104 protein-coding genes, 1 tRNA gene and 1 pseudogene (1 of these 106 running past the window's edge) are annotated in these 115343 nt (G+C 45.5%); 96 read left to right on the forward strand and 10 right to left on the reverse strand.

The window, feature by feature from the left end:
* From Ga0451573_RS10255 to Ga0451573_RS10265, 3 genes are all read left to right on the forward strand, one after another.
* On the forward strand, positions 1–585 hold a 585-nt coding region (locus Ga0451573_RS10255), incomplete at its 5' end, for a DUF2753 family protein (RefSeq protein ID WP_231683918.1).
* On the forward strand, positions 569–2902 hold the full coding sequence (locus Ga0451573_RS10260) for a DUF4062 domain-containing protein (protein ID WP_231684103.1): 2334 nt from the start codon (positions 569–571) through the stop codon (positions 2900–2902). The genes Ga0451573_RS10255 and Ga0451573_RS10260, both read left to right, overlap by 17 nt.
* On the forward strand, positions 2899–4815 hold the full coding sequence (locus Ga0451573_RS10265) for a tetratricopeptide repeat protein (protein ID WP_269438215.1): 1917 nt from the start codon (positions 2899–2901) through the stop codon (positions 4813–4815). Before Ga0451573_RS10260 ends, Ga0451573_RS10265 begins: the two co-directional genes overlap by 4 nt.
* Positions 4816–4825: 10 nt before the next feature.
* Here the strand turns inward: Ga0451573_RS10265 and Ga0451573_RS10270 are convergent, their stop codons facing one another.
* The 4 genes from Ga0451573_RS10270 to Ga0451573_RS10285 are packed head-to-tail and all read right to left on the reverse strand — an operon-like array spanning position 4826 to position 9216.
* Complete coding sequence (locus Ga0451573_RS10270) at positions 4826–5470, reverse strand: hypothetical protein (RefSeq protein ID WP_231683920.1); 645 nt, start codon at positions 5468–5470, stop codon at positions 4826–4828.
* Between the two features lie 43 nt (positions 5471–5513).
* Positions 5514–6158 carry a hypothetical protein gene (locus Ga0451573_RS10275; protein ID WP_231683921.1) on the reverse strand — a complete coding sequence of 215 codons (645 nt, stop codon included), beginning with the start codon at positions 6156–6158 and terminating at the stop codon, positions 5514–5516.
* 45 nt (positions 6159–6203) lie between these two features.
* The gene (locus Ga0451573_RS10280) at positions 6204–6944 is read right to left on the reverse strand and encodes a hypothetical protein (protein ID WP_231683922.1); all 741 of its coding nucleotides are present in this window, start codon (positions 6942–6944) and stop codon (positions 6204–6206) included.
* Positions 6945–6963: 19 nt separating this feature from the next.
* Entirely contained in the window at positions 6964–9216 is a 2253-nt protein-coding gene (locus tag Ga0451573_RS10285) for an AAA family ATPase (protein ID WP_231683924.1), read from the reverse strand.
* Positions 9217–9386: 170 nt separating this feature from the next.
* Between Ga0451573_RS10285 and Ga0451573_RS10290 the strand changes: the two genes are divergently transcribed.
* From Ga0451573_RS10290 to Ga0451573_RS10345, 12 genes are all read left to right on the forward strand, one after another.
* Positions 9387–10394 (forward strand): toll/interleukin-1 receptor domain-containing protein, encoded by a 1008-nt coding sequence (locus Ga0451573_RS10290; protein ID WP_231683926.1) that lies wholly within the window; start codon positions 9387–9389, stop codon positions 10392–10394.
* A 326-nt stretch (positions 10395–10720) separates the two neighbouring features.
* Positions 10721–12136 (forward strand): post-COAP-1 domain-containing protein, encoded by a 1416-nt coding sequence (locus tag Ga0451573_RS10295; protein WP_231683927.1) that lies wholly within the window; start codon positions 10721–10723, stop codon positions 12134–12136.
* 83 nt (positions 12137–12219) lie between these two features.
* A complete protein-coding gene (locus tag Ga0451573_RS10300; protein ID WP_231683929.1) occupies positions 12220–12633 on the forward strand; it encodes an HIT family protein in 414 nt (137 codons plus the stop codon).
* 257 nt (positions 12634–12890) lie between these two features.
* On the forward strand, positions 12891–20684 hold the full coding sequence (locus Ga0451573_RS10305) for a leucine-rich repeat domain-containing protein (protein WP_231683932.1): 7794 nt from the start codon (positions 12891–12893) through the stop codon (positions 20682–20684).
* A 35-nt stretch (positions 20685–20719) separates the two neighbouring features.
* A complete protein-coding gene (locus Ga0451573_RS10310) occupies positions 20720–21532 on the forward strand; it encodes an S-layer homology domain-containing protein (protein ID WP_231683933.1) in 813 nt (270 codons plus the stop codon).
* Between the two features lie 33 nt (positions 21533–21565).
* A complete protein-coding gene (locus Ga0451573_RS10315; protein ID WP_231683934.1) occupies positions 21566–22606 on the forward strand; it encodes a hypothetical protein in 1041 nt (346 codons plus the stop codon).
* Positions 22607–22712: 106 nt separating this feature from the next.
* Entirely contained in the window at positions 22713–23393 is a 681-nt protein-coding gene (locus Ga0451573_RS10320; RefSeq protein WP_231684105.1) for an S-layer homology domain-containing protein, read from the forward strand.
* 222 nt (positions 23394–23615) lie between these two features.
* On the forward strand, positions 23616–23981 hold the full coding sequence (locus tag Ga0451573_RS10325) for a hypothetical protein (RefSeq protein WP_231683937.1): 366 nt from the start codon (positions 23616–23618) through the stop codon (positions 23979–23981).
* A complete protein-coding gene (locus Ga0451573_RS10330) occupies positions 23968–24213 on the forward strand; it encodes a hypothetical protein (RefSeq protein WP_231683938.1) in 246 nt (81 codons plus the stop codon). The genes Ga0451573_RS10325 and Ga0451573_RS10330 overlap by 14 nt, the downstream gene beginning before the upstream one ends.
* Before the next feature lie 349 nt (positions 24214–24562).
* Entirely contained in the window at positions 24563–24904 is a 342-nt protein-coding gene (locus Ga0451573_RS10335) for a nucleotidyltransferase domain-containing protein (protein WP_231683939.1), read from the forward strand.
* Positions 24891–25280: a HEPN domain-containing protein gene (locus tag Ga0451573_RS10340; protein ID WP_231683940.1), complete on the forward strand. Its 390-nt coding sequence runs from the start codon at positions 24891–24893 to the stop codon at positions 25278–25280. Before Ga0451573_RS10335 ends, Ga0451573_RS10340 begins: the two co-directional genes overlap by 14 nt.
* Before the next feature lie 606 nt (positions 25281–25886).
* Positions 25887–27272 carry a B12-binding domain-containing radical SAM protein gene (locus Ga0451573_RS10345; RefSeq protein WP_231683941.1) on the forward strand — a complete coding sequence of 462 codons (1386 nt, stop codon included), beginning with the start codon at positions 25887–25889 and terminating at the stop codon, positions 27270–27272.
* A gap of 249 nt (positions 27273–27521) precedes the next feature.
* Here the strand turns inward: Ga0451573_RS10345 and Ga0451573_RS10350 are convergent, their stop codons facing one another.
* Positions 27522–28865 carry a nicotinate phosphoribosyltransferase gene (locus Ga0451573_RS10350; protein WP_231683942.1) on the reverse strand — a complete coding sequence of 448 codons (1344 nt, stop codon included), beginning with the start codon at positions 28863–28865 and terminating at the stop codon, positions 27522–27524.
* Between the two features lie 627 nt (positions 28866–29492).
* Here Ga0451573_RS10350 and Ga0451573_RS10355 point away from each other — a divergent pair.
* The 7 genes from Ga0451573_RS10355 (at position 29493) to Ga0451573_RS10385 (ending at position 34883) form a co-directional block, all read left to right on the forward strand.
* Positions 29493–29795, forward strand: coding sequence for a hypothetical protein (locus Ga0451573_RS10355; RefSeq protein WP_231683943.1), 303 nt, complete (start codon positions 29493–29495; stop codon positions 29793–29795).
* A gap of 132 nt (positions 29796–29927) precedes the next feature.
* Positions 29928–30302 carry a response regulator gene (locus tag Ga0451573_RS10360; RefSeq protein WP_231683944.1) on the forward strand — a complete coding sequence of 125 codons (375 nt, stop codon included), beginning with the start codon at positions 29928–29930 and terminating at the stop codon, positions 30300–30302.
* A 190-nt stretch (positions 30303–30492) separates the two neighbouring features.
* The gene (locus tag Ga0451573_RS10365) at positions 30493–30696 is read left to right on the forward strand and encodes a hypothetical protein (RefSeq protein WP_231683945.1); all 204 of its coding nucleotides are present in this window, start codon (positions 30493–30495) and stop codon (positions 30694–30696) included.
* A gap of 50 nt (positions 30697–30746) precedes the next feature.
* Positions 30747–30986 carry a diguanylate cyclase domain-containing protein gene (locus Ga0451573_RS10370; RefSeq protein WP_231683951.1) on the forward strand — a complete coding sequence of 80 codons (240 nt, stop codon included), beginning with the start codon at positions 30747–30749 and terminating at the stop codon, positions 30984–30986.
* Between the two features lie 210 nt (positions 30987–31196).
* The gene (locus Ga0451573_RS10375) at positions 31197–31490 is read left to right on the forward strand and encodes a hypothetical protein (RefSeq protein ID WP_231683953.1); all 294 of its coding nucleotides are present in this window, start codon (positions 31197–31199) and stop codon (positions 31488–31490) included.
* Between the two features lie 227 nt (positions 31491–31717).
* Positions 31718–32317, forward strand: a complete 600-nt coding sequence (locus Ga0451573_RS10380; RefSeq protein WP_231683955.1) for a TetR/AcrR family transcriptional regulator — start codon at positions 31718–31720, stop codon at positions 32315–32317.
* Between the two features lie 58 nt (positions 32318–32375).
* On the forward strand, positions 32376–34883 hold the full coding sequence (locus Ga0451573_RS10385) for a PEP/pyruvate-binding domain-containing protein (RefSeq protein ID WP_231683957.1): 2508 nt from the start codon (positions 32376–32378) through the stop codon (positions 34881–34883).
* A gap of 75 nt (positions 34884–34958) precedes the next feature.
* On the opposite strand, the gene Ga0451573_RS10390 is transcribed toward Ga0451573_RS10385, so the two are convergent.
* Complete coding sequence (locus Ga0451573_RS10390; RefSeq protein WP_231683958.1) at positions 34959–36263, reverse strand: L-lactate MFS transporter; 1305 nt, start codon at positions 36261–36263, stop codon at positions 34959–34961.
* Between the two features lie 508 nt (positions 36264–36771).
* Between Ga0451573_RS10390 and Ga0451573_RS10395 the strand changes: the two genes are divergently transcribed.
* The 4 genes from Ga0451573_RS10395 (at position 36772) to Ga0451573_RS10410 (ending at position 40551) form a co-directional block, all read left to right on the forward strand.
* Positions 36772–37326 carry a MarR family winged helix-turn-helix transcriptional regulator gene (locus tag Ga0451573_RS10395; protein WP_231683959.1) on the forward strand — a complete coding sequence of 185 codons (555 nt, stop codon included), beginning with the start codon at positions 36772–36774 and terminating at the stop codon, positions 37324–37326.
* Between the two features lie 75 nt (positions 37327–37401).
* Entirely contained in the window at positions 37402–37926 is a 525-nt protein-coding gene (gene nuoE / locus Ga0451573_RS10400) for an NADH-quinone oxidoreductase subunit NuoE (RefSeq protein WP_231684107.1), read from the forward strand.
* 17 nt (positions 37927–37943) lie between these two features.
* Positions 37944–39842, forward strand: a complete 1899-nt coding sequence (locus tag Ga0451573_RS10405) for an NADH-quinone oxidoreductase subunit NuoF (RefSeq protein WP_331459410.1) — start codon at positions 37944–37946, stop codon at positions 39840–39842.
* Complete coding sequence (locus Ga0451573_RS10410) at positions 39835–40551, forward strand: 2Fe-2S iron-sulfur cluster-binding protein (protein WP_231683960.1); 717 nt, start codon at positions 39835–39837, stop codon at positions 40549–40551. Before Ga0451573_RS10405 ends, Ga0451573_RS10410 begins: the two co-directional genes overlap by 8 nt.
* 23 nt (positions 40552–40574) lie before the next feature.
* Here the strand turns inward: Ga0451573_RS10410 and Ga0451573_RS10415 are convergent, their stop codons facing one another.
* Positions 40575–40793 carry a hypothetical protein gene (locus Ga0451573_RS10415; protein WP_231683962.1) on the reverse strand — a complete coding sequence of 73 codons (219 nt, stop codon included), beginning with the start codon at positions 40791–40793 and terminating at the stop codon, positions 40575–40577.
* Positions 40794–41201: 408 nt separating this feature from the next.
* Here Ga0451573_RS10415 and Ga0451573_RS10420 point away from each other — a divergent pair, with 408 nt between their 5' ends.
* The 7 genes from Ga0451573_RS10420 to Ga0451573_RS10450 all read left to right on the forward strand — a co-directional run bounded on the left by Ga0451573_RS10420 (position 41202) and on the right by Ga0451573_RS10450 (position 47212).
* Positions 41202–41720 carry a hypothetical protein gene (locus Ga0451573_RS10420; RefSeq protein WP_231683964.1) on the forward strand — a complete coding sequence of 173 codons (519 nt, stop codon included), beginning with the start codon at positions 41202–41204 and terminating at the stop codon, positions 41718–41720.
* Between the two features lie 58 nt (positions 41721–41778).
* Positions 41779–42060: a hypothetical protein gene (locus Ga0451573_RS10425; protein WP_231683965.1), complete on the forward strand. Its 282-nt coding sequence runs from the start codon at positions 41779–41781 to the stop codon at positions 42058–42060.
* Between the two features lie 122 nt (positions 42061–42182).
* Positions 42183–44459 carry a PAS domain S-box protein gene (locus Ga0451573_RS10430; protein WP_231683967.1) on the forward strand — a complete coding sequence of 759 codons (2277 nt, stop codon included), beginning with the start codon at positions 42183–42185 and terminating at the stop codon, positions 44457–44459.
* A gap of 33 nt (positions 44460–44492) precedes the next feature.
* Positions 44493–44888, forward strand: a complete 396-nt coding sequence (locus Ga0451573_RS10435) for a response regulator (protein WP_231683969.1) — start codon at positions 44493–44495, stop codon at positions 44886–44888.
* A 108-nt stretch (positions 44889–44996) separates the two neighbouring features.
* A complete protein-coding gene (locus Ga0451573_RS10440; RefSeq protein WP_231683970.1) occupies positions 44997–46013 on the forward strand; it encodes a NapC/NirT family cytochrome c in 1017 nt (338 codons plus the stop codon).
* A gap of 119 nt (positions 46014–46132) precedes the next feature.
* Positions 46133–46432, forward strand: a complete 300-nt coding sequence (locus Ga0451573_RS10445; protein WP_231683972.1) for a hypothetical protein — start codon at positions 46133–46135, stop codon at positions 46430–46432.
* Positions 46433–46609: 177 nt separating this feature from the next.
* Positions 46610–47212, forward strand: coding sequence for a hypothetical protein (locus Ga0451573_RS10450; protein ID WP_231683973.1), 603 nt, complete (start codon positions 46610–46612; stop codon positions 47210–47212).
* A 12-nt stretch (positions 47213–47224) separates the two neighbouring features.
* Here the strand turns inward: Ga0451573_RS10450 and Ga0451573_RS10455 are convergent, their stop codons facing one another.
* Complete coding sequence (locus Ga0451573_RS10455) at positions 47225–47626, reverse strand: hypothetical protein (protein WP_231683975.1); 402 nt, start codon at positions 47624–47626, stop codon at positions 47225–47227.
* Positions 47627–47732: 106 nt separating this feature from the next.
* On the opposite strand from Ga0451573_RS10455, the gene Ga0451573_RS10460 reads away from it, so the two are divergent.
* The gene (locus tag Ga0451573_RS10460; RefSeq protein WP_231683977.1) at positions 47733–47882 is read left to right on the forward strand and encodes a hypothetical protein; all 150 of its coding nucleotides are present in this window, start codon (positions 47733–47735) and stop codon (positions 47880–47882) included.
* 95 nt (positions 47883–47977) lie between these two features.
* Positions 47978–50956 (forward strand): diguanylate cyclase, encoded by a 2979-nt coding sequence (locus Ga0451573_RS10465; RefSeq protein ID WP_231683978.1) that lies wholly within the window; start codon positions 47978–47980, stop codon positions 50954–50956.
* Here Ga0451573_RS10465 and Ga0451573_RS10470 read toward each other — a convergent pair.
* Entirely contained in the window at positions 50930–52153 is a 1224-nt protein-coding gene (locus Ga0451573_RS10470) for an amidohydrolase family protein (RefSeq protein WP_231683980.1), read from the reverse strand. The two genes, Ga0451573_RS10465 and Ga0451573_RS10470, sit on opposite strands and share 27 nt — an antisense overlap.
* Positions 52154–52363: 210 nt before the next feature.
* On the opposite strand from Ga0451573_RS10470, the gene Ga0451573_RS10475 reads away from it, so the two are divergent.
* The 3 genes from Ga0451573_RS10475 (at position 52364) to Ga0451573_RS10485 (ending at position 54777) form a co-directional block, all read left to right on the forward strand.
* A tRNA-Pro gene (locus Ga0451573_RS10475) sits at positions 52364–52440 on the forward strand.
* Between the two features lie 93 nt (positions 52441–52533).
* Entirely contained in the window at positions 52534–54177 is a 1644-nt protein-coding gene (locus tag Ga0451573_RS20075; RefSeq protein WP_231683982.1) for a transglutaminase domain-containing protein, read from the forward strand.
* A 108-nt stretch (positions 54178–54285) separates the two neighbouring features.
* Positions 54286–54777: a rubrerythrin family protein gene (locus Ga0451573_RS10485; RefSeq protein ID WP_231683984.1), complete on the forward strand. Its 492-nt coding sequence runs from the start codon at positions 54286–54288 to the stop codon at positions 54775–54777.
* Between the two features lie 49 nt (positions 54778–54826).
* Here the strand turns inward: Ga0451573_RS10485 and Ga0451573_RS10490 are convergent, their stop codons facing one another.
* Entirely contained in the window at positions 54827–55102 is a 276-nt protein-coding gene (locus Ga0451573_RS10490; protein WP_231683986.1) for a type II toxin-antitoxin system Phd/YefM family antitoxin, read from the reverse strand.
* 240 nt (positions 55103–55342) lie between these two features.
* On the opposite strand from Ga0451573_RS10490, the gene Ga0451573_RS10495 reads away from it, so the two are divergent.
* The 58 genes and pseudogenes from Ga0451573_RS10495 to Ga0451573_RS10770 form a co-directional block, all read left to right on the forward strand.
* The gene (locus Ga0451573_RS10495; protein WP_231683987.1) at positions 55343–56512 is read left to right on the forward strand and encodes a P-loop NTPase family protein; all 1170 of its coding nucleotides are present in this window, start codon (positions 55343–55345) and stop codon (positions 56510–56512) included.
* A gap of 2 nt (positions 56513–56514) precedes the next feature.
* A complete protein-coding gene (locus Ga0451573_RS10500) occupies positions 56515–57747 on the forward strand; it encodes a TadA family conjugal transfer-associated ATPase (RefSeq protein ID WP_231683989.1) in 1233 nt (410 codons plus the stop codon).
* Positions 57748–57756: 9 nt separating this feature from the next.
* Positions 57757–58506 (forward strand): type II secretion system F family protein, encoded by a 750-nt coding sequence (locus tag Ga0451573_RS10505; RefSeq protein ID WP_231684111.1) that lies wholly within the window; start codon positions 57757–57759, stop codon positions 58504–58506.
* A gap of 53 nt (positions 58507–58559) precedes the next feature.
* The gene (locus Ga0451573_RS10510; protein WP_231683990.1) at positions 58560–59438 is read left to right on the forward strand and encodes a type II secretion system F family protein; all 879 of its coding nucleotides are present in this window, start codon (positions 58560–58562) and stop codon (positions 59436–59438) included.
* A 61-nt stretch (positions 59439–59499) separates the two neighbouring features.
* Positions 59500–59700 carry a Flp1 family type IVb pilin gene (locus Ga0451573_RS10515; protein WP_231683992.1) on the forward strand — a complete coding sequence of 67 codons (201 nt, stop codon included), beginning with the start codon at positions 59500–59502 and terminating at the stop codon, positions 59698–59700.
* A gap of 48 nt (positions 59701–59748) precedes the next feature.
* On the forward strand, positions 59749–60531 hold the full coding sequence (locus Ga0451573_RS10520; RefSeq protein ID WP_231683993.1) for a TadE family protein: 783 nt from the start codon (positions 59749–59751) through the stop codon (positions 60529–60531).
* Positions 60532–60567: 36 nt separating this feature from the next.
* Entirely contained in the window at positions 60568–62490 is a 1923-nt protein-coding gene (locus tag Ga0451573_RS10525) for a Tad domain-containing protein (protein WP_231683995.1), read from the forward strand.
* A 311-nt stretch (positions 62491–62801) separates the two neighbouring features.
* Positions 62802–63419: a TadE/TadG family type IV pilus assembly protein gene (locus Ga0451573_RS10530; protein ID WP_231683997.1), complete on the forward strand. Its 618-nt coding sequence runs from the start codon at positions 62802–62804 to the stop codon at positions 63417–63419.
* A complete protein-coding gene (locus Ga0451573_RS19815) occupies positions 63416–63946 on the forward strand; it encodes an A24 family peptidase (RefSeq protein ID WP_269438217.1) in 531 nt (176 codons plus the stop codon). The genes Ga0451573_RS10530 and Ga0451573_RS19815 overlap by 4 nt, the downstream gene beginning before the upstream one ends.
* Positions 63947–64078: 132 nt before the next feature.
* Complete coding sequence (locus Ga0451573_RS10540) at positions 64079–65632, forward strand: DUF6382 domain-containing protein (RefSeq protein ID WP_231683998.1); 1554 nt, start codon at positions 64079–64081, stop codon at positions 65630–65632.
* 414 nt (positions 65633–66046) lie between these two features.
* A complete protein-coding gene (locus tag Ga0451573_RS10545) occupies positions 66047–67690 on the forward strand; it encodes a serine/threonine protein kinase (protein WP_231684000.1) in 1644 nt (547 codons plus the stop codon).
* A 107-nt stretch (positions 67691–67797) separates the two neighbouring features.
* Complete coding sequence (locus Ga0451573_RS10550; protein ID WP_231684002.1) at positions 67798–69147, forward strand: TrkH family potassium uptake protein; 1350 nt, start codon at positions 67798–67800, stop codon at positions 69145–69147.
* A gap of 42 nt (positions 69148–69189) precedes the next feature.
* Complete coding sequence (locus Ga0451573_RS10555) at positions 69190–69837, forward strand: potassium channel family protein (protein ID WP_231684004.1); 648 nt, start codon at positions 69190–69192, stop codon at positions 69835–69837.
* Positions 69830–70651 carry a TrmH family RNA methyltransferase gene (locus tag Ga0451573_RS10560; RefSeq protein ID WP_231684006.1) on the forward strand — a complete coding sequence of 274 codons (822 nt, stop codon included), beginning with the start codon at positions 69830–69832 and terminating at the stop codon, positions 70649–70651. Before Ga0451573_RS10555 ends, Ga0451573_RS10560 begins: the two co-directional genes overlap by 8 nt.
* Before the next feature lie 386 nt (positions 70652–71037).
* Positions 71038–71532, forward strand: coding sequence for a hypothetical protein (locus tag Ga0451573_RS10565; RefSeq protein WP_231684008.1), 495 nt, complete (start codon positions 71038–71040; stop codon positions 71530–71532).
* Positions 71533–71775: 243 nt separating this feature from the next.
* Entirely contained in the window at positions 71776–72798 is a 1023-nt protein-coding gene (locus tag Ga0451573_RS10570; protein ID WP_231684010.1) for a phenylalanine--tRNA ligase subunit alpha, read from the forward strand.
* A gap of 13 nt (positions 72799–72811) precedes the next feature.
* Complete coding sequence (gene pheT / locus Ga0451573_RS10575; RefSeq protein ID WP_231684012.1) at positions 72812–75229, forward strand: phenylalanine--tRNA ligase subunit beta; 2418 nt, start codon at positions 72812–72814, stop codon at positions 75227–75229.
* Between the two features lie 117 nt (positions 75230–75346).
* Positions 75347–75730 carry a cell division protein ZapA gene (locus tag Ga0451573_RS10580; RefSeq protein ID WP_231684014.1) on the forward strand — a complete coding sequence of 128 codons (384 nt, stop codon included), beginning with the start codon at positions 75347–75349 and terminating at the stop codon, positions 75728–75730.
* A 420-nt stretch (positions 75731–76150) separates the two neighbouring features.
* Entirely contained in the window at positions 76151–76327 is a 177-nt protein-coding gene (locus tag Ga0451573_RS10585; protein WP_231684016.1) for a hypothetical protein, read from the forward strand.
* Between the two features lie 292 nt (positions 76328–76619).
* Positions 76620–77990 carry a GumC family protein gene (locus Ga0451573_RS10590; protein WP_231684018.1) on the forward strand — a complete coding sequence of 457 codons (1371 nt, stop codon included), beginning with the start codon at positions 76620–76622 and terminating at the stop codon, positions 77988–77990.
* A gap of 384 nt (positions 77991–78374) precedes the next feature.
* A complete protein-coding gene (locus Ga0451573_RS10595; protein ID WP_231684020.1) occupies positions 78375–79007 on the forward strand; it encodes a CpsD/CapB family tyrosine-protein kinase in 633 nt (210 codons plus the stop codon).
* Positions 78997–80127 (forward strand): DegT/DnrJ/EryC1/StrS family aminotransferase, encoded by a 1131-nt coding sequence (locus Ga0451573_RS10600; protein ID WP_231684022.1) that lies wholly within the window; start codon positions 78997–78999, stop codon positions 80125–80127. Before Ga0451573_RS10595 ends, Ga0451573_RS10600 begins: the two co-directional genes overlap by 11 nt.
* A 21-nt stretch (positions 80128–80148) precedes the next feature.
* Complete coding sequence (locus Ga0451573_RS10605; RefSeq protein WP_337833077.1) at positions 80149–80910, forward strand: sugar transferase; 762 nt, start codon at positions 80149–80151, stop codon at positions 80908–80910.
* A gap of 10 nt (positions 80911–80920) precedes the next feature.
* On the forward strand, positions 80921–81658 hold the full coding sequence (locus Ga0451573_RS10610; RefSeq protein WP_231684024.1) for a glycosyltransferase family 2 protein: 738 nt from the start codon (positions 80921–80923) through the stop codon (positions 81656–81658).
* Positions 81659–81835: 177 nt separating this feature from the next.
* Positions 81836–83074, forward strand: a complete 1239-nt coding sequence (locus tag Ga0451573_RS10615) for an AMP-binding protein (protein WP_231684026.1) — start codon at positions 81836–81838, stop codon at positions 83072–83074.
* 73 nt (positions 83075–83147) lie between these two features.
* Positions 83148–84194: a glycosyltransferase family 4 protein gene (locus Ga0451573_RS10620; RefSeq protein WP_231684031.1), complete on the forward strand. Its 1047-nt coding sequence runs from the start codon at positions 83148–83150 to the stop codon at positions 84192–84194.
* A 191-nt stretch (positions 84195–84385) separates the two neighbouring features.
* Positions 84386–85393, forward strand: coding sequence for a glycosyltransferase family protein (locus Ga0451573_RS10625; RefSeq protein ID WP_231684032.1), 1008 nt, complete (start codon positions 84386–84388; stop codon positions 85391–85393).
* 44 nt (positions 85394–85437) lie between these two features.
* Complete coding sequence (locus Ga0451573_RS20080; RefSeq protein WP_231684033.1) at positions 85438–86520, forward strand: glycosyltransferase; 1083 nt, start codon at positions 85438–85440, stop codon at positions 86518–86520.
* Positions 86521–86531: 11 nt separating this feature from the next.
* Positions 86532–87776 (forward strand): O-antigen ligase family protein, encoded by a 1245-nt coding sequence (locus Ga0451573_RS10635; RefSeq protein WP_231684034.1) that lies wholly within the window; start codon positions 86532–86534, stop codon positions 87774–87776.
* Positions 87745–88794: an ATP-grasp domain-containing protein gene (locus Ga0451573_RS10640; RefSeq protein ID WP_231684035.1), complete on the forward strand. Its 1050-nt coding sequence runs from the start codon at positions 87745–87747 to the stop codon at positions 88792–88794. The genes Ga0451573_RS10635 and Ga0451573_RS10640 overlap by 32 nt, the downstream gene beginning before the upstream one ends.
* A gap of 79 nt (positions 88795–88873) precedes the next feature.
* A complete protein-coding gene (locus Ga0451573_RS10645; protein WP_231684036.1) occupies positions 88874–89989 on the forward strand; it encodes a polysaccharide pyruvyl transferase family protein in 1116 nt (371 codons plus the stop codon).
* Between the two features lies 1 nt (position 89990).
* Positions 89991–91535 carry a lipopolysaccharide biosynthesis protein gene (locus Ga0451573_RS10650; protein ID WP_231684037.1) on the forward strand — a complete coding sequence of 515 codons (1545 nt, stop codon included), beginning with the start codon at positions 89991–89993 and terminating at the stop codon, positions 91533–91535.
* Between the two features lie 64 nt (positions 91536–91599).
* A complete protein-coding gene (locus Ga0451573_RS10655) occupies positions 91600–92955 on the forward strand; it encodes a UDP-glucose dehydrogenase family protein (RefSeq protein ID WP_231684039.1) in 1356 nt (451 codons plus the stop codon).
* A gap of 34 nt (positions 92956–92989) precedes the next feature.
* The gene (locus tag Ga0451573_RS10660; RefSeq protein ID WP_231684040.1) at positions 92990–94012 is read left to right on the forward strand and encodes a GDP-mannose 4,6-dehydratase; all 1023 of its coding nucleotides are present in this window, start codon (positions 92990–92992) and stop codon (positions 94010–94012) included.
* Positions 93972–95885: a polysaccharide biosynthesis protein gene (locus tag Ga0451573_RS10665; protein WP_231684042.1), complete on the forward strand. Its 1914-nt coding sequence runs from the start codon at positions 93972–93974 to the stop codon at positions 95883–95885. The genes Ga0451573_RS10660 and Ga0451573_RS10665 overlap by 41 nt, the downstream gene beginning before the upstream one ends.
* 40 nt (positions 95886–95925) lie before the next feature.
* The gene (locus tag Ga0451573_RS10670) at positions 95926–96777 is read left to right on the forward strand and encodes a metallophosphoesterase (protein WP_231684044.1); all 852 of its coding nucleotides are present in this window, start codon (positions 95926–95928) and stop codon (positions 96775–96777) included.
* A 35-nt stretch (positions 96778–96812) separates the two neighbouring features.
* Positions 96813–97925, forward strand: a complete 1113-nt coding sequence (locus Ga0451573_RS10675; protein WP_231684045.1) for a nucleotidyltransferase domain-containing protein — start codon at positions 96813–96815, stop codon at positions 97923–97925.
* Positions 97922–99874: an asparagine synthase-related protein gene (locus Ga0451573_RS10680; protein WP_231684047.1), complete on the forward strand. Its 1953-nt coding sequence runs from the start codon at positions 97922–97924 to the stop codon at positions 99872–99874. Before Ga0451573_RS10675 ends, Ga0451573_RS10680 begins: the two co-directional genes overlap by 4 nt.
* Positions 99871–100002 (forward strand): paeninodin family lasso peptide, encoded by a 132-nt coding sequence (locus Ga0451573_RS10685; RefSeq protein ID WP_231684049.1) that lies wholly within the window; start codon positions 99871–99873, stop codon positions 100000–100002. The genes Ga0451573_RS10680 and Ga0451573_RS10685 overlap by 4 nt, the downstream gene beginning before the upstream one ends.
* 115 nt (positions 100003–100117) lie before the next feature.
* On the forward strand, positions 100118–101044 hold the full coding sequence (locus Ga0451573_RS10690; RefSeq protein ID WP_231684051.1) for a phosphoenolpyruvate carboxykinase (ATP): 927 nt from the start codon (positions 100118–100120) through the stop codon (positions 101042–101044).
* A 3-nt stretch (positions 101045–101047) separates the two neighbouring features.
* Positions 101048–101356, forward strand: coding sequence for a lasso peptide biosynthesis PqqD family chaperone (locus Ga0451573_RS10695; RefSeq protein ID WP_231684052.1), 309 nt, complete (start codon positions 101048–101050; stop codon positions 101354–101356).
* A gap of 44 nt (positions 101357–101400) precedes the next feature.
* Positions 101401–101820, forward strand: a complete 420-nt coding sequence (locus Ga0451573_RS10700) for a lasso peptide biosynthesis B2 protein (protein ID WP_231684053.1) — start codon at positions 101401–101403, stop codon at positions 101818–101820.
* Positions 101821–101841: 21 nt separating this feature from the next.
* Positions 101842–102108 carry a PqqD family protein gene (locus Ga0451573_RS10705; RefSeq protein WP_231684054.1) on the forward strand — a complete coding sequence of 89 codons (267 nt, stop codon included), beginning with the start codon at positions 101842–101844 and terminating at the stop codon, positions 102106–102108.
* A complete protein-coding gene (locus tag Ga0451573_RS10710; protein WP_231684055.1) occupies positions 102105–103256 on the forward strand; it encodes a radical SAM protein in 1152 nt (383 codons plus the stop codon). Before Ga0451573_RS10705 ends, Ga0451573_RS10710 begins: the two co-directional genes overlap by 4 nt.
* 106 nt (positions 103257–103362) lie before the next feature.
* Entirely contained in the window at positions 103363–103536 is a 174-nt protein-coding gene (locus Ga0451573_RS10715; RefSeq protein ID WP_231684056.1) for a hypothetical protein, read from the forward strand.
* Between the two features lie 64 nt (positions 103537–103600).
* Entirely contained in the window at positions 103601–104461 is an 861-nt protein-coding gene (locus tag Ga0451573_RS10720) for a hypothetical protein (protein ID WP_231684057.1), read from the forward strand.
* A 77-nt stretch (positions 104462–104538) separates the two neighbouring features.
* A complete protein-coding gene (locus Ga0451573_RS10725) occupies positions 104539–104961 on the forward strand; it encodes a S26 family signal peptidase (RefSeq protein WP_231684058.1) in 423 nt (140 codons plus the stop codon).
* Positions 104958–106646, forward strand: coding sequence for an ABC transporter ATP-binding protein (locus tag Ga0451573_RS10730; RefSeq protein WP_231684059.1), 1689 nt, complete (start codon positions 104958–104960; stop codon positions 106644–106646). Before Ga0451573_RS10725 ends, Ga0451573_RS10730 begins: the two co-directional genes overlap by 4 nt.
* Positions 106647–106843: 197 nt before the next feature.
* Positions 106844–107116: a PqqD family protein gene (locus Ga0451573_RS10735; protein ID WP_231684061.1), complete on the forward strand. Its 273-nt coding sequence runs from the start codon at positions 106844–106846 to the stop codon at positions 107114–107116.
* 35 nt (positions 107117–107151) lie between these two features.
* Positions 107152–107988 (forward strand): hypothetical protein, encoded by an 837-nt coding sequence (locus Ga0451573_RS10740; protein ID WP_231684063.1) that lies wholly within the window; start codon positions 107152–107154, stop codon positions 107986–107988.
* A gap of 4 nt (positions 107989–107992) precedes the next feature.
* On the forward strand, positions 107993–108121 hold the full coding sequence (locus Ga0451573_RS19825) for a hypothetical protein (RefSeq protein ID WP_269438220.1): 129 nt from the start codon (positions 107993–107995) through the stop codon (positions 108119–108121).
* The gene (locus Ga0451573_RS10745) at positions 108108–108650 is read left to right on the forward strand and encodes a S24/S26 family peptidase (protein WP_231684064.1); all 543 of its coding nucleotides are present in this window, start codon (positions 108108–108110) and stop codon (positions 108648–108650) included. The genes Ga0451573_RS19825 and Ga0451573_RS10745 overlap by 14 nt, the downstream gene beginning before the upstream one ends.
* Before the next feature lie 330 nt (positions 108651–108980).
* Positions 108981–109553: a hypothetical protein gene (locus tag Ga0451573_RS10750; protein WP_231684065.1), complete on the forward strand. Its 573-nt coding sequence runs from the start codon at positions 108981–108983 to the stop codon at positions 109551–109553.
* Between the two features lie 42 nt (positions 109554–109595).
* Positions 109596–109742 (forward strand): annotated as a pseudogene (locus Ga0451573_RS20300) (SdrD B-like domain-containing protein); the annotation flags it as partial.
* A 51-nt stretch (positions 109743–109793) separates the two neighbouring features.
* Positions 109794–111596: an MSCRAMM family protein gene (locus tag Ga0451573_RS10755; RefSeq protein WP_231684066.1), complete on the forward strand. Its 1803-nt coding sequence runs from the start codon at positions 109794–109796 to the stop codon at positions 111594–111596.
* A gap of 144 nt (positions 111597–111740) precedes the next feature.
* A complete protein-coding gene (polX, locus tag Ga0451573_RS10760; protein WP_231684067.1) occupies positions 111741–113477 on the forward strand; it encodes a DNA polymerase/3'-5' exonuclease PolX in 1737 nt (578 codons plus the stop codon).
* Positions 113478–113612: 135 nt separating this feature from the next.
* On the forward strand, positions 113613–114566 hold the full coding sequence (locus Ga0451573_RS10765) for a Nif3-like dinuclear metal center hexameric protein (protein WP_231684068.1): 954 nt from the start codon (positions 113613–113615) through the stop codon (positions 114564–114566).
* A 101-nt stretch (positions 114567–114667) separates the two neighbouring features.
* A protein-coding gene (locus tag Ga0451573_RS10770; RefSeq protein ID WP_231684069.1) for a U32 family peptidase crosses the window boundary here: on the forward strand, positions 114668–115343 show its start. It continues 1895 nt past the right edge of the window; only the first 676 of its 2571 coding nucleotides appear in the window; its start codon is at positions 114668–114670; its stop codon lies off the right edge, out of view.

Consider the following 115343-nt stretch of genomic DNA (forward strand, 5'->3'; position numbering starts at 1 on the left):
TATCACAAAAGCCAGGGTAACGGCGCGAAGGCCCTGGAATATTACGAAAAATCACTGGCTATATTTGAGGCCCTGGTAGAGCTGGACCCTGACAGTACGGAATATAGGCGGGGCGTGTCTGTAAGCTATGAAAGACTGGGAGATTATCACATGACCCAGGGTAACGGAGCGAAAGCCCAGAAATATTACGAAAAATCTCTGGCTATAAGAGAGGCCCTGGTAGAGCTGGACCCTGACAGTGCGGATTACCGGCGGGGCCTGTCTGTAAGCTATAATCGTATGGGATATTATCACAAAAGCCAGGGTAACGGCGCAAAGGCCCTGGAATATTACGAAAAATCACTGGCTATATTTGAGGCCCTGGTAGAGCTGGATCCTGACAGTGCTGAATACAGGCGGGACCTGGTAGTATCTTATTGTAAGATGGCTGCTTATTATAATGAGTCAGATGATGAAGAGCAGGCTGAACGATATTTCAAGGTGTGTTATGAGGCATTGCTGTATATGAAGGAACATGATATGTATATGGACCAGCCGCTTGTTGATTTGCTGGAACAGTTGGAGGGTGATGAGAACGAAAACTGATATGGAAGGACGTAACCGGCCCAAAGCCAAATTAAAACAATGGTATACCCGCCCTGTATTCGTCTCCAGCACATTCCGTGATATGCAGGCAGAGCGTGACTACCTGAATAAAAACGTATTCCCTGAGTTAGCCGAAAGATTGCGAAAACGGTTTCATTATCTGGAAACCGTCGATCTTCGCTGGGGTGTGGATACATTCGACAAACGAAATCAGGAAGAGAAAGAACTACTGGTGCTAAAACTGTGTCTAAACGAAATTGAGCGCTGCCGCCCATTTCTTATCATCCTCCTGGGTGATCGTTATGGTTGGGTGCCGTCGGAGGACAGAATGAAGGCGGCCATGCAGGAAAAAAACTTTAAAACGGATGTAGACATAAAAGGCAAAAGCGTTACTGCACTGGAAATAGAATTTGGAGTGTTGGATAGTCCCAAACAGCGGAAACGTAGTTTCTTCTATTTTCGTAACCCTCTGCCATATGCTGCAAAGCCTTTAGAAACAGCTGCCCAGTATAGTGAAGAATTCAACAACCGGCCCCAGGCAAAAGATGCCAGAGAAAGATTAAAGGGCCTGAAAGAACGGATAAAAAGCGAACTGCCAGGGCAAGTCCGCACTTATACGGCCAAATGGGACAGCACTGAAAATGGTATTATGGAGAGTAGTCTTAAGGAATTTGGCAATATGGTATTGGAAGACCTGTGGGGAGCCCTGGACGAGGAGACTAAGGCCTTAGCTGAGAAGCCTGATACCACCTGGCAGGAACGGGAAAGAAACATATTATCTCAATTTGTCGAAGAAAGGGTTCGCACATTCAAGGGGCGCAAAGACTTGCTGGATCAACTGGAGGAATTAGCTTTGTCTGCTCCCGGGCGGGAGCATTGGGGCACTGTTATCACAGGTGGTTCCGGGTCAGGGAAAAGCGCCTTGTTTGCAAAACTGAATGAGCAGCTGGATAAATACGGGTGCATGGTTTTATCCCATGTAGCGGGAGTCAGCCCTGTTTCCTCGTGTATCAGGGACATGCTGTTACGCTGGATAGAGGAATTATCCGGCTATTTGGAGATTCCTGAGCAGAAACCTGAGACCATGGAAGAAACTAAGACCCTATTTGCCAACCTGCTCTCAAGGGCAGCGGTTGATAAGAGGGTTGTCTGTCTTCTGGATGCTTTAAACCGGTTTGAGCGGACATCTGCCGCACGGTACATGACATGGTTGCCGGAAATATGGCCTGAGAATGCCAGGCTGATAGTTACAGCCATACCTGGTGAAGAAACCCGGACTTTGGGAAAACGCCGGGGGTTTAAAGTACAGGAGTTACCTCCCCTTAACGAAACAGATACCAGGCAAATAATCGAATCCATAGGTAAACAATACGGAAAGACGATCTCTCCCGATGTAATAAAAGTAATACGGGATAAGAGGCGGGGTGATCAAACCCCATCCTACAGCAATCCCTTATGGGTGCGAATCATCATAGAAGAACTGCTGTTGTTGGATCAGGATGATTTTGCCGCAGCAGACCAGTTTACCGGCAACCCTGAGGCCCAGCTACATGCTTTACTCATCAATGTGGCAGAGAAGTTCCCGCCTGAGATAGAAGAAGGGTATGCCTATCTCCTCAGGCGGGCGGAAAAGAGCTTTGGGGAGGTGTGGGTCAGGGCGGTATTCAGGTTTTTGGCTGCCAGCAGGTATGGACTACGCGAGATTGATCTGCGTAACCTGCTGGAAAGGCAGGGTATAAAATGGAACAGCCTGCAGTTTGCCGCTTTGCGCCGGTATATCCGTGCACACCTGATCCAGAGGGGTACGGAGGGTTACTGGGACTTTACCCACGACTTGGCTAGGGTAAGCCTGGAAGAGAGATACCTAGCGGATAAACAAGATAGGCTTCGCGTACACAGCCAGGCAGTAGATTATCTTGAGACCCTTCAACCGGAAGACCCCCTGCGGCAAAGTGAATTGATGTACCATTACTATATGGCAGATGATAAAATGCGGGCGGCCCGGTATTATGGTGGAGAGCTACAGGAAGAAGAATTAGCCGGAGCCACCAAGGTTTTAGCAGAGATTATCATTGAGGGAGCAGGAAACAATGTCAATTTCGGTTTGGATTGGGTAACAGGTTTATTAAAGCAGGATGGTCTGGACAATGATGAAATATATTCAATTTGTGAGAGATATAATTTTGACCTGGCAGAAATAATTAAAGATTACATAGATATATCAGCACGAATCACTATAATGGACGAAAATAAGCAGGCTTTATACAACCTTACGAATCTGTTGCCTGACGGGAAGATTATGCTGCAGGTCTCTTGATAAGCTATCAAAGGTTAGGAGATTATTACAAAGAGCAGGGAGACCGTATTTCCGCATTGGAATACTATGAAGAGTCATTGGCAATTGAAAAGGATTTTAACAGAATTAATCCAGATAATCTGAAATATAAACAGTACATGTTTGTGCTTTATATAAAAATAGGCGATTACCGAACGGAACAAGGAGACCGGGTTCACGCAGTGGAGTGTTATAAGAAGGCATTGGAAATCAATAAGGATCTGTTCCATTCCTCTCCCAATAACGCCAAATATGCAGTGGACCTTTCAATATGTTACCAAAAACTTGGAGACTTCTATTGTGAATACAGAAATCATGATGCTGTGCTTGAACATTATGAGAAGGCTTTGGAGATAGTTGAGACACTTTTACGCAGTTTTCCTGACTGTACAGAATACATATTGAACCTGTTGGTAAGTTGTATTAAGCTGGGGGATTTTTACAAACAACTGGGGGATTTTTCTCGTGTAAGGGAGTACTATGAAAAGGCTTTAAAAGTCAGTGAAGACCTTCACTGCCGCGTTCCTGACAACATAGAATACCGCCGGAATTTATATTTAAGCTATGAGAGGCTTGGAGATTATTACACTATAATGGGAAACCATATCCACGCACAGAAACTGTATGAAAAGTTTTTTCAGGGGATCAAAGAATTGTATCTCTTAGTCCCGGATAGTACAGTTCATGCACAAGGTTTCTGTGTGGCCTGCACTAAACTCGGAGGGTATAACAGTGAGCAGGGAAACAATGCTTACGCATTGGATTATTTTAAAAAGGCATTGAAGATAATTGAAGACCTGTGCCGCCGTGCCCCTGACAGCGCCGAATATTCACGTGGAAGATGGAATGTTCACGGGTTGCTGGGTGACTATTACATTGAGCGGGGAGACCATGCAGGCAGCCTGGAGCAATATGAGATTTCCTGTAAAATAATTGAAGAACTTTACCAGGGTGCTCCCCAAAATAGAGAATACAAACGATCCCGTTCAATGAGTTACAGGAGACTGGGGGAATGTTACACTAAACAGGGAGACTGGAATTGCGCCCGGGACTACTACATGAAGGCTGTGGAGACAGGTGAGGAACTGTATCGCAGTGCTCCGGACGGCATAATGAATGCAGACAACCTATCAATAATCTACAACAGGGTGGGAGACTATTATTCTGCGCGAAGGGATAATGTCCTTGCTATGGAATATTATAAAAAGGATTTGGAAATCAGTGAGGAATTGTATCACAGCGTATCTGAAAGTATAATTTATCCCCGTAATCTATTGATAAGTTATGAGAGGTTGGGAGATTGTCATTATAAACAGGGGGACCGTGACCAATGCCTGGAACAATACAGGAGATCTTCGCAAATACTTGAAGAACTGCATACCCGCTTCCCTGAGAATAAAAATTATGCATATGAACTATCAGAATGTTATAACAAACTAGGAGGTTATTATTCGGAACAGGGGAATAATTCTAAAGCTTTAGAGTATTATGAAGAGGCTGTGGGAATATTAGAAGGACTGCACCGGCGATTTCCGGATAGCGAAGAATATCCGCGTCTACTGATAGAAACAAGCCATAATCTTTTTCAAGAACTAGATAATGATGAAGAAGAACGGTCTTTACATTACCTGGAGATATGTCTTAAGGCAGCTGCACATATGAAGGAATATGGCATGAAAATGAATTGGGGATTAATATTACTGTCAAAGCAACTTAAATTAATGCAAATACTTTTTAAAATGATGATAAAGATGAAACCGAAACCACGAGTTAGGGTTAATCCTAAAAAAGAAGCCAGGCTAAGTATTAGGTACCAACTGGCTCTAAAAAAATGGGAGGCCCTGCCGTGGTGGAAAAGGATGCTGGATAAAAGACCCAAGCCGCCAGGCATTTAATGCCAAGCTTTCATCCCTCAAAACTAATATACCCGGCGTACTCCAACTTAAAAATCCGGGTAAACAAAAAGGTAATATACTGTATTTTCAAGGGGTCTGCACCGGAGGCGGCCTCTTTTAGTTTGGCAGTGATAAAAGGGAAGCCTTCAATTCTGGTCCTTACAATCATCTCCATATCCTCATTGCTGAAAGTGTCCACAGGATTGGCGGCAACGGCTTTCAGGACATCATCGGCTAAGGTACCTTGCCAAAATGCCTCCCTGATTTCCTGTAATGTATCTGAATCATCTCGGTTGGACTTTTCCAGGAACTTTTCAAATAAAGCCAGGGATTTTCTGCTGATAACTTTTTTAGGACAATCAAGTGGTCTAAGTGAATCTGTGGGTTCCCCGTCAACCAGGACATTACCGTCAAAATCCCTGGAGATTTCCTGTCCGGCTTTTATGGAGAAATCTGTCCAGCTGTATTTCCTCTTTTTTGTTAGATAAGTTATTCCGTCAAGGGTTTCGAAGTACTCAGGCTGGTAGTATAAATTTTGATATGTGTCATAAACAAATAATTTGCCGTGTTTATAGACACAGGCAATTACAGGCTCTGAGGAATCGAAATCCAGTATACCGGCCGTTTCTAAGGCAATAACACGCAGTATCGACATAAATAAACCCCCGCTCGCTCCTGTTGAGAAATCGGATTATGGTTTATGAAAAAGACAGGTAGTCATTGATTTCCAGCACAAACAACTTCCTGAAGAAATAGTTGATTTCAATAAGCTTATCGTATTTTTCCGAGTCCAGCAGTTCCTTTATATGGTTAATAATAAAACCCTTTCCCTCAAGTCTGCACCTGACTATCATCTCTTTTTGGAGGTTGGATAAGCCATTGATAACGTCATTCTGCACAATTTCTTCTATTTCTTTCCTAAAGAGCCCGTTATGGAATGAAATGGTGAGAGCTTCAACCATATCCTTATGGTTGGAATTGGCTTTTTTCAAAAACTCATTAAATAACTTCAATGTCACAGTACTCATGGATTTATTATTTACACCGGGCAGTTTCTGAAATGGCTCAGTTTGGATACCGTCTAACATAATGTCATAATCATAGTCTCTTGAAACAATCTGGCCTGGCTTTATGGTCAAATCCGTCCATTCATAACGGCCTTCATCAATAACATGTCTTACTGTGCCGATATAGGATGAATACTCGGCCATTTTAATTATCTCGCCCCTGTTTGTATAAAGGCAAAGGTCATCTTCCCATAATCCACAGGCACTAACCGGTTCGCTTTCTGCATAGGAGATGAAGAAGGGATATTCTATGGCAATCAGTCTTATATCTTTCATTGAAGACAGTCCTTCCCAAAACCGCTGTATTAGTGGTTATGCATTTTATTCGGTATAGGTGATCATCTTCAGGAATTCAGATTGAGGGCCGAATTCAGAGGTAATTCTTTCTACCAGTTCCTCAAAAGCTGTTTTCCCTTTACAGGTCATTCCTTCTATGTACTTAATGTCTATCCTGTCTTCAAACAAAAACTCCGGACGCATGTAGACCGGGAAAAGTTTAAAATATTCCTCCGGGTTATCCAGGGAGACGGCGATAAACTCAGCCAGGTATGTACGCCAGTCACTTAGGGCTAATAAGCAGTCACAGGGTTGGAAAGACTCATGCTGCAGCTGGATTTTTGGCAGGAAATAGGCATTGGGGATAGATTCCACCTGGCTTGTAAACCTTATCTCATACAGCCCGTATATCCAATCAGACTTATGGGGGTAAGCGAAGACATAACTATGCATTTCTTCATTGATGCCGGTTGCGGATACCCGGTAATTAAAGCTTATATCTCTTTTCTCAAGCTCGATTATTGACAAGAGGGCTCTGTTTGCAAGTATTCCGATGACACCTGCCAGGTTTGTATTATGGACAATCCCCATATTTTCTGTCATTTTTCTGCACAAGCTGATATTTTGGCTGTATCTTTGATTCACAACACTGTCCTGTTTTTTCTCCTGAAGTTCATTCATAATGATGGCGAAGTTTCGTTTGGTTTTACCGGCCTCTTTCTCTCTAGCGAAGGCATCATCATCGGCACAGTATTCCAGAAACTTTGTAAGATAAGGTTTAACCATTGCCGCTCCTCCCCGAAACTTAAAAACCAATCCTGGCAGATGATTCATCAGAACCTGCCAGTAGTTGTTTGACGTCACTGTCATCATATAAGGCTTCAACATCTGTCAATTTAATCGTAACCAGGTCTTCATGTGTAAAAGAGTTTGCTTTGTAAAGGCCCATAGAATGTTTAACTTTCAGGCGTTCCGCCAGGTTCCTGGCCAGTCGGCCATTACCAAACTTCTCATTTTTATTTTCCAGGGCAATGGTAAAGAGCTGATAGATTTTTTCCCGGACACCGTCTTCAAGAACAAATTTTTTGCCCAGACAACTGATAAATATTTCAGTAAGTTCTCCGGCATTATAATCAGGAAATTCAATTTTATAAGGAACCCTGTCCTTAAGTCCGGGATTCATTTCCAGAAGCTCACTCATCTCTTTGGTATAACCGGCCATAATAACGATAAAGCGGTCCCGTTTATCCTCCATTTCTTTAATAAGGGTGCTTAGGGCCTCATAACCGTAATCTCTTTTATCACCATCGGCTCCATACAGACTGTATGCCTCGTCAATAAACAGGACAGACCCCTGGGCTTCCCGGATTTTTTCCATCACAAGGGGTGCGGTTTGGCCGACATACCTGCCGACCAGGCTTTCCCTGCCGGCCTCTATCAGGTCTCCTTTTTTAAGAAAACCAATTTCCCTGAACATATTGCATAGAATTCTGGCTACCGTGGTTTTCCCTGTTCCAGGATTGCCGGAAAACATCATGTGGAAACAAATGTCACCGGCCTCTGATTCAAGTCCAAGGTCTCGCATTACTTGCTGGAATTTGGCGTATGCCACAATTTCTTTAAGCTTCTCTTTGATGGGAACCAAACCGACCAGTGAATCAAGCTGGGCCCAGGCACCGGACTTTGATTTTTCACTGTCCCCGAAGCTTTTGGTAAAATCTTCTGTATTGAGGATTCCCACCAGGTTTTCACTTTCGTCTTCATTCAGGCGGAAGAGTTTTTCAACACGGGCTGTCTCGATGATTTTCTGAACAGACCGGATGTTCTCAAGTTGTCCGGCCCGCTGCACTTCCTGGATTTTTTTCAGGAGATATTGTGCTGCATCTTTATCAAAGGCAAAACCGTAACTGTTTAAGATCTTGCCGGCTATAAGCAGCAGTTCGGTGTCGGAATAAGGCGGAAATTCGATGTGATGGCAGTTAAGGCTTTTCCGGATTTTTTCTATTACATTCTTTTCTATGGGGCTCTTTAGGCCTTTTTCGAATACCAGGACAAATAATACACGCCCCCGGTAATCCCACATAATATCCATCAGCCTGCTTACATTAAACAGAGGGTCACCCATCTGCCGGGTAATATTAATTGCAATAACACTATAATCATCGTCAACCCTGTAAGAGCCGTCTTCATTCCTTGTGAAAACCGTTGATACGTTTTTGTCATTGCTTTGAAAGAAGAGACTTTCATATTCAATGAAATTAGAGTTTTTGGCCAGACCGAAGTGGTGCAGGTTGGCGGCCAAAATTTTCAGCATTGTGGTCAGCCCCATTCCGGTTCCTATGGTGAATATATAATGGATTGGGAAAACCCTTTTTTTCTTTTGCTGGTTTTTTAGTTTATTGTTAAGAATAGAGAATTTTTGAATAGCAGCAATTTCTTTTTTAAAGTCCTTAACTCCAATAAGAGAGTCTAAATGTAACGGCTTCCTGGTATTTTCTGTCTTCTGGTTTGTCTTCTCGTCCGGCTCGTCAAGGCCGTCGAATATATCTGAAAGGTCGTCTCCAAATTCCTCTGTAAAATCATCTGTTGATAATTCACCAAACTCATCTTCCTCATCCTCATATTCACCTTCTTCACTGGGAGAGCCAATAATGGAATAAAGACACTCTCTTTTAAGTTCGTCTGCAAAATTTTTAAAATCCGTAGTCTGAACGATTACTTCGTCCGATTCCACTGTATCCAGTCGATCCAGACAGTCCTGAGGACTAATGGGTTCAATGATGGCTGTAACGGTTTCCCGCGTGAGAGCGCCGGCCACGGCTGATGCCAATTCGTTGCCAGCCTTTTCGGCTTCTTCCCGAATTGGTTTCTGTAATTTGCAAAAAAATTGTATTTCGGAAGGGTGAATCTTAACAAGGATGATTATGAGACCCGGATTCTGCAATTTAAAGGCACTCAGAACCTGACCTATCTCCTGGTGAAACTTGACGAAAGGGCTGTCAGACCGGTCTGCCGGTTTTCTTAATTTGATTTGATAAAAGTGTGACCCTAATGACATATTATTCCTCCGCAAAATAATATACATTTTCGTCATTGCACCTAATAATCCTTCCCCAAAAAAGAATTTGTGGAAATATTATGAAGGTTTTTCTAAGTTGTTGTAGAATTATCCATAATTGGGAAGAGACATTTGTTAAATGAAGAATTCTGAATCGGAGGATTGATGATATGGCAGCGGAAGACATCAGGCCGATGGTTTTTATCAGTGCAAAAAGTGAGGATTTTCCTTACGCCGAAGAAATTTACAAATTCCTGAGGGGTAAGGGGGTTCCTGTCTTTTTCAGTAGGGAGTCCCTGCCTGCCCTGGGTAACTCCGATTACAGGAAACAAATTGACAAATACCTTGACATGGTTCAGCACATGATAGTTGTAGCAAGCAGTGTTGACAATGTGCTGTCTCAATGGGTGGAAGGCGAATGGGGATTCTTTATAAATGAGAAGAGGTCGGGACGTAAGGCCGGAAACATTGTTACGGTGATCGTTGGTTCATTAAATATAAGTGACCTCCCGCCGAGCCTCAGATATTATGAAGTGATACCTTTTGAGGAATCGGATAAAGTATTGAAGTATGTCGTCCAGGATGCCTCAACCCATGCGGATATGATGCCGACAAAAGAAAGGGCGACGGAAGAAAAACCGATGCCTGGCACCCTTCAGCCACTGGTTCCCATCAAAAACTTTGATTTGGGGTATGTTTACCACGAAAACAGTGATACGTCTTCTATGCAGGTTAGATACTTTAACAGGGGGCCGAGAAAAGCAATGGAACTGGTCCTGGATTTTCGCCCCAAAACCTTTTACCCGGTCCCGCCCAAATTTGTCGGCTATGCCATAAGGCTGGACCCGCCTGAGGACTGGAGGTGTTTTTTTGACAACGGCTATAATCTGAGTTTTGAGATTTGCGCTGATTCAGCCGTAAAGAGTATCAACCTGGAAATTAAGCGGTTATCTGATCCCCGGAATGTAAATTCATTGGAGGAAATAGTCAAGTATTCGGTAGAACTGACTGCCCAATGGAGGTGGATCAGTCTTCCTTTGAATGACATTGCTTTTCCTAATACGAAGTGGACACATATCAGGGAAATTTGTCTCGTGATAACTCCAAATGACCTGGCCGATTACTGTGGGGTAATAAAGGTTGATAATTTGATTCTGTCCAAAGCCCCGAGGAATTAAGCAGGCGAGTATGAATTAAATAGACTCTTTATAAGCCCTCTGGCCCCGGATGAAATCAGTCCGGATGCAGGGCTTATTTTTTTGCGCTTATTTTGTAATGATCAATTTCTTGCACAGTAGATATTGTACATTTTTAATAAAGCCGAATTTCTTTAAAAGGAGGTGTTTTTGGTGGCCCATTGTTGTCTCTGCAACAACGACAAGGACAATATAAACCGCTGCCCGCATTGTGGACGGGTAATCTGTGACAGCTGCTGGGATTGGTATTCGTACTGTAAGTGCAGCAAAGATTTTAAGAAGTAACAAATTGAAAGGAGTGATCTGGTTTGAAAAATAAGTACCTGTATCTAGTGGTGGCGGCTCTTCTCATGTTGTTCTCAGTAACAGGTTTTGTATATGCCGAAACCTATGAAACAAAGACGTTTAATCCGGGAACACATGTAATTCCAATGGATAATCACCAGGACAACAGGCTTGAGGCATTTGGCCTGGCCCATGCGATTGTCAGCAATGGAATCCCAATTTTCCGGATTATAGAAGGTCCTGATGTGTCAATGACAACAGTAAACCAGCCTGATGGGGACATCTATTCAGGCGGCCCGATTCTTGTAGATGGAGACATACCTCCCGATGTGTTAGCTTCATTTTCAACAGTTACTGTAGACACTCTAACAGAATCCTTTACCAGTGACCAGGTTTTCCGGGTTGAAAGGGCAACAAAAATTATTGTTGTTCACGGTATCTGGGGTCATACCGAAGAAGTACTTGACTGGATGAAAATTCCCTATGAAATGGTTGAGACAGGGGATATTGAGGCAAATCCTGCAATGCTGGACAGCTATGATGTGCTGGTCATAGACTGCCCAGGTTGGTACGGCATCTCTGCAGATTTGGAAACAAAATTTAAGGCTTTTGCAGAACAAGGCGGAGAAATAATCTTTACCGATATAGCCTTGGAAAACTTATCTTACCTGTTTCCGGGTTATGTTTCCGTTCAAGGGAACATGGATGGCATCTTCGACTTCGATGTTCACAATGTGGGGGAATTTATCAGCCAGTACTATGGTCCGTCAACACTGTCCATTTATACTATGGGTGGTGGATGCATAGTTGACCAGGTAATAAGTCCTGAGGTTAGGGTAATACTTAATACAGCCAGTTATGGCGACTGGGATGGGAATACCGGCCTTTACCGTGTTGGAGCCTTTTACTTTCCCTATGGCAGCGGAATAATTGAGGGGTTTGCCTATCACCCCCAGGAACAGACAGGTGATGCCCAGATCCTCAGTGCAAGTCTGTATGGCAACAAGTTTATACATGGGACGGAAAAGCCTGTTGATCCGCCCGTTCCTCCACCTGCAGATGAAAATATACCGGGTAAAGTTACCGGAGGCGGTTGGATAGATTCTGAAGATAAGAAGGCAAGCAAGTCCTTTGGTTTTACCGTGAAGTTTAGTGAAGGCGAAATATCGCCAACAGGACAGTTGGAGTTTAATAATCACTTAAACGGGGATAAATTCCACAGTGAGGAAATTACCTCATTAGTTATTGACAGGGTTAACAGTATGGCAACAATCAAAGGTACAGGAGTACTGAATGGTTCGTCAGGACACGAATTCGAAGTCCTCGTGAGTGACATCGGAGAGCCTGGTAATGGCATTGACTTCTTTAAGATTGTCATAGATGGAGAACTGATTGGTGAAAACGCATTATCTGGCGGTAACATACAGATTCATAAGTAGAGCTGAAAGGGGACGGAGGATGATGCCTGTGTCCCCTTTTCGAAGACCATAATATTATAGCTTAATAAATGGGAGTGGGATTTATGAAGGAATGTATTTTCTGTGACATCCTATCGCAGCACAAGTCAAATCCAAATTTTATTCTTGAACAAAAGTCGAGCATTGCTTTTGTTAACCTGGACCAATTTTATTTGGGGCGCACAGTAGTAATATTTAAAAGACATACAACCGAATTCGATGAGCTTAATCCTGTTGAGCGTTTAGATTTAACTGAAGAGATGGTTATGGTAGCTAAAGCTGTAAAGAAGGCTTTTAGCCCTAAAATGATTAATTATGCCATTCTAGGAAATGTACAAGAACACTTGCATTGGCATATCATCCCGAGATATCATGATGATGCCAATCTTGAGGGACCACCTTGGCCTCATTCACGTAAATTTGTTACCCCGAAGGAGTATGCGGAAATTGCAAATGTAATATTGCAGCATATTCAATGAAAGTCTTATTTAACCATTGCCCTTAGTGTTCAATAATCTATGACTAATCTGGAAATTAATGTCGGATAATGTCTAAATATTACGACGAATTAGCAACCTGTTTTGGCAGGAGATTGTCTATTAGTATTGAAGATAAGAACAAATAATGGGAAAAAAGACATAGTTTGCAAAAAAAGATATTAAATGAAAAAAGAAACAGATTGCAAATAAGTCATGTACATATGTGTGTTATAAAATTAATGGGAGGGATAGGTGATATGAAGAACAATACGACGTTGTTTATTTTGCTATTGCTAATATGTGTATTGTTTAACCTTAACTTTGCTATTTCCATAGCGGAGGCTTCTATCGATTCTAATGCTGCCGGTAATATAACGGTTGTTTCGTTCAATGACAGCAACCTAGAAGCCGCTATAAGGGAAATGCTTGGCAAGCCTACAGGCGATATAACAACAGAGGACATGGCTGAACTTTCAGTTTTGGATCCAGTGGGATGCGGAATTCAGGACCTAACCGGTCTTGAATATGCAATTAATTTGCGGGAACTTGACTTGTCGGGTAATAATATTGCAGATATTAGTTCTTTAGAGGGTTTGACCAAATTGGCTGACCTTGATTTGGAATCAAACCAAATTTGTGATATTTCTTCTCTGGCAGATTTGTCTAACTTATGGAGATTAGATTTAGATAATAACCAAATCTCTAATTTAACACCACTTTCCGGGCTTAACAACCTTCATAGTCTCCGCCTAATATCCAACAGTATTACTGACGTAACCCCCTTAACCGGTTTGACAAATCTTTGTTATCTTGACCTGGATAATAATTTAATTAATAATATTTCTCCATTGGCTGACCTTTTTAATCTTGAAGAACTTAGCCTGGCGAACAACCAAATAAGCAACGTAGCTGATTTGTCGGAATTGGCAAGCTTAACGCACCTTTATCTGGAAAATAATGAGATTAGCGATGTTTCTTCCCTTAGCAGTCTAACTAATTTAGATACTCTCTATCTAAGTAATAACCAAATATCAAATATTAATCCCATATCAAGCCTAATAAATTTACGGAAGCTTCTTTTAGCTGATAATGAAATTGAAGAATTAGATCCAAATATTATCATAGGACTTACTCATCTCAGGTATTTAGATATAAGAAACAACTTTATTGATATTGAAGACGAAGAGATAGAGGATATGCTGGATGACTTATATTGGAACGGAGTGATTGTTGACTATGAACCCCAAAAGGAATTTGACGAAGATTTGAGAGTGCCTGTTCATTTGGAATGGGAAAAGTATATTGAAGGAACGGGTGACAAATATCCCTTAGTATTTAAAAAAACTTCAGACGGTGGTTATGCAGTTCTCGCTTACATGTACAACATAAATACTGGGCATGATGACTATCATTTAATAAAGATTAACAGTGACGGAAGTAAAAAGTGGGATGTCATTATCCAGGGACGGTTTAACAGCATGTACAATCCTATTTTGCAGACAGATGACGGGGGTTTTATTGTTGTTGGCAGTAAAAGCAGCCAGGATAATACAGACTCTCAGGCATACATAATTAAAATTGATGACCAAGGTAACATTCAATGGGATGCAGAATTGGAAAAGCAGGGTGAATTTGATAACGCCACATCTGCAGCACAAATCAATAACGGCAACTTTGTTATTGCTGCAGAGTATTCGATAACTTCGTACCCGTGGGTGGCTACCCGTTTGTTAATATTGGATCCTTTAGGAAATCAAATTGAAGAAACAGTTTTACAAGGAATTGAGGGTTGGGCAGTACATAAAACTGCCGATGGAGGGTTTGTGGTTGCAGGTACTGCTGTAATCCTAAATAGTAGCCAATCTGATACCTGTGATGTATGGCTGGCTAAATTTGATGACACTGGGGAAATTCTCTGGGAGCAGACCTATCCAAGATTTGAAGATGAACTTGCTGCCAGAGTAATTGCCACGGATGACGGCGGGTATATTTTAGGGGGGATAACATCAATATCTGGAATGGCAGAGTTTTCTAATGATATTTTTATAAAAAAAGTGGATAGTACCGGCGAACAAGAATGGGAGGAAATATATGGGGGCGAGGGAACTGATTGGTTGCATGATATCAGGGAAATCGATGAAGGTTATGTTGTTACAGCGGATATTGAATATTCACCTTCATTTTTAAAAACAGATTGTTTTGGTTACGTGACAGAGGAAATGGTAATTGACCGGTCTGAAGGTATTTCGTTAGGTGTATTTAATGCCGACGAGACTTTAATGGGAATCGGATATGATTCTGAGGTTGTCCTGCTTGTTCTGAAGAAATACAGCATTGGTGATGGGAATGCCGGACTTTTTGATGTGTCCGGAAGGGTGACTTCAGGTGGTTTGGGAGTGCCTGACATAGAGATGGGGTTTTCGGTAATTTCCGGAAACGGTGAAGTTCCTGCCAATGTTTATACTGATGATTCCGGTAACTGGACACAGACTGGGTTTGACCCAAACACAGCGTACAGGGTTCAGCCTGTTAGTGATGCTTACAGTTTTACCCCTGAGTATATCGACTTTACCGATGGTAATAGCAGCTTAGATTTTACGGCTGAAGAGCAGGCTTTTACCGGTTCTGTTAAAATAACAGACATGATTCCCTCTTATAATGATGGCCCTGATGTGTTTTTCACAAAAGAATTTACTGTGGAATACCAGGGTGGAACAGTATGGTTATCAGATACCCCTGATGGATCAGGAGGTGTTTGGGTACTTGATACCATTGAAATAGCTGTTACACATGAGGATGGAACTACAGCTAATTTCTCCCGTTTGGTATGGGGGACAGAGGAATATCCTAAACCGGCTATTGATATAACAAACCTTTTTACTTATGGCAGAAATGATATAGTAGTTACCCTGAAAAAATTTTATGACGGTCCGAAAGGGTCAAGCAGTTTATGGATGACCTCTTTAATCCCACATACAAAACTTGAAGGTTTGCCTTCCCGAATCACCTTATTCCCTTCTGAAGAAATAAATTTATCAGGTAAAATTGTTTCTGAGAGTCAAATTGAAAAAGTAACAGTCATTTTTGTCAGGAATGATACAGGGGAAGCAGAACCGCCATACAGCACATTTCCAGAAAACACAAGCGAATTTGACCTTAGCGAAATCTCTTTTACTGCAATTGGCAAAAAGTCGTTACCGGGAGAATATACGGTAAAAGTCTTTTCCAGAAACGCAGGTTCCTCACTGGGTATTGAACTTGGCAGGACCATACTTGAGGTATTAGACCCCGTGCCTAAGAAAGAATTAATATATATCCCCGAGGAGGACAAATGGCTTTTACGGGCTAAGATAAACGAAATGCTGGTTCCTCAAAACGGCGAAGAATGGCCCCAGGTGTATATAGCTGTTTTCAATAGTTATTCAAACAGTTGGTCTTATATAAATATTGATCAAAATAATACATTAATACGTACAGGCCCGGGCAATAATTATGAATTAAAAGTTCCATCTACCAATTTCGGGCGATTAAAGACATACCAGTTTGCTTTTGTTGCCGAAGGATATCATGACCTTGAAGGGTTAAAAAATGCTGCTAATGAAGAATGGCTGCACCTATATATGGATCAACAACTGCAGCAAACATTTACGGCTGTTCTAAAGGATAACTGGAACGTTCAGTACAACTGGACACATTATGGATTAGAAGCTGCCATTGACCCCCCTGAAGTAGGAAATCCCCCTGATTTCCACATATTCATAACCAATGCCAATGGGCAAAACGTGCCTCTTGACAGCAATACTACCCTTCTTGAATGGAATGAATCAAAGCAAAAGTTCTACAGGTTCTGGAAACCTTCTGATATTGGGCTCACTCCAGGTGCTACCTATTACTTTGGCGTTGTGGAAGAAGGATATGAAGACCAGTGGAGCCCAACCTTTAAACGGCCAGTTGAGATTCCAGTCATTCCACCGCAGGCCAAATTTAGTTATACATTAAAAGACGGATGCGAAGATGTTATCCAGTTTTGGTCTGAGGCCAAAGACTGCGATGGCACCATTGAAAGCTGGAAATGGAATTTTGGTGATGGAAGTACAAGCAGTTATAGGAATCCGTATCATACCTTTACCCCGAGAGAAGAGCCATATTATGTTACACTGACAGTTACTGATGATTCAGGTGCAACTTCTACAAGTTCTCCGGTAGCGGTAAAAGTAAATCTTCAGTATACAGGGACCGCTGCTGAACCTAAGATATCAATAAGTGCTCCAAGTCAAGGTACCACTGGTACCCCTGTTTTCGATCCGCTTGACAGTGCGACAGGAGCCCATGTAATTGACAGGTCATTACTCTTGGTAAGCGGTGCTAAGGGGGACATTTCCTTCACTATCCATTATAATTCACTCTTACTTCAGGAAGGCTCGCTGGGGAGAGGCTGGGAATCTGCTTTTGATACCCGGCTCGAAGAGGTTTCTGATGAAACAGTAATTATTCATTGGTCTGCCAACCGAAAAAATATATATTCAAGGATAGGAGAACATGAGTTTAGGTGTTCTGACCTTAAAGAACAGTTTAATATCCTGTTAAAAGATGTTGATGGCAGTTATACTTTGACATTAAAAGACAAGTCAGTTTATTCCTTTAGTGCTCTGGGACGATTGATTCAACTGGTTTCTGCTTCGAACCAGACTGTTTTATTAAGTTACGACGATTATGGGTATTTGACAGAGGTGTTGGAACCGGAATCCGGTCAGGCGTTTAGGTTTGATTACAACCCCGATGGTTTAATGACCCTGATAAAAGACAATTTGGATCGGACTGTGGAATTAACTTATGATGAAAGTCATAACCTAGTCGGGATAACCGGTCCCATGGGATACACAGCGACTTATTTTTATAATGAGGAAGGTCAGGTCGTTAAAGGGATTGATGGTGAAGGCCAGTCTATATTTGAGAACACTTATGACGATCAGGGCCGGGTAATAGCCCAGGATGATGGGGTGGATGGAAATCAATTAACCAGATTGGTATATGACGAAAATATACTCACTGGGATCATCAAAACAACTGTCTATGACCGTAATGGCAACTCAAGGGTATTTAGTTACAACAATAAATACCAACTGCTGAGTATGCAGGACGAACTTGGAAATATAGTAGAGACTAATCAATATGATGATGTTGGTAACATTATTTCTGTTACGGATGTAAAAGGAAATACTACCCTATTAGATTATGACAGCAGGGGCAATTTGATCTCAGTTACCGACCCAACCGGTCGGACAATCAAATTGGAGTATGATGAAAACGATAATCTGATTGCCCTTGAAAATGAAGTAGGCAAAAAAAATAGCTATACCTATGATGAAAATAATAATGTTACCAGTCTCACTAATCCGATGGGCAGTACAACTACTTATAGTTATAACTCTGAAGGCCAGCTTGTGGAAGTTACTTCACCTGATTTAGCTACTACTACCTTTGAATATGTAGCCGGTCAAGTATATTCAGTTACTAACCCTGTAGGAAATAAAGTATATTATTACTACGATGACATTGGGCGCCTAACACAAATTACGGATGCTGCCGGAAAATCAATCCTTTTCGGCTTTGACAGTGCTGATAACCTTATTAGTGCAACTGACCCGTTGGGAAATACAGTAACCTATTCGTATGACAGCAATCATAATAAACTGAGCGAAACAGATGCAAATGGTAACACCACACGCTATCAATATAACGGCAACGGCAAAGTTATCCGTATTATTGATGCTTTGGAGAATGAGACTCAGTATAAATATGATGGAGAAGACCGCTTGGTAAGTATCATTGATGCCAAAGGAAATGAGACTCTGCTTGACTATGATGCAAAAGGAAGGCTTGTGAGAATAACAGATCCTTTGGGCAATTCAAAAAGCTTTGAATATGACGCACTGGGAAACCTGACCAAAGAGTATGATGCATATGGACAACTGGTTCGTTCTTATGAATATGATGTTTCGAATAATCCATTATCAGTTACCGATGCTCTTGGTAACACTGTTGCATATCAATATGACCGGCTTAACAGGATCATTGGTATTACCGATTCATTAGGAAGAACAACTCAGTTTAATTATGATGACCTTAACAGGCTGGTATCAACTACAGATCCGTTGGGAAATAACGCGGCCCAGGAATTTGATGTGGACGGCAACCTGATAAACAGAGTTGATCCAAATAACAATGTGAATAACTTTAGCTTTGATAAATCTGGTAGGCTGATTTCCCAGACTTCAGCGAACGGGCATTCGGTAAATTATGGATATAATGCGCGGAATCTGCTGGAAGAAGTGACAAATGCCAGGGGACAGACTGCTAACTTCAGTTATGATGACACTGGACGGCTCATCAGTTATTCCGATCAGGACGGGACAATATCTTATACATATGATGCTAATGGCAATATCCTTACAGTTAATGACGAAAACGAGATCATTACCCGTGAATATGATGCCTTGAACAGGGTTGTCAAATACACTGATACCAGAGGCAATACTATCCTTTATGCATATGACCAAGTGGGCAATCTGACATCACTTACTTACCCGGGCGGAAAGCAAGTCCTCTATGAATACGATGCAGCTAACCGGTTGATCAGTGTTACAGACTGGGCAGACCGAAAGACTAGATATGAATATGATTGTAACGGGCGCTTAACCAAGACTGTTCGACCAAACGGAACAGTTTTAACTGGGAGTTATGATATAGCGGGGAACCTGATGCAGTTGAAGGATATTGATTCAGAAGGCAATGTTATAAATCAGTATGATTTTACATTTGATGCAGCAGGGAATGTTATTAAAGAAGAATCGTCAATTGCGGCTGAACCTGTTTTTCAGGAGAATGTTGTCATGACTTATGGTAGTGATAATCGCCTGAACACATATAATGGCCGCAAGGTTATTTATGATGAGGATGGCAATATGATAACCGGGCCTTTGGGTGGGGAAATGAGCAGTTATATTTATGATGCCCGGAACAGACTGACAAATGCAGGAGAGGCGGCCTTCCTGTATGATGCTGAAAACAATCGCATTGGTGCTGATTATGGTGATGGGGTAATACAGTATGTTATTGACCCGAATGCCCGTCTCAGAAAGTTATTGATTAAGCATGATACTGACGGTAAACAGACATTTTATGTGTATGGATTAGGACTAATAGGTCAGGAGGAAACTGACGGTGCATTTAGGACATATCATTTTGACCTCCGTGGAAGCACCACTGCTTTGACTGACGAAAACGGTATAGTTACAGACCGGTTCAGTTACGGCCCTTATGGGGAGTTATCCAGACTGTCAGGGACAACATCTACAACATTTCTCTACAACGGGCGCGATGGAGTCATGACTGACGACAACGGTTTGTACTACATGCGGGCAAGGTATTATAATCCTGAGATCAGGAGATTTGTAAATCAGGATGTTGTGCAGGGGAGTATAGATTTTACACAAAGCCTGAATAGATATGCCTATGTTAATGGGCAGCCGGTTAATTATGTGGATCCATCAGGGCTTTTTTCCGAGTCCTTTGAGGAAAGTTATAAAAACGTTGATCCGAATAAATTAACTATTTCTGATGAAATTGCGCTTTTAGAATTCGCAAAAGAAATGATACCTACTCCTAAGCATAAACGATCAATATCAGATGTAAAGTTCTATGCTTCGGTTTCAGCAGACTTATATGAAGAAACTTACGGTGACCCTCCTACATCAGGTTTTCAAGATACTCTTGAAGTAGCTAAGATTCCACTTTATATGCTTAAAAGGAGACCGAAGAAAGCAATTGCCCAGTGGGCGAAAATTGTTAAGGTAGCTGATATTAGATATCAAAGATATGTTGCACCGGAAGTAGATAGGATGAAAGCAGAATTACAACAATCGATACTTGGTGAGCAACAAGCATTAGAAATAAGTCAATTAATGGAGCAAGGTCAAAATGAGTATATGCAAAAGCGATTAGAATTATGGGAAGAAGACTATAAAAGCCGTTATGCCTTGGATAAATAGAACTAGCTGATTAGGCCTAAAGGGAGGATTATATCGTGAGGACAAAATTAAGTATATATAAACTTTTTATAGTTGTAATAGTATTTAACTTATTGTCAATCTTGCCCGCAAACGCTACAACCTACACTTACGACGACCTTAACCGTCTCATATCTGTAGAGTACGATTCAGGAAAAAAAGTAAATTATACCTACGATTCAGCCGGCAACATCACAAAAATTACTTATATCACCAAGGATTCATCGCATTCATCAGGATCGTCAGAGCAGATTATTCCAGTGCACTTCAATGACATGACCAATCATTGGGCTGCACAGGCTGTGGCTGAACTAAGCGGAATGGGAATTATCAACGGGTACCCGGATGGGACATTTAAGCCGGAACGGGAAATAACAAGAGTGGAGATTATTGCCGCTGTTAATAAGGCATTGGGCCTGCAACCTCCATTGCCCGGAGATTTACAGACAATAAACGTACAGTTTTCTGATTCTGCTTTAATCCCGGAATGGGCTTATGAATCCATGGCAGCAGTGGTCAGGGAAGGGTTAATCCAGGGGAACCCACAGCAGGACGGCACCCTTACACTTGATCCAAGCAGACCCATAACCCGCGCAGAAATGGCGGCACTGATTGTATCCATCATTGAGCAAAAAATCGGTCCTGTCATTCCTGCAGAACTCACTTTTTCAGATGCTGATAACATTCCAAAATGGGCAAAGGATGCCATAGGAATTGCTTCAGCTAAGGGTGTTATCACGGGCTATACCGATAATACCTTCCGGGCCCAAAACAATATTACCCGTGCGGAGGCCGCCTCAATGATCCTTCGTTTGATAAAACTAATCTAAATTATTAGATTCCTCGAGGAGTGACGGATAAATATGAAAAGATTATTAATATTTGCAGTAATTGCATCAATTCTTTTGACAGGATCAGCAGCATATGCAAATGATGTGTATGAGGATTATGCAATAAAGCTAAAAAAAATTGGAGTATTTATAGGTACTGATTCAGGGTTTGAATTAGACAGAACGTCAACCAGAGCAGAAGCGGCAGTCATGTTTGTAAGACTATTGGGCGCAGAGAAAGAAGCTCAGGATAAAAAATATAAACATCCCTTTACCGATGTACCTAAATGGGCAAATGACCATGTGGGTTATCTGTATCATGAAAAGTTAACCTATGGTACCGGTGCAACTACTTTTGGTTCCAACGATATAATTGATTATGATGGGTACTGTACGTTTATTTTAAGGGCTTTGGGCTACAGTGATGCAAATGGTGACTTTGAATGGAATGAAGCTCTGAGGTTTGCAGATGATATGATGATATTTACTCACCGGGTTTGCGGCAGCCTGGATTATAAATTTCGCAGAAAATATATGGCCAGATTAAGTTACTTAGCCCTAAAAGCCAATTTGAAGGGCCATGAAAATTATTCATTAATAGAAAAGCTGGTTGATATGAATGCAATCACTGCGGATAAGGCAGAAAGAATCGGGTTATTGAAGATAGAAAAAAACGGTCAGCCCATAACAGAACTATCTAAGGAAATGACTGCAAGGCTTTTAAGTTATCCGCTTGACTATGAAAATGAAGCGAAACTGGATTTTGGTGAAATGTTTGAAAAAGAGCCGGAATTGGTAAATTTACTTATGGAAAAACTATGTACTGATGTAATTAAGTTGAGTAACAATGAAAAGTTTTTTATCAACGAACAATTATTCTATAAAACTTGGAATAACAAATATCTTGCCAGGGGAGTACTTCAAATAACAAAAGAAGATGGGACAATAACCGAGCAGGATATAGGAATTGAGTTTTGGTATGGACGATATGATTACGAACCTCCGGAAACGAGAAGATATAGAGTTGAAGAAATAATACCTTTAGGTGCAAAGAGAATAATTAAATTTGATTAATCTAGGCGTCCGTAATGTTCGAAATTTTGTTTATAGAGCCATTTTCAAAACCATATATGTGAGAGGGAGGTTCGCAATCTTCAAGAGAATAAGCCTATTGGCAATAGTGACATCTTTGTTTTTGATTATGATCCCTTTGGTTTGTTCTGCTGAATCCCAGGAAGCAAGCCTCTGGGTCCAAGAGGCTGTACAGGGAATGCGGGAAAACAACCTGGCAGATGAACAGGTTTTTAACAACTATCAAAAAAATATTACCCGGGCAGAGTTTTGCATGATGGCAATAAGAATGACGGAAAAAGTAAAGGGAACTGTTACCATACAAAACGGGGAAGATGTGTTCAGCGATATCGCGGAAAACCGGTATCAAGATGATATAATAAAAGCATACCGGTTGGGGGTCGTTAGCGGTGTGGGTAACGGAAAGTTTGCCCCTGACGCAGAGATTACCAGGGAACAGATAGCGGTTATGGTTCTGAAGACCATTCAGGCTATTTATCCGGAAGAAAACTATACGGCATCTTTTGACAGAACTTTTGTTGACTATGAGGAAATCTCTAATTGGGCCAGAAATGCCATCAAATATTCCTATGAGAACAACATAATGAGCGGAGTAAAGCCAAATGAGATAGGCCCACAACAAAAGGCCACCAGTGAAAATTGCTGTAGGCAAAATAAATGCGGTGGCAGGCAAAGAGTGGGACCAGGATCTCGGATGAAGGCCAGGACTATGTGGTTTGCCCTGATCAGCCCTGGCTGGACGGCATTAACGCCGGTGATGGGTTTATAAGGCAATTTGTTGCAATGCCCCTGAGAATGGGTTTATACCGTTGAAGGGCAGGTATCAGGGAACGAAGATCATGGGGGGATTCAGATAATCGTATATGAACCCAAACCAGGCCTCTTTCCTGATAAACAACCGGAATATCAATCGGACAAGTCTGTCTTTTACAGTGTGAAAATAAAGTCGTGCTGCTGCACGGGTGAGATGGGTTTAGCTGCCGGGGGAAGGATGAAACAGTCCATATACCTGGATGATTATGGTATCGATACATGGGACCGGAATAATTATGGCAGGGTATATGTGCATATTGTCAACAGCATGATGTTTCGTGAAATAACGGGGCTGGAACCTCCGGAAACACCGGTTTCGGCCAAGACTTATACGGAATATGGATTCCCGTGGTTTGATCTCCTGGATGAAGGGAAGGGGGATGTGGCTGCTTCCGGTACGCTCTCAAAGGTTAAATCCGTTAAAGAAATGGATAAAAAGAAAGGGTTTTCGACCCAACAGGATGATTCCACCGTGGAAGTTCCGGAAGATCAGGTGAAAAAGACCAAGTGGGGTCCGGATATTGTGAAGGATGGGGCGTGGTAAAAAGTACGGACCTAAAGGAGTAGATTTGAATTTTTTTTCAAAAGAAGAAAAAGTGAGCCAGATGACATCAGGAACTATGAGCAATACCTTTTTAGATGCACAAAAAGATTGGATAGTTTTCGTAGTTGCAGGCACCGAGGTGGCAAAGACATTTGAATTCAAAAACGTTTACAATATTAGTGAATTCATACATAATATTGTTAAGAGCGAAGTGGGGAAAATCGTCATGTAAAATCTAATTTCACCATTGTTTTTTCTTGACAATATTTTTTTTGTTGGTTTATTCTAAGTGTAAAGTATACCGACCCCATAGTGTTTAGGTTCTTACAGGAATGCAGAGGAGGTAAAATAATGTTCTTTTCGGGTCACGAGCAAAGGGCATAGTATGAAAAACGGTGATATTGTTATCTTTGTAATAAAAGATACTAAGAATAAAAAAGAACTGGTTCAGGACATATTGTTGGAGATAGATTGTGATATTGATTTGGACGTGGTAGTTTATACTCCGGCTCAATGGGAAAAATTTAAAGATGATAAAACAATGTTTGCCTATTGTATCAATAAGACAGGTGTGAGCATTGGTGGTTGGGAAGGAGATTTTCATGTTAGACAATCAAAAAATATCTTTAATTATAGAAAAACTCGTAAAGGCTTATCAGCCAAAAAAGATATATCTTTTTGGCTCATTCGCCTGGGGAAAGCCAAAAGAGGATAGTGACCTGGATATCCTTATTATTGTTTACCACTCAGAGAAAAAGCCATATAAAAGAATGAAACCCGCTTATCAGGCTTTAAGGGATATCAGGGTTTCAAAAGATATATTGGTATATACTGAAGAGGAATTCGAAACACTTGCAGCAGAACCATCTTCGTTGTTTTATAAAATAAAACTCCAGGGAGTGAAACTTTATGAAGCTGCATGAAGATTGGCTAGTTAAAGCTGAACATGATTTGCTATCTTCAAAGAAACTGATTGCGGGTGATGACCCAATCCTTGATACGGCAGCATATCATACACAGCAATGTGCTGAGAAATCATTAAAGGCATATTTGGCATATCACGGAAAACCTGTTATCAGAACTCACGATCTCAATGAGTTAGTTAATCAATGTGCTGACATTAATCCTAGTTTTGATTTTTTACATGACCTTGTTGATGAACTAAACCCTTATAGCACAATTTTTCGGTATCCCGGTGATTTATTAGTACCGGAGTACCCTGATGTGGAAACTGCTATTGAATATGCTGAAAGGATTATGAAGTTTGTGATAGAAAAGATAGACAAGGATAATAACTAAATTTTGCCAGGACGAGATGTACAAATACACTAAGTTCAGTCTAGAATTTATCAATAACAAATAGAAGGAATTCTTTGGGATTTGGCGAAATAAATATGGCACACAATTGATGTTGCATACTATGATCAAATTATAAATGCGCTTGCGGTTGACTCAAAAAACCGGGTAGTGCGCGATGTTAAAAGAAAAATGCCAACCGCTGGAATCATTTCATCCTTACAGTTTCTAAACGAAATGACTCCTCAATAAGCTGGAGACAGTTCACGCACGTTTGAGGGGCGTGTGGTTTAACCGTGAGGGTTCAAGTCCCTCCGACCGCACCAAAACGAAATTTTAAACCCTTATATATCAAACAAGGCTTTACGGGTGTTTACCAAGTGTAAACCACGTAAGGCCTTTTTTCTCATTGCTGTTTTCCTTGTGTTCCAATATCCCCCAGTAATCCCAGAAGCAACCGGAAGGGCCAGAATAGTAAATATTTGGGTGGACGGTGGTATTTCGCTATGGTATAATGTAGCAATAAGTGGCCTGGTGCGGAAATATTTCCCGTCGGTTTTCAACCCGTGCGGAGCGTCACGTCATGACTCTTGAAATGGGGGCATTGCCATGCACGTTGCATTTCGAAAAATCATGCTGATCAACCCACCGGCGGGGATCCGCCTCTGGGAGCAGCATAGTGAAAATCTCGGTCTCGGTTACTTGGCTGCTGTTCTCAGGCAGTTGGGATACCAGGCCAGCATCCTTGACGCATCGCTTTTCCGGCTCGGCATCTCCGCGACTCTCAAGCGAATTCGGCAACAACAGCCGGATGTGATTGGCTTTCGTTTGCTCGAAGTCAACGTACCACACGTAATCGGCCTGGTAGCGCGTCTGCGTCGCGGGGGCTACACGGGGCATATCACGGCGGGTGGGCCGGTCGCCACCATGATGGGGTCTGAGGTTCTTAAGCTAATCCCAGGCCTGGACAGCCTCATAGTGGGGGAGGGCGAGGAGACGCTGCCTGAGCTGCTGGCGGCCCTCAACTCGTCCGGCTCCCCGAGACCCTCCGGAGATATTTTCACAAGGATACTTGGCCTGTGTTATCGCGAAAGCGACGCCACCCTAGCCAACGAACCGCGCCCTCTCATCAACGATCTCGACGCGCTGCCTTTCCCGGCGCGGGATACGCTCCCACATATCCTCAGGTGGGGTCGGCTGCCGATGGTAATTTCTTCCCGGGGTTGTGACGGGCACTGTATCTTTTGTTGTCCTACCGCGATGTACGACAGGTCGCCCGGGCCAAAGTGGCGTCCGCGCAGCGCCGGTAACGTCGCTGACGAGATCGAAGATTTGCAGCGGCGCTACAACGTGAGCCATCTGGATTTTCTGGATGATAACTTCTTTGGTCGCGGTGAGGTGGGGGTTCGGAGGGCCTGGGATTTCGTCGAGGAATTGCGGCAGCGTAATCTGCGGCTCAAATTTTCGGTGGAGTGCCGGGTCGACAGCGTAGAGGAGGATCTCTTCAAGGCTCTGCGTGACGCCGGGTGCGTCGAGGTTCGCCTGGGCATTGAGTCCGGCGTGCAGCGCATTCTCGACCGCTACGGCAAGGGGACGACAGTCGAGAAAAACCGCGAGGTTCTGCTCAAGCTCAAAGAGTGGGGACTGCCGGTCAAAATCGGGTTCATCCCGTTTGACCCGACGATATCTTTGGAGGAACTCATGCAAAACGGGGAGTTCCTGCGCTCGGTCGGCAACCCCGAAGCTTTTAACTATAATAAGGTCGGAGTCCTGGTCGGGACTTCTCTGGAACGCCTGTTCGAGAAGGAGGGGCGCTTGAAAAAACCCAAGCCGTGGTTGCGTGAGTACACCTTTGATAATCCGACTGTGGCCTTTCTGTGGAAGGTAGTATACGGATATGCGATGACCAAGAGAGCGGTCATGAAGTTTGCCGATGGGTGGAAGGTGGGGCTGGCCGACCTCCAGGCCTTGCTCCGCGGGGAAAACGTCAAATGAAACAAAACGAAATGCGAAAGTCCTTGATATTCAAGGGCTTTTTTGCTTGTATAAACGAAAACACCTGCTTCGGACTAAAAATTTTATTTTCCTATAGTATAAAATTTGCTAAATGGGGGGAGTTATATTAGCCGAGTTTTTCATAATAAGTAAAGTGGAAGCCATCCAGAAGATGAATACATTTATCCTTGGCGCTATTGTTACATACACGATCAAACGTTACGGAGAGGAAAACAAAAAAGCTGTGGTTTAGCTTTGAAATTGTTCCAGATCAGGGTTGTTACACGCCTGCCTGCCAATCTTGCACAGTTCTTTCCATTCACCGTCAATTTTTACCCTGACAATGTCAGCGGTAAAATCGTTGTTGGTCCCGGATGTATTGGAGTTTTCCAGGAGAGATGAACCCACTCCATAAATATCAACCGGTACTCCAAGATCCTCGAATTCGTTTATCCTCTGAACGTTGAAACCACCTGTAGCTACTATTTTGACATCCTTACACCATCTTTTGGCCGCTTCCTGTGCATGAAGGTTGAGCGCCCAATCCTTCCAGGCTTTATCGATTGCTTCTCTGAGCGCCCAAACAAGTCTGGGGTTCACGCCACAATCCAGTTTTTTATCGCCCAGAGGAGGGAGTGAGATATCACGCATATTCCCGGCAGTGTCAGGTCTTACACCAAACAGCCTGTATTTTTCGGCCTCTTCTTTATTGCCGGTTTTAAAGATTTCCCAGTATTTATCCCACATCACCTGCATTACCTTTAAGGTTTCGCCTATACAGTCGTTATGGAAGTCTACCAGGGCAATCCGCTTTACGTCGATAGGCAGGTTTCTGGCAAACTGCAGGGTGGTTTCCACAGTATCCCCAAAGAAACATGCGATGCTTGCGTGAGCCATGGTGCCCCCGCCCCTGGAACCCCACCATCCGCCCTGAGTGTCAGTGGATACGGATGCCCGGGAGTTTTTATTGAATTTATGGTTATATGCCTGGACAGCCAGGAAATATGCATACCCATGCAGGGCCTGCAGTTTATAGTGGGCAAATCTGGCAGGGAAGAACAGGACATCCTTGCCGCGGGTGGCAACCATTACGTTATAGACATTGGTTGCTACCCTGGTGGCCTCGGTCAGCACCCCCAGGATCGTGGTTTCGAGGACGGCAAAATCCCGGTAACGGCCCCGGACCCTAAGTACCGGCTGTACTTCAAGCGGGTTTCCGCTGTAATAGGAGAAGGTCCCATCATGGACAGCATCCACTTCCAGTTGGTTATATGTATTGACAAATTTGCCATCTTTGTCAAAGTAACCGGTGCATTCTTCCAGGATGGCCAGGGCCTCGTCAACACCGGCAACTACGCTGAATGGTTTCCGGCGGGTAAAAAACTGCATCTCAATAATGACATTACCGTTGTTAATTTCGCCGACAGGGATATCGCTGTTTCCGGTGAACATGTAGCCTGGTTCGGATGCCAGAGCATCCAGGACCATAACTGTGTTACCGAAATATGCGTCGCTGAACCAGCCTTTCCGCATCCGTTCCACATCAATCTGGAACAGTTCTTTGGGCAGACGTTTATGGTCAAATATGCTCACGGTTACCATCTCCTTTGTTTTAAAGATTCAAAGTATTTCACGGAAATACCGGGGCAGAAAAATCACTGAGTTCATATATCTATTATATGACAACTGAGTTGACATATCTATCATAACTGAATTTTTTACGAATAATCCGGAAAACAGGAAGGTAATTATTAAAATTTGCCGAAGAAAACAATATTACCGCTTAGCCTTTGCAAAGCGCAAATGTAAGGTGTGTGGTCCATGAGGATTTTTCGGATTCCGGCCGCCATTAGAGACATTTGTAGAAAAAGTAGTGCCTTGATAACAATAGATTTTGAATGTTATCACTGCAGGAAACCTGTTAGAGGGACGGAAGAGGAAGCTAAATGTGATCAATGTGGTCGTTTGTCATGCCGCCGGTGTCTTATTAAGTGTGAAGAATGTGGACAGAAAATCTGCTATGACTGTCATGTAATGTGCCGCGGCTGTTATTCAATAATATGCCCGGGCTGTGCCCCCAAATGCCGGCAGTGTGGTCGTCCTGTATGTTTGGGCTGTTCACTTACCTGTGACAAATGTTTTGGTCAGTTCTGTTCGGGCTGTATCCTCAAATCTACAGGGAGGCTGTCATATATCTGTCCTGGGGTCACGGATTACGAAATGCTTTGTGATGCATGTTTTCAGGAATTTCCTGAATTTCAGACTGCCGTGAAAAATGAGGCCGGGATAACTGTGCTCTTGGAAGAGAGCCATAAGCAGTGCCCCAAAACTCATTTAGCAACATCACTGTTTGAAGAAAAAGAGGAAGCCCTGAAGGCGCTGCGCGTAACTGCGGCCTTTCTTATGTTGGATACCGTAGCGGGAGTCAGGTACATTAAACACAAAATTTATAACGGAAATTATGTTAGTTTTGTCTGGCAGGCAACAGGAACCGCTTATGACAGCAGCATTTCTGAGCCCTGATGACCGCATTTCAGACCGGGAAAACCGCATTTCAGACCGGGAAAACCGCGTTTGGGGATAATTTTGTACAATTGTTACCTAAAAAGTGGTAGGCTGATTACAAGTAAATGCCAACCGTGGGAGGCTGAGGCAATGGCTTTGATTATGGTTATTGAGGAAGATGAACTGATAAGGTCAATACTCTGTGAAGTAATTGAACAATCAGGTTATGATGTTATTGAGGCTCCCGATTGTGAGTCCGGAGAGCGGCTGTTCCAGAAAAAGCATGCCGACCTTGTAATAGGTCACCTTTGCGAATCCGGCAGCGGTGTTCCGGACGGAATTACCCTGTTAAAAGAAAAATTTCCCGATGCGAGGATAATTACCATGGCCGGCAGGAAGACTGAAAGTACTGAGACGACAGGGTTGATGAGTACTATCCGCACTCTGACCAGACCGTTCAAACCACAGGAAATGATGCGCCTAATCAGAGAGATGGTGTTGAATCAGAAGGTTTCGGCGGAATAGGTGCAAGCAGACAAAAAATGATAAAATCAATAGTAATATGACGATCTCCTCGGAAAATGGTTCGGGGAGATTATTTGTTCTTTAACAGCAGAGACGGAGGAGGGGTTTTGCAAAGAATGACGAAAAATGTTATAACAGTAATTAGCTAAACAAAGGGCTAAAATAATGACATAATTTAATGAGGTGGATAATGTTCTGGTTAATAGGAATACTGGCGCTGTTCCTTTTTGTTGCTGCCTATTTTCAGCGGGGATGGAACAGGGTTATGTTGATTTTGCTGGGGATAGCGATTATTGAATTGAAATCACTGGCAGTGGGTATCAAGGTTTTTAGTTTAACTGTAATCTTAATTGTGGTTTTTTACTTCCTATTTCCTAAAAAGAAGAAATATTAGAAAAGAGGGAAATTTAGGAAGTATTCAGACTCTTTAAGGAAATTCTACTGGTGATAACTGCGGCAATTATCATTATTTTTGCCTTGAGCTTCATTGTTATTTATAAACTTGCTGACATGATGGCCAGGCCCATGTTTATAGACGGGTTGACAGGTACATACAACCATAAGTTTTTTCAGGAGACTCTGACCGGGGAAATTAACAGAGCGGCGAAAACAGGGAAGCCTTTGAGTATGCTGATGATGGACCTGGACCGGGAAACAATTACGGTTTTGACCGGGAAACTATGAAAACGCCGGCAGATTTTAAATTTCATGAATAAAAATCCTAAAAAATGTAACAATGTAATAAAAATAGATTAATTTTCCTGCGGCATAAAATTTTTAAAAGCTGACAGGGAAAAATACCTCCTGTGTCGAAAGATTATAATGACAATTACATATTGTATAATGAGATGCCTGAATTAAGATGGTCGTTTAAATTTTAAGGAGGGGTTGGCGATGTGTTTTTATTACTATGATGAGGAGCGGGGAATAGCTTACAAGGTGACTCCCGTGAAGGCCTCAGTTGCAAGTAGTGATGAGTCTATTGTGGTCCACACGGATGTTAAGGTAACTAACCTTAAAAAGGAAAAAATCCGAAGAACCTTATCCCAAATGTACCCGTCTGACCAATACGACCTTGATTCAGCAAAAAAAATCTTTGCAGATACAATGTTATCCAGGTTTATCAGCGGCGCCAGGAAAATATCCGAACAGGAATACCAAACCATAAACTCCAGGTATGAAGCCTAAGTACATAACAATGAAAAATAAGTACATAACAATGAAAAAAAAGGAATTCCCAAACTCCATAATGATATCAAAAGAAAGTACCGGGACAGTCTCGATAAAAAAGAGACGGCCCCGGTACTTTTTAGTTGACCTGTAATCATGGCAGTGCTAAAATATGACTGGAGAATATAAATGACCATAGTCATATAACACCAAAGATATCAATTATTATTAAAAGAGGTGGGGAGATGGAACAGCAGACCCGCAGGGAGAGAAAAAAGGAAGAGACAAGACAGAAGCTTCTTGATGTGTCCTTTAGTTTATTTGTGGAGCAGGGATATGACAATACTACGGTAGACCAGATTACTGAGAGAGCAGATATAGGGAAAGGAACATTTTACAATTATTTTCCTTCTAAAGAAGCAATCCTGCATGAATTCATGGAGAACCTGAGTGTGCAGAGAAGTGAGAAAATCTGGGATGATGTCATGGCGCTTCAAGATACCCGGCAGCGCCTGGCCAGGACTTATCAGAGTCTGGCCGCTTGGTTTGAGGAATATCCCGAACTAATCAGAGTTTACCAGTTGGAGAGGGTAAATACTAAACTCAATGACCCCCTCAATTATAGAATGCACTTTGAACTATTTATTGCTGAAATATTAAAAAAGGGTCAGGAAATGGGAGACATCAGAGGGGATATAGATGTAATGGAGATGGTGGACCATCTGATGGGCATCACAATGATGATTATGTGCCGCTGGTTTGAGTCTGGCACCGGCCAGGGGCTGTACCGTCTTTACATGCGAGGTGTGGATTTTTTCCTTATCGGGGCGCTGAGCGCTGACTAGTGTTGAGTTCGGACTAGCGCTGACTGATTATGGCACATAACCGGAATGGGGGAGCGTAATGGGAAAAAATGTGTACTGGTTAACGGAAATTTATCAGGATGATACTGATAAAGTGGGTGGAAAGGCAGCCAACCTCGGGGACCTGGCCCGGAACTTGCCTTGCCCGGCCGGGTTCTGCCTGGTGTCGGAGGCCTACTTTCAGAACCTGAAGCATTATGGTATAGACCAAAAAATCAGGGAAAAACTGGCCCTGATTGATACCGGGAATATCGAAGCCTTGGAGCAGGCAAGTCTGGAAATCGGTGAGATGGTTACGGCGATGCCTCTGCTGCCGGATTATGAGAATGCCCTGATTGTTGCTTTTAACCGCCTGGCCGAAGGCAAAGAAGAACTGCGGGTTGCTGTCAGGTCATCGGCTACTGCTGAAGACCTGGTGGGTGCGTCTTTTGCCGGCCAGCAGGAAACGTTTCTGGAAGTAGAGGGCATAGAAAATGTCCTTCTGGCAGTTAAGAAGTGCTGGGCCTCCCTGTGGACCACTAGGGCTATCCACTATAGGGAACGCAACGGTTTTGAACACCATCTGGTTAAAATGGCGGTAATTGTCCAGGAGATGATTCCGGCACAGGTGGCAGGAGTTATGTTTACTGCTAATCCGGTAACTAACTCCCGGGAAGAGATACGTATTGAAGCTGTCAGGGGCCTGGGGGAGCAGTTGGTTTCGGGACATGCTGCCGGTGATGTCTATGTGCTGAAGAAAAGCGGTGAAGCCAATATTGACCTGGTTTCCAAGGATATTGTAGATCCCGGAAGCGGTCAGATGCTTACAGATTATGATATCAGGGAACTAGCACATACCGGAATAAAAATCGAACGTTACTATGGCAATTATCAGGACATAGAATGGGCTTATTGCCGGGGTGAAATGTATTTCCTGCAGACCAGACCCATTACTACCCTGAGAGATGAAGACCTGCCTGATATTGACGGTTCTGCCATGAATAAGGACAGGCAGGAAGTAATGGCCTGGGTTGCCGAGCGGTTTCCGGACCCCATTATGCCCATTGACGGGGTAGTAGTCAAGGTGCTTTTCATGGCCCAGTTTGAGGCCATGCAGAATTTTGGCTATACCATCGGTGAACCGGACTGGAGCCGTGTTGACCGCGGGATTTTTCCGGAATTCTTCGCGCCTCCGACAATCAGGCCTGGCTTTAAACGGTTTTGGCAGTGTTTCAGGGTGGGCAAAACATTAGATTCCGACCCGGCAGGGGAATGGGCCGCAGAACAGGTATACCTCCTGGAAATGCTTGAAAAGCTGAAGAGAAGAGACATGTCTGCACTGCCTCTGGAGGTTGTCCTTGACTATATTACTGAGGGATTACATCATTTCCACTATTTTAATGTTTTAAGATACAAGTATTTTGCGCAGAACAGGATTCCCAGCGCCATTCTTCTGAGATGGCTGCGCTTTATGTTCCGGGATAAGGCTGAGGCTGTGGCTGTATATGAGAAGCTGGTTACCGGGCTTGACAATGCAACCCTCCGGACCAACCGGGCAGTTCGGGAATTGGCTGCAGAGGCGGTCAGGAGCCGGGAGGTAAGCGCTCTGTTTGAAAATGTTCCTCCTGATAAAATCCTCACCCAGCTAGAGGAAACTGAAGCCGGACGGGAATTCCTCGGTAAATTCCGTGAATTCCTGCTTGAATTCGGAGAGCGGGAAACAAATATGGGGCTCGGCGGGATAGGTTCTCCTACCTGGCAGGATTCGCCGGAAGTCGTTTTTGGCATCATCAGAGCCATGCTGGATGAGGACCCTGATGAATTCAGGAGCAGGGAAGCGGATAGGGCCGGAAAGGCCCAAAAGGCCGAAGAACTGGTAAGCTCCCGGCTGTCAAAGGGCATCTATGCACTGTTTAATGCCAAAAAAATGTTTCGAAAACTGGTCAGACATGCCCGGAGTTTTGCAGCATTCAGGGAAAACAGCCATTATGATGTGACGCGGAGCTTGCATGTATTCAGAATACTATTTGCCGAACTGGGTAAACGCTTTGTGAGGATGGGACTTGTCAAAGACCCTAGAGATATCTATTACCTGACCTATTTTGAAATCAAGGATATTCTCCTCATCATATATCACGGGCTTGAGGAGGTTAATGTAAAGGAACTGAATGCCAGGATTATGTCAAGGAAGGATGAACAGGTGCGCCGGATGGCACGCTGGAGCATGCGCAGCCAGCCCGTCAGCGATTCTGAGGTCATCAGGGGAGTGCCGGCCAGCCAGGGCCTGGTAAAAGGAATTGCCAGGATAATCAAAGACCCGGGGGATTTCCACCGGGTTAGGAAGGGAGACATCCTGGTAGCTCCATATACGAACCCTGCCTGGACCCCGTTGTTTACCACTGCGGCAGGTTTGCTTGTGGAAACCGGGGGAGCTGCTTCCCATGCGGCCATTATTGCCAGAGAATATGGCATTCCGGCAGTTATGGGTGTTATCAGAGCAACTGAAATGTTCCAGGATGGGGAACCGATTTCACTTAATGGCACCACAGGCGTGATTCAGCGTGCTTGATTTAACAAAGGACCGGGTTGTTTATCCCGGTCCTTTAATTAATAATGATTATGAGTTATAATGGGAAAGTCATAATTATTTATTCTTGGTTTCTTTTTCATCAATCAGTGGGTTAACCATTTGGGGAATACCGGCAGTCCGGAATGGTTTGTCAACCGTAATGGTTTTGGGCGCCTTGGTAATAAATGTTGTGGCAGCTGCAGCAACACAAAGAACAGCTGCCACTAAAAAAGCTGTATTGTAAGACCCTGTGGCATCAACGATCTTACCTGCTACCATGGAACCAAACACACCACCCACACCCCAGGCGGTAAATACCAGGCCATAGTTGACCCCGAGGTTCTTGGTGCCAAAATAGTCAGCTGTTGTTGATGGGAACAGTGACAGGTTCGAACCATAGTTAAAGCCTACAAACAGCGCACCTGCAATCAGCAGCGGCACTGTGGTTGCTTTTGCCAAAAGCACCATAACAATCGCCTGCAGGGTAAATACCAACAGCATGGTGCGGGTACGACCAAGTTTATCGGAAACTACACCGGCGATAATACGGCCGCCGGCGTTGCCTATGGCAAGAATGGCCACCAGGATAAAACCAAGTTCGGTGCCGGGAAGCTGTTTGCCGGCAATCTTAGCCATATGACCGATTATCATCAGTCCTGCAAAGGATGCAAAGGCATACATCAGCCAAAGCAGATAGAACTGCGGGGTTTTCATCATTTCATGCCATTCGAAATCATGCTTCTTATTAGCTGATGCGGCAGCCTTGCTTTGTACGGGCATGCCTTTGGGGACAAAACCTGCCGGTGGGTTAACCAGGAACTGGGATAACAGAACGCTAACGATGAAGAAGGCAATCCCCAGAATCATAAATGTTTTGCTGATACCTACATTTGCCAACAGGTTGTTTGTGAGTGGGGAAATATATACGGATGCCAGACCAAAACCGCTGACGACAATTCCCGTGATCAGGCCTTTTTTGGCCGGTGGGAACCACTTGACGGCCGGCGGGGTAGCAGACGCATAACCAAGGCCGATACCTGTACCGGCAAGGATACCAAAGCCGATTATCATAAGTGTATTATCACCTTGGGAAGCAAAGCTGGAAATAATCATACCGATACCTGTCAGGGCACCGCCTAAGGATGCCACTATCTTTGGCCCGTATTTGTCCTGGGCTCTTCCGGCAAAGACCATCATTACAGCAAAAACTCCGCAGGCAACAGCATAAGGCTTGGAAGCCATAGTTGCACTCCAGCCCCAATCATTGGTAAGAGATTTGGCGATAACACTCCAGGCATATAAAACACCGAGAGCTAGATTAATTCCTGTTCCGGATAGGGTAACAAGCCACCCTTTGCCGGCTGACTGACTAGAACTCATGTAAATACACACACCCCTCGAATAGATTTTTGAAGCAGTTTTGACCTGGATATCTGACCGTAACTCTCCCCCCAAGGAAAAACGGCGCCATATCTACAGGAAAGCGCTTCTCGGTACACTTTCGTTTTAATTCTCTTTGTAGTAGGTGATCAAAGCACCCCCTTCGAAAATGCCTTATTGCCCTTTTGCTCTATTGTCCACATATAATCTGCCCGTGCACAGAGCTTTACCTGTAATAGATTCTATCATCGGCCCAGGCAGATTGCACTTGTTTATCCTTTAACGGTTCCACATCAGGGGGGAATGGTTGTTTTCAACAGGTAAGCGGGAAATTAACCGGCAGTTTACCGGTCTCAACAGCTAAAAATGACCGGTAAACGGTCGAAAAATAGAATAATAGTGGTTGACAACATTGAAAACATGTCTTATTATTTAACTAGGTTAAATAATAAGTGGGTTCTAAACGCCGCATTTATAACGGCTTAATACTATATTAGGGGAGATTGTAATGGATTTTGAAACATTACAGACAGTAGACAGGGACATCGGACTTTTTGTAGCCATAGTGAGGGAGCTTCTTTCACAGGGGATTGTGGAAGAGGTTTGCAATGAGCAGCTCACAGTAGGGCAGGTCAGGTGTCTCTGCCTTATTATGGCCCATGAAGTGGTTACGGTTGGAGATGTGTCCAGGGGACTGGGGATAAGTTACCCGGCAGCTACCAAGGCCATATCACGGCTGTCAGAAAAGGGGCTGGTGATAAGAAAACACGACCCTGAGGACCGGCGGAATATTTTTGTGGAGATTACCCCTCTGGGACAGGAGGTTACCAGCAAGGTTAAGCCCGAAAAGCTGAAAAGACTGGGGTCACTGCTCAATAAAATGCCCCCAAAGGACCTGAAGAACCTGAGGAGGGGTATTGAGTCATTCCTGCTGGCTGCGGTCACTGATGATGAGCTGTTCCCTCAGATATGCCTGCACTGCGGCAAAGAACATGTGGAAAACTGTATTCTCTCAAGTGTCAAGTGCCGTAAAATTGAGGGTGTTAAGGATGGGCCGGGCTAAGACAATTATTACTGTGAAATTATGCTTTGTTGTGATATTTTGAATTTTTGGGAGGAGGATGTCGAAGTGGAACTTATGGAAGGCGAATTGGAACAAATTCAGTCGGCTGTTGGAGAAGTTCTGGCAAAGTTTGATTCAGACAGTGAACAGCTTCTACCAATCCTGCAGGGAGTCCAGGGGAGGCTGGGATACCTTCCCCGGGAAGCTATGAAGATGGTTGCCGCTGCCGTGGAGATTCCTGAAGTTGATGTTTACAGTGTAGGAACCTTTTACAATCAGTTCAGGCTTAGTCCGCCCGGTAAAAACCAGGTTAAGGTTTGTATGGGCACAGCCTGTCACATGACAGGGGGCAAGATTATCATGGATTCCTTTGAACGCCGCCTGGAAATCGAAGAAGGCGAGACCACCAAGGACCGCGAGTTCAGCCTGGAAAGGGTAGCCTGTGTCGGCTGTTGTGCGCTGGCCCCGGTTGTTCTGGTTAATGAAGAGGTAGAGGCCAAGGTTAGGCCGACCAGGGTTGACGGTATCCTGCTGGGACTTGGGAAGGAGCTTCCCGGGAAGGCAGCCAAGGCACAGCCGGAAGAGGGTGATGCCAGGTGAGCGCTGAGATGACTGTGATGGGGTCCAACTATCAGGAACTGAAAAACCGTGCCTCCGAAAAGGCCGGGATGCTGCAGGAAAAACCTTATGTGATGGTAGGAACCGCAACCTGCGGCCGGGCCGCAGGAGCATTGAAGATACTGGATACTTTTAAAGAACAGGTCCAAAAGCACCAGATAGAGACAGAGGTTATTGAAGTAGGCTGCTTGGGACACTGTTATGCGGAGCCCATGGTTATTGTATATAAACCAGGTTTTCCCACCCTCTGTTATGGTAATGTTGACGAGGGTATTGCCTCCCGCCTGGTTTCCGATTTTTTGGTTGGGGATGACCCCTGTTTTGAATTTGCCATGGCAGCCCTGGAACCTAACGACTTTTTTCCTACCTTTGCCGATTACCCGCGCGGAGTCTATGAACAGAAGATTGTCCTGGAAGCCTGCGGCCTGATTGACCCGGAAGAGATAGATCACTATATCGCCCGTGAGGGTTACAGCGCTCTGGTGAAGACGCTGGCTGCAGAACCGGGTGCGGTGGTTGATGAGATCAAGGACTCACTGCTGCGAGGCAGAGGTGGGGCAGGTTTCCCCACCGGCAGAAAGTGGGGGATATGCCGAGATGCTGAGGCAGATGTCAAGTACGTTATCTGCAATGCAGATGAAGGAGACCCCGGGGCCTTTATGGACAGGGCGCTCCTGGAATCAAACCCGCATCAGCTGATTGAAGGCCTGATTATTGCGGCATATGCTGTTGGCGCATCTCAGGGATATATCTATGTGAGGGCAGAATATCCGCTGGCCATTAACAGGCTTCGCACTGCCCTGCAGCAGTCGCGTGCCAACGGATTATTGGGTGAGAACATCCTGGGCAGCGGATTCAGTTTTGATATCCGGATTTTCCAGGGGTCAGGCGCCTTTGTCTGCGGAGAAGAGACTGCTCTGATAGCTTCAATTGAAGGCAAACCAGGTATCCCCAGCCACAGACCGCCATTTCCGGCAGTATCAGGACTGCGGGGGAAACCGACTCTGATAGATAATGTTAAGACCCTTTCATATGTGCCCCACATTATCCGCAATGGCGCCGATTGGTTTAAGGGCATCGGAACACCGGAAAGTCCGGGAACTGCCATTTTCGCCCTGGCCGGCAAAGTTGTCGGCACCGGCTTGGTGGAGGTGCCCATGGGTACTTCACTGCGGACGCTGATTTATGATGTGGGTAATGGTATTAAGGATGACAAGGCGTTCAAAGCTGTCCAGATAGGCGGGCCGTCCGGAGGCTGCCTGCCGGAATCAGCTCTGGACCTGACAATAGATTTTGACTCCCTGCAGCATGCTGGGGCAATGATGGGGTCAGGAGGCCTCGTTGTTCTGGATGAAGATGACTGTATGGTTGAAATAGCCCGTTTCTTCCTGGAATTTACCCAGAATGAATCCTGCGGCAAGTGCACCTTCTGTCGTCTGGGCACCAAGCAGATGCTTGAAATCTTAACAGATATCACCAAGGGACAGGGCAAGCCTGAAGATCTGGACCTGTTGTGGGAACTGGCTGAAGATATCAAGGCCGGCTCCCTCTGCGGCCTTGGGAAAACGGCTCCCAATCCTGTCCTGAGTACCCTCAGGTTCTTCAGGGACGAGTATGAAGTTCATATTCATGAGGGACGCTGTCCCGCACGCAAATGCAAGGACCTAATCACTTACCGGATTGTTGCCCAGAAATGCAGCAAGCTGTGTGATGCCTGTATTGCCAGCTGTCCGGTGGAAGCAGTATTTACCAGGCCAGATATGCTTAAGGAAATTGACCTGGAGAAGTGTGTCAAGTGTGACAACTGCCTGGTAACCTGCCTGCCGCTGTATGATGCCGTGGAAAAAGTCTCACCACCCATAACCGTGGCAGTGGAAGGGGGTAGCGTAAGTGAGTAACAATATCGGAAACAATAACGGAAACAATGACAGTAACAACACTGGCAGCAATATTGGCGGTAAAGGGAAAATGGTAACTATAACGATTGATGATAAGAAATATGATGTTCCTGAAGGCAGGAGGCTCCTGTGGGCGGCCCTGGACAACGGCATATATATTCCCCACTTATGCGGTATAGAAGAGGAAGAGAAGCCATCGGCAGGCTGCCGCCTGTGTTTTGTGGAGATTGACGGGCTTGTGAATCCGGTCACTTCATGTACCCAGCCTGTAAAAGAGGGCATGATTGTACGGACCCGCAGTAAGCGTATAGACAGGATGGTTAAAAACGGTTTTGAGCTGCTCCTTTCCAATCACAGGATTGCCTGCGGTAAGTGTGCTGCCAACGGCAGCTGTGAACTGCAGAAGATAGCTAAAGAGAGAGGACTCAAACTAAGGGTCAGCCGGATGCGGAAACTCGATAACGAAGCCCCGGTGGATGACAGCCTGGAAAAATTCTCATATGACCCGGCCAAATGTGTTCTCTGCGGCCGTTGTGTGTGGGTTGACCATAACAAGGCCAAGGTGGGGGCAATCGGGTTGGTCAGGAGAGGTATGGCCCGCCGGGTGGCTGTCTTTGGTGAAACCACCCTCGCAGAATCCAACTGCACCCAGTGTGGTGAATGTGTTCAGGCCTGCCCGGTGGGCGCTCTGGCTATGAAGAAACAGTAGGGAAAAAAGGGTGATGCCAGGCATCACCCTTTTTCCTTATCAGACATCCCCTTTGAGGTCAGGTTATTGGGAGCTGTTTTAAAGGGGTTGTTTTTCATAAATTCCTCTGATGGTTCCAGGTCGTGTTTTCCCTCTACGACAAGCTCGCCTTTGCTTTGCAGCATATCGGGCATAGGATTTCCCGGGTCGTATACCTGTGGTCCCTTGTCCCCCGGTTGCTTGGAATGCTTTCTCTTTTCCATGTGTAAGCCCTCCTTATTATTTTTTCGCTCAATCATATGCGTGGGAAAAGCCTGGCAGGTGAGGTGTTGTACAAGATTTTCCTTGCACTGCCGCCGTTATGAGTCTTAACTGCGAATCACCGGCAACAAGGCGGGGAGTCCCCGCATGTCCGAAGATGGCGAAAGCCGCCGGGAAGTTTTGGCTCGCCAAAACGAGAGGCGGCCATCCTTCAAATTAAACCCAATGAGCCATCGAGTTCGGGGACGCTGCCTTGTTGCCGGGGGAGGCAGTTTAGACTCATAGGCGGCAGTGCGGAAAATCAGTACAACACCTCACCTGCCTCTTTACATTAGTTTACCTAGGTATTATTATTATATTGGACTTGCCAGACTCAAACAGTATAAATAAACAAATGAGAGGTCAGGAAAATGTGTATTTCTGTAGTTATTGCATTAAATGCCGATAAGCAGCAGGCTGATGCCATCAGGGAGCGGGTCAGACAGTTGGGGGAGTCATATGGGTATGGTATTGCCATGGGCAAAGATAAACTGCTGCCTGGGGCCGGGGAAGAGGTTTTTCGGGTACTTTCTCATCCGGAAATAATTTTTGAGGTTCACGACCCGGCTGAACCACACTGTGCCTGTGATATTGACCACGATATCCGGATTGCTTCCAAACTGGGTGAAAGAAACCGTTTTTTTGATTTTGTGGGGGAGACTCTTGACGGCAGTGATGTGAAGTCAGTATCTGTCTTGTTTTTTCAGGATGAGCTGCCAAATGGAGACAATGTAAGAAAACTTTCAGGGACCTATGAGGATTTTGTGATAACTTTAAATACGTGGCACACATGGCAGGTTGCAGGCTTTGAACCTACCAGGGAAGCACACTTTATCGCAGATGAATCTCCCCTGCTGTTTACATTTACCGATAAGAGAAGCCTGCAGTGAAACATAAGTGCATAAATAAGAAATACACCTCCCATATTATTATAGGAGGTGTATTTAATTGGAAACATATGTGATTGGCAGAATCGACAGGGCAAGAGCAGATAATGGGGATATCGACGGAGTTATTGACAGGCTTTCCCCAGTGGGTTACCAGTTTAAGACTGAACCTTTGGGCTATGAATTTACCAAGTTTGGCAGGGTGGAATCGGTCATCACTGAGATGGTGCCGGTGTGTGAAGATCATGGGCTTGATGTTGAAGATTTCAGCATGGTGGAACACCGTAAGAGTGACGGTTCAGAGAGGAGCAGGTACGAGCAGGGGAAGATAGTGAGAAGATAATTTTATCGGAATCATTCTGAATTTAGCAGGTATTTTGTTAAAATGTGTTGAAAAATTAAATATAAGCACATTGCGGCAGCCAGGTTGCAGAAGCCCGGCGGGTGAAAGGAGTTGGCTTAGCTGTGGGTGTACCGGAGTTGGATTTTATTAGAAGTGTGTTTGACGGTATCAGGGAGGGTATCACGGTAGTTGATAAAGACCTGAATGTTTTGCTGGTAAACAGGGCCAAGACCGATTTGCATCCTGATGCCATGCCAATCGTTGGGAAAAAATGCTACCAGGCTTTTCACTGTCAGGAGGAACCATGCGCCGGTTGTCCGGTGGTCAGAGCTTTTGAAACGGGAAGACAGCAGAGAATAGAAAGACTAACTGTAAATAATGGGTTGAAAGAATGGCTTGAGCTTTACTCTTTTCCCATGATCGGAGCAACCGGCACAGTCGAATATGTGGCGGAACACTGCCGTAACATTACCGACCGTAAAGAAGCTGAAGAGGCCTTGAGAGAGAGTGAAGAACGCTACCGTGACCTTTTTGAAAATGCCAATGATATGGTACATATCCTGGATCATGAGGGCAGAGTCCAGTATGCCAACAGCGCTTGGAAGAGCGCCATGGGCTATTCCGATGAAGAAATAAAGAACCTGAGGATATTTGATATCGTACACCCGGAATACAAGCCAAAGCTGAAAAGCTTTTTTGGCAGGTTGATGTCCGGTGAATCTATAAAAAATGTAGCGATGGTATTTGTGGCCAAAGACGGGAGTTTGGTTAATGTAGAAGGGAATGTTAACTGCCGCTTCCAGGAAGGCAAGCCATTATCAACAAGAGCAATATTAAGAGATGTTACAGAACGCAAAGCAGCTGAACGGAAGCTTCGAAAGGCCATGGATGAGGCCACGGCTGCCAACCGTGCCAAAAGTGAATTTCTGGCTAATATGAGCCATGAAATCCGGACCCCTATGAATGGCATTATCGGGATGACTGAGCTGGCTCTTTCTACTCAGCTGACTCCGGAACAAAAGCAGTATCTGACAATGGTAAATAGTTCGGCAGAATCGCTCCTGAGGATAATCAATGATATCCTGGATTTCTCAAAAATAGAGGCAGGCAAGCTTAGTCTTGAAGACGTTCCCTTTGACTTAAAAGAGCTGTTAAGTGAAACTGTGTTAAGTTTTGCGGTCACGGCATATGAAAAAGGAGTCCGGCTGGTTCACGATGTTGATAGCGCTGTTCCACGGGTATTAAAGGGTGATCCTGACCGATTGAAGCAGGTTCTGGTGAATTTAATAGGGAATGCTGTGAAGTTCTCTCATAAAGGTGAGATATCTATCAAAGCGGAGAGTGTTGGCGGCAATTCCAAGGGGTCACCATGTTCCATCCTTTTTTCAATCAGGGACCAGGGCATTGGGATTCCGGAGGACAAGATCGGCAGGATTTTTGAGACCTTCTGCCAGATTGACAGTTCATCCAGTAAGCGGTATTCGGGAACCGGATTGGGACTTGCTATATCCAGAAAAATAGTAGAAATGATGCATGGAGCAATATGGGCTGACAGCAGAGAAGGTGAGGGCAGCACGTTCTCCTTCACAGTCAGGCTGCTTGTTCCCGAGAAGACAAATGATGTTGTTCCGGTCGACAGTCCCGGCAGCACGACGGACCGTTCCGAAGCGTGCTTAGGATGCCCTAATCCGGTACTTGACAGGCAGTTAACTATTCTCCTGGCTGAAGATAATGAAATTAACCGTAAGCTTACTGAAGTTGTTCTACAGAGGCAGGGATGGCGGGTTTTAACTGTTTCTGACGGCCTGGAAGCAGTAAATAAAGCCAAGTCAGAGGTATTTGACATCATTTTGATGGATATTCAAATGGCTAATATAGATGGCTTTGAAGCGACCAAAGCAATCAGGGAGCATGAGCGGAAGGTTGGTAAACATACGCCGGTGGTGGCGTTGACGGCTTATGCCATGAAGGGTGACCGGGAAAAATGCCTTATGGCCGGAATGGATGGGTATCTTTCTAAACCCATTAGAATGCATGAGCTTTACGATGTTATTGAAAAACATCTTCAAACAAAGCCTGCAGATTTAACCGGCATAGCCAAAAATCTTGAAGGGAACGGCCAACTGCTGGCAGAACTGGTTAATAGTTTTATAGATGATTTCCCTGGACAGCTTGAACAGATACGCAGCTTCATAAATGCAGAGAATATCAGAGCTGCGGGGCGTGCTATGCACACTTTTAGAGGGGCTGCTTCAAATTTCGGGGCAGTTGAAGCCTGCCGCCTGGCGCTGGAGATAGAGAATTTGCTGCAGCAGGGTGATGTGGTCGGAGCTGCAGAAGTGTTATCCATGCTTGAAAAGGAAATGGACAGCGTGAAATCGTATCTGGGGCAGCTTTAATGGATACCTGCTTTAAGAGGAGGGAGATGGGAAATGAAAACCTTAATCGTAGAGGACGATTTTATCAGCAGGCGTCTCCTGCAGGCAATTCTTAGTCCCTATGGGACATGTGATACAGCGGTTAATGGGAAGGAGGCTGTTGAGGCATTTACCAGGTCATGGGAGGGAAACTGTCCCTATGACCTGATATGTCTGGATATATTGATGCCTGAAATGGATGGTCATGAAGTTCTTAGCGAAATAAGGCGTACAGAAAATCAGAGGAATCTCAACAGTGCAGAAGCAGTTAAAGTAATCATGACAACGATGCTTAAGGACCCCAACAATATTATGAAGGCATTTAAGAATAACTGTGAAGAATATCTGAGTAAACCGATAGAAAAGCAAAAACTGCTCCAAAAAGTAAGAAAAATGGGTCTGATTGAGTAAATATAGTACTTTTGTACATACCTTTTGGGACATGACGCAAAAGTTATTTAAGTGTTACAATGTGAACAGGGATTGTGCCTGAAAATACAAACCTGGGGTTGAAACACTATGGATAACTTAAAGACAGTAAAACGTCCGGGTCCCCATAAAGTAGGTAAATATGCTATCGCCGCGGTAATTTCAGCCGGGGTGTTTGTTTTGTTTATGATGTTATGGTATTATGTGCCGGCAGCCGGAAGCAATGAGTCCGCTTATTGTGCCCGCTGCCATGCTATGACCCCCGAATACCTGACCTGGCAGCAATCCAGTCATGCTCAGTTTCAGTGCAAGGACTGTCACCGGGAATCAGGGATGCAGAATTTCTTAAGCTATCAGGGTAGAATTATCGGTAATATATTTTATCCCGCCGCCAGGGATACCGGGAAAAACGAGGATGCAGGCAGTAAATCCGGCATGGCGGCAGTTTCTGATTCTGCCTGCCTTGGCTGTCATTCAGAAAACCGCAGTTACAGCCCATCTTCTGACACTGTAGTCCCTCATGAAAAACACCGGAAAGCAGGGGTTGGGTGTGCTGCCTGTCATGCAGGTGTGGCTCACGGCAGAATTGTAGAGAGAGGAATGACTGACAAAGTAAGTCCTGATGAATGGAACCAAGCTCTGGCAAAGGAGCAGATGGATTTTAAGTACACCACTCCCCGTATGGCGGTGTGCCTTGACTGTCACGGGAAGAGGCAGGTTACCGAAAAGTGTTCAGTATGTCATTCCCGGCAGATCGTGCCTGCAAGTCATAAATCTGAAGGTTTTGAGAGAGACCATGGCCAGATGGCCCAGGATGACTTTAAACCATGCAATCTGTGTCACTCTTACTCACTGACTAAACCTGTGGACCTGCTGGAGCTAAGCGTTAGGGAGTATATTAAGACAAACTCCTTCTGTTTCAACTGCCACCTGCAGAAACCGTCAACACATAAGGATGAGGATTTTGGGAAAATCCATGCTGAACTGACTAAAACCAGGGGTATTGAGAACTGTTTCGGCTGTCATGACCTTAATGAAAATAAAAATCCGCAGGACCGCGGCCCGGTAAACAAGGTTTACTGCAATAGCTGTCACTGGTTTGAATAAGCTTATCCCTTTGAAGAGAAAACTTATGCAAAAAACTTTGCCATATAGCGCTATAAAATATTTCACTTTACCCCAGATTATGGTAGAATTAAACTACCAACTGGAAAGGATTGAGTGGATTGGAAAAAATATTGAAGCAAATTCTGGCTAAAATAGACGGCATGGAGTCAAAAATGGACGGCATGGAGTCAAAAATGGACGGCATGGAGTCAAAAATGGACGGCATGGAGTCAAAATTAAATGAATTATATGAACGTAAAGATAAGATTGATGAGAGCCATGAATGGTTATCGGCCATGCATTACAGCAATCAAGTGCATAAAGCCGAAGTGGACCGGCTAAACCTCAAGGTCGCTACTGTAGAAGGAGCTTTGGTCGGCATGTCCAATAGTCTTGATCCCTTTAAAAAAGCTCAATAAACAAGGGCGCTCTTTATTGCCGGAACTCCAAATGAGGGGTTCCGGTTTATATTTTACATCCTGGGTTAAAATGGCCAGGGGGGTAACCCCCCTGGCCCCCCCAGAAACAATTGATAGAACACGAAACATATATAAATGCCGTAAGGTGTAAGTTGGATATTAAAGGGAGTTGAGGTATTGGACGAACAGATTACTATTTATTTTGATAAAAAGACCTTAGAAGAGATAGATAGAGACTGCACCCATGCAGGTTTAAGCAGGTCAGCAGGACTGAATTTTTTAATTGAAACGTTTTTATCAAGTAACGATTATTCGGTTAAGGAGACAGAACCCGAAAAGGTTACTTCAATGGCTGTTAATATTAAATCTGAGCTTGTCCGGCAGCTAGATGATATAGCTGGGGAAGACCAACGCTCAGAGCTAATCAGAGAGGCATACAGGCGGTGTAATGAAGATTTAAAGGGTTTGGCGCCAGAAAACAAGGGAGAATTACATGAAATTATTTTGGAAACCAGTCAGGAGTTTATTGATAAGGTGGACGGCCTGGCCGGTCAAAACGGGTCCAGAAATGAAGTAATCAGAAATGCTATAAATAAGTTGTTTAATGAGAAGGAGAAGATTACTGATATTAAAATCGTACCGACGGAAACAATGCGAAAGATATATTTCTATGCTGCGGAGCTTAAACAGCTGCAGGAGCTGAGAGAAGAATTAAATGAACGCCAGGGGACTCAATTTTCAATACATGAACTGATAAATACTGCCATAGAGCGAATATGAATACTACAATTTTTAGGGGTTTTCCGTTTTTTGCTCCGGGGCATCTGTTTTTTGCTCCGGCATATTTTGATTAAATCCGGGCATCATGGCTGCGGAGTTTTTAAGATTTTTTATCAGCAGGTCCATCGTCATCCCTATGGAATTACCCATTGACTCGCCAAATTCCCTTCCCATTTCATTCCAGGTCTGCTGCCTGATGTCAGGAGGCTCGTCAGGTTCACCCGTTGGTCCTTCCGTTGCTCCGCTGTAAGATTTGTTCATCTGCTGCAGCGGATTATTTATTGCTTGTTCATACATCTGCAGCGTTGTCTGGGCGGTATAGCCTATCAGACGTCCCAAAAAACCGCCTGTTGAGGCGCCCATATTTTCCCACAGGGTTACCAGTTTATCTCTGTTTTGATCTTGATCTTCCAAATCAAACACCTCCATTAACATAAGCTTACTATATTGTTTGCAGGATTTTAAGAAAAATACCTAAATAAAAAACCCCCTGAATAAAAAAAACCTCAGGCAGAATAATATGAGGGAAAAGGACGCAATTCTGTTCTACCAGGAATTATATAATTCTACCGGCTCAGAAAAAGTAAGGGATACCTTGAGTAAACTCCTGGAACAGGAGAAGATGCACCTGGTAGAACTGCGTGATTCCATGGATGAAATGAGGGGCTAATGAATTTCTTTAATGGAAAGAGCAGGAAAAAGCGCCTGTCAGGTAGAAAAAACTACTTAGAAGGAATAACTTGACGAATTATGACAGGTGATCATATGGGAAATTATCTGGAATTCGGAACAGGTTACAGCTCTGCCGGAGAGGGATTTACTGCCGGGAAGAAAGCAGCAGAGATAGCCTTTAGGAAAATAACAAAATATAATCCAACAATGGTAATGGTTTCCTGTTCGGGTGACTATAACTTGCAGCAGGTGCTGCAGGGTGTGCGCGAAATTAGCGGAGAAACCCCCCTTGTGGGAGGCACCTCAGCGGGAGAAATATGCCGCGGCTTTCATGTGGGAAGTGTGGCTGTATCTATCCTGGCGTCACCATACATTTCCGTACATATCGGTGTGGGACGGGACTTGAGCCTTAACTATCGGAGAGCGGTTGAGGAAGCCATAAACACTTCCGGAGGCGGGGACTATTTTGGTGAATACCACTCAAAAGACTCAATGAATGAGCTTGAACTTAATTATGCCAGAAAAACCTTTGCTCTGGTGTTCCTGCCCGGAGTCCCGCTGCATCAAAAATCATACTCTGCTGAAGTAATTGACATGCTCCGAAAACGGTCACTCAATGCTTTCCCAATCGTCGGCACATGTACCGGAGATGGTTTGAGATGGGAAAAAACTTACCAGTTCCACAACGGAGAAGTAATCTCCGATTGTTTCATCCTGGCCATTGTGGAAACCCACCTGAAGTTCGGCACGGCTACTTTTGTCAACCATCGCCCCACAATACTGCAGGCATCAATAACCAAAGTGAATGGCCATGATATCATGGAACTCAACGATAAACCTGCCGCCAATTATTATGCCAAACTTATTAATGTCAAAATAGATGATTTAAGGAAAGACCCACTTAAATACTTCATCCATAATCCCATGGGGATATGTGATGATTTTGGGAATTACTCCATATTAATGGGCCAGGAAATAACCCCTGACAATGGAATCCGATGCCTGAAAAAACCATATCCCAATATGGCTGTTACTGTGATGAAAGTGGGCAGTGAAGAACTGGAGGGCTCCTCTGCGGAACTTGTAGTTAAGACCATGTCCCGGGGAAAAATCAACAAACCACTGGCATTTTTGGTTTTTTCATCAGTATACAGGATGAATATCTATTCTGTGGAAGGGCTGCAAAAGGAAGTCCGGGATTCGGTTCGTGCCTTAAGGAAAAGCAACCTGTTTATTGATTATGCGGGTCTCATTGGGTATGGTGAGATTGGGGTAAATGATGAAGGGGTTTCCCGGTATTTTGATTATTCAATTACGGGACTGATGATTGCTGATGAACTAAATAGTGTCTCTGCTGTAGCCTTTAGAAACAAAATACTCTATGAGGAACTCTCTGATACAGCCATCAGGAACCAGGTTCTTTATGAAGAACTGGCGGCAGTTCACCGGTTGAGCAACCTGCTCAATTCTTCCCTGAACCTAAAATTTATCATTAATACGGCTGTGGAAACGATAGGCGATTTCTTTCAGGCAGACGGTTCTGCCGCGCTTGTATATGACAAAAGAAAGGATAGTTTCCCGATGATGGGTTTTTATCATAACAAGCGGCCCCCGAGAAAAATTAACTGGAAAAAAACTATTGAGTATTATGTTGCCAGTAAAGGAAAACCGGTAATAATCAGTAATGCTAATAAGGATTCCGATTATCGGGAAGAGGAATACAATGAGTATGTTTCCAAAGACCTAATGAACATTACAGGAGCAAAATCAATTATTTGTTCCCCGGTAACCGGCGGGGAAGAGATAGTTGGGGTTATCTGCGCCTACAGCAGGCAGGCGGATTTTTTTAATGAAGATAAAATGCAATTTCTGCAGACCCTGTCCAGCCAGATAGGAACTGCTATAGTAAATGCCCGGTTGTTTCAGCGAACCAGACTCCTGGCATGTACAGACGGGCTGACCGGGCTGTATGACCACAATTATTTCTTAAAAAACCTGTCACGGCTGCTTTTAAAAGCAATAAAGAAAAAAACCAACCTGTCCCTGATTATGATTGACCTGAATGATTTCAAATACTGTAATGATAAATACGGCCATACCGTAGGTGACGTCATTTTGAAGGAAACCGCCGATGTTCTCAGGCATAATGTGCGCAATGATGATATTATAGCCAGGTATGGGGGGGACGAGTTCGTTGTAATTCTTGCCAACGCATCAAAGGAACTGGCTTTTCAGATTGCGGAACGGATACGCTGTGAGATATCCCGGATGATTTTTACCGACCCTGAGGAAAATAAGACTTTTGGGATTACGGCATCTATTGGCATAGCCACTTTTCCGGATGATGCTTTAACTGCCAGAACCCTTATCGACAGCGCCGATCAGGCCATGTACAGAGTAAAGCGCCAGGTTAAAAACAAGTCGGAGATGTATCTTTCTGACTTTACCGAACTGGAAAAAGAGTTTACTGCATCTGAAAAGGCATTTTTTGACACCATCAAGGTGCTTATACAGCTGCTGGATTCCAGGGACCGGTATACCTGGGAGCACTCGCGCCAGGTAGCCAGCTATGCCGTGAAGCTGGCCGGGCAGATGGGGATGACCGATACCGAGAAGTACCATCTCAGGCTGACGGGTTACCTCCACGATATTGGTAAAATTCACGTACAATCGGAGATTGTAAATAAGAAGGGCCCCCTGACTGAGGATGAGTTTGCTTCATTAAAGCTTCATCCTGTTGTTGGGGCCAACCTGTTAGCGCCAATCACGGAACTGCGAAAAATAATCCCCATCGTATACCACCATCATGAGTGGTATGACGGATCAGGATACCCGGATGGACTAAAGGGTGAGGATATTCCCATAAGCGCACGTATCCTGACGGTTGTTGACGGGTTTGATGCCATGACCTCTAACCGGCCTTACCGGAAGGCCCAGCCGGTGGAATGGGCGGTAGAGGAACTGATTAGTAAGAAAGGAATCCAATATGACCCTGAGATTGTGGATGCTTTTGTAAAATGGGTAAACAGAGAAATGATAGAGCCATCAAGGAGTGAACGGAGAAAGGCCTGAAACAGGCAGGACCGCAAGAACCGGATTTTTCAGAACCTCCAGTGATTTCATTGGATTTCCGTTGACCCCGATAAGGAATGGTTTGCTGCCGGGTGCGATGACACCGGACAGCTTGGGCCGGTCGAGTATTTGTGCTGAGATGCGGGTGGCCATGGAAAGGATGGTATAGTTGTCCAACCCTGCATTGGAGTAATAGCACAATTCATCATAATAAGACGAGCCGTGAGGGACATGGTTGGCCCCGGCATCTGTACCTATGCCGATAATTACCCCCAGTGCGTGGGCTTCCCTGACCCGGGCCAGCTGTATTTCGAGGCTTTCGCTGATAACCCTGAGGTCAGCGCCATCATATGGAACAATGCCGCCGCATACCAGGTTCCCCAGAGGGGCCAGAGTTGGTATCCAGGCGGTTTTCTGTTGGGCCATCAGTTTAAGCTGGCGGGTTTCCAGAAAGTAACCGTGCTCTATGGAATCGACTCCGGCATTGACCGCTGTTTCCACAGCGGCTGCAGAGCTTACATGGGCCATAACCCTGAGCCCCAGGGAATGGGCCCGGTTAACTATCGCCGACAGCTCGGCAGTTGTGAACTGCTGTGCTCCGATGGAGCCAAATTCTTTAAAGCTTACCAGACCTGAGACCACAACCTTTAGCTGGTCGATGCCTTCCCCGGCAAAGCTGTCGATTTGGGTCAGGGCCTCATCAACCGAAGCTGCACCGGGACCCAGGAAATTTCCATAGCAGCCTTTGCGGTAGATTGCCCTTCCGGTGGCAGTGACCACAGGCCCGGGATATTTCCCGGCCATTATTTCATTGCGCACCCTGAGTCCGATATTCATCCTGTCACTACCGTCTCTGACCGAAAGCACACCGCTTTCAAGGTAGGCCAGGGCATACTGCCTGCATTTGACGTTAATCCCATTAATGTCATTCTCCCAATCCTCAATCGCCTGAAAAAGGTTTTCACTATTCATGGAAAAATGGACATGACAGTCGACCAGACCGGGCATGAGAGTTATCCCCGGAAGGGGGATCACTTCCCCGGCAAAAGCGCCTGCTTCCACAGGGGCCAGCCTGGTAATAAGACCGCTGCTAATATGCACAGCCAGGCCCGGGACGGGTTTGGCGGAGAAGCCGTCCCATATCATATCAGGTATAAGTATGTAGTCTTTTTGAGAAGACAGTTTTAAGAATTTCATCAGGTACTCCTTTTTGCTGCATTTTTCAGCCATGGTTGAGGCGGGCTCAATTAAGCGCTGCTTATTAATTCTGGATAAAGGCAGGGGGTTCCTTCTGAAATTATCTGGAATTTGTATGTAAGAGGTTGCAAAATATCTTATCAGGATATATAATTGTATATTGTCAGAAGAAAATAGTTAGAGGTTTTTAACCACAATTATACTGTCAGTCGGGATGTGGCTCAGTTTGGTAGAGCGCACGGTTCGGGACCGTGAGGTCGCAGGTTCAAATCCTGTCATCCCGACCATTTTATTGTCTGAAAACAGGTTATTGCATTTCCGCCATGGGATTTCACCAGGGGGTATGGGATAACCTTTTTTTAATGATGAGGGGTTTTGAAGTGGTATTTAACATTAACTCAGATAAGAAAATCAGATTTAGGCTTCCCGGCGCGGCGAGCCTGGGTGTAGCCGTATTGCTCCTGGTTGTGCTGTCATTTTCAGCCGGATGTGGGCCGCAGCAGAAAATTGACCGGAGCAGGAAGGCTGACAGCTTGGGATTTCAGCTTACCAGTCCCAGAAGGGGCAATTTTGCGGCGGAATCTGTTTTTGAAATCAAAGGGACAGTAGAATTGCCTGAGGAGGTCAATTATTTAATGGTGAGTGTGGCCGGAAACGGCCAGACCTCTAAGCAGTTTGTCAGGGCAGAGGGCTCGGTTTTTTCGGGCAGGGTATATCTGCCCTTCGGAAAAGGCACATATGAAGTCAGCATTCTGGCTGCAGACAGCGCCGATACCGAGTGGTTTGAGAGTCTGGCTGCTTTTGAGGTATATAATGGTAATTCCGAAACAATTAGTTTTCCCGAATACTCCCAGGTGATGTTCAGGAAGGGGATCCGGTTTACCGCGGAGCCTGCCGGAAGTGTTCCCGGAAAATTTGAACTGGCAGGGGAAATTAAGGATTACGAAGAAAATACGGCTGTACTGATCAGAAGTCAGAAGGCCGGAGAAAATGAAAAGTATGACCAGTTTGCCCGGATTCAGGGCGGGAGGTTCAGGGCTGCTGTCTATCTCCCCGGGGGACCGGGAAAATACCGGGTAGATGTAATGGTTCCCAAGCAGGGGTCGGAAAACATCTACCTGGGTGTGGCCGGATATGAAGTGGAAAACACTGCAGAGACAGTGTTTGAGCCTGTTCAGTATTACCAGGGTTATTTCCGGCGCGGGCTGCTGCTCGATGATTTTCTCAGACCGGGAATCAATACAGATAACCGGCTGGTTCTGGAAGGCTCATTTGTACCCGAGCTTTATGAGAAATACAGGGCTGAAAACACCGGGCTATATATTGAAACCAAAAAAATCGGCCCTGGGGCGGAAACCGCTCATGACTGGGTCGGGGTGGCCGAAGGGCGTTTTAAAGGCAATATCTGGCTGAGGTTCGGTCCGGGGGAATATGAGGTTTCGATAGGGCTTCCCAGTTCGGATGGCAGCCATGATATTACCTTTGTAGCCAAATTCCGGGTCGCCAACACCGGTACGGACAATATCAGGGATCTGGCCCCGGGAAGGGGTATTGAGAGTGACCATCCGGATATTATGCGCCTGTCCCGGCAGCTGACAAAGGGCAAGATTAGCGCCAGGGACAAGGCTAAGGCCATCCATGACTGGGTTGCCGGAAGCGTCTCTTATGATGTGCAGAAATCGGTCAACCTTGACTTCAGGGCAGATGATAGTGCACTGAAGACCCTAAGGACCAGAGAAGGTGTTTGTCAGGACTTCTCCTTTCTCACCATTGCCCTAGCCCGGGCAGCAGGCCTTGAGGCCAGATTTATCGGGGGGAAGACTGTTGAAAAGGGCAGGATTAACCCGAACGGCCATGGCTGGACAGAGGTAAAAGCTGATGGCAGATGGCTGGTCATGGACACCACCTGGGATGCCGGTTATATTGAGGGAGACCGGTTTGTCAGGGACTTCAGTGAGAAGTACTTTGACCCTGATCCCGCCGAATTCGCCAGAGACCATATCAGGGAAGAAATAATCTATTAAACGGGAGTTTTTTTGCAAACCCTGCAGGATATTGCTAAAAAATTCCGAAACTATAACAGGCATAATACACTTGAAGCTATACCAAAATAACTTAAAGGGGGAATTGATTTGCCAACAGACAAGAATCTGAAAGCAGCATTTGCCGGGGAGTCCCAGGCTAACCGAAAGTATCTCGCCTTTGCCAAAAAAGCAGTTGAGGAAGGATTCCCGGGAGTAGCCAAGCTTTTCCGGGCTGCTGCCGAAGCTGAGACAATACACGCCATGAGTGAGCTTAAAGCGATGGATGGCGTCAAGTCAACCGCAGAAAATCTGAAGACTGCGGTTGAAGGGGAAACCTATGAATTTACTGAGATGTACCCCGGGTTTATCAGTGAAGCTGAACAGGAAGGCCGGAAGGATGCCAAGCGGGCTTTCCATTTTGCCAATGAGGCTGAAAAGGCTCATGCGGCGCTGTATCAGAAGGCACTTGATGCTCTGGAGCAGAAGGCGGATAGTGATTATTATATCTGTGAGATATGTGGCAATCTTCATGAAGGAAGCGCGCCTGACAAGTGTTCCATTTGCGGGGCGCCCAAAAGTAAATTTAAGAATGTCGGGTAGAAACAGAGAATAAAAGAACCGGTGTGGCATAAATGCTGCACCGGTTCTTTTATTCTCTGTTATCATCAAGGCCTACCTTTAATTGCGAAAATACTTCTTCGTGCGTATAGCGCTTTTCTGTAGATTTTGCTTCCAGTTCAGCTTCCTTTAGTTTAAAGTGGACTTCATCTTTAAATAACTTGCGCTCATAGGCTTCAATGCTCAAAACAACCATGTCACCATAACCATTTTTGGTTAAAAAAACTGGCTCTGATGTTTCGTGCACAATCTTTGAAATTTCCGCAAAATTATTACGCAAATCGGAAACCGGTCTAATGTGTGGCATAATATTCACCTCTTAAATAATTATCTTAGCGCAATATTATCATAATTATGCTAAAATGTCAATTTGAGTGAATTGCGAAATGAATAATAAGGAAATAAATATAAATAAATAAAAAAAATAACAAAATTACAAATCGCTGACAGGGTTCGACAGGAAATTCTGGCAAAATTTAGTATAATATAAAATATCTTTTGTGGATTTGGCGGGATAATTCAATCAAATTAGAGGCAGGGGATATTATTGTATCAAATCAAACTGGTTTTGGCTGATTTCGACGGCAGCTACCTGGACAGGGTAACCGGATTTATCAATTCTTCGTCCTTTTGCGCCGGAATCCGGGTATCCTCCTTTACTGAGGTACAGAGGCTGGCGGATTTTCTGGCTCCGGGAGGCGAAAAAGCCGATATCCTGCTGGCACATCCGGGGTTTATCGATGCCATGCCTGATCTCAGGAGTTGTTTTGAGTTGGTGGTTATCCTGGCTGACGGCAGGGTTAACAGCGGGCTGCAGGACTATCAGACGGTTTTCAAATACCAGCCCGGGGACAAAATGCTTGGCCGCATTCTGGAAATGTATGCAGAACGGAATCCCAAGGCTGCCAAAGCAGTAGCGGGGACGAAAGAATCCCGGCTGGTTACGGTTTATTCACCTGCAGGCGGGGTTGGCAAAACATCGGCTGCCTTTGCGCTGGCCTCCAGGATGGGGGACTACGGCAGCTCGGTACTCTACCTGAACTGGGAGAGTATTAATTCCATGGCGGCAGTACTGCCCGGCACGGGTGAGTGCGGCATGACCCGGGTGCTCCTGGGACTTGGAGAGGACCCGGACACTCTGCCGCTGAAGTTTGAACTCTATAAAAAACGGTCCTCTGAATTTAATCTGGATTTTTTTGAACCCCCGGAGTCGTTTGTGGAATATTCCGAGATACAGGGTGATTTCGGACTGCTGTTTACCAAACTTAAAGAAACCGGGATGTATGATATTATTGTGGCCGACCTGGACTCAGCCATTAATGGAAGCGCTGTCAGGATTCTGGGTCTCAGTGACCATATTGTGCTGATGGTGGCTGCAGACCAGGTCTGCAGGTATAAAACGGGGGAGTTTTTCAGACAGGCCGGACACAGCGGGTTATTTCCCGGAATGATTGACCCCGTGAAACTGTTTCCGGTAGCCAACAAGACGGGCAGTGGCGGCATATTGCCGCCTGATGAATATGGTTTGCCTGATATACACAATTTACCAAATGAATATGGTTTGCCTGATAAGACCGGTTTGCCGGTGAGGTTTGCTGTTCCATACATACCTGACCTCTGGACATCTAATGAAGGTAAATTCAGTTTCGACACCGGGCAGGTGTTCCGCAGCGCCATTGACCCTTTAGCCCGGATGCTAATATCAGGGCAGGGATGACCATGCCGTCAAAGTTTTCGGAGAGCCTGTTAAACAGGATACGTGAAGAGGTAGGCAGCAGGCTGGACCTGTCCGCCGACCTGCGGGATGAGGATATCAGGGAAACTATCGCCAGAGCTGTGATGGATGAGAGCCGGGAGCGTTATCTCAGGCTGGCGGAGAAGCAGGAACTGATTTCAGCTGTTTTCAATTCCATGCGCAGGCTTGATGTGATCCAGCCTCTCCTGGAAGATGAAGCTGTTACCGAAATAATGATCAACGGCCCGGAACGGATTTTTATCGAAAAGGACGGCCAGGTACGCCGGGTGGACCTTCATTTTGAGAGCGCCGAAAAGCTGGCAAATGTCATCCAGTTCATTGTTGCCAAGGTGAACCGGACAGTTAATGAGGCCTCTCCTATAGTTGATGCCAGGCTGCGTGACGGCTCCAGGGTGAGTGTGGTCTTATTTCCGGTGGCCCTCAACGGACCGGTGATGACAATACGCAAATTTCCGGAAAAGCCCCTTTCTGTGGGGGACCTGATAAAGAGAGGCAGTATTTGTGCAGAGGCGGCCGGCCTGCTGGAGAAGCTTGTCAGGGCCAAATACAACATCTTTATCAGCGGCGGCACAGGCTCAGGCAAAACCACCTTCCTGAATGCCCTGGCGGGGTTTATCCCGGAAAATGAACGGATTATAACTATAGAAGATTCTGCGGAGCTGCAAATTGTTAATATTGAGAACCTGGTCAGTATGGAAACCCGCAATTCCAATACCGAGGGCAGGGGGGAGATAACTATCAGGGAACTTATCAAGACCTCCCTGAGAATGAGGCCGGATCGGATTATAGTTGGCGAGGTGCGCGGCGCGGAGGCGTTGGACATGCTTCAGGCCATGAACACAGGCCATGACGGGTCTTTATCTACAGGTCATGCCAACAGTTCCGGGGACATGCTCAGCCGCCTGGAAACAATGGTCCTCAGTGGAGCGCCGCTGCCTGTGGCTGTTATCAGGAAGCAGATAGCTGCCGCCCTGGATATCATCATCCACCTGGGGAGACTCCGTGATGGGTCCAGGAAGGTATTGGAGATATCTGAGGTGCAGGGTTTTTCTGAAGGTGACATCATCCTGAATACCCTGTTTGCCTTCCGGGAAAAAGGAGAAGACGGGGGCCGGGTTCTGGGCGCCCTTGAAGCTGCGGGAAACAGGCTCACCAAAACGGTTAAGGCCCGGATGGCCGGGATTGAGCTGGATTAAAACGGAGTGATGCAGTTGACTGATTATAACATATACGTGATGAATCGGGCAGAAAAAACACGCTGCATATTGCTGGCTGCAGCCGGTCTGTTTGGGGCAGGGTACATTTTTTTCAATAGCCTTCCGGCAGCGCTGGCAATGTCCCTGGGGGCGCTCCTTTATCCACGCTTTGCCGGCAGGAGGCTGGCTGAGAAAAGGAGGGCCGAACTGAACCTGCAGTTCAAAGATGCCCTTTATTCCCTTTCATCAGCCCTCAGCGCGGGTAATTCACTGGAGTCTTCTTTCCGGGAGGCTTTGAAGGACCTGAGGGTTTTATACCCGGAAAAGGATACCGCTATAGTCCGGGAATTAGAATATATCTGCAGGAAAATGGAGATTAATGAACCCCTGGAAAAAGCCCTGCATGACTTGGCGCAGAGGTCGGGGCTGGAGGATATCAACAATTTTGCCGATGTGGTTGCAATCTGCAAGCGAACCGGGGGCAACCTGGTCCAGGTGGTCAAAAACACCTCAAACATGATCAGTGACCGGATCGAAGTCAGCCAGGAGATAGAACTGCTCCTGACCAGGCAGAATTATGAGCGTAAAGTACTCAATATCATGCCTTTCGTCTTCATTGCCCTGATCAGGTTTGCCGGAGGCGGCTACATGGATGCACTGTATACCAGTCCCCGCGGCTACCTGCTGATGGGCGCAGCCCTGGCCATTCTGGCCTGCTCTTATTTTGTTTCCGGGAGAATCATGGATATTAAAGTGTGATCAGAGAGTGTGATAAAAGTGTGATCATAAATCACTGATAAGGTGTGAGGCTTTTGGAAAATCTTGTTTTCATTATAAAACAGGCTGCGGCCCTCGGACTGGCGATTTTTGTGGCGGCTCTGATGGTGATATCCCGGGACCGGAGCGCCGGTTACCGGGCCGAACTGGAGGAATACCGCTTTAAGTTCCCTTTTCTGGCCTCTGCCGGTCTGTACATCTATACAAGGCTGCCCTGGAATTTTGATGCATATAACCGAAAAATCAGGGCCAAAATTGCTGACTTGTATGGACAGCGGCGGGCGGATACCTTTTTTACGGTCCACATGGCTCAAAAAATAGCCTTGGTGATGGCGCTTGGCTTTGTTTTTATGATGGTTTCACTGTTGGGCCAAGTTGACAGATCCTTCTATTTCTTTGCAGTTTTAATCATAGTCTTGGTTTATTACCAGACAGATGCCGAACTGGACAAAAAACTGAAACAAAAAAAACGGGATATCATCATCGACCTGGCGGGATTTATCAATACCCTGGCCCTGTTGATAAATGCGGGGCTGCCGTTTTCTGCCGCAGTCCTGAAGGCGGTCAGGGATAGTGACCGGGAAAGGCCGCTGTATAAGGAAGTGAACTTCATGCTCTCCGAAATCAGCGCCGGCAAATCTGCTGCCAGGGCTTATGAAGACATGGCGTTCCGGTGTAAAGCGCCGGAGGTGACCAGGTTTGTCTCTGCTGTGCTGCAGAACCTTAACAGGGGTAACCGGGATTTGGCATATGTCCTCAGAACACTTGCCCAGGAGGCCTGGGAAAAGAGAAAGGATCTGGCCCGGAAACAGGGTGAGGAGGCTTCTGCCAAGCTGGTGTTTCCGATGGTGATGGTATTTGTGGCCATAGCTATTATTGTAGTGGCCCCGGCCATGCAGAGCATGGGCAGGTAGCAGCGGGGAGCGTTGTCATAATTCACAGCAGCCTTTGGCTGAAAGGAGGTCAGATACCAAAATGAAGCAGCTGATTACCGGGTTTTTCCGGGATGAAGAGGGCATGGAAACTATTGAAATGGTGATAATCTTAGTTGTTCTGGTAAGTATTGCCTTTATGTTCCGCAAGACAATAGTCAAGTGGTACAATGAACTGATTAGCGAGAGTATCAATACAGATGTCGGTGAGGTTAAGGATGCCCCGAGTCTGTTGAAAAAATAGCGGAGCGGTTAAGTCCGCACGGATGGAGGGGATGCCATACTGAGAAGAGTGTTTGCGGACCGCAGCGGCAGTTATACCCTGGAGGCATCACTGGTTATTCCGGTTATCCTGACAGTCCTATTGGGAATCATGTTTTTTTCCATATATATTTATGAGAAATTAGCGCTGCTGGAGACCGCGGTTTATTCCGCCAGACAGGCAGCGGGCGTATGGGATAACAGCAGGAAAAACCCGGAAACCGGTTCCCTTGGGGGAGACTTCCGGACCGACGGCCTCTACTGGAGGCTCACCGGCGACTACAGCGGGTCCTCCCTGGTGAAGCAGAAAACAGCCGGCGCCGCTGCCCTGATCAAAAACAGGCTCCGGGGCGGCGTACCCGGTGACAGAGAGCCGGCCGCTATTTCTGTGGCTTACCGCAATAGTTTGGTCCAAAGGACCGTATCTGTTGATATCAGCCGCAAGGCAGCAGTATCCCCGGCGCTGCCGGCAGGCAGGCTTGCTTCCCGGATATCGGGGAGTGCTGCTGCTGTAATTGCTGAGCCGGTGGAGTTTATCAGGACCTGGGAACTGGCTGCCGGGTACATCAGTGAAGCGAAGAATTTCCTCACTGATTTTGCCGCCGAAAAGGCCGCAGCCGGGGACTCCAAAACAATTATTGCCAGTGCTAAAAGTGATGTCAATGGCAAAAGGGTCTACCATTATCCTGGCTGCAGGCATATCGGGAACATGAAGCAGGAAAATATTCTGGAGTTTTCTTCCGTAGCTGAAGCAAATGCCGGGGGATACCATATTTGTGTTGACTGTGCCAAGAGTATCATCGGGCGCAAATAGTATCATCGGGCGCAAATAGAGATTCAGGAGTGGAAAATGCTGTTGAAGTGGAAAACGCTGTTAGCAAAGCAGGAGCGGGGCACAATTACAATTTACCTGGTGATTGTATTTACAGCAATTCTTTTCTTTACCGGACTGTTTGTGGACCTGGCCAGAATCAAAGCGGCCCAGAACCACCTGCGGAGAATTGCCGACAGCTCGGCGCGTTCCGTGATGGCAGATTATCATCCGGGACTGAAGAGCGGGTATATGTTGTTCGGAGCCAACCGGTCTGACTTTGCGGCGGATTTCAAAAAATATGTCACCGCAAATCTTCCGGACAGTACCCGGAGAGATTTCCGGCTGCTGGATTTGAGGTATGAAGAGGGGAATATTTATCTGACCCGTCCCGTCAGCCGGAAAGAGGTGCTCAGACAGCAGATCCTTGAGGCCATGAAGTACCGGGCCCCGGTTGATATTACCAGGGAGCTTATTGATAAGTTTCGCCAGATAGGGGAGATGGCCAGGTTTTTTGATGTCAATAATGAAAAAAGAAAGAGTTACTCCAAGATAAATGAAAAGCTGACAGGCATCCATGAGAATAACCTGAAAATTAAAGGCTATAAAAATGAGCTGCGGGAGAATAAAACAGAACTGATTAATGTCAAAAGGGAAATAACCCGGCTCCGGAACTCGGAATCCGGGGGCGATAAGGTCAGGCTGGGTGAACTGATGCAGAGGAAAACCCGACTGGAAGGTAAAATGACCGCAAGCCGCTCGGCGATTGCGGGGGAAGTAGACAAGACTGAGATTGCCAGGAACGAAATCGAGCAGGAGATCAAAAAGCTGGAGGAATTCCCCGATGCGGAGGTTTACCGGAACTACGGTCCTGCCGGAGGCGGGACTGCGGTCACCGGTGAGGACATGGTCAACCGGGGCCTGGATACATTTCTGGACCGGCTTTCCCTAGACCTGCAGGGGATTGATACCAATGTGACGCAGACCAGGGAAGCCCTGAAATCAGAGGCCCGTACCCAGGAAGCAGATGACCGTGTTTTTGAGAAAATGGGTATTGAGGCGGCGACAAAGGCTTATGAAAGAATCTCAGCAGCCGTGAAAACCCCGGTTTCCCCGGAAACGGGCGGGACAGCCCAACACGCGGAGCAGCTGCGGGATGAAATCGAGCAGTACGAATCAGGAACAGATGAGATTGAGGCGCTCTTTTCTCCTGAAGTTATCGATGGGGATGTGAAAAGGTTTGCGGACAGGTATGGTTCCAGGGCAGATTCCATCTCAGGCCTTTTCCGGAAGATTTTCGGCATTATTAATGTAGGGGAGCGGTTAACCGAGCTCAGGGATGAAATTTATATCAATGAGTATGTGCTGACCTATTTTTCGTTTCTCACCTCCCCGCCCAAGGGGTCCCCCCCTTACCCTTACCGGAACACCGAAGCCGAATACATCTGCTATGGAACCGGGGCGCCCATAGCCCTGGCGGTAAGTGAGCTTTACTTTACCAGGTTTGCCCTGGACAGTGCGGCATATTTCGCCTTCAGCAAGGCGCCAGCCGACCTGTTGGCCAGGACGGTTTATTCCCTCATCATGGGAGCCCTTGAAGCTGCGGCAGATACATATAAGCTCTTAATTGCACAGGAAAGTGTCCCGGTTGCTTCCATGTTCCCTGATAATCCGCTGGAAAGAACCCCGCCGCTGAGCTATAAGGACCACCTGAGGCTGTTTATGCTGCTGCATTCCGCTGAAGAGGCAAAGCTGGGCCGAATCGACGAACTCGTCAGGGAAAGGTCCGGTATTGATACCGGGGCACTGCCGACCCTGGCTGATGGCTATATAACGGTCTCGGTGAAAATGTGGTTTCTGCCCCTGGCGGGGTTCGGCAATCTGAAGGCAGGGCCGTTTGATACTGAGATCAGGGAGGGCAGGTGTTATATCACCAAAGAGGTTGAGTTTGGATACCAGTAGGCTTTCGGAAATGACCGGGAATGGAATATGGTGAGCTGTTGTACTGATTTTCCGCAGCGCCGCCGGAGAATTCTAACCTTGTTCCTGGTGAAGCCACGGACTAAACCGCCAATTCGCCATCCGTGGCTCAGTGGCGGCTCCGCCATCCATGGCTCCGGTCCGTGGCTTCACTTAGCGGAACTGCGGTAACCTTTCTCACGGCGGCACTGCAAGGAAAATCTTATACAACAGCTCACCACATACCACGGTCATTTCCGAAGCCACCTGGAGGGAAAACACAAAGAGATTTAAGTGACAGGAGCAGAGAAAAAGTGAAACTGAGAAGATGTTTCGGGGATTCCAGGGGCAGTCTTACTGTGGAAGCAGCCATAATATTCCCGGTGTTTCTGGCTATGATGATGGCAATTATTAATTTCATTAATGTGGTTATGGTTTACGTGGCCATGGACCACGCTGTCAGTGAGACTGTGAAGCAGATTGCCGCACATGCATACCCTCTGAAGGAATTAAAAACCGACAGCAAAACACTGAATTTAATCACAGGGGAGAAAATGTCCCAGGCTGGAATTGTGGGTGAAATTTTTAACCGGGTCGCAGCCAAGGGGAGCAGTCTGGCACTTGAAACAGTTATCAAAGAGATTGCCCGGGAACGGATCAAAGAGATATATCCTCTGGGGGAGCTGAGTGACAATGATTTTCAGATCTCCAGGGTCTCCGTATATAACCCTAATGGTACGGCAGGCAGCAACAGCCGGATCAATAATGTCTCCCTGAATAATGAAGATGTGGCCATTGTGGCGGAATACCGGGTCAAGCTCCTGGTCCCCTTTTTCAGCAGAATGATTCCCCTTTCCGCGGCAGCGGTTGAGAGGGCCTGGGCTGACGGCCAGATCCTTCCCAGTGACCCAGGAGAGGCAGGTGTCCTATGACCGCCTTGTTCACGGCAAAGACATTGATATTGGCAGTTACCCTGGCAGCAGCGCTGTTTTTTGATATCAGGTACTGCCGGATAAAAAACGCTGTTACTTTTCCGGCAGCGGCTGCCGGTATTCTGGTTAATTTTGCGGAGCGCGGCTTCCCGGGAGCACTGCTGGCTGTAAAAGGCTGGGTTCTTCCGGTATTGGCGCTGTTTATCCTTTACTACATAAATGTTATGGGAGCTGGGGATATCAAGCTCTTTGCCGCTATAGGGGCGATTATGGGCCTTCCCTTTGTAATGTACTGTTTTCTTTTTTCTGTATATATCGGAGGTGTCATAGCGTGCTGGCTGTTAATCCGCAGGGGACAGTTTCGGGACAGGATGGGGAGGCTTTATGGTTATGCGAAAGCCGTATTGTTTTCAGGACGGCTGTTCCCCTACTGTGTGAAGGGGGATAATGAGTCGAAGTTTATTTTTACGGCAGCTATTGTTCCGGGGACTGTTGTTAACTGGGTTTTGGTGTATGTTTGGCTCTAGGAAATGACCGGGCATGACATATGGTGAGCTATTGTATCGATTTTCCGCAGCGCTGCCAGGAAAATCTTGTACAACACCTCACCAAAACAAAACCCATTTAGCAAGCCCTGGAACATGAATAGGATGAAACTTGTGAGAGGTTTAACCGAGAGACTTATATATTACCGGGAGGTTGATGCGAAAGTGACAGGTGTACTGTGGGAATTTAGGACAGAGTACAGGGTCGATTCAGGGAAAAGTTATCTCGTTCTCAGCAGGGAGGGGCTGGAAAGCGGAGATATTCTGGGTTTTCAGGTGGAAATGCTGGCTAACAATAAGATTCCCGGTATTGTGCAGATACAGTTAAGGGAAAAGAATGGCGAGCTGGAAATTTATTATGACCTGACCGGACTGGTAAGCCTGAGAAATCACCTGAAGAGGCAGTGCATCAGTAAGGTTGAATTTATCCGGCTGCTGGAGGGCATGGTGGCGATTTTATCTGATGGCAGCAGGTACTATCTGGACAACAGCTCTTTTGTGTTCAATGAGGACTTTATTTACCTGAATCCGGTAACGAAAGAGGTCTTTCTGATATATATTCCGGCCGGAATTCCGCAGGACACAGGCCAGTCGTTTAAAACGATGGTGGTCAATACCCTGATCTGCAGCGCCAATATAGATACTGCAGATAATTTCGTCCAGAAGCTGCTGAAGCTTTTTGGCAGTGGCGCTTTTAACCCCGGTGAATTTTGCAGGCGTCTGAAAACTATTGATGTGGATGATTGCAGCATGGCGAATCAGGAAATCGGCGCAGCATGTATAAGCGGTGAGACGGGTTCGACCGGGATTAACGTGCCGCCCGGCTTAGTGAATACAGATAAGGCTGCCGCAGCAGGGGTTTCCTGTGAGCTGCAGCCTTTGGATGGCGCTGCTGCGAGAGCAGGGAAAAACACCAGGACAATAGCGCTGGCAGTACTGGCTGTGATTGCAGTTACCGGGGCCATATTATCCAATATATATAGCAGCATAGGAGGCTTTGGTGATATTCTGGCTGATACACAGTTGGCCGGATATCTGCCTGCAGGGGCAATCGCGCTTCTGGCGGCAGGCGGGGCAGTTGTCTGGCTGGTAAGTTCCGGGAAGAGGACGGGAAGGCCGCCGGTAGAGGAACCGGTCAGCCGTCATGCCGGTCTGCAGAGATTTGTGGCTGAAATCAACGTGCCTGAACCTGAAAAGAAGCCGGATGCCTATAGTGCGCCGGATGCCTATAATGCGCCGGAACTGTATAGGGAGCCGAATGCAGTAAATGTGCCGAATGCAGTAAATGTGATGGATGCAGTAAATGTGCCGAATGCAGGAGTGGTGTCAGATGAGGCTATGCTGACAGAAGAAACAGTGCTGCTGGGAGGAGTGGATTATCCGTTTTTGATGGCTGTTAACGGGGATGAGACAATAGTAATCGACAAACCTGAGTTTATCATAGGAAGAAATGAGAGCGCCTGTGATTATGCTATCAGGGACAGGAGCATCGGAAGGGCCCATGCCAGGATAAAAGCAGTTGATAATGTCTATTACATCCTGGACATGGATTCTAAAAACGGCACCTTAATAAATAATACCAGGATTATGAGCAGCCAGCAGTATGAGTTGAAGCATAATGACCGGGTCGCTTTTGCGAATGTGGAATATTGTTTTCGGGTTAAGTAGGGTTTTGAAATGGCTGGTGAAGAGATGTGGTGAGGCATTGTAACGGTTTTCCGCACCGCTGCCTATGAGTCTAACCTGCAAATCCCCAGGCAGCAAGGCAGCGTCCCCGAACTCGATGGCTCATTAAGCTGTATTTAATGGATGGCCGCCTCCCGTTTTGGCGAGCCAAAACTTCCCGGCGGCCTTCGCCATCTTCGGACATGCGGGGACTCTCTGCCTTGCTGCCAGTGTTTTGCAGCCAGACTCATAACGGCAGCAGTGCAAGGAAAACCTTATACAACACCTCACCACATCTCACGGCCATTTCAAAGGCCCATCTTAAGTAAAACAAAAGAGAAAACAAAAGAAAAAAACAAAAGAGAAAATGAAAAGAGAAAAAAATCCTTGAAGAGAAAATGAAGCAGGAGGTGTAGTATGCTTAGTGCCGGGGATGTACTGGAAGGGAAATACCGTATTATCAGGCTGCTGGGTCAGGGGGGATGGGGCCATGTTTACCTTGCCGAGAACCTTAAGGTGGGCAACCGGTGGGCCGTTAAGGAGATAGAAACAGCCCGGGAATTCCGGGTTAATTTCCTGGCTGAGCCGGAGATACTGAAAAAACTGAATCACAGCAGTTTGCCGAGAATTATCGATATTTTCCGCAGCGGGAATTTCCTCTATATAATAGAAGACTATTTCGAAGGCATCGGCTTGAAGGAGGTAATCGGGACCAGGGAAATGTGCACTGAAGAAAATGCTGTGTACTGGGCAAAACAGTTGTGTGAGATATTGATATATCTCCACAGTCTGGAGCCTAACCCGATTATCTACAGGGACATGAAGCCAGGCAATATAATAATTGACAAGGAGAATCAGGTCAGGCTGATTGATTTCGGCATCGCCCGGGAATTTAAGCGGGGCGGTGCAAGTGATACCACTTTTATCGGGACCCGGGGGTATGCGGCCCCGGAACAGTTTTCGGTTGACGGCCAGTCTGATGAGAGGACTGATATCTACGGGCTGGGAGCCACCCTTTATCACGTGGTTACCGGGGTAAATCCCGGGCAGCCGCCGTTTCAGATGGTTCCGGTACGGCAGGTGAATCCGGCCCTTTCTGAAGGCTTGGAGCGCTTTATTTCCCGCTGTGTGCAGGCAGATCCGGGAAAACGATATCAGGGTGCGGGAGAAGCGCTGGAGGCATTAGAGGCGCTGGAGTCCATGGAACCCGGCGGCAGGAGCGGCAGTAAACTGAAAACCATAATCGGCACGGTTGCCGGCAGTCTGCTGGGGAGGGAACGGGCAAGTCTGCTGGGGAGTGAACGGGCAAGTCTGCTGGGGAAGGAACGGGCGAGCCTGCAGGGGGAACAGGTGAGCCTGCAAAGAGAACGGGTGAGTGGCTGGAGGGAGCGGAGCGGTCCCGGGAGCGGCTTAATCGGGACAGTGGTGATAGCGGTTGGCGGCGCTGCCAGGGGAACCGGCTGTACTCATACCGCGCTGGCGGCAGCAGCTTTTCTGGCCCGGAAGGGCTTGCAGACAGCCTTACTGGAGCTGAATGAGAACCCCGTATATCAGACAATTCAGGAGGAATATCCGGAAGCAGGGCTGCTGGAGGGGTCGTTCCGGCACAGCGGGGTGGACTTTTACAGTCAGGGCCCGGCGGGCAGCAATGATATGCTGATTAAGGTGATCAGGGCCGGATACCATTACCTGGTGCTGGACCTGGGAGTGGTCTGCAGGACCGGGGCTAAAGGCATCTTTGAGAAATCGCCGGGATTTGATGAGATGGTCCGGGCTGACCTGACAATACTGGTGGCCGGGGCTGCCGTCTGGCAGTTGAAGGATCTGGCGCCTTATCTCAGGGAACCGGCTGCCGGGAGCTGGCGTTTTGCCTTCAGGGCCCCCGAAATGTATCTTTTCCACAAAATAAATAAAGAGCTCCCTCAGACCTGTCTGCCAATACCCTTTGCTCCCGCCCCTTTTAGAATAACCCCGGAAACAGAAGGATTTTACTGCAAAATGCTGGAACCGGTATTGCCTCCGCTGGAGAACAAGAAAAAGTGGTCTGTTTTCTCCAAATAGGGTTTATCAAAAGCAGAAATGAGGTTTGCTAAAAGAATGAAATAGTTCTATAATGGGAATTAATGATTTTGGAGGAAATGATAGGTTTACGTGGAGGCAGACAGGCAATGAAAACAAAGATAAAAGGCAGCATATTTAACCGGTTTACCCCGTCACAGATACTGGTAACAGGGTTTGCCGGCTTGATTCTGTTTGGCGCTGTTTTACTGTCACTGCCGCTGTCCAGCGCTGCCGGGGAGCCGACCAACTTTATTGACGCCTTATTTACCGCTACTTCGGCAGTCTGTGTTACCGGGCTGGTGGTGGTGGACACGGGAACATATTATTCCACCTTTGGTCAGATTGTCATTCTTCTGCTTATCCAGATCGGCGGCCTGGGCTTTATGACTATGGGTACCCTGTTTGCCCTGCTGCTGGGTAAGAGGATCAGTCTCCGGGAACGGCTGGTTATGAAGGAGGCCTATAATAAGATGTCTATAGAAGGGGTTGTCAGGCTGGCCAAGGCTGTTCTGGCAATTACCTTTTTGATTGAGGGAATTGCCGCCCTGATCCTTGGTTTCCGGTTTGCCGGGGAGTTCGGATTGGCGCGGGGGATGTATTACGGGCTGTTTCACTCGGTATCGGCTTTCAATAATGCCGGTTTTGACCTTTTAGGGGATTTTAGGAGCCTGACAGGTTTTACCTCAGATATTCCGGTAAACCTGGTAATCTCGGTTTTGGTTATCCTGGGCGGACTAGGTTTCAGTGTAGCTGTAGACATTTTAAGTAAAAGAAAATGGCGGGCTTTTTCCCTGCATACCAAGATTGTTATCAGTACTACTGCGATACTGCTGGCTGCCGGCATGGCCGGGGTTTTTCTGCTTGAGTTCAACAATGCGGCCACCATGAAGGGTCTGCCGCTGCAGGCAAAGCTTATGGCATCATGGTTCCAGGGGATGACTCCCCGGACTGCGGGTTTTAACACTTTGGATATTGCCGGCTTAAGGAATGCTACCCAGTTTTTAATTATTATCTTTATGTTTATCGGGGCATCCCCGGGGTCAACGGGCGGCGGGGTGAAGACCTCTACCTTTGCAGCCCTGGTTATGGCTGTAATTGCGATGGTCAGGGGCAAGGAGGATGTGGAGATGTTTGGCCGCAGACTGCCCCGGGATATTGTGCAGCGTTCCCTGACAATTATAGCCAGCTCTATTGTTTTTGTTATCCTGATCACAATGCTTTTGACGATAACGGAACAGGCCGAATTCCTGGCAGTGCTGTTTGAAGCAACCTCTGCTTTTGGCACTGTCGGGCTTAGTATGGGTCTGACAGCAAAGCTTACCCTCCTGGGGAAACTGGTCATAATTTTTACCATGTATGCGGGACGGCTGGGTCCGCTGACAATTGCTTTTGCGCTGGCCCAGAGAAGCCGGAAGGCTCTATATCACTTGGCTGAGGAGAAAATAATGGTGGGGTAACCTGCTAACCGGGAACTTATTGTGGACAGGGGGAATATTTTGATGAAACAGTTTGCTGTGATCGGTTTGGGCCGGTTTGGTACCGGAGTTGCCAAAACACTGCACACAATGGGATATGAGGTGCTGGTCATTGATGATGACGAGGAGAGAATCCAGGAAGTTATTAATGATGTTACCCATGCCATCCAGGCTGATGCCAAAGATGAAAAGGCCCTGAAGGCCCTGGGCATCAGAAATTTTGATGTGGTTATTGTGGCCATCGGCCAGGATATGCAGGCAAGCATCCTGGTCACTGTTCTCCTGAAGGAATTGGGGGTTAAGTGTGTAGTCACCAAAGCACAGACAGAACTGCACGGCAAAGTGCTGGCCAAGGTAGGGGCTGACAAGGTCGTTTTCCCGGAACGGGATATGGGGGCACGGCTGGCTCATTCCCTGGTTTCCTCAAATGTGCTGGACCATATCGAGTTGTCTCCCGACCACAGTATTCTTGAGGTTATTGCCCCTGATAACCTTGTCGGCAAAACCCTGAAGGAATCGGCATTGCGGGCCAAGTATAAGATAACCATCATGGCCATCAAAAGAGGTGGGGAGATTATCGTATCCCCATCGCCGGATGACCCCATCAGGGAAAATGATATCCTGGTAGCTATCGGGGACAATGACAACCTGAGGAGGATTGAACGTGAATAGGGTCGAGGTGATTACCAGCAGGCAGAACAGCCTGGTAAAGCTGGTCCGGGGGCTGGGCAGCCGGCGCGCCAGGGAGGCGGAAGGGGTTTTTGTCATTGAGGGGCCTAAGGTTATCAAGGAAGCCCTTGTCTCAGGGGTCTCTCCCGAGAAAATTATTGTTTCCCAGCGGGCCTTGGAACACCGGGCGGCGGCGGAGTTGGTGAACGGTGCTGACCTGCATGCTGAAGTCATTATGGTCAGTGATGAGGTTATGGAATACATGAGTGAGACTGAGACACCGCCGGGGCTGCTCGGCCTGGTCAGGATGCCGGAAGCAGGCCTGGCGGGACTGAGCGCTCTAAAGACAGGGCCCCGGGCGCTGCTGGTAATAATTGACGGGGTTCAGGACCCCGGCAATGTCGGGACAGTAATCAGGGCCGCAGATGCCTTTGGAGCTGATGCTGTGGTCACGACCGGCGGTTGTGCCGATATATATAACGGCAAAGTCCTGCGGGCTGCCATGGGCTCGGTTTTTCACCTCCCGGTTGTCCGGGATGCAGAGCCTGCCGAGCTGCAGGAATTTCTGAAGGACAGGGGGATTACAGTTGCGGCAACCTCGCCCGGCGAAAATGCCATCTCCCTCTCAGAAGCAAGGCTGGCGTGGCCGTTGGCAGTTGTTTTCGGAAGTGAGGCCAGGGGGGTGTCCCCCGAATTCCGTGAGGCTGCCGGTATCCTGGTAAGAATACCCATGCCTGGCAGGGCGGAATCCCTGAATGTGGCGGTTGCCGCCGGAATCACCTTATATGAGGCTTGCCGTCAGCGCGGCTGTACGTAAGTCAAACTTGTAAATAGTGATAGGTTATGTTATAATCGTTTTCGAAAGGTCCCCAAAAAAGAGTAGTGAAAGGTAGTGGTCTCAATGTTGTCACCCGCCGAATTTTTTTGGAGGATATTCGAAGCCACCGGTTCTGTAACTGCTTATATCAATTACCGGAGAATGGTGGGGCAGTGTAAGAGACTGGCTGTCCATTGATGGGACATCAGTATACAATTTCACAGACTACCCAAATGTGATGAACGGGAGAAGTAATCTGGACAATTTTCCATCAGGGATTAAGGGCCGCAGACTGGAAGCCCTTATTGGAAAAGTCAGGTGAAGTTCACCCGGAAGCAGCGGGCTGAATTTGTTCCCGGTATCAATCGCTCCGGGCAATAGTAGGTTTGGCCGGAGTTCTCCGCCGTTACAGGGAGGCAGGCAGCAGCGGCAGCTGCGGCTTGGCAGATGAGTGGGTTATCTTAACAAAAAGGGTGGTACCGCGGAATACAAGCTTTCGTCCCTTACTGGGTGAAGGCTTTTTTATTTTTAGATTTTTATTTGGGTGGAGGCTTCCGGAAATGACCGTGAGCGAATGTGGTGAGCTGCTGCACCGATTTTCAGCAGCGCCGCCTATGTGTCTAGCTGCCACTCCCCTTCAGCAAGGCAGCGTCCCCGAACTCGATGGCTCACCGGGAGTTTCTCATAAGATGGCCGCCTCTCGTTTTGGCGAGCCAAAACTTCCCGGCGGCCTTTCGCCATCTTCGGACATGCGGGGACTCTCTGCCTTGCTGCCGGTGATTTGCAGCAAGACTCATAAACGGCGGCGCTGCAAGGAAAATCTTGTGCAGCACCTCACCACATTCTACGGTCATTTCCTAAGCACATACATAAAAATATAAATAAATAAAAAGAGCGGAATAAACAGAAGACCAAAAGATAAAGAGATAAAAAAGAGAAAAAGATAAAGAGATAAAGAGATAAAGAGAAAAAGATAAAGAGATAAAGAGAAAAAGATAAAGAGAAAAAGATAAAGAGATAAAGAGATAAAAAAATAAAGATAAAGAGAAAACAAGCAGAGATGCTTTGTATATAAAGGTAGGAAACAATAATTCCGCGGAAGCGGAGTTTTAAGGAGGAAGGAAATGAAGGACAAGCTTGAGCAGATTAAGGCAGCTGCCCTTGACAGCATAGCTGCCGCAGCCGACCTGGACCAGATTAATGAAATCAGGGTCAGGTATCTGGGGAAAAAGGGTGAACTGACCACAATCCTGAGGGGCATGGGCGCTCTCAGCGCTGAGGAAAGGCCTCTGGCGGGCCAGTTGACCAATGAGGTGCGCCAGAGTATTGAAAGCGAACTGGGCCGGAAAACCGAAGCCCTGAAAGAAGAGGAAAAGCTGGGGCGTCTCCAGGAGGAGACTATCGATGTCACCCTGCCCGGGAGGCCTTTTCAGGTGGGCAGGCGCCACCCGCTGGTAATGGTGCTTGATGAGATCAAGGATATCTTCCTGGGGCTGGGCTTTGAGATTGCCGACGGTCCCGAGGTAGAATTGGATTACTATAATTTTGAGGCGCTGAATTTTCCTCCCGACCACCCGGCCCGGGATATGCAGGACTCCTTCTATATTGATGAAGGCATTCTGCTGCGGACCCATACATCCCCGGTACAGCCGCGGGTGATGGAAAAAAGGGCGCCATACATACCTGTGAAGGCTATCGGACCCGGCAAGGTTTACCGGCGGGATGATGATGCCACCCACTCCCCTATGTTTCACCAGGTGGAAGGGTTTATTATTGATAAGAATATTTCCTTCAGTGACCTTAAGGGCATCCTGCTGATAGTACTCAGGCAAATGTTTGGCGAAGACCGGGAAATCAGGCTGAGGCCCAGCTTTTTCCCGTTTACGGAGCCCAGCGCAGAAGTGGATGTCTCCTGTATCATGTGCAATGGCAAGGGCTGCCGGGTTTGCTCCAATACGGGCTGGCTGGAAATACTGGGCGCCGGCATGATCCATCCCAATGTGCTGCAAATGTCCGGCTATGACCCCGAAGAGGTTACCGGCTTTGCCTTCGGAATTGGTATCGAACGGGTAGCTATGCTCAAATACGGAATTGATGACCTGCGGTTATTATTTGATAATGACAAGCGGTTTTTAGCACAGTTTTAGGAGGAGGACTAAGATGAGGGTTTCATATAAGTGGCTCAGGGAATATGTTGATATTCCCGTATCGCCTGAGGAATTGGCTGAGCGGATGACAATGGTCGGTGTGGCCGTAGAGAACATTGAATATCCGGGCAAGGGAATTGAAAAGGTCGTTACCGCAAAAATCGAGAAAATTGAACCACATCCCGATGCCAATAAGCTGGTCGTCTGCAGGATCAATACCGGTTCGGAAATGCTGCAGGTAGTCACCGGAGCGCCTAATGTCAGGGAAGGGCAGGTTATCCTCCTGGCCCTGGTCGGGGGAGCAATTCCCGGAATGAAGATAACCAAGGCCAAGCTGAGAGGTGTGGAGTCATTCGGAATGTTATGCTCCGCCAAGGAACTGGGGCTGGACCCGGAGAACTTTCCCGCGGACCAGAGGGAGGGTATCCTGGAATTTCCGGAAGACACCCGGCTGGGCATGGATGCCCGGGAACTGCTGGGGCTTGATGATGCTGTCCTGGAGCTTGAGCTTACCCCCAACAGGGCGGACTGTCTCAGCATGACAGGTGTGGCCAGGGAGGTATCCGCCGTGCTGGGGACAGCGCTGCAACTGCCCGAAATAGGTGTAAAGGAAATCGAGGAGATCATTGACGGCAAGGTGACTGTTGAGATTAACAATCCCGATTTGTGCGGCCGGTATGTGGCCCGCCTGATCAGAAATGTGAAAATAGGTCCTTCACCGGTGTGGATGCAGCAGAGGCTGCAGGCTGCCGGGGTAAGGCCTATCAGTAATATTGTTGATGTTACCAATTATGTGATGATGGAAATGGGACAGCCGCTGCATGCCTTTGATTATGACAAGCTGGCCCAACAGGCAATTATCGTGCGCCGGGCCCGGGAGGGGGAGAAAATGTTCTCCCTGGATGATGTGGAACGGGAACTCAACCCTGAGATGCTGGTGATTACCGACCCCACAGGGCCGGTGGCCATAGCCGGGGTTATGGGGGGGCTGGATACCGAAATTACCGGCGACACCACCTCAGTCCTTATTGAGGCGGCATATTTCAAGCCTGCCAGCATCCACCGGACCTCCAAAAACCTGGCCCTGAGGTCTGAGTCCTCAGCCAGGTTTGAAAAGGGTATTGATATCAATGGCTGTCTGGCTGCGGCAGCCAGAGCCTGCCAGCTTATTCAGGAGATGGACGGGGGCCGTCCGGTCAAGGGGGCTGTGGATAATTTCCCCGCTCCGCCGGCGAACCCTGTTATCAGGCTGAGACCGGAAAGAACAGCCCTGATCATGGGAATTACCGTTCCCCGGGAGCAAATCGGGGATATCATGGCCCGACTGGGCTTTGGGGTGACTGAGGATGGCAATGATTTTATGGTGGAGGTCCCCACCAGGCGCGGGGATATTACCACCGAGATTGACCTGATAGAAGAGGTCGCCCGGCTGTTTGGTTACAATAATATACCGACCACCCTTCCGGAAGGGGCCAGTACAGAAGGTCGCAAGAGCGAAGCCCAGGTCATGGCAGACACAATCAGTGATTTGATGGCAGGGTGCGGTCTGAATGAAATTATTACCCTGAGCTTTATGAACCCTAAAGCCTTTGATATGTTGAACCTGCCGCCGGAGCACTCCTTAAGGAAGGCGGTGACTGTGCAGAATCCCCTCAGTGAGGAGCAGCGTGTCCTGAGAACGACGATGCTGCCCGGAATCCTGGACATTCTGTCCCGCAATACAGCCAGGAAAAACCGTGATCTGGCGTTTTTCGAAATGGGCCGGATATTCATCCCTGTAGAGGGTGAGAAACTGCCTCAGGAAAAACTGACCCTGGCGGCTGCAGTGATGGGCAAAACCAGGGCCGGCTGGCAGTCAGCAGCTCAGGAAATGGACTTTTACTATCTCAAGGGTGTTCTGGAGTCACTGCTGGATACCCTGAATATCAAAAAATACAACCTGGTCCCGGAAAACCGGGAGAGTTCGTGCCATCCCGGCAGGACTGCCAGGATTGAACTTGGGGGCGAAGCCTTCGGGATAATCGGTGAGATTCACCCCAATGTGGCGGAAAATTACCGTCTCAATGAGAGGGTTTATGTGATGCAGCTGGATGTGGAGACACTCCTCCGGTCTGCGGGAGGGGTCAAGCAATACAGCCCGCTGCCCAGGTATCCGGCTGTGGAACGGGATATGGCGATAGTTGTGAGTCAGGACATTACGGCAGGGGAGATTAACCGCGTAATCAGGAAGAGCGCCGGCAATCTCCTGGAAAGGATCAGCCTGTTTGATGTCTACCAGGGTTCTCAGATAAAGGAAGGCTTCAAGAGTATGGGATTTTCCCTGAGGTTCCAGTCGCCTGAGCGGACCCTGACAGATGAAGAGGTGAATCTGATTCATCAAAAAATACAGCAGGCCTTAAAGGATAATTTCCAGGCTGAGCTGAGGGGCTGAACAGAAGAGAACCCTAAAAACATACCGGCAGCCTTTCGAAATCCCCGGCAGGAATTTGCCGATATATGGCGAATATTGAAAAAGATGAATATAAATGAAGGCAATGGGAGGATCGGTATGGAAGATAAGGGCAGGGCGACGGTACAGATTTATGGTGAGGAATATACGGTAAAAGGCGAGGCTTCACCCGAATACCTGAGAATGCTCGCCGCCTATATCGATAAGATGATGAGACAGGTTGCCGCACGCCAGCCAAGGCTGACAACAGCCAGGGTGGCGGTGCTGACAGCGCTCAACATAGCTGATGAGATGAGCAAGCTTCAGGAGGACTATGATACCCTGGTGAAGCTGATGGACACTGAAAAGAGAAAACCTGACGGGGAGCAGAAGAGGCCTGACGAGAACAAGAACAGGTCTGACCAGAATAAGAACAGGCCTGACCAGGATAAGAACAGGTCTGACCAGGATAGGAAAAAAGAATTTCAGAAAAAGAAGGCATAAACAAAAAGGACGTCTCATGAGAGGCGTCCTCAGATTATTGACAAACCTTGGGTTTTTCGAGTATGAAAAAGTAATATGGACAGGGGTAGATGAATTCCTCCGGCGGGGCCCCCAATCCGTTACCGAAGCCCCGGCTTTTTAGAAAAGCCGGGGCTTCGACGGATCGGGGGGACCCCCAGACATCTCCGCCGGCAACAGCTCCCGCTTCGCGGGTCGCTGGCCGGTCGGACGACAGACTCCGCCATCCGGAACACATCTACCCCTGTCTTATAACATTTAAAACTCAAAATTACTGGCTTTGTCAGCAGCCTGAGGACGTTTAGCAGGATAAGAAAAAAATGTATAAAAAGCAAGAAAAAAGAGAGGAATCTGTCATAAAATGGCGAATCAAACAACTAACTGAGTAGGTGGGTTAAATAAATGAAAATATACGGGTCTGAGGCACAGACGCTCAACGACCTGGGATTGTATAATGGTGTCAGCACAACAACTTTTGACCCCGATCTGGGATCGGCCCTGAACCGGGAAACAGGGGTTGTGATGCTGCTGAGGATATTCGGGTTGGAGGCTGACTGTCACGGCGACAGTATATGCTGATACAGCAGGTTATTCGCCATACAGTATCCATCTTTTTATTGAAGAAGGCATGGACAGTCTCATCCAGTTTAAAGGACAGGCGGTGACCGATTCGGACGGAGAAGTAACCATTAATATCGGTTAAGGGAAGATTACATAAATAGGTGCAGGGTACGATAAAGTAAATATGCCTAGACAAAAATAGAAAAATTATGTAAAATTAATGCATGGAAAAAAATCCTTTGTTATAATTTGGCATTTTGTTGGTTTTGTTTATTGCCAAGTGTAAAAATGATGTAAGTGAGGCATGTTTATGAGTGAGGGAAAAAGATTATCCGCTGATGAAATTGACTTAAGAGACGTATTCAGGATATTGAAGAGACGCTACAAGATAATTGTTTTGATTACCCTGGCCGCATTTCTAATCAGCCTGGGGGCAAACAGTTTTATGTTAACCCCAATTTATTCGACCAAGGCTGTCATGATGGTCAGCCAGGTAGTTCCTGAAGGGGCGACCAACCGGATGAACAACGGGGTAGGCCTGGAGGGGCTGGTAAACAGCATTGCCATAATTCCCCCCCAGACAATGAACTCTTATGTCGGGCAGCTGGGAAGCAATGCCGTCATGGAAAGGGTCATCAAAAAACTCAAGCTTGACAGGGAGGGATACACTCCCGGCAGTCTGGCCGGCCTGATTAAGGTTACTCCCGTCCCGGAAACCAATCTGATCAATATTTATGTCAATCATACCAATCCCTTTACAGCACAAAAGATCGCCAATGCCATCAGCAGTGAGTTTCTGGTCTATGTCACTGAATCCAATCAGGAGCAGCTGACCAGGTCTGTGGATTTCCTGGAGCAGCAGGCTAAAACAACCGGCGCGGAGCTTGATGCGGCAGTGGAAAAACTGAATGAGGTGGAGGCGGCACAGGGCGGAGTCAGCATTCTGAATCAACTGCTCACCGCCAAAATACAGGAGCTTACCCAGGTAAGCTCGCAGCTAACGCAGGCCAGGGCGGAATCCAGGCAGTTGGAGGCCGAGGTAGACCAGGTCTGGGAACAGTTAAGTTCAACATCACCTACCGTTCAAGTCACCACGGGTACTGATGCTGCAGGTGAGCCGGTGGTTGTTGAAGAACCAAACCCAACCTACAATACCCTGAACAATATGGCTGTCCAGGGGACTGTTGATGCCGCCGGGATGAATGCCCGGGTTGCAGAACTCAGTGCCATGGAAAAGCGGGTCTATTCCGAACTGCTGGATATGGAGGTTGAGCTGAACCAGAAAAGCAATATCAAAGGTGCTGCCGAAACCGAGGTCAACCGCCTTCAGGAGACTTATACCCTACTCAGAGCCAAAATCAACGAGGCTAAAATCGCCAAGGCGCTGAAGCTTGGTGAAACAGGGCTGACGGTAGTATCTGAGGCGCCCATTCCGGAGTATCCCGTAAAACCAAACAAGACGCTGAATATGATGATAGCAGTTGTCCTGGGGCTGATGATTTCAGTCGCTTTGGCCCTGCTGCTCAATTATATGGATAATACCATTAAAACCGCCCAGGAAGCAGAGGATCTCCTGGGGCTGCCCGTACTGGGCCAGATACCGGTGTACAAGCCGTTTAAGGGAAGCCGATCGGGTGCGGTAACTGTGTCTGATAATGCAGGACGTCCCCTGGATATGTAGGCTCCCGGAAATGACCGGGAATACACATGGTGAGTTGTTGTACTGATTTTCAACGCTGCCACCGGAGAAATCTAACCTTGTTCCTGGCGAAGCCACGGACTAAACCGCCAATTCGGCTCTACCCGCAGGGGGCACGCCGGATCCGTAAAGGCACTGAAGCGCCTACGGCTCCGCTGCTGCCTCAGTGGCGCCTTCGCCATCCATGGCTTCGGTCCGTGGCTTCGCTTAGCGGGAACTGCGGTAATATTTCTCACGGTGGCAGCGCAAGGAAAATCTTGCACAACACCTCACCATATGCCACGGTCATTTCCGGAGCCAGACATAGGGGGAAAGTCCGGGAATATTCATAAAGGACTTTACCTTAGTTTAGAGAGGTAGGTACAGATGGAAATGCTGAAGAAAAAGGTAATTGCTGAGATAGATACCGGGTCACCGGTGGCGGAGGCATTTCGCCTGATCAGGACAAACCTGAAGTTTGTATCAGTTGACAAGCCATTTAAATCTGTTTTGATTACCAGCTCCAGCCCCATGGAGGGAAAATCGGAAACGGCAGCCAACCTGGGTGTGGTCATGGCCCAGTCCGGGGTCAGGGTGATTATTGCCGACTGTGACCTGAGGATGGCCGAACAGCACACCATATTCGGGCTGGGAAATCACAAGGGAATTACTGATTTTTTGACAGGTGAAGCCACTCTCGATCAAATCGTGAATCAGACCCGGATACCTAAGCTGAGCGTGGTTACCGCAGGCAAGCTGCCGCCCAACCCGTCTGAACTGCTGCAGTCTGAGAAGACCAGGGAGCTGCTGAGCCAGTTGATGGAAATGTGTGATATGCTGATTATAGATTCTCCGCCGCTCTTAATCCGGGCTGATGCTGTTGTCCTGTCAGCTATGGCCGGCGGGGTGATCATGATGTTAAGAACAGGCAGGACCAAGATTGAGGCAGTTCAGGAAGCCAAGGACCGGCTGGAGAAAGCCGGGGCCAGGATCTTAGGGGTTGTCATGAATGACGGGTAAAAGAATATATCTTTCTTCACCACATATGAGTGATGAAGGCTATGAACAGTTTTATGTAAAGGAAGCATTTGATACCAACTGGGTGGCCCCTGTAGGGGAAAATGTAAATCAATTTGAGAAGGAAATGGCAGATAAGGTCGGGGTCAATGCAGCTGCTGCCTTAGCCTCAGGGACGGCTGCCATCCATCTGGCGCTGAAGGCTGCCGGAGTGGGGAGCGGGGATATTGTCTTTTGCCAGAGTCTCACTTTTTCCGCTACCGCAAATCCGATTATATATCAAAATGCGATTCCGGTTTTTATTGACAGTGACCGGGAAACCTGGAACATGAGTCCGGCGGCTCTGGAAAGGGCCTTTGAGAAATATAAACCAAAAGCAGTGTTGGTTGTTCACCTGTATGGCCTGGCGGCTGATATGGATAAGATTGTTGAGCTGTGTAAGGAACACGAGGTATCACTGATTGAGGATGCCGCCGAATCATTGGGGACCTTGTACAAAGGGTGTTACACCGGCACTATGGGCGATTATGGTGTTTTTTCATTTAATGGCAACAAAATCATCACCACCTCAAGTGGCGGGATGCTTGTCAGCAATAATGAAGCGAAAATTGCCAAGGCCCGATTCTGGGCCACCCAGGCCAGAGACCCGGCAAGGCACTACCAGCACAGTGAACTGGGCTATAACTACAGGATGAGCAATATTGTGGCCGGGATTGGCCGGGGGCAGCTCCGGGTTTTAGAGAAGCGAGTTGAGAAGAAAAGGCAGATATTTGAGTTTTACCGGCAGGAGTTGGGAGAATTAGCAGGTGTCACCATGATGCCGGTGAATGAGTGGAATGAGCCTAACTTCTGGCTGAGCTGTATGACCCTGAGCGGTCCGGTGAGGCCCCTGGATATTATGGAGGCCCTGGAGGCTGAGAATATCGAATCCAGGCCCATCTGGAAGCCGATGCACCGGCAGCCGTTTTTTGCGGAGTATGATTTTGTGGGTGACGGTGTATCTGAGGAGATATTTGAGGATGGGATCTGCCTGCCGAGTGATACCAAGATGACAGGTGAGGATTTGGAGAGGATTGCAGAGATAATCAAAGGTTTGTGGAGTAAACAAGGGGTTGTGGAGTAAATAAGGGGTTGTGGATATAGAGTGCAAACCGAGGTTAGGCCAGGTACAGAGCTGCCTGTGCGGCATCATGGCACTGGCGGTGTATATAGAAAATATCTGAAGAGGCCGATGGATTTTGTGTTATCCTTAGGTGCGATTATTGGATTAGCGCCGGTTTTGCTTACAGTAGCCGTGTTAGTGAGGGTTAAGCTGGGGAGTCCGGTACTGTTTAAGCAGAAACGACCGGGGCTGAATGAGAAGATTTTTACGATGTATAAATTCAGGACCATGACTGATGAGAAAGATGAGCATGGTGAGCTGCTGCCTGATGAGATAAGGCTGACGAAGTTTGGGAAGTTTCTGCGGTCAACATCACTTGATGAGCTGCCGGAGTTGTTTAATATATTAAAGGGAGATATGAGTGTAGTCGGGCCACGGCCACAGCTCATAAGGGATATGGTGTTCATGACACCGGAGCAGAGGCAGAGGCACAGTGTTTTGCCGGGATTATCCGGCCTGGCACAGATAAACGGGCGCAACTGCATCTTGTGGGAAGATAAATTTAGATATGACCTGAAGTATATTGAAAAGATTACGTTTTTGGGTGACTGGAAGATTATATTTCAGACAGTTGCAAAAGCTTTTAAACGGGAAGGCGTTGCTGCTGAAGGAATGGAGACTGCAGAGGATTATGGGGATTATCTGCTGCGGGTAGGCAGTATTGATGATGATGCATATAAGGTGGGTGTGGAAGAGAGTAAACAGATTAGTATGGTTGGTTTAGAATTATTTAAGAAAAAGTAGAGGAAGGTAAATGGATGAATTAGTTTCAATCATTACACCGGTTTATAATTCTGAAAAATATATAGGTGAGACAATTAAAAGTGTCCTTTCTCAGACTCATCAAAACTGGGAGATGCTGATAACGGATGATTGTTCTAAAGATAATACTGCAGAGGTGATTAAGCAAATTATTGACCCTCGTATTAAGTATTTTAAATTAGAGAAAAACTCCGGTGCTGCTATTGCGAGAAATCGAGCTTTAGAAAAAGCCCAGGGCAGATATATTGCATTTTTAGACGCAGATGATATGTGGAAATCCGAGAAACTGGAAAAACAACTAGCTTTTATGGTTAAGAATAGTATCGGGTTTTCATTTTCAGGTTATGAAATATTACGGGACGGTGGGAACAAGGTCATAAGTGTTCCAAACTCCCTCAATTACAGCCAGTTTATGAAAAATACAATTATCGGCACTTTAACGGTGATGATTAACACGGATGTTGTTGGAGAAGTTAGGTTAGTTAATGTTAAGAAAGACCATGATTCAATGACATGGGCGAAGCTTCTCAGAGAAGGAAATGTAGCCTATGGCTTGAACGAGAGTCTTGCTTATTACAGAAAAGTAGTTGGTTCTATTTCAAACGATAAATTGCTAGCAGCGAAGAGTCACTGGAATAACTGCAGGGAGATTGAAAGGCTATCAATACCAAGATGTATGTATTATTTCTTTTTTTACATTTTAAATGCATTGAAGAAACATTATTTATAGAAAATAATTCTTTAGCATTGTATTAGTAGCCGTTTTTAAGAATCTAAGGAGTGATATGTACTGAAAAACTACCTTTCTAGAATATACCTTAATTCACCTTTTATCGTGAAAAGAGTTCTTGCAAACATCGAAGCTATGAGAAGAGACAGGTATCGTAGATTCGGAGAATTTTATGAAGTGAAGGACCAAGTTGATTTTGAAAGAAACATGATTAATGGCAATTGTGATTTTAACTTCTATAAGATGAATGCCTTTCTTAAGGAAATATCGAACAATGTTAATTATTATAATCTTTTAAAGGGGTATGAAATTCATGCCATTAAAGATTTTGAACGGGTTCCTCTATTAACAAAAAAAATGATAAAAGAAAACAGGGAGAAGTTAATCTCGACAAAGATAGTAAATAAAAAGGAATTATGGAATGGTTCTTCAAGCGGGTCAACAGGATCACCGTTGAAATTCTATAGAGATAAAAACAGTATAAGAATTGAGCGATATAATTATGATAGCTACTATAAATACTGTGGGTGTGATTTAAACGAAAAGCGTATCAGGATTTCTGGTGTAAAAATTGTACCATTTAACCGAGAAAGGCCACCATACTGGTTATATATAGACAAGTATAAACAACTGCAATGTAGCGTTTATCATATTTCTAAAAACACCTTTAACCATTACCTTTATGCATTTAAAAGATCAGGTGCTGATTTTGCGACAGGATTCCCGTCGGGTTGGTCTGCGTTAGCGGAGTTAATGATAGAGCATGGATTAACTTTTTCAAAATTTAAAGCTATTGTGACAGATAGTGAAGGGCTGTCAAGCGAACAGCAGAAAAAGATTGAACAAGCTTTTGAGTGCCCGGTTTACCAAACTTACGGGTTGGGAGAAGTAGGAATGTGTGCTGTTCAATGTAACAAAGGCAATTATCATATATTGTCAAGTCATTATGTGGAAGTTGTTGACAAAGATGGGAAAAGTGTTATTGATGGCGAAGAAGGGGAAATTGTAGTAACAGATTTTAACAGTACTAACTATCCCTTTATAAGATACGCAACTGGAGATTTAGGCGTAATGTACCATAATGATTGTGGATGTGAAATTAAGACCCCTTACTTATCGAGTATCACAGGGAGGATAGAAGATTATATTGTCGCCAAGGATGGTAGGAAAATTAAAAGACTAACTTTAATTATGAAACCTGCTGTAGGAGTAAAAGAAAGCCAGATTATTCAGGTGGCACGAGATAAGATTGTTATTAATGTAGTTCCAGATCAGAACTTTGTCGAAGGATCCATGAAACTAGTTTTAGAAAATGCCAGAGAATTTATTGGAGATATGAAATTAACGTGGAATAAAGTTGAACAACTTGAGAGGATGCCTAGCGGAAAACTGAAGTTTTTGGTAAGGAAGATATAGGCTAAGAGTTTATCAATTATGAGGACATTGAAAAATGTCAAAATCCAATATTATTAGTTAATTCGGAGGAATAATGTATAAAGTTGCTATGATAGGTCATTTTGGTGGAGATAAAAACTTTTCAGATGGACAGACTGTGAAAACAAAAGAATTGTATAGCACTATTATCAGTGAATATACATCGGAAGTTTTTGTTCTAGATACCTATCAGATTACCAAAAACATATTTAAACTTATTAGTCTCGTTAATAATGTCTTAAAAAATAGTGAAAAGATTATTCTTATAGTTTCTTCACGGGGCTACAAAGTTCTGTTGCCAATTTTGATTATATTAAATCACGTATATAAAAGGGATATTTTTGATTTTGTTATAGGAGGATTTAGACAAAACCATCTAAAGAAAAGCTGGGCCTTACGTTTGTTGTCCAGGCGCTGCAAGAAGATTTATTTGGAATCATACAAACTTGTTGATGAATATTTAAGTTTAGAAATAGTGAATTGTAATTATCTACCCAATTTTAAACAATTAAATATTGTTTCTTTAGAAGAATTAAATATAGAGGTGAAAAAACCTTTTAAGGTTTGTACATTCTCTAGAATATGCAAAGAAAAGGGTATTGAAGATGCTATTGATGCTGTAAAATTAGCAAATGCTAAACTTGGGGAAGTAGTATATAAGTTAGATATATTTGGATTGCCAGATAATAGTTATAAAGAGCGATTTGAGTCTTTACAGAAACAGTTCCCCTCATTTATTAGATATGGCGGAATGGTTGACTATAATAAGAGTACCCAGGTTTTAAAAGACTATTTCCTGTTGCTATTTCCTACTTATCATAACGGAGAAGGATTTCCAGGAACTTTGATAGATGCATTTGCTTCTGGTTTGCCGATTATTGCTTCTGAGTGGAATTGTAATGCTGAAATTATTAAGGATTATAGAACGGGACGAATAATTCCCGCAAAAAATTTGACGGTATTAAGTGAAATACTTCTATACTATGCACAGAATCCTTCAGAGATACTTGATATGAGAAAACAGTGTGTTGATGAAGCCTATAAATATATACCTAAATATGCGTTAAAGTCATTTATAGATGAACTAAAGAATGATTCCTAATATTAATGCGTATAAATAGTACATGAAATATTCCTGCTATCGCTGTTGGTATTGATATTGTTGGTAATCCGTTTCATGTAAAGCGGAGCAAGGAATTCGATGATAATAATCCAACCAAGATTTGTGAAAAATCTAAGGTATATGAGTAACTTAGCTAAAAAAGAAGCATTATGGGGGAGTTAAAAACTGGAATGGTTTGGATTGTAGGATGTAATAATTCGATAGTAACTGATTTTTATCTAAATATCATCGAATCAGCTATTAAAATAATAACTACTACAAACGTCTTAAAAGCGGATAGTATTGACAGCATAAAAAACAGTAATAAAAACGATTACTATATTGTTGCTAGGATAATTGACGCAGTTAAGTTATATTTAAAAGGGCGGCAAAACATTATATTTTGGGTTCAAGGAGTTGAGCCAGAAGAAAGTTATATGCGGCATAAAAATGTATTTAAGAAGGTTGTTTTAGAAATATTGGAAAGATTTATATTAACACGTGCGAAGTTTGTATTCTTCGTATCTAATACTATGAAGAAACACTATGAGATAAAATATGGTATCAACTTTAATGAAAGACATTATATAATGCCTTGTTTTAATACCAATATTCATAAACCAGCTTTTTTCAAAAAAGGAAAGTACAAAAACAATGTTTTTGTCTATATAGGATCTCTGAGTGTATGGCAACGTTTTGACAAGGTTGTTGCATTTTATAAATGTATTGAAGAATTTGGAATATTCAATAGTAAGCTGTTAGTTTTAACTTCAGAACGTCAAAAAGCAACAGATATTTTGAAAAAATCGGGAATACGAAATTATGAAGTCAGTTTTGTGAATAACGATGAATTACCCAATATCCTATCAGATGCAAAGTATGGATTTATAATTCGTGATGATGTGATAGTAAACCATGTGGCTACACCAACTAAAATATCTACTTATTTATCTTGCGGAGTTATCCCAATATATAGTTCATGCCTTAAAGACTTTCATAGAGTTTCAGAGGGAATGCGGTATAAAATATTATATGACACAGATAGTATTCAAAACGTCTTGTCTGGCCTTTTAAGAGAAGAGATAAACAGTATGGAGATTTATGAAGAGTACAAGAATGTGTTTTCAACTTATTATAATGTTGATTACCATATAAAGAATATTATTCCCTGTGTTAAGGGCTTGCTGAAACCAGAGTGAAAGTGGATTTGAGTCAAAAAAGTTACATATAAGGAGCTACTTCAGTGAAAGTGAAAAAAATATATTTCTTGACGGGTAATTTAGGATACGGTGGAGCCACAAAGATTTTAATCCAGTTAGCGAATTATTTGTCAAATAATAATCAGATTGTCAAAATCATTAATTTTGGTACAAAGGATAGCTTTTATTGGATTAATTCAGAAATTAAAATCATTAACATAATTGGGGGATTTACCAATATTCGAAAGTTGAGAAGATTATTTCAACTGATATATTTAAGAGGAATCATAAAACGAGATAAGCCAGATGTCTTAATAGCTTTTGAAAACATGGCAAAATTACTGGCAGTAAGCGCAACTGCTCTTTCCAAGACGAAAGTAATAGTGTCAGAACGAAAGGATCCTTATAATTATAATAGGAAAAAAAAGCGATATATGCATTTACGGTATATATTTGCAGATGGGTGTGTATTTCAAACCTCTGGGGCATCTAGATATTTCCCGAAGTCAGTACGAAGAAAAGGCACGGTTATTCCAAATTTCATCAATATAGAAAAGCCGAACCTCCATCCTATAGAATTAAGGAAGAATGAAATAGCTTTTGTAGCGCGTTTTGAGTTAGCACAGAAACGTCAAGATATCATGATTAAAGCGTTTAAACTTGTTATTAAAAAGCATCCTAAGGTAAAGTTAGTCTTTTATGGTGATGGGCCAGACATTGATACAGTTAAAACTATGGTTTCTGAATATGATCTCTCTGATAGTATTGTTTTTGCTGGCGTTATTTCAAATATGGACAATGTATACAGGCATTCAAGATTGTTTGTTCTTACATCAGAATATGAAGGGATACCAAATGTTTTGATTGAGGCAATGGCATATGGACTCCCCGTTATTTCAACAGACTGTAGTCCGGGAGGAGCGCGCCTGCTAATCGATAGTGGAGTTAATGGCATTATTGTGCCTGTAAATGATTTTAAAAAGTTGGCTGAGGCAATTATTTACCTTTTAGATAACCCTAAAATAGCTGAAGGTTACGGGGCAAAAGCACAAGAAGTTGTTGATAGGTTTAAACCTGCCAAAATACTGCCAATGTGGCAAGAATACATTAATGCAATAATTTTCTAAAGGAATGGAATATGGATAAAAAAGCTAATGTTTTTTCAATAAAGTTTAAAAAAGATAGTCTTTATATGTTTGTTTTATTTATATATATTTTTTTAGCCTATGCAACTAGTTATTTCAGTTTGCCAGAAATTTATCTACAATGTAGCTTATATATTTTTTTTCTTTTTTCTTTTATCAGACTGTTACTTAAGAAGGCGAAAATTCCAATTACATTTATTTCATGGTACGCAGGTTTCCTTTTAATTTGTACAGTTTCATTGCTTTATGCAAGTTCATTGGAATTGTCTATAAATATGAGTTCAAATTTACTAATGGCATTTTTCTTTGGTATATCGATGTCAGTTTTTTTGCAGATAGAAAACGGCTCAGAAAAACTCATGAAAATATTCATTATAACAGGGCTCATTGTTGGAACATTTCTAGCTTTGACCTTTAGCCCGGAACATTCTTGGAGCAGACTAGGCGAAGACTTTGGAGTCAATGAAAACTTGGTGGGTCTTATGTATCTAATACCTTTGTGCTTTGCTTTTGTTAACTTATATAGAAAAAGCTTTGTTACTTTAAGTGCTTTAGCTGCTATAGTGTGTGGATATAATGTATTAATATCCGGTTCTAAAAAGGCTGTTCTTGGCTTCTTGGTTTTTGTTTTGGTGTATTTGATATCAGAAAAAAAAGTGTCTAAAAAAATTCGGAACACTATACTGATTATATTTATGGTTATGTTTGTCTCCATAATGATTATGAACACACCAAGTTTATATAATGTCGTTGGTTACCGATTTGAAATGATGTACCAAAATTTAATTAATGATAGCGGCACAAATTCATCCACTACTATCCGAATAAATATGATTCAATACGGATTACATTTGTTTGCTGAAAGTCCAATATGGGGATATGGAATTAACAATTTTGCACATTATTGGAGTATGTTTTCTGGAAAACAAACTTATTCTCATAACAACTACATTGAGTTATTAGTTGATTTAGGGATTTTAGGATTTATAATATACTATAGTGTTCACTTTTATTTGGCGAAAAAACTACTAAAGACAAGAAAATGCAATGTGCCAAATAGAGCAATATATTTTGCGCTTCTTGCATTGATTCTTTTTTATGATTTTGGCATGGTATCATATTATGATACAAGGATAATTACGTTAATAGTATTTGTTATATATGGCACAGTTATAAATGTAAAGAGAAAACAAGGAGAAATAGCTCATGAAGCAATTGTTAATTCTAAAAGATTATAGAGATATGTTCTGGGTGTCAGTGGAAAACCTTAAAGACTATAAATCAATGAATGTAGAGCAAATATCCAACTACTTTTCGAACCGAGGATACAAAATATCTGTACTCAAATACTCGGAAATTGATTTTGATGAGGACTATCAAGGAGTGTATGTACTATACCAAACATCAGAAGACATAGGTACATTTTACAAAGATTATATTGAAGACATTATTTTGTTTTTACAATATAAGGGAGCAATATTATTGCCGAATTTGTATTATTTTAGGGCACATCACAATAAAAACTATATGGAATTGCTACGTAATACTTTTAATAATGATGAGCTGAAATCGATTATGAGTAAATTGTATGGTAATGGTATTGAAGCAATCGGTGATGTTGAAGAATACCCCGTTGTTATAAAAGCTGCAGAAGGTGCTGGAAGTCAGAATGTCAGTTTAGCGAATAGTCCAAAAGAATTAAAAAAAGTCCTAAATTTGTTGAGTGCGGTTTTTATGGTGAACAGTTTTAAATCAGTAAAAGATTTTTTGATATATTATATATGTCGAAAGCTAATTGGTAAAGTTCAATCGCCATATAGAAACTACACTTTCTATCGTAAGAAATTTGTAATTCAAAACTTTGTCCCAAATTTAACCGGAGACTATAAAGTATTATTTTTTGGAGGAAAATACTATACACTTTATAGAAAAAACCGAGAGAATGATTTTCGAGCTAGTGGAGGGGGGCGTCTCTTTCCGGTTTCAGATGAAGATAACTTAGGCCTTTTAGATTTTGCGAGTAACGTTGTTTCGGAAATAGACTTCCCTATCATTGGAATGGATGTAGGTTTTGATGGTTCCAGATATCATCTGATTGAATTTCAGATGATCCATATAGGGCCTTATGCATTGCATGCATCAGATTGTTGGTATGAGTATAATGACAGTCACTGGGTACGGAAAAATGGTAAATCAAACTTGGAAGAGGAATTCTCTAGGAGCATATATGAGTTCATAGAAAAAATTGCACAATAACCAAACAATGGAAAGTGAGTTCAGGTTCTGATTAATTAATTTTTTTATATATATCAGATATTGTATGAGAGGATAAATTATGAAGAGTTTATCGATATTGTTGCACGGGTCATATAATGGCTCGAATTATGGAGATATTTTATTAGCATGGCTAATAAAGAATATCATTGAAGAAGAAGGAGTCAATTGCATTCTAAATAATGCTAGTTCATATTTTCATAGAATACTGGGTAAATCAGGGGAGCATCCTTTGCGACATAATTTGAAGGGTGTTGACGGTGTTATTTTTGGTGGGGGAGGTTACTTAACAACAAAAAAAATTGGTATTAGAGGTTATAAATTATTACTTTTAACACATCTTGTACCAATGTTAGAAGCTAAACGCAGAAATATTCCCTATGCGATAGTTGGGGTAGGTTCAGGTCCGATTCATGACCCAATACTACAAAGAATTTCAAAGTATGCTTTAAATAATGCAAAGTTAATAATACTTAGAAACCAAGAGTCTAGAGACTATCTGCGAAAGTATAATGTTACAAATGGAATAAAGGTTACGGCAGATTTGGCATTAGCATATACCCCGAACATGATAAAGATTGAAGATGATATTCAAGCCGAAAGATTACTTGCAACGCTTCCAAAGGGTCTTAGAGTATTTCTTCATGTAAATCTCTATAACCCTCATGGTGGAATAAGTGACATCGAAAGAGGTTGTGAAATTTTAGTAAAAGAGTTAATTAAATATGCTCATGATGATGAAAACATAGTTTTTATTATTGGCTCAGATTATGAATCGAAGCAATGTAATGAAATTAATAGAACTTTACATAATATGTTACCGAGTAAACGATCAATCGTTATTCAAGATTATAATCCTTGGACACTATCTGCAATAATAAATCGGTGTGATGTAATTATTACAACAAAATTACACGTAGGAATTATCGCAACTTCGTTCGGAAAGACTGTATTGTCTTTTTCAGGGGATCAAAAAATTAAACGGTTTTATGAGCAAATAAATGCTGGTGAACGATGTATTGAGTTAAAGTCTTTAGAACGAGGGGATGCCTATAAACAACTTAAGAATTTTATTTATGCCGAACCAATTAATATCGAGGCTCAACGTGAATTAGCATATGAAAGTTTGAGATTTATTAAGGAGTTTATCAAGAAACTTCAAAAGGAACCAAAATAGAATGGCTGAATATACGAAGCAAATTAAAATTGGAGCAATTCTTGCCTATGTATTTATTGGACTTCAATTAATAAGTGGTTTGGTGTTTACTCCCTTCTTATTAAAGTCTTTGGGACAGGAAGAATACGGTCTTTACTCTCTTATTGGTGCGTTTGTTGCATACTTGTCAATTATGGACTTTGGGATTGGTTCAACCATAACTAGGTACGTTGCAAAATATCGTGCAGAGGAAGATGAGGAGAGTCAAAACGGATTTCTAGCAACTTGTATTGTCTTATATCTAGTTATAGGATTTCTAGTTACATTAGTTGGGATATTTATTTATATCAATATTGAAACTATTTTTAGCAATTCGGTTAAAGAATCACAGTTACCCTTAGCAAAGACTATGCTGCAAATATTGTTATGTAATATTATTATTTCTCTAGTTGGATACGCATATCCAGCTATTATTACAGCCTATGAAAAACATATTTTCAACAAAATAACAGACATCGGGCGACTTGTTTTACGTGTCGGGGTACTAGTCCTGTTATTATCATTAGGTTTCAAATCTTTAGCAATTGTAATAGTCGATACATGTCTTAACATTTTAATCCTGTTCATAAAGATAATCTATGTTCAATTAGTTTTGAAGACTAGAATTAAATTAAAATTATTCAGTATTAGCATAGTAAAAGACATTTTTTCGTTTTCTATTTTTGTATTTCTAGCAAACCTTATTAACCAGGTAAATTTAAAGCTTAATCTTTTAGTACTAGGTATAGTCTCTGATGTTGTTCAGATTTCAATTTGCTCGGTTGCAATGATGTTAGTAACTTATTTCACTCAATTTTCTCAAGCTGTTTCTGGGATGTTTTTGCCTGCCTTAACAAGACTTACGGCAAGCAATACCTCAATGTGGAGTGTAGAGAATTACGCAATTAGAATTAGTAGAATACAAATAAAATTGTTAACACTAATACTTGTGAGTTTTGCAACACTAGGTTCTCAATTTGTAATTCTGTGGGTTGGTAGAGAATACTCAAGGGCATACAATGTGGCATTATTAATGATGATTGCTTATTATATGCCTTTCACACAGACTTCATTAAATGCCTTGTGTTTAGCTTTAAATAGACATAAAGTTAGAAACAGTATTTATGGGATTTGTAGTATTGCAACATTATTACTAATGATACCGCTTTCCAAAAAATATGGAGCGACTGGTTCAGCGATAGCAACCTTAATTTCTATGGGAGTCGGGTACGGTATTTTTATTCAGGGTTATTACCACAAAAAGATTGGTATTAATATGTTTAGGTTTATAAAAGAATCATATTTGGATACATTTATTCCTGCAGTGATTAGCTTTTTAGTTGGGGTTGCTTTAACTAAAATATTTATTGTATCCTGGGGTATGTTTTGTCTTCAAGCCTTTGTAGTTTTCTTTACATATATCATTCCCTTATGGTTTATAGGTATGAATAAATTCGAAAGAGATTTGATTATGGAGCCGATTCGAAAGGTATTGTATGTTAAACATAAAACTAGGGGTATTGGTTGAAAAACGAAATGTTAGAATTAGAAAATAAAATTTGATTTGAATCATTGAAAGGAGAAACTGACTTGTGAAAATATCCGTAGCAGGGACAGGCTATGTTGGCCTGGTGTCAGGTGTCTGCCTGGCCGAAGTTGGCCACCAGGTTACCTGTGTTGATGTTGACGAAAGCAAAATAAACTTTATGAAACAGGGTATTTCTCCTATCTATGAGCAGGACCTGGAAGAACTGATGCAAAAGAACTACTCCGCCGGTCGGCTTGATTATACCACTGACTACAAATCAGCCTATCGGGATGCAGATGCCATATTCATCGGTGTGGGAACCCCGGAGCAGCCTGACGGTTCTGCAGACCTGTCATACATAGCTACAGTTGCCCGGCAGATTGCCGAGACTATTGAGCGGGACTGCCTTGTTGTGGTCAAGTCCACAGTTCCTGTGGGAACAAATGATAAGGTGGAGCAGTTTATTCACGATTTCCTGCCCCATGACGGGGAAAAACATACCGGTAACGGAGTCGGTGCCGGTCACAAGATCAGGGTGGAAGTGGCCTCCAACCCGGAGTTTCTGGCCCAGGGGACAGCGGTTCGCGATACCCTCCGGGCAGCCAGGATTATCATCGGAACAGAGAGCAGATGGGCTGAGGAAATGCTCATGAAGATATATGAACCCTTCAACCTGCCCATCGTTTCTGTCAGTAGAAGGTCTGCCGAGATGATTAAATATGCTTCCAATGACTTCCTGGCCCTGAAAATCTCCTACATGAACGATATAGCCAACCTCTGTGAACTGGCTGGCGCTGATATCCAGGATGTGGCCAGGGGTATGGGCTTTGATGAACGTATTGGCAGCAGGTTCCTCAATGCCGGCGTTGGCTATGGCGGTTCCTGTTTCCCTAAGGATACCAAGGCATTGGAGTATTTAGCCCGGCAGCACGGCTATGAGCTGCGGACTGTTAAGGCTGCCATAGATGTCAATTCCGATCAGAAGACTATGCTGTATAAGAAGGCCTGTAAAAGGCTGATTACCTTTAACGGCCTGAAGGCAGCCGTGCTGGGGCTGACCTTTAAGCCTGACACGGATGATTTGAGAGAGGCTCCATCCCTTTCCAATGTTCCTTTGTTATTGGCCCAGGGTGCCAATATCTATGCATATGACCCTGTTGGCATGGACAATTTTAAGCGGAAGTATCCCGAGGGGGAAAATGGCAGGGGAAGTATCAAGTATGTAGATAACATCGAGGATGCTTTGCAAGACGCTAATGTCTGCTTTATCTTTACTGAGTGGGGCGAGATCAGGGCAGTGCCGCCGGAAACCTATAAGAAGTTGATGCGGACTCCTTTGGTTTATGACGGCAGGAATATATATGAAGTGCAGGAGATGCGCGAAGCAGGTGTGGAATACTACTCCATAGGGAGGCAGTAAACACCGACTTCAGGCATTTAAAGGGGGAAACTGATTGAAAACCATCGTAGTTACAGGTGGAGCCGGGTTTATCGGTTCACACCTTTGTGAGGCCTTGCTGCATAGTGGGAATAGGGTTATCAACATTGACAGTTTTAATGATTATTATGACCCCCGGATCAAGAGGCGCAATGTCAGCGAAACAGAGGCCTTTATCAGCGCCAATAACCTGGATAGGAATTCCTATGTGCCGGCAGAGGGAGATATCCGTGATTTGGAATTTTTAAAAACGGTCTTTTCAGAGCATCAGCCTGATGTCATTGTCCACCTGGCAGCATATGCAGGAGTAAGGCCCTCAATCGAAAATCCGGTATTATACACCGAGGTCAATGTCAACGGTACCCTGAATCTCCTGGAAATCTGCCGGATTTATGGGATTGATAAGTTTGTTTTCGCTTCCTCCTCTTCAGTCTATGGAAATAATGATAAAGTACCTTTTGCAGAGGATGATGTGGTGGATTTCCCGATTTCACCTTATGCAGCCACCAAGAAAGCCGGAGAGCTGCTGTGCCATACTTATCACAGCCTGTATGGCATTAATATGGCCTGTCTGAGGTTTTTTACAGTTTACGGTCCCAGGCAGAGACCTGATTTGGCGATACATAAGTTTACCGGCTTGATTACAGCCGGACAGGCTGTCCCGTTTTACGGAGATGGCAGTACGGAGCGGGATTACACCCATATTGACGATATTATCGACGGAGTCACCAAAGCCATTGCCTGGGTCAGTGAAGGCAGTGGAAAGTATGAGATTTTCAACCTGGGTGAGTCAAATACTGTCAGCCTGAACACGATGCTCACGACTATTGAAAATACTTTGAATAAAAAAGCCATATTAGATAAGTTACCCCTGCAGCCTGGGGATGTGAACCGTACCTTTGCTGATATTTCAAAAGCAAAGAGAATCCTGGGATATAATCCCCAGACGGATTTTGCAGAGGGAATCAGGAAGTTTGTTGAATGGTTAGGTGGTTATTATGAATTACCAAAAGAGAATACTTCTCCTAAGCTTTATTGATGCTGTTATCGTAACAGCGGCAGTCGGTCTGGCCTACCTGATCAGGTTTGATTTCCGGGTTGAGCCCAGGTTTTTTGCCCTGCTGCCATATGTCATGGCTGCCCATGTTATTCTGACCCAGATTTCTTTTCAATGGGTTAAGATGTACCGTCGGGTCTGGCAGTATGCCAGCATCGGGGAATTGGTGCAGGTTGCCAAGGCTGCGGCTTTCTCGGAAGCGGTATTTTTCCTCCTGCACAATATCCTGCGCCTGATTGATCCGGAGCTGGTTGTGCCGCGCTCAATTTACCTCCTGGCCTTTGTTCTGATTATCCTGGGGGTGGGCGGGTCGCGCCTGTTCTGGAGGATGGTCCGGGATTCTTACCTGAGCCCCCGACACCGGACCGGGAATCGCCGTACCCTGATTGTGGGCGCTGGTCAGGCAGGAGTACTGGTGGCCAGGGAATTGAAGCAGTCAGGGGACTCTGACCTGTATCCGGTTGCTTTTGTGGATGACAACCCCAACAAATGGAATCTGGAGGTCTTGGGGCTTAGTGTTTTGGGCGGCTGTGAGCAGATACCGGAAATTGTCAGGGACCATGATATTGAGAAGATTATCATTGCCATTCCGTCTGCTTCCAGGTCTGAAACAGCCCGGGTTATTGAAATATGTAAGGACACCGGGGCTCAGATTAAGATGCTGCCAAAGGTGTCAGACCTGATCAGTAAGCGGTTTTCGGTAAGTATGATCAGAGAAGTCAGTGTTGAGGACCTGCTGGGGAGAGACCCGGTAAAGGTTGATTTAGAGGGAATCGCCAATTACGTTACCGGTCAGGTGGTTCTGGTTACCGGGGCCGGTGGTTCCATCGGTTCCGAGCTCTGCCGCCAGATTGCCGCGTTTGTCCCGGAGAGACTGCTTCTCCTGGGTCATGGCGAAAACAGTATTTATGATATTGAGATGGAACTGCATAAAATTTACCCCGACCAGAAGACAGCGGCCCTTATCGCCGATATCCAGGACCGGCAGCGGCTCAATGAGGTTTTTGCCGCCTACCGTCCTGTAGTGGTATTCCATGCTGCGGCCCATAAGCATGTCCCCCTGATGGAGAGCAATCCGGTGGAAGCAGTCAAAAACAATGTCCTGGGGACCCGGAATGTTGCGGAATGTGCCCATGAGTATGGAGTTTCCCGTTTTGTGATGGTATCTACCGATAAAGCGGTCAACCCTACCAGCATCATGGGGACCACCAAGCGGGTGGCCGAGCTGTTTGTCCAGGGTCTGGGCAGGACAAGCCCGACCAAGTTTGTGGCCGTAAGGTTTGGCAATGTCCTGGGCAGCCGGGGCAGTGTGATCCCTTTATTTAAGAAACAGATTGCCGCCGGCGGCCCGGTTACCGTCACTGATCCACACATGGTCCGTTATTTCATGACTATTCCTGAGGCCGTCCAGTTGGTTATCCAGGCCGGAGCCTTTGCTGAGGGTGGCGAGATATTTATTCTGGATATGGGCAAACCGGTCAAAATAAACGATCTGGCCAGGGACCTAATCCGCTTGTCAGGGCTGGAACCGGATCGGGATATTGAAATAAAGTATACCGGCATTCGTCCGGGAGAAAAGCTCTATGAGGAGATTCTCACCAATGAGGAAGGAATCACTGCTACCAGGCATGACCGTATTTTTGTCGGCCAGCCGGGAGAATATTCCTGGGAAGAACTGCAGTTCATGCTGCGCAAGCTGGAAAAGGCAGCAGCCAGAAATCAGTCTGCGGAAAAGGCCGGAGAAATCAGGGAACTGCTGCAGCAGATTGTACCCTCTTATCATTTGCCGGTTTATGAACGAGCAGCGGTTGATGAAATCCTGCAAAGCCGGAGCGAAACAGCCGCCGGCAAATAAGACCATAAAACACAGATGAATTGACTGAAGGAGTATTTTAATGCCAATATTGAAAGCTATCTGGAGGGTAACCAGGTTTATTCTCCAATCTGTACTTACCACGGGATTGATCGTGGCCCTGCTGGTGTTTTATGCCGCCCAAATTGAGCCGGACTGGGTTCAGGAAAAGGAACAACCTGTCTATATCGAGAGGCTGCCCGAGGCTTTTGAGGGGTTTAGGATAGTTCAGCTTTCCGACTTACACGGCAAATTGTTCCCGGAAAAGGGGCTGGTAAGCCGGGTTAATGCCCTTAAACCTGATTTGGTGGTAATTACCGGTGATGTCTTTGATGAATCAAATGAAACACCCCTGGGATACGCGGAAAATGCCCTGGGCGGCTTGAATGCTCCATATGGGGTGTATTACGTCTATGGCAATAATGATACCTATCTCGGCTTGAGTAAAATTAAAAGAGCTCTGGAGCAGTTGGATATCAAAACACTCAATGACGAAAAACTGCCCTTGCAGGTCAAAGGGCAGGCTGTCAGTTTAATTGGCCTTAACTATACCCGTACCTATCAGGATACCGGAGACTTTGCAGACTTACTGCACAACGAAGGGGAAGCAGTTATTGCGCTGGCCCACCGTCCGGAAATCATTGATGCTGCCGCCAAAGCAGGGGTTGACCTGGTGCTTGCCGGGCACACCCATGGCGGGCAGATTAAGTCACCGTATATGCCCGATTTTTTACATATTGTTAAGAAGGGCTATGAAAAATACATGGCCGGGCTTTTTAAAGTGGGTGAAACCCAGATGTATGTTAACCGGGGGCTGGGTGTAAATAATATTCCCCTGCGTTTCCTCACCAGGCCGGAGATAACGGTGATTACCCTACATGCGGAAAATCAATGATGCCGGAAACAGGGTGGCTGTGGGAGGATAATGTTATGTGTGAATCAGGCCTGCTCCGGATATTCAAAATCGGTTCGCCGGTGGATGCAGATATTGCGGATTGGAATGCCGTGCTGCAGGAGGCTGGAAGGCATCAGGTTGCAGAACTGCTGGCCAAAATGGTCAAACAGGCCCCTGAAGGTGCAGTGCCTCCTGAGGTGATGGCCTCTTTAAAAAAAATATATTCCTGGACCTTTATGGCTAACGTCTGGCGGGCCAGAGAAACAGAAAACGTCATCCTGCTGCTGCAAAAAGCCGGCATCAGGTGTATCGTCCTCAAAGGAATACCCCTGGCTGAAAGACTTTATGGAGATATCGGGGTCAGGAATAGCTGGGATATTGACCTTTTGGTAGAAGAGGACAAACTCTGCCTGGCTGTGGCAACACTTAAGCTGGACGGCTATCTACAGCAAAAGTTTAATGTGGAATTATTGCTTGCTGATTTAGAGCACGATATCAGAATGGAAAAGAAAACCCCCCTGGGATCCTGCTGGGTGGAACTCCATTATAAATATACCCATCGCAAGAGCCAAAACATTGCAATGGCTGAAGTATGGGAGAGGGCAGGCAGCGGGGTCTTCGGTGACGGCAAAACGCCGGTCGGGGAGTTGGCGCCGCTAGACCTGGTACTGAGCTTATGCCTTCATTCTGCGGGGCACAATTTCAGCATTTTCAGAAATGTTCTTGATGTGGTACAGGCCATTGAGGTGGAAGGCAGTCATATTGACTGGAAGGAATTTGCCCGGATTGCCAAAAGATACGGGATTTCCTACCGAGTGTATGCCTCTCTGTATTATGCTGCCATAATGTTTCAGGCACCGGTGCCTTTATCTGTCCTTGGAGACCTGAAACCACCTGCCTATGTGTGTAATCTGCTGGCAAAGGAGTGTCTGCCCGATACTCTGCCTCAGGGGCTGAGTCCCTTAACCAGCGGGGTAGTCCGCAATGAAGGAGTTATTGGTTACTTAATGGCATCATGGCGCAAAATGTTTCCGCCAATTCTAAGAATAAAGAGCTCCTATCACATCAGTACCTTCAGGGCTCTGTTCTTCTATCCGAAGCGCCTGGTATATTTGATTGCCAAGCCGTTTGGGGTGAGAAAAAAATGAGCGCTATAGCCGGCATTTTTCACCTGAATGATGAACCAATAACTATTGACCATGGCCTGAAGATGATGCAGGCTTTACAGCAGTATCCTGCTGATGATGTTCAGGTATGGCATCAGCACAATATATTTCTGGGCTGTCATGCCCAGTGGATCACCCCGGAATCTGTCGGTGAACGGCTGCCTTACTATGACAGTACCAGACAGTTAGCCATTACGGCTGATGCTATTATAGATAATCGTTATGATTTGTTTGAGGCCTTGCAGGTGGAACCGGCGCTTAGAAAAGAGATGCCGGACAGTGAGTTGATTTTACTAGCTTACCAAAAGTGGGGCCAAGATGCCCCCAAGCATCTGATAGGTGATTTTGCCTTTATGATTTGGGACGGGAAAAAGCGCCTGCTCTTTGGAGCCAGGGACTTTTCCGGAACCCGGACCCTCTATTTTTACCGCAGCCATCAGCGCTTTGCTTTCTGTACCATCATGGAGCCTTTGTTTTCTTTACCATATGTCGCGAAAGAAATAAATGAACAGTGGCTGGCTGAATTCCTGGCTATGCCTGACATGTATGAGACTATCGACCCCTCTTCATCAGTCTTCAAAAATATAGAACAAATACCTCCTGCACATACAATTTCTGTTAGTGGCTCTACAATAAGGTTTTCCCGGTACGTCACCTTGGCCGGGGGTGAAAAATTAAATTTGAAATCAAACCAGGAATACGAAGAAGCCTTTTGCGAGGTATTCCAAAACGCGGTAACGGCGCGGATACGTACTCACCGTCCGGTGGGCGCACATTTAAGCGGGGGCCTGGATTCGGGTTCGGCAGCCGCTTTTGCTGCCAGGGCTTTGCAAATGGAGAATAAGCAGCTGCATACCTTCAGCTATATCCCTGTAAGTGACTTTACAGATTGGACTCCCAAACACCGGTTGGCGGATGAAAGACCGTTTATGCAGTCAGTTGTCCGGCATGCAGGCAATATTCAGGCTAATTACCTGGATTTTGCCGGTAAAAGCCCTTTATCAGAAATTGACGCTATGCTGGAAATGCTGGAGATGCCCTACAAATTTCCGGAAAACTCCTATTGGATCAAAGGAATATATGAAGCAGCCCGGCAGGAGGGGATAGGGGTACTGCTGGACGGAGCCAGGGGCAATTTAACCATATCATGGGGCCCGGCATTGGAATACTACACAAGGCTTTTAAAGAGGCTGCACTGGTTCCGGCTTTACCGTGAAATAAATGAATACAGCAAAAACATTGGTCTTAAGAAATCACGCGTAATGTCAGCTTTGAGAAAAAAGCTCCTGCTGTCTGTAAAACAGGGTCTGCGTTCCCGGGGTCAGGGCAATTTCCCCATATACATCAGCCCTGAACTGGCTAAACGGACTAAGGTCTTTGAAAAACTGCAGGAGCATGGTATTAGTCCTGACGGCTTTTCAAGGCAGAATGCTTATGAGACCAGGGAAACACATTTTCGGCAGTTATATTCCTGGATGGTAAACGGCACCCTTGGGTCCAAGGCTTCGCTGCATTACTCCTTATGGGAACGTGACCCGACAAATGATATCAGGGTGGTCAGCTTTTGTCTGTCGGTTCCCAAGGAGCAGCTTGTCCAAAACGGTTTGGACCGCGCACTAATCCGGAGGGCAGCGAAAAACATTCTGCCTGATAAGGTCAGGTTAAACCAGCGGGTCCGGGGTTTTCAAAGCGCTGACGGGGTACATAGAATGGCCGGTTCCTGGGATGTTTTTATCAGCGAACTGCAGCAGATGGCTGCGGACCGGACTGCCGCTGAACTGTTTGATACAGCGGTCATTAATAATGCTATTTCGGGGATCAGAGAACCGAAGCCCGAATACATTGTGGATTTTAATTTTAAGATTCTAATGCGGAGTCTGGTAGTTTACAGATTCGTTAAAAAGATGTCCGGGAAGGAGGTGGTCATATGAAAAAGGAATGGCAAAGACCGGTAGTGGAGACTCTTGATATTGCTGAAACAATGCTCGGAACAGGGATGTCTAATATTGATTTTAGTTATTCAGATGAAGATGAAACAGTTTTTTTGCATAGCTCCTAACGGTTAATTTGCCAACCAATAATTTTGGTTAAATGTTTATATTTCTCCCTTATACGGGTTACCGGTATAAGGGCCCCTTTTTCAAAACTTGGTCTGTCCGCCTGGAGTGAGAAAAATGACAACTTCTGCTGCCAAAACGGTCTATAAGGCTTTTGGATTAACTCTTCAGAGTGAAATTCCTTTTCCGGAACTGCATCAAATCTGTGGAAATGAGAATATGGCTGATGTTGTCATTGAAATTTCCGATTTAACCGGATTATGGTCGGAATATGCCCGGCAGGATGAAAAAATCATCTGCACCAAAGAATTTGTCATGTTTCGGCTTCCCCAAGCAGTTGTCTTCTGCATCAGAGAGGGTAAAAAAATCACCGTTTCACCTCTGCGGGATTTTGATGCAGCTATGGTCAGGGTGTTTATCCTGGGAACCTGTATGGGGGCGCTGCTGCTGCAGAGGAGGGTGCTGCCGCTGCATGGGAGCGCAGTCGCTATAGCCGGCAGGGCATATGGTTTTATCGGTGATTCGGGAGCGGGGAAATCGACCCTTGCCTCAGCCATGATAAGCAGGGGATACCGGCTTCTCACTGATGATGTCTTAGCAGTAACTTTTTCTCACGAGGGCATTCCCTTGGTTATCCCGTCTTATCCGCAGCAAAAGCTGTGCCGGGAAAGCCTGAATGAGCTGGGAATGGAAGCAGGCCTTTATCGTCATATATATGATCGGGAAAACAAATATGGGATACCTGTACCTGAAGAATTTTATGCTGGGCCATTACCGTTGGCCGGCTTATTTGAACTGGTTACCACAAAAGAAGAAGGGATAGAAATCCGTCCCCTTGCAAGGCTGGAAAGACTTTACTCTCTTTATTACCAAACATACCGTAAATTTCTCATTCCCCGTCTTAATTTGATGGAATGGCATTTTAAGACCTCAACAAGCATTGCGAGCCGGATTGATTTTTTTCAGCTGCGCAGGCCGGATACCGGGTTTAGCGCTCCTCATCTAGTATCATTGATTTTAAAAACCATAAATCAGGAGGGATAGCGCATGAGCTCATCCACAAATATTCAATCCGGTCACACCGTCGTCCAGAGCAAGGAAAATATAGCAAGTGATATGGATGGGGAAAAAGTCATCCTCAGTGTCTCTCAGGGAAAGTACTACAATTTGGGTGAAGTCGGGGGCAGAATCTGGGATATTATTGAGAGGCCAATTTCTGTTAAAGATTTAACTGCCGCTCTAGTGGCGGAATATGAGGTAGCCCAAGACATATGTGAAGAGCAGATAATTTCTTTTTTGGATGATTTGCTAAAGGAAGGCTTAATAATTTCCGATAATATTATAGTGGATGAGTAGGAAAACAAATGGGATTTGCAAAAAGGGTAAGGCGATTTATTTATTTGCATAGAAAGACTCAGCTCTTATTTGTCGAGGCCTGTATTTATCTGGGCTGGGCGCGTTTTCTGGTATATCTGCCCTTCTCATGGGTTGCTCCCTATCTGGGGGTGCAGATGCGGGAGACCCCTTCCGGTATGGAGCGGGCGCATACAAATTCTATCAGGAATGTCCATCACGCCATCAGGGTCATCAGCCGTCATACCTTCTGGGAAAGCACCTGCCTGGTCAGGGCCATAGCTGCTCTGAAAATGCTGCAGAGAAGAAAAATTGCCGGCACCCTTTACCTGGGAACAGCTAAAGACGGAAACGGCAGGCTTATTGCTCATGCCTGGCTCCGCAGCGGCCCATTCTATCTAACAGGAGCAGAAGAAATGGAGAAGTTTACGGTTGTTGGGAAAATTTCGCCAAAGATAACTATCTGAGACAGAAGGCAGGAGATTGAGATGAGAATAAAAGAAGGCTATCTTGTCAGAGAAATTGCCGATTGTCATATCGTTGTTCCCATTGGTGACAGGGTCATAGACTTCAAAGGAATTATGACCTTAAATGACACCGGTTATTTTATCTGGAAATGTCTCTCTGAGGATATTGCTTATGCTCAATTACTGTCAGCTATTCTTGATGCATATGAGATTGATGAGGCCACAGCCAGGGCCGATCTTGATGAATTTCTGGAGAATGCCAGGCAAAGCGGGGTTCTTGAGGAATGAGCGCTGAAATTAAGAAAAATAACAATGAGCTGGCGCAAAAGTGGGAAAAGTCGGAGATTACCCTGGCCGGATATGCGGCACAGAGGCATGTTCCCTTGGGCGGCACCTTTGAATTAACCCCGCGATGCAACCTGAGCTGCAAGATGTGTTACGTCAGGCTGGATAACCGGCAGATGGAGCAGATAGGCAGAGAGAGAACGGCAGCTGAATGGATTGCCCTGGCCAAAGAGGCCGTCAAGGCCGGGACGTTGAATTTGCTGGTTACCGGGGGGGAGCCCCTGCTGCGGGAGGATTTTGCCGAGATATATACCGCCCTGACGATGATGGGCTTTGTGATTACGTTAAATACCAATGCTACCCTGATAACCCCGGAGATACTCAAGCTATTTAAGAAATACCCGCCCACGGCAACAAATGTGACCTTATATGGGGCTGGCCCGCAGACGTATCAGTCAGTTTGCGGCAATCCGGAAGCCTTTGACGCCACTGTCAGAGGTCTGGAAATGCTCACAGAGGTTGCCACGGCGCTGGAAGTCCGCACTACCTTCATCCGTGACAATATGCATGAATTGGATGCCCTGCGTGCCATAGCCAACAGATACACCAAACGCTTTGGGATTAATGTAACGGTGAATAAGGCTGTGCGCGGAGCATGTTCTGATGTGGAAGGCTGCCGGCTGACACCGGCTCAGATGTTTGATCTTGATGAGGCTAATGCGGCATACTACCGGGCGCTTAACAGTGACACGGAAGCTGCACTTGAAAGGAATATGGAGACAGATAACTTTGTGCAGGTAAAGGAATACGGGTTTGACCTGCCACCCAAAATCATTACCTGCCTGGCGGCAAAATCCATGTACTGGATAACCTGGGATGGCAAAATGCTGCCCTGTGGTTCATTTGTCACTCCCTTTACCCTGCCATTTGAAGAGGGTTTCCGGCAGGCTTGGGACCGCCTGCCAACCCTGTTTGAAGACATATTACTTCCGGAGGAATGCCAAAAATGCGAATATGCCAATGGCAGATGTGCCAACTGTCCGGCCATTCTGCAAACGGAAACCGGGTCTTTTCACCGGATTTCTCCATATATTTGTGAGGTCGCCAAAGAGAGAGCAAAACGGTCTGAGAAATATTCAAGAATTTTGTGAAAATTAATGCTGGACAAGATTCATAAAATATGGTAGTTTTATTTTAAGTAGTATTTATTGCTATTTGGTATTATATGGTATTATTTTGGCAGTGAGGTGATAAATTATGAAAAAAGAATATTGCAAACCTGAGCTTGATGTGAAAGCCTATGCCCAATTCGAAAATGTTTTCACCAAATGTAATAAAGGTAATGACGGACCACAAAAATGTTCGTTTATTCCCGGTTGGCCACCCAATGATGAAGAGTGGGCAGCTTTTGGCGCTAATGCAGGTTCATAATTACAGCCAGGCACACAATTGTGTGCTTCTTTTCTTTTACCATAGATAGTTGGGGGAGGACCTCTTGACGAAATACTGTATTTCTGATTTGATTCTTGAAATAGCTGCCCCGGAGTGGACTCTGCATGACAACCTTAAGCTCTTTTCGTGCCGGCACGGCGATCCTGATGTCTGCTGCAGGGTTGAATTTAAAAAACGTCCGCAGAAACCGGCGGCAGGTGTTAAGATAATTGCTGACACTCCGGGAACCATGATATATGAAGACAAAGGACATATTCATAATTTAAGCGGTGATGACCATGATATCCCGTCATATACCGTGGCATCAGGGGACTGGTTTTCGTACACGATGTACATTGACCCTAAATTCAACAATCCTGATGATGATGAAATCGTGCACATAGTAAAAGATGGTATTTTTGCTTCGCTGCGTGGCGTCATGATTGGAAGACTGGCACAGAAAAATGGGGTTATCATTCATTCCAGCACAATTTTATGGCAAGACCGGGGAATTATGTTTCCCGCCCCATCCGGAACCGGCAAATCTACCCATGCTCACCTCTGGCAGCAGCTATATCACACTCCCATCCTGGATGGAGATGCCGCCGCCTGCCGGATTGCAGATGGAACCCCGGTTGTCTATGGCCTTCCCTGGTGCGGCACCTCAGGAGAATTCCTTAATCAAAGCGCCCCTCTGGGAGCAATTGTCTTTTTGCAGCAGGCTGAAGCCAACAGTATCATCAAACTGGGCTTGCAGGAAAGCATCCTCAGACTTGCCGCAAGATGTTTTCTATTGCCATGGAACGAGGGACTGATGCATCAATACCTGGATACGGTACAGGAAATTGCCGCCCGGACTGACTGTTACCTGCTTAATTGCCTGCCGGATGCTGCGGCGGTGGAGTTGGTGAAAAAGTGTCTCTAAATGAATTGAACCCTGGGTCTATTCCCGCAGTCCAATGGTCTGCAGCGATAATGCCGATTTTGGCTGAAGGTCATACTATGAAAATTCCCTTTGCAGGCTTAAGTATGTATCCTCTGCTGGCAGGGGGCAGAGATGAAGTGATTATTGCAGCGGTCTCGGGAAGACATCTGAAACGCGGTGATATTGTGCTGTACCAAAGAAAGGACGGCACACATGTCCTGCACCGGATTCATCATATAAACGACGCGGCGTATTATATGCTTGGGGATGCCCAGACCTGGATTGAAGGCCCTGTCCGGGAAGAAGAAGTCCTGGCAGTGGTTACGGAGATTATCAGAAAAGAAAAAAGTATCCTTTGCAGTAACTCTGGTTACCGGTTCATCTCGGAATTGTGGCTGCTGCTGCGTCCCATAAGACCACAGCTAATAAGAATTTTCGCTTACCTGCCGTTTCTGAGGAAGCTTCCGGAATTTTTATTCAGGCGCTGGGGGAATACATGAGGGGAATACTAAGAAAAACAAGAAAATTAATATCTTGGATTAAGCCGGACCTATTGCCATACCTGCCGGCCCTGGCAGCTATTTTGTTAATTCAGGTTCTGGGGTCACTGATGAATGTGGCTACAGCCTTTGCCTCCAAAAGCATGATCGATTACGCGGTGGCCAATGAACTGCGCTTAACCGCTATTGCCGCCGGAGTTTTTGTGCTGCTGATTATCAGCAATCTTTTGCTGCAGGTAGGTGCATCACTGCTTTCGGTGCGGGTCTCCGAGTCCTTTTCCAATTCTATCCGGCAGCGCGTTTTCCGGCAGCTCCTGGGCACAGAATGGCAGTCTCTGACTGCTTATCACAGTGGTGACCTGTTAACCCGGATGACCAGTGATGTCAGCGCTGTTACCAATACCATCGTCAATGTGATTCCGGGCATGTTTGCCTTAACTGCCCAATTAGCGGCCTCCTTTACCGCCTTGTTATTTTTTGAGCCATATCTGGCTATTTTCGCTTTTGTTCTGGGGCCCTGCTCCGTAATCTTCAGCCGGATCTGGGGCCGCACTCTAAAAAAGCTGCAGCTCAAGGTGCAGGAATCAGAGAGCGCTTATCGTTCCCACCTGCAGGAAGCCCTGCAGAATTTTATTGTGATTAAGTCTTTCCGGCTGGAGAAGCATAATGAGGATACTTTACAAAGCCTGCATGAAAACAGGATGAAATGGGTTATTCAAAAGAACCGGAAAACACTGGCAGCCAACAATGTACTCGCTGTAGGCTACTGGTCGGGATATTTACTGGCCTTTGGCTGGGGCGCTTACCGGATCTCCCAGAAGGCCATCAGCTTTGGTACCATGACTGCCTTTCTGCAGCTGGTGCAGCAGGTCCAGGGCCCTTTTGTCGGGCTGGCCAGAACGATTTCCCATCTGATTAATATGATTGCATCAATGGAGCGTTTGATAGAACTGGAGAAGATGGAAAGGGAAAAAATTACTGAGCGTGTTCCGGCAATCCGGGATGTCGGCATTGTCTTTGAGGATGTCAGCTTTGATTATTCGCCCGAAAGACCCGTATTGTCCAATGTCACCGCACAAATACTGCCAGGTCAGCTGGTGGCTTTGGTAGGGTCTTCCGGAGAAGGCAAAACGACTCTGATCCGGATACTGCTGGCCCTGCTTCGCCCGACTTCTGGTCAGGTATACTTCACAGACGGGAGAGGGACCAGGTATGAGGTATCGGCCGCAACCCGGGACTGGCTTACCTATGTACCCCAGGAAAACACCTTATTCAGCGGCACGATTGCGGATAATCTGCGCAGCGGCAAAACGGATGCATCAATGGCAGAGATGGAAAAGGCTTTACAGATGGCTGCCGCAGAGGACTTTATTACCAGGATGCCTGAAGGCCTGGATACGGTCATCGGAGAGCGCGGCCTGAGGCTTTCTGAGGGCCAGGCCCAAAGGATTGCCATTGCCCGGGCTTTTTTACGGGAAGCGCCGGTGATGATATTTGATGAAGCAACTTCGGCCCTGGATGTGGAAACAGAAAAGCATGTCCTGCAGGCGATGAAAGATATGGGTGATTCGCGCACCTGTTTGGTTATTACCCACAGGCTGACAGCCCTGAAAATATGTTCCCGGGCGCTTAGAATAGAAGAGGGCAGATTGGTGGAAGAAGCTTCAGTAATATGTCCTGTATAATGCCCTACGGAATTGTTTAAATATTTTGAAAAAAGTATTGACCAGGAAATAACTTGTGTGGTAAAATTGAGCATAAATAAAAAATGAACATTTAGTTTCGGATTCAGGGACGAACCGTATATTCCAAAAAGGGATTATCGGCTGACGTCCTTTTCTTTATCTTAAAGAGTTCTTTGTCTTATAGAGGAGGTGGCTTAATGACTGAAGCAGCTGATTTTTGCCGGAACAGCGCCATGATTACCAGAGTAATCGATGGGGAGGCCGTTATCATGGACCCCCAACAGGGTAAGGTGCTGGCATTAAATGAAGTGGGCTCTTTTATCTGGGAACTGCTTGATGGCGCCCGCAGCAAAGAAGACATACTTGCTGAGATATGCCGCGAATTTAATGTGGGCCGTGAAGTGGCCGCCGCGGATTTGGAGGAATTTATCGCAGTATTAAAGTCCAAAAGCTTGGTAGTTACTGCTTAATTTACGGACAACCTACTAAGAACTGGGGGGTTAAGTTGAAGGAAATATTGCTTAATTTTGCTGAGATGCCTTTTGTTATCAAAACCCATGATGATGAAATTGCCGCTTGGTTAGCGGAACACTTCTCAGGTGAAGAGGCCGAAAATGCTTCCGGGACTGAGATTGAAATTGATCCTGATTCGACACTGACCGTAGTTGACAGCTATCAATATCTGGGCCAACCGCCGGAAGTAGGTATAAATGGTAATCTCCTGGAATTCCGGCATCCATGCTATAAAGGCGTCTTGTCCCTTACTGAGAGGAAGGGGAAGGTATGGTTTAGCGGTCGGGAATTTCTGATAAGTTACCTCCGAACTGTGGTCACCGTCACAATTGTGAACTGCGGCGGGCTGGCTCTGCACTCTTCATGTATCCTGAGAAACGGCAAGACCTATATTTTTACCGGATATTCCGGGGCCGGCAAATCAACAGTGATCAAACTGACTGCGGATCCCATAATCTATTCTGATGAACTGACTCTGCTGAAAAAGGACGAAAATGGTATTTTTTCCGTACATCACTCCCCTTTCCGCAGCGAGTTTCACACTGAGTACCTGCCTCCAACTTCAGATATAGCCGGAATATTCTTTATCACACAGGATTCTCAGGTGTTCTTGGAAAAAATGCCGGTCAAACAGGCCTTATTCGAAATTTTGCCCATGGTTTTCTTCCCTGTTAATAAGACCCGAATTTTTGAAAGTAAGATATTTGGCCATTGTGCCGATTTGTTAAATCAGGTTCCCGTTTTCAACCTTCATTTCAGGAAGGATGATACCTTTTGGGAATGTATAGAACAGATTGGGGGCGGAGAAGTCCTAAAGAGGGAGGTGTAAAAAAATGAAACAATATGTTAAGCCGATGATAATAACGGAGGAAGAAATTCAGTTTGAGACTCTGGTGAGCTGCCCGCTATACAAGCATGAGGGTACTGTCGGAGGCACAGGAGGCTTTAGTGGAGGAGACTAAACACATAGGCTGCCTGAATTCTCAGGTGAATAAGGAGCTGCCATTGGACTATCCGCTGATTTTCTGTGAAGATGTAATTAAATCAGGTAAAAACGCCTTCATGACTGCCTCAGGTGTCAGCATGTGGCCTGCGATTATCGCCGGGATGAAGGCCGAAATAGCGCCTCTTGATACAGAACTTCCCCCAAAGGGAGCCTTGCTTCTGGTAAAAGGGGGTAATGGACTAATGGTACACCGGTATTGGGGGGTTCAATATGAAAAAAGTGTTCCCCTGATATTGACAAAAGGGGACACCAATATCTGTTTTGACCCTCCGGTTCCCCGTGATTTAGTACTGGGTCAGGTAGTGATGCTGAAACATGATTCATATGGTATCCGGAACCCGAACCGGGGATTTTGGCTGATGTTTGGCCGCCTGCTGTGTTCATCTCTATCTGTGGCAAGGGTTTGGGCCAAACTATGCCGCGTGGTTCTAAGGGTCGTCAGACGTATCGAAAACAGGCGAACAATGTCGAAACGTGCCGAATGAAACTTATTGTATTAGTTTGTAAACAAATATAGAATATAAATATATGGAAAATTTATTATGGACTTATTCTATTTTATTATTTGCGGAAAAGATGCAGCTATTGTGCAGCTTTTTAATTTTATTAGCAATTATTTTTGTGAAAATTCCTTAACTTTTAGCTGATGAAGGGAGGTACGGAAAATGAAAGAGTATTCCAAACCCGAGATAACCCACGAAGAGGAAATTGAGTTTGAGACTCGGATAAGTGGCATGTTCTGCCCCTAATGCATCGTAGAAAGATTTAGCGCTTGTATAATAAGGTAATCCTTTTGTGAAGGGAGGTGAAAATTTGTGAATAAAAAAGACAATAGAATACGGGGTATCAGGCCTATTATGTGGCTGTTATTGGTAATAACGATGCTTATCATGTTACCCAGTGCTGCCTTAGCCGATGTGGGAATGGTTGTGGACATTGCAGGGGCCAAAGATGGACACAATTACTGGGAGCCAATGGACATAAGTATATCCAGCGATGATGTAGAAATTGATCAGGGCGAAGCTAAAGATATTTCATGTGAGGTAACTGCACTACATAAAGTAAATGTAACCGGGCAAATCGAGTTAACAGATGTTGTTGATTCGGTATATGTCGATTCCCTTGAGCTTTACCTGGAGTATACGGAAGATGCTAAAAACTGGGATGTTTACAGCGATACAACCATCAATATGGGTGGGTTCCATTATACCGGGCCATTTGATTTTGATGCTATGATTGATGCGAATGCCTGGGACATGGAACAGATGTACATGTCAGGAACTGACTTCAGGTGGAGATTTGTAATAATTGCTGAAGGAGAAGATGGCACTCCGGTTGACATAACTCCTTTCGAATATGCCATTACAAAGGGATTTGACGGCTACTGATTTGCTGAACTGGAAGTAAGTTTTACTTCCTCTGATGATATCATCAGTGGCTATAAATTCCATGACAGTGACGGCAATGGCATATGGGATGAAGATGAAGATGGTATAAAGGACTGGAAAATCCAGATTGTTGCTGAAGATGACACAGTAGTTGGTCATACATATACAGATAAAGAAGGTTATTATCAATTCAAACTCAGTGACTATAAATATTTCAGTGGTTACAGCGGTAAAATCAAGGTGGTAGAAGATGAAGAACTCCTGAATGACCCAAATGATTGGGAGCAAACCTTCCCCGCCTCACCGGGATACTACGAAGTAGATGTTGATGGTCTGACATTTGAATGGTCAGTTGACGGTACAGTATACAGTATAGCTGATACATACACCTATACCAAGCGTTTGATTTGTGGAGGTTCAGCAACTGTAAATGCCAAAGTGTATGGAGTACGTCCTGGTGAATACTCCCTTAATGCTGATGCAAGTCTGCGCCTGATGCTAAAAAATGGGACTTTCATTGAGGATGGTGACGACTTCTATGAAGATACCCCTGACCCCGTTGACACAGAAGCTACTATAACCGTACTCAGTGAAAACGGTGAACCGGTCAGCTACGACTTCGGTAACCGCCCTGAAGGCGACTACCCTGAAGGCAAGATCAGCGGGCACAAGTTCAAGGATAACAACCGGAACAGCCTCTGGGATACCGGGGAACCCGCATTGTCAAACTGGACCATCAAATTGTACTCTGGTGAGGAACAAATTGACGAAACTACAACAAACGCCAGTGGGTATTATGAATTCACCAACCTGGAGTTTGGAGATTACCGGGTCGAAGAAGTACAGCAGACCGGTTGGACTCAAACAGCTCCCGATACCGAAGAAAACCCAGGATACTTCGATGTAACTCTTGATGAAGCATACAGATTAGTAGGAGACCTGGACTTCGGCAACTATCGCCCCAGTGGCGGTGGTGATGATTATGGCAGCATCAGTGGACATAAATACAATGACCTCAATGGTAATGGTGAGTGGGATAAAGACGGAGATAAGCCTGAACCTGCTTTAAGCGGCTGGACCATCAATCTCAGCAATGGGGATACTGATATCACTGATGAGGATGGTTACTACAGCTTCACCAGACTTCCTTACGGGACTTATACAGTTTCAGAAGTGCAGCAGGAAGGCTGGACCCAGACTGCTCCCGAATCTTTCGATTTTACAGTTGTGATTAACAGGAGCAACGAAGACCATAAAGACCTCGATTTCGGCAACGAAGAAGATTCCGAAATAATCATTCCGCCAACAGCAGGACCTGAGCCGACTCCGATTGTACCATTGGTAGTAGAGGTAACCCCGAAGCGCGTTCCCGCCGGTGACCCCACAATTACGGTAACCCCGGGAGCCGACACGGTACAGGTTTATGCCTTGCTGCCTGATGGCCGCAGGCTGGAGCTGAAGCAGGATAAAAACGGTGACTGGAAAGTATCGTTTTATGTGGCTTTTGAAACTGCTGACGGGCCGTATCCCATCGAGGTATACGCCGTTGATAAGTTCGGAGCTGCCAGGCAGAGTATTTACACTATCACCATTGACAACAGCCTGCCGGTGATGAAGATGCAAAAGGCTGCCCAGGCTGACGGCAGTTATGTGCTGGAAATCAAACCTCTGTTTAATGCAGTAGCAATTGATTACAGTGTGGGTGATAAGACCCTGAAGCTGAGCCGGACCCAAAAGGGCTGGTGGTCGGCAGTTGTACCTGCAGGTGATGGTATCATCAAGGTTATTGATGAGTCAGGTTATGTGGTTAATCAGTCCCTTTCACTGCCTGTAATCCCGATAGCATTACAAAGTAAGGTGGCAGGTTCTGACGCTTGGGAAACAATTGCAGCAGTTAAGAGCGCTGTAGTTAACCCGGAAAGCGCCGGAACGGAAGCCGGGACTATCAATTACAGCCTGTATCTGTGGGCTGCCGCAGTGGTTGCATTGATACTCGCAGCCGCAGCAGCTGTACAGGGTATATTAAGGTCCAAGGTGAAGTAAAGAAATATCCAGACTAAAAGTTAATTGTCCTCTACATTTGCTAAAAAGCAGGGTAGAGGACTTATTTTTGGGGAAAATATAACTGTGGGCTTTCGAAATTGCCGGAGCTGGAATATGTATATGGACACATAAGGGAGAGGGCTTATGAGGCGTATTGAGAACATAGAGGTTGCCTGGATAATGAGTGAAATAGCCGACCTCCTGGAACTTCAGGGGGAAAGCATTTTTAAAATAAGGGCTTACCAAAAGGCGGCTAAGGCCATTGCCACACTGGCCGCTGACCTGTCGGAGATGTCCTTACAGGGAAAGCTGGAAACTGTTCCCGGCATTGGGAAGGCCATTTCAGGGAAAATCGGGGAATTATTTAAAACCGGAAAAATAGAGTACTATGAAAATTTAAAAGCAGAAGTGCCGCCAGGGCTCCTGGAGGTGGTTACCGTTCCCGGCATCGGAGCCAGAATGGCCCAGCAGCTATACCGAAAGCTGGGTGTATCATCACTGGATGAGCTGGAGGCAGCAGCCCGGGGGAAGAAAATCAGGGGGCTTCCGGGCATGGGGAATAAGACTGAGATGAACATTCTCAGGGGCATTGAGATGTTGAGGAGCGGTATCGGGCAGGTTACGCTGGGAATTGCCGATGCCATGGCAGAGGCGCTGACCGGTTTCCTGAAGTCACTTCCCGGTGTCGCCGAGGCCGGGGCCGCCGGCAGCGTTCGCCGCATGAAGGATGCCATTGGGGATATTGATCTGGTTGTGGGCTCATATGAAGCGGAAAGAGTGATCGACATATTTGTCAAACACCCCCAGGTTAAAAAAGTGCTGGCAAAAGGGGATACCAAGGCCCGGGTGGTGACCCTGGCCGGAATCGGCATTGACCTTTTGGTTGTTGAGCCGGAACAGTATTGGACGGCCATGCACCATTTTACCGGTTCTAAGGAGCATAATGTCCGGCTCCGGGAGATTGCCCACAAAAAAGGCCTGAAAATAAATGAGTACGGCATCTTCGGCAGAGATGACGATATCCAACTGCCTGCTGCCGGTGAGGCTGATATTTATGCCCATCTGGGTATGGCCTACATCCCTCCCGAACTCAGGGAGGACCTGGGTGAGGTCGAGGCGGCCCTTAATGGGACGCTGCCTGATCTGGTGGAAACAGGGGATATCAAAGGGGATCTGCACCTTCACTCTGACTGGAGTGATGGGGTCAATTCAATAGAAGAGATAGTCGGCCGGGCAGCCGAAATGGGTTATGAATATATTGCCATTACCGACCATTCCCGGTCTCTGGGGATAGCCAGGGGGCTGTCTGTTGAGCGCCTGGGGGAACAGGAAAGGTATCTCAGGGCCCTCAATGAAAAGACAGCAGGAATCGAAATACTGAGTGGAATAGAGGCTGACATCCTGTCCAATGGAGACCTGGATTATCCTGATGAAATTCTCGCCGCCAGAGATATTGTGGTGGCCTCGGTGCACTCAGGCTTCAGGCAGGACAGGGAGAAGATTACCGGAAGGGTCATTTCAGCCATGAAAAACAGCCATGTTGACATTGTGGCCCATCCGACGGGACGCCTGATTGGCAGAAGGGAGCCTTACGCCATCGATATGGAGGAGGTCTTTGCAGCTGCTGTAAAGTATGGAACTGCTTTGGAGATTAACGCATCCCCCGACAGGCTGGATCTCAGTGACAGGTATGTCCGCAGGGCTGCAGAGCTGGGAATCAGAATAAGTATCAACACAGATGCCCATGATATTAACCGGATGGATGAAATGAAGTACGGTGTGGCCACCGCCCGCCGCGGCTGGCTGGAAAAGAAGGATGTCCTGAATACCATGGGTAAAGAAGAGCTGCTGGATTACCTAAGTAGAGACAGTTCGGGATAAGCCGCCAAAAAAAACTAATAAATATTAGAATTTTAAAAGGAATTTTCTGTTTGGAATCGAATAAAACTTAATGTTTGCGTAATAAGCAAAAAATGTATCTGGTGGTATTGAATGGGAGAATTGAGGAGGAGTTCCATGAAACTGAAAGAGCTGTACGAGATGGCGGTAAACAAGGGTCTGGAAAACGATCCCAGAGGCAGGGAGGAGACAGACCGCGTCCTGGAACGAGCCAGGAAGAAATTTGAGGATTTAAAAGAGGATGAAAAACAGGAGTTTGACCGCGAAAAACTGAATAATCCATATAGTGATACCCGTATTCTTTGTGGAGACCCGGAAAAGGAAATAAAGACCATCCTGGCCGGCATAGACATAGAGGTCGGAGAGATCCTGATTGCTGACCGGCTGCGGGAAAAAGGCAGGCAGATTGACCTGGTGCTGGCCCACCACCCTGAAGGGAAGGCTCTTGTGGGGTTATACGAGGTTATGCATATGCAGTCAGAAATTTTGGAGACTTTCGGTGTTCCCATAAATGTCGCCCAGGGAATCATGGCTCCCAGGATCAGCGAGGTCAGAAGAGGACTGCTGCCCCTGAATCACAACAAGGCTGTGGATGCGGCCGGGATGTTTGAGCTGCCTCTGATGTGTGTACACACCCCGGCTGACAATATGGTGACAGGCTTCCTGCAGCAGACAATTGAGGACAAAAACCCGGAGACTGTCGGTGACCTTATTGCCATCTTAAAAAAGGTTCCCGAATATGCCGAGGCAGTCAAAATAGGGGCCGGTCCGGTTGCTGTCGTCGGGGACAAGGAGCGCAAGTGCGGTCGGGTGTTTGTTGATATGACCGGCGGTACCGGCGGCTCAGAGGATGCCTTTGCCAAGCTGTCACAGGCAGGAGTGGGCACGATTGTAGGCATGCATATCGGGGAAAAGCACCGTAAAGAAGCTGAAAAGAACCATATAAATGTTATTATTGCAGGACATATGGCCAGTGATTCCCTTGGCATGAACCTTATTATTGACGAATTTGCCAAAAATGGCATTGAGATAATCACATGTTCCGGTCTGACCAGGTTTGCCCGGATATAGTGAGTATCTCAGAGAGAAATACACGTTAAAACCAAGGCCAAATGGTTTCCTGAAAATCATTTGGCCTTTTACTAAGCTTAGGACGATAATGGAGGTCACAAATGAAAATACCCGAATTACTGGCCCCGGTCGGCGGCAAAGAAGCCTTCAGGGCCGCTGTGCAAAACGGCGCGGATGCGGTCTATCTTGGCGGGCAGTTGTTCAGCGCCAGACAGTTTGCAGATAATTTTGACCGGGCTGAAATGAATACCGCAATAGAATATGCACATATCAGGGGTGTTAAGGTTTATGTCACCGTTAACACCCTGGTTGCCGACTCCGAGTTTGGGAAATTGGTGGATTACCTGAAATTCCTGCATGAGGCCGGAGCTGATGCGATTATCGTCCAGGACCCCGGGATTGCCATGGTGGTTCGGGAACTCCTGCCGGGCCTGGCGCTTCATGCCAGCACCCAGATGACCATCAACAACAGTTCCGGAGCTGTCAGCCTGAAAAGCCTTGGCTTTGCCAGGGTGGTCCTGGCCAGGGAGGTGTCTCTCAGGGAAATCACCCAGATCAAGCAGAAAACCGGGATGGAGCTGGAGGTTTTTGTTCATGGGGCGCTTTGTGTCTCCTATTCGGGCCAGTGCCTGATGAGCAGTATGATTGGCGGCAGGAGCGGAAACAGAGGCCGGTGTGCCCAACCGTGCCGCATGGAATACACCTTTGTTGATGAAAAAAAAGGTGTCCTGGCTGACCCGGCAAAAACCGGAAGTCACCTGCTCAGCCCCAGGGACC

Source organism: Phosphitispora fastidiosa, from assembly GCF_019008365.1.
GTDB classification, from domain to species: Bacteria; Bacillota; Thermincolia; order Thermincolales; family UBA2595; genus Phosphitispora; species Phosphitispora fastidiosa.

What these genes read in the sequence shown, in the direction of transcription:
- Ga0451573_RS10300 (WP_231683929.1), top strand. Translation starts at nt 12,220, where the DNA reads ATGAAGGAATGTATTTTCTGTGACATCCTATCGCAGCACAAGTCAAAT.
- Ga0451573_RS10550 (WP_231684002.1), top strand. Translation starts at nt 67,798, where the DNA reads ATGAAAACAAAGATAAAAGGCAGCATATTTAACCGGTTTACCCCGTCA.
- Ga0451573_RS10515 (WP_231683992.1), top strand. Translation starts at nt 59,500, where the DNA reads ATGAAGCAGCTGATTACCGGGTTTTTCCGGGATGAAGAGGGCATGGAA.
- Ga0451573_RS10290 (WP_231683926.1), top strand. Translation starts at nt 9,387, where the DNA reads ATGGCAGCGGAAGACATCAGGCCGATGGTTTTTATCAGTGCAAAAAGT.
- Ga0451573_RS10665 (WP_231684042.1), top strand. Translation starts at nt 93,972, where the DNA reads ATGAATTACCAAAAGAGAATACTTCTCCTAAGCTTTATTGATGCTGTT.
- Ga0451573_RS10695 (WP_231684052.1), top strand. Translation starts at nt 101,048, where the DNA reads ATGAGCTCATCCACAAATATTCAATCCGGTCACACCGTCGTCCAGAGC.
- Ga0451573_RS10710 (WP_231684055.1), top strand. Translation starts at nt 102,105, where the DNA reads ATGAGCGCTGAAATTAAGAAAAATAACAATGAGCTGGCGCAAAAGTGG.
- Ga0451573_RS10360 (WP_231683944.1), top strand. Translation starts at nt 29,928, where the DNA reads ATGGCTTTGATTATGGTTATTGAGGAAGATGAACTGATAAGGTCAATA.
- Ga0451573_RS10670 (WP_231684044.1), top strand. Translation starts at nt 95,926, where the DNA reads ATGCCAATATTGAAAGCTATCTGGAGGGTAACCAGGTTTATTCTCCAA.
- Ga0451573_RS10380 (WP_231683955.1), top strand. Translation starts at nt 31,718, where the DNA reads ATGGAACAGCAGACCCGCAGGGAGAGAAAAAAGGAAGAGACAAGACAG.
- Ga0451573_RS10280 (WP_231683922.1), bottom strand. Translation starts at nt 6,944, where the DNA reads ATGGTTAAACCTTATCTTACAAAGTTTCTGGAATACTGTGCCGATGAT.
- Ga0451573_RS10440 (WP_231683970.1), top strand. Translation starts at nt 44,997, where the DNA reads ATGGATAACTTAAAGACAGTAAAACGTCCGGGTCCCCATAAAGTAGGT.
- Ga0451573_RS10585 (WP_231684016.1), top strand. Translation starts at nt 76,151, where the DNA reads ATGAAAATATACGGGTCTGAGGCACAGACGCTCAACGACCTGGGATTG.
- Ga0451573_RS10570 (WP_231684010.1), top strand. Translation starts at nt 71,776, where the DNA reads ATGAAGGACAAGCTTGAGCAGATTAAGGCAGCTGCCCTTGACAGCATA.
- Ga0451573_RS10465 (WP_231683978.1), top strand. Translation starts at nt 47,978, where the DNA reads ATGGGAAATTATCTGGAATTCGGAACAGGTTACAGCTCTGCCGGAGAG.
- Ga0451573_RS19815 (WP_269438217.1), top strand. Translation starts at nt 63,416, where the DNA reads ATGACCGCCTTGTTCACGGCAAAGACATTGATATTGGCAGTTACCCTG.
- Ga0451573_RS10305 (WP_231683932.1), top strand. Translation starts at nt 12,891, where the DNA reads ATGAAGAACAATACGACGTTGTTTATTTTGCTATTGCTAATATGTGTA.
- Ga0451573_RS10675 (WP_231684045.1), top strand. Translation starts at nt 96,813, where the DNA reads ATGTGTGAATCAGGCCTGCTCCGGATATTCAAAATCGGTTCGCCGGTG.
- Ga0451573_RS10490 (WP_231683986.1), bottom strand. Translation starts at nt 55,102, where the DNA reads ATGCCACACATTAGACCGGTTTCCGATTTGCGTAATAATTTTGCGGAA.
- Ga0451573_RS10725 (WP_231684058.1), top strand. Translation starts at nt 104,539, where the DNA reads ATGAAAATTCCCTTTGCAGGCTTAAGTATGTATCCTCTGCTGGCAGGG.
- Ga0451573_RS10375 (WP_231683953.1), top strand. Translation starts at nt 31,197, where the DNA reads ATGTGTTTTTATTACTATGATGAGGAGCGGGGAATAGCTTACAAGGTG.
- Ga0451573_RS10270 (WP_231683920.1), bottom strand. Translation starts at nt 5,470, where the DNA reads ATGTCGATACTGCGTGTTATTGCCTTAGAAACGGCCGGTATACTGGAT.
- pheT (WP_231684012.1), top strand. Translation starts at nt 72,812, where the DNA reads ATGAGGGTTTCATATAAGTGGCTCAGGGAATATGTTGATATTCCCGTA.
- Ga0451573_RS10340 (WP_231683940.1), top strand. Translation starts at nt 24,891, where the DNA reads ATGAAGCTGCATGAAGATTGGCTAGTTAAAGCTGAACATGATTTGCTA.
- Ga0451573_RS10405 (WP_331459410.1), top strand. Translation starts at nt 37,944, where the DNA reads ATGGGGTCCAACTATCAGGAACTGAAAAACCGTGCCTCCGAAAAGGCC.
- Ga0451573_RS10600 (WP_231684022.1), top strand. Translation starts at nt 78,997, where the DNA reads ATGACGGGTAAAAGAATATATCTTTCTTCACCACATATGAGTGATGAA.
- Ga0451573_RS10645 (WP_231684036.1), top strand. Translation starts at nt 88,874, where the DNA reads ATGAAGAGTTTATCGATATTGTTGCACGGGTCATATAATGGCTCGAAT.
- Ga0451573_RS10500 (WP_231683989.1), top strand. Translation starts at nt 56,515, where the DNA reads ATGCCGTCAAAGTTTTCGGAGAGCCTGTTAAACAGGATACGTGAAGAG.
- Ga0451573_RS10365 (WP_231683945.1), top strand. Translation starts at nt 30,493, where the DNA reads ATGTTCTGGTTAATAGGAATACTGGCGCTGTTCCTTTTTGTTGCTGCC.
- Ga0451573_RS10705 (WP_231684054.1), top strand. Translation starts at nt 101,842, where the DNA reads ATGAGAATAAAAGAAGGCTATCTTGTCAGAGAAATTGCCGATTGTCAT.
- Ga0451573_RS10680 (WP_231684047.1), top strand. Translation starts at nt 97,922, where the DNA reads ATGAGCGCTATAGCCGGCATTTTTCACCTGAATGATGAACCAATAACT.
- Ga0451573_RS10580 (WP_231684014.1), top strand. Translation starts at nt 75,347, where the DNA reads ATGGAAGATAAGGGCAGGGCGACGGTACAGATTTATGGTGAGGAATAT.
- Ga0451573_RS10355 (WP_231683943.1), top strand. Translation starts at nt 29,493, where the DNA reads ATGCTTTGTGATGCATGTTTTCAGGAATTTCCTGAATTTCAGACTGCC.
- Ga0451573_RS19825 (WP_269438220.1), top strand. Translation starts at nt 107,993, where the DNA reads ATGAAACAATATGTTAAGCCGATGATAATAACGGAGGAAGAAATTCAG.
- Ga0451573_RS10325 (WP_231683937.1), top strand. Translation starts at nt 23,616, where the DNA reads ATGAAACAGTCCATATACCTGGATGATTATGGTATCGATACATGGGAC.
- Ga0451573_RS10390 (WP_231683958.1), bottom strand. Translation starts at nt 36,263, where the DNA reads ATGAGTTCTAGTCAGTCAGCCGGCAAAGGGTGGCTTGTTACCCTATCC.
- polX (WP_231684067.1), top strand. Translation starts at nt 111,741, where the DNA reads ATGAGGCGTATTGAGAACATAGAGGTTGCCTGGATAATGAGTGAAATA.
- Ga0451573_RS10650 (WP_231684037.1), top strand. Translation starts at nt 89,991, where the DNA reads ATGGCTGAATATACGAAGCAAATTAAAATTGGAGCAATTCTTGCCTAT.
- Ga0451573_RS10735 (WP_231684061.1), top strand. Translation starts at nt 106,844, where the DNA reads ATGACTGAAGCAGCTGATTTTTGCCGGAACAGCGCCATGATTACCAGA.
- Ga0451573_RS10435 (WP_231683969.1), top strand. Translation starts at nt 44,493, where the DNA reads ATGAAAACCTTAATCGTAGAGGACGATTTTATCAGCAGGCGTCTCCTG.
- Ga0451573_RS10275 (WP_231683921.1), bottom strand. Translation starts at nt 6,158, where the DNA reads ATGAAAGATATAAGACTGATTGCCATAGAATATCCCTTCTTCATCTCC.
- Ga0451573_RS10635 (WP_231684034.1), top strand. Translation starts at nt 86,532, where the DNA reads ATGGATAAAAAAGCTAATGTTTTTTCAATAAAGTTTAAAAAAGATAGT.
- Ga0451573_RS10640 (WP_231684035.1), top strand. Translation starts at nt 87,745, where the DNA reads ATGAAGCAATTGTTAATTCTAAAAGATTATAGAGATATGTTCTGGGTG.
- Ga0451573_RS10620 (WP_231684031.1), top strand. Translation starts at nt 83,148, where the DNA reads ATGTATAAAGTTGCTATGATAGGTCATTTTGGTGGAGATAAAAACTTT.
- nuoE (WP_231684107.1), top strand. Translation starts at nt 37,402, where the DNA reads ATGGAAGGCGAATTGGAACAAATTCAGTCGGCTGTTGGAGAAGTTCTG.
- Ga0451573_RS10685 (WP_231684049.1), top strand. Translation starts at nt 99,871, where the DNA reads ATGAAAAAGGAATGGCAAAGACCGGTAGTGGAGACTCTTGATATTGCT.
- Ga0451573_RS10395 (WP_231683959.1), top strand. Translation starts at nt 36,772, where the DNA reads ATGGATTTTGAAACATTACAGACAGTAGACAGGGACATCGGACTTTTT.
- Ga0451573_RS10505 (WP_231684111.1), top strand. Translation starts at nt 57,757, where the DNA reads ATGCAGTTGACTGATTATAACATATACGTGATGAATCGGGCAGAAAAA.
- Ga0451573_RS10590 (WP_231684018.1), top strand. Translation starts at nt 76,620, where the DNA reads ATGAGTGAGGGAAAAAGATTATCCGCTGATGAAATTGACTTAAGAGAC.
- Ga0451573_RS10260 (WP_231684103.1), top strand. Translation starts at nt 569, where the DNA reads ATGAGAACGAAAACTGATATGGAAGGACGTAACCGGCCCAAAGCCAAA.
- Ga0451573_RS10385 (WP_231683957.1), top strand. Translation starts at nt 32,376, where the DNA reads ATGGGAAAAAATGTGTACTGGTTAACGGAAATTTATCAGGATGATACT.
- Ga0451573_RS10625 (WP_231684032.1), top strand. Translation starts at nt 84,386, where the DNA reads ATGGTTTGGATTGTAGGATGTAATAATTCGATAGTAACTGATTTTTAT.
- Ga0451573_RS10545 (WP_231684000.1), top strand. Translation starts at nt 66,047, where the DNA reads ATGCTTAGTGCCGGGGATGTACTGGAAGGGAAATACCGTATTATCAGG.
- Ga0451573_RS10610 (WP_231684024.1), top strand. Translation starts at nt 80,921, where the DNA reads ATGGATGAATTAGTTTCAATCATTACACCGGTTTATAATTCTGAAAAA.
- Ga0451573_RS10765 (WP_231684068.1), top strand. Translation starts at nt 113,613, where the DNA reads ATGAAACTGAAAGAGCTGTACGAGATGGCGGTAAACAAGGGTCTGGAA.
- Ga0451573_RS10730 (WP_231684059.1), top strand. Translation starts at nt 104,958, where the DNA reads ATGAGGGGAATACTAAGAAAAACAAGAAAATTAATATCTTGGATTAAG.
- Ga0451573_RS10420 (WP_231683964.1), top strand. Translation starts at nt 41,202, where the DNA reads ATGTGTATTTCTGTAGTTATTGCATTAAATGCCGATAAGCAGCAGGCT.
- Ga0451573_RS10555 (WP_231684004.1), top strand. Translation starts at nt 69,190, where the DNA reads ATGAAACAGTTTGCTGTGATCGGTTTGGGCCGGTTTGGTACCGGAGTT.
- Ga0451573_RS10715 (WP_231684056.1), top strand. Translation starts at nt 103,363, where the DNA reads ATGAAAAAAGAATATTGCAAACCTGAGCTTGATGTGAAAGCCTATGCC.
- Ga0451573_RS10460 (WP_231683977.1), top strand. Translation starts at nt 47,733, where the DNA reads ATGAGGGAAAAGGACGCAATTCTGTTCTACCAGGAATTATATAATTCT.
- Ga0451573_RS10415 (WP_231683962.1), bottom strand. Translation starts at nt 40,793, where the DNA reads ATGGAAAAGAGAAAGCATTCCAAGCAACCGGGGGACAAGGGACCACAG.
- Ga0451573_RS10470 (WP_231683980.1), bottom strand. Translation starts at nt 52,153, where the DNA reads ATGAAATTCTTAAAACTGTCTTCTCAAAAAGACTACATACTTATACCT.
- Ga0451573_RS10345 (WP_231683941.1), top strand. Translation starts at nt 25,887, where the DNA reads ATGCACGTTGCATTTCGAAAAATCATGCTGATCAACCCACCGGCGGGG.
- Ga0451573_RS10315 (WP_231683934.1), top strand. Translation starts at nt 21,566, where the DNA reads ATGAAAAGATTATTAATATTTGCAGTAATTGCATCAATTCTTTTGACA.
- Ga0451573_RS10690 (WP_231684051.1), top strand. Translation starts at nt 100,118, where the DNA reads ATGACAACTTCTGCTGCCAAAACGGTCTATAAGGCTTTTGGATTAACT.
- Ga0451573_RS10330 (WP_231683938.1), top strand. Translation starts at nt 23,968, where the DNA reads ATGGGGCGTGGTAAAAAGTACGGACCTAAAGGAGTAGATTTGAATTTT.
- Ga0451573_RS10595 (WP_231684020.1), top strand. Translation starts at nt 78,375, where the DNA reads ATGGAAATGCTGAAGAAAAAGGTAATTGCTGAGATAGATACCGGGTCA.
- Ga0451573_RS10285 (WP_231683924.1), bottom strand. Translation starts at nt 9,216, where the DNA reads ATGTCATTAGGGTCACACTTTTATCAAATCAAATTAAGAAAACCGGCA.
- Ga0451573_RS10525 (WP_231683995.1), top strand. Translation starts at nt 60,568, where the DNA reads ATGCTGTTGAAGTGGAAAACGCTGTTAGCAAAGCAGGAGCGGGGCACA.